Genomic DNA, 112,184 nt, shown 5'->3' with positions numbered 1-112,184 from the left:
TTGCGTCGGCTCGCTGGCGGAGATGCGCGAGGGCGACATTTACGAGACGACGCGGCGTTTCGCACGGTCGGGCGCTATCGCCTACGTCCATTTCCGCAATGTGCGCGGCAAGGTACCGAACTATGTCGAGACCTTCGTCGACGATGGCGATGTCGACATGGCCGAGATCGTGCGGGTGCTGCACGAGGAGGGTTTTGATGGCGTGCTGGTGCCGGACCATGTGCCGGACCTCGACTGCGCCGCGCCCTGGCACGCGGGCCATGCCTATACGGTCGGCTACATGAAGGCGCTGGTGGCGCACGCCGCCGCGCTGTCGGCGACGCCCCCGGCAGCACCTGTCCGCAATCCTGCAATCGCCGCCGTGGCGCGGTGACGACGATCCGGCCGGCGGGCCGGGCGCGACGCTTGTGTCGCATGGGAGGAAATGACGATGAGACTGAAGACGACAGCATTGCTGAGCGTGGCCATCGCAGCGCTTTCGGCCGGCATGGCATTCGCCGGCGAGGTGACGTGGTGGACGCCGAACTTCAACGAAGCGCGGGCCAAGACGCTGGTGGAGAAATTCCAGGCCGCCAATCCCGGCATCACGGTGAAGCTCGAAGTGACGACCACCGACGGCCTGCCGCAGCGCGTGCTGACGGCGCTGCAGTCGGGCGCGGCGCCCGACATCGTCGACGTGCAGCACGGCTGGGTGAACGGCTACGCGCAGAACAAGCTGGTGCTGCCGCTGGACGACGTGCTGAAGGACCGCGAAGACTATATCCCGGCCGCACTTCAATACGTGACGTGGGACAACAAGCTCTGGGGCGTCCCCTACCGCATCGAGACGCATGCGGTGATCTTCAACAAGGGCGACTTCACCGCTGCCGGTCTCGATCCGAACAAGCCGCCGCGGACCTGGGACGAACTGGTCGCGGCCGCCGAAAAGCTCTCCGCCAACGGCAAGTCGGGCTTCGCCATCACCGGCGGCGGCGAGGTCGGCAACACCATCTTCCGCTCGCTGCCCTTCATGTGGATGGTGGGCGGCGGCATCATCTCCGACGATGGCAAGACGGTGCTGGTCAACACGCCGGAGAGCGTCAAGGCGGTGACCTTCTACACCGACTTCTTCAAGAAGAAGCTGTCGCCCGCCTCGACGCTGGAGAATGACGGCACGGCCAACCGCCGCCTGTTCATCGCCGAAAAGGTGTCGATGTACCAGTCGGGCCAGTTCGATGTTCCGTCGATCCGCAAGGAGAACGACAAGATCGACGTCGGGGTGATGGCGATCCCGCATCCGGAAGGCGGCAAGACCGCCGCGATCCTCGGCGGCTGGAGCCTCGTCGTGCCGTCCTCGGCCAAGAACCCGGAAGAGGCAAAGACGCTGATCGCCTTCCTCGCCGAGTCGGACAGCCAGGCGGTTCTGACCGACACGTTCCCGGCGCGCATCTCGGCCATGAAGGCGGAGCGCTTCAACGACCCGATCCTGCAGGTCTTCAAGGAGATGCTGCCCTACGGCCGCCCGGTGCCGTCGCATCCGAACTGGGTGCAGATCAGCCAGGCCTATTTCGACGGCATCCAGCGCATCCTGCTGGGCGACGAGGACGTGCAGAAGGCCATGGACGGCGCCGCCGCTGAAATCGAGCCGCTGCTTTAAGTAGAGCGCTCCTCCCCGGTGCCCCGGCGGTGTCTATCCGCCGCCGGGGTGCTGCTCCCTCATCGGGTAACCGACAATGCTAAGACAATCGACAGGCTACCTGTTCGTGTTGCCGGCGCTGCTGCTGCTGGCGATGCTGATCGCCTATCCGGTCGCCTATACGGCGCTGCTCAGCGTCACCGACAACCAGGGCCAGTATGTCGGGCTGGAGAATTTCCGCCGCGTGCTTGCGGCGCGCGCCACGCCCATCGCCTTCTGGAACACACTGTGGTGGGTGTTCGGCTCGATCGTCTTCCAGGTCGTGCTGGGCGTGCTGACGGCGATCCTGCTCAACCAGAATTTCCGGGGCAGGGCGCTGGTGCGCTCGGTGACCCTGGTACCCTGGGTCGTGCCGGGCATCGTCGCGGCCACCACCTGGGCGTGGATGCTGCACACCGAGTTCGGCATCATCAACTACATGCTGACCGCGCCCGGCCTCATCGACGAGCCGGTCGGCTGGCTGACCAACGGCAGCACCGTGATGCCGGTGATGATCGCCATCAACGTGTGGAAGATGTTCCCCTTCGTCGCCATCATGGTGCTGGCGGCCCTGCAATCGATTCCCAACGACCTCTACGAGGCGGCGCGCATCGACGGCGCGAGCTTCTGGGAAGAGGTCTGGTACGTGATGCTGCCGCAGGTGCGCATGGTGATCGTCGCGGTCACCCTGCTGCTGGTGATCTGGGCGCTGAACCACATCACCATCATCTACGCCATCACCAGGGGCGGCCCCGCCAACCGCACGCTGATCACGCCCATCCAGATCTTCCGCACCGCCTTCGAAGGCGTGCAGTTCAACCAGGCGGCCGCACTTTCGGTGATGTTCTTCGGCGTCGCCATCGTGGTGGTGTTCGTCTACATCAAGACCCTCGCTTCCAGCGGTGACCAGCCATGAGTGCCAAGGCGGAAACCCTGAAGCGCCCCGGCCTTGGCCGTCCGTTGATCGTCATCGGTTCTCTGCTGGTGGTGTTCGTCTGCCTGTTCCCGTTCTGGTGGATGGCGCTGTCGTCGGTGAAGACGCTGCGCGAGCTTTATACGATCCCGCCGGTCTGGTGGCCGGAGGCGCCGACGCTCGACAACTACCGCAAGGTTTTGCTCGAATCGAACATCCCGCGCTATTTCCTGAACAGCCTGGTGATCTCGATCGGTGCCACCGCGCTGGCGCTGGTGCTGGCGGTGTTCGCCTCCTACGGCTTCGCCCGCTTCAACTTTAGGGGCAAGCCGCTGCTGCAGTCCTTCGTGCTGGTCGGGCAGTTGCTGCCGACGGCGGCGATCATCGTGCCGCTGTTCGTCACGCTGCGCGTGCTCGGCCTGGTCAACACCTATTGGGGTCTGATCCTCGTCTACATGATCATCACCCTGCCGCTCTCGGTGTGGATGCTGACCAGCTATTTCAAGGCGATCCCGGTCGAGCTTGAGGAAGCAGCGATCATCGACGGGGCGAGCCGGCTCGGCTGCCTGCTGCGCATCACCCTGCCGCTGTCGCTGCCGGGCATCGTCTCGGTGCTGGTCTACGCCTTCGTCACCACCTGGAACGAGTTCATCTTCGCGCTCTGCTTCGCCACGGATTCCTCGGTGAAGACGCTGCCGATCGGGCTCGCGGAGTTCTCGACCGAATTCAACACCGACTGGGGCGCGGTCATGGCGGCCTCGGTGGTGATGACGCTGCCCATCGCGCTGCTGTTCCTGTCCATGCAGCGGCTTTTCATTGGCGGGCTGACCGCCGGCGCCACCAAAGGTTGATCGAGGAAACATGACCTACGCATCCCCTATCCCGCAACTCGGCCTCGGCACGTTTGGCCGCACGGGCGACGCCGGCGTTGCGGCGATCCTCACCGCCATCGAGGTCGGCTACCGGCATATCGACACGGCGCAAAGCTATGACACCGAAAGCACCGTCGGGGCCGCGATCCGCCGCTCCGGCCTGCCGCGCGACGATTTCTTCGTCACCACCAAGGTGGCCGACACCAACCTCGACAAGGCCAGCTTCATGCCGAGCGTCGAGAAAAGCCTCGAAACACTTGGTATGGACCGGGTCGACCTGCTGCTGATCCACTGGCCGTCGCAGCACGATTTTGTGCCGTTCGAAGACTACATGCTGGCGCTGGCCGAGGCCAAGGCGAAGGGTTTTGCGCGTCTGATCGGTGTGTCGAATTTTCCCATCGCCGATCTTGAGCGCACCCGCGCGCTGCTCGGCGACGACGCCATCGCGACCGATCAGGTGGAGATCCATCCCTACATGCAGACGCCGACGCTGCGGGACTATGCGCGCTCGCGTGGGCTGACGCTGACCGCCTATCAGCCGCTGGTCAAGGGCAAGGTGCATGACGACCCGGTGCTGGCGTCAATCGGCAAGGCGCATGGCGTCAGCGCGGCGGCTGCGGCGCTGGCCTTCCTGATGGGCGAGGGCCACGTCGTCATTCCCGCCTCGTCCAGCAAAACCAATCTGGAAGCGAACTTCGCCGCTCTCAAAGTCCGTCTGACCGACGCCGAGATGGACCAGGTTCGCGCCCTGAACCGGGGCGACCGCCGCATCAACCCGGCAAAATCGCCGCGCTGGGACGATTGATTTCGTCGCGCCCCAATCAGGAGATTTTTCGTGGGATCAGTTTCGATCAGGGACGCCCGGAAAGCCTACGGCGCGGTGGAAGTGCTGCATCGGGTTTCGGTCGACATAACCGACGGCGAGTTCGTCGTGCTCGTCGGCCCGTCCGGATGCGGCAAGTCGACCCTGCTGCGCATGCTGGCTGGGCTGGAGGACATCACCTCGGGCGAGATCGCCATCGACGGGCGGGTGGTCAATACCGTCCAGCCGAAGGAACGCGACATCGCCATGGTGTTCCAGAGCTACGCGCTCTATCCGCACATGACGGTCGAGCAGAACATGGGTTTTTCGCTGAAACTCGCCCGCGCGCCCAAGGAGGAAATCCGTCAGCGCGTCGCGAAGGCGGCGCAGATGCTCAGCCTCGAAAACTACCTGAAGCGCTATCCGCGCCAGCTCTCGGGTGGTCAGCGGCAGCGCGTCGCCATGGGCCGCGCCATGGTGCGCAACCCGAAGGTTTTTCTGTTCGACGAGCCGCTGTCGAACCTCGATGCGAAGCTCAGGGTGCAGATGCGCTCGGAGATCAAGCAGAACCATCAGCGGCTGAAGACCACCACCGTCTATGTCACGCACGACCAGATCGAGGCCATGACCATGGCCGACCGCATCGTCGTCATGCATGACGGCATCGTCGAGCAGGTCGGCACGCCGCTGGAGCTATACGATTTTCCCGCGAACCTGTTCGTCGCCGGTTTCATCGGCTCGCCGGCGATGAACATGCTTTCCGGCAAGATCGCCGGCGGACATTTCGTGCCGGAGGACGGCGTGTCGATTCCGGTGCCTTCGCTTGGGAGCGGGCGCGAAGGGGAGAAGGTCAGCCTTGGCGTGCGGCCGGAGCATCTTTCGCTCGATGCGACCGGGCTGGCGGCAGAAATCCTGACGGTGGAGCCGATGGGTTCCGAGACGCAGGTGCTGATGCGGCTCGCCGGCCACGACATCGTCGGCGTGTTCCGCGAGCGCATTCGGCAGAAGCCGGGCGAGACGATCCGGGTGTCGATGGCGACAGACCATTTGCACGTGTTCGACGGCGCCGGCCAGCGCATTGCGGCGAACTGAGGCCGGCTCAGCTCAAACTATTTTCTCCAACATCGAGGTTCTTCCGTGCAATCCCCCGCAGACATCAAGGACATCGTCCGCCCGCCGCGTCATCTCTCCGACGCGCTTGCCGCGATCGGCACCGCCACCGCCAGCAGCGAACTCAGCCTGATGGGCATCCGCGACCCGCATATCCACGGGCCGACACCGCTGAAGTCCGGTCACTCGGTGGCCGGCCCGGCGCTGACGTTGCAGATGATGCCGAAGCGCGAGGACCTCTACGGCGCCAGCGAATACGACAATCCGGAGCTTCAATTGCACCGCCACGTGCTCTATCCCGCGCAGGCCGGCGACATGGTGGTGGTCGATGCGCGCGGCGACATGGCGAGCGGCATCTTTGGCGAGATGATGCTGACCTTCTTTGCGGGCCGCAAGGGCGCGGGCGTCGTCGTCGACGGCTGCATCCGTGATTCCGCCAAGGCCAGGGAGATCGACCTCGGCATCTGGGTGAAAGGCGTCACGCCCAATTATCACGCGCAGACCAGCCTCATCCCCTTCGCGGTCAACGTGCCGGTCGCCTGCGGCGGCGCTCTGGTCATGCCCGGCGACATCATCGTCGCCGATGACGACGGCGTGGTGGTGGTGCCCGTGGCGCTGGCGCCGCAGCTCATCGAGCGGGCGAGCGAACACGCCGAATGGGAGGAATTTTCGCGTTTCCGCCTGTCGCAAGGCGGCGACCTGCGGAAATATTACCCGCTCACCGAGGCGGCGCACGACGAATACGTTGCCTGGCGCAACGCCCAGGGCAAGGCGTGAGCCGAAGGGCCGGCCATAAGGTCGGCGCCTGGGTTTCGTGGTCGGTTTCGGTCAGGTCCCGTGCCGTCGCGGATTAAGCGGCGGCGAACACTGAATTGATCGCGTCGGCTGTCGCGCCGACGACGATGTCGGCTTCCTCGCGCGTCAGGCAGAGCGGCGGCGCGAAGCCGAGTATGTCGCCTTGCGGCATGGCGCGGCCGATGACGCCACGCTCCAGCAGCGCCGCCGCGACACGAGGCCCGATCTTTTCGGAGGCGTCGAAGAATTTCCGGTCGTCCTTGTCCTCGACGAATTCCACCGCCGCCAGCATGCCGTCGCCGCGCACGTCGCCGACATTGGCGTGGCCGCCCACGGCCTGCGCGAGCGCGTCGCGGAAGTAGGCGCCGGTCGAGCCGGCGTTCTCGACCAGGCCGAGTTCGTCGACCAGTTCGAGATTGGCGACGCCGGCCGCCGCGCAGATCGGATGCGCGGCATAGGTCCAGCCATGGCCGATCGGCCCGAGCTTGTCGGAACCCTGGACGAGCACTTGCCAGACCTTGTCCGAAACGATGACGCCGGACAGCGGCGCATAGGCCGAGGTAAGGCCCTTGGCGATGGTGATAAGGTCGGGCTCGATGCCGTAGTGGTCCGAGCCGAACATCGTGCCGAGGCGGCCGAAGCCGGTCACGACCTCGTCGGCGACCAGCAGGATGTCGTATTTCGCGAGCACCGCCTGGATCTTCCGCCAGTAGCCGGCGGGTGGCGGCACGATGCCGCCGGTGCCGAGAATCGGCTCGCCGATGAAGGCGGCGATCGTGTCCGGGCCTTCGGCCAAAATCATCTCTTCAAGCTTGTCGGCGCAGAACTGCGAGAACTGTTCCTCGTTCTGCGAGCGATCCTCGCGCCGGAAATAATAGGGCGCCTCGGTGTGCAGGACCGGCGCCAGCGGCAGGTCGAAGGCGTTGTGGAAGAGGGCGAGGCCGGTCAGCGACCCGGTCATGACGCCGGAGCCGTGGTAGCCGCGCCAGCGCGAGATGATCTTCTTCTTCTCGGGCCGGCCCAGCACGTTGTTGTAGTACCAGATCAGCTTGATGTTGGTTTCGTTGGCATCGGAGCCGGAGAGGCCGAAATAGACCTTCGACATGCCCTTCGGCGCACGGTCGACGATCATCTTCGCGAGCCGGATCGAGGCGTCTGTGCCGTGGCCGACATAGGCGTGGTAGTAGGCGAGTTCCTTCGCCTGCGCGGCGATCGCGTCGGCGATCTTCTGGCGGCCGTAGCCGACATTGACGCAGTAGAGGCCGGCGAAGGCATCGAGGCTTGTTCGACCGGTCACGTCGGTGACGTAGACGCCCTCGCCTCCGGCCATGACCCTGGTCGGGGTCTCGCCGCGCGCATGCATGCCCATATGGGTCGACGGGTGGAAGAAATGGTCGCGATCCCAGGCGGTGCGTTCGTTGGACGGATCGAGCATGGATGAAACTCCGGAATTGTGCGGACCGCGGCCCAGGGCCAGGCGGAACTGCGTCGGTCGAAAGCCCCTTATGGCTGCCGATGCCGCCCGCGTCGAGGTCGGGATGGCCTTGGTCCTAAGGCTTGCGCATCGTGGCGCGAGGCGAGGCGCCTGCCCGCCTGTCATCCAAGCTGCGTCCATCAGTTCCGTGAAACCTGGTCGTGCCGGTCAGCCCGGAACGCCCTTTCTGGCGGACCGGAGCGCGCCGAGATAGTCGGTCAGCACCGCGATATTGCCTTCGCGCGTGGCGGCGGCGACATAGCCGTCCGGCCGGGCCAGCCATATGCCGCCTTGCTCCAGCGTCGACCGCGCGACCGGCTCGAGCAGGTCCGGAAAGTCGCGGCAGAGGGCCGTCGCGGCGTCTCCCTCTGGTGCGAAGAGCACGAAGCGGGGACCGTCGCCGACGGTCCACCGCGCTCCGTCCGCCGCTGGCGGGATGCGTTCGCCAGGACCCGGTCCGCCAAGGCCGCCGGCGTCCGGTCCGTTGAGCGGGCTGCCGGCATAGCCGATCGAGACTTCGGTGAGCTTTTCCGCCATCGCCTCGCGCAACGGCCTCAGGCCGAGCAGCATATGGCCAACCGTGTTTCGCACCGTCTGCAGGAGGGGGTTGCGCAGCGTCGCGATCGCTGTAAGCCGGCCCGCGTCGGCAAGCACCTGGTCGCCGATCGCGCTGCGCTCGCTCGAATAGCTGTCCAGCAGGTCCGGCCGGCAGGCGCCGCGGCAGACCAGCGCCAGCTTCCAGGCGAGGTTGAAGGCGTCCTGCATGCCGGTGTTCATGCCCTGGCCGCCGGCGGGGCTGTGCACATGGGCGGCGTCGCCGGCCAGGAACACCCGGCCCTTGCGATAGTCGCGCACCTTGCGTTCGTTGATCCGGAACGCGGAGAGCCAGATCGGATCGGACACGGTGATGCCGCCCGGGCCACGCCGGTCGATGATCGCCTGGATCTGGTCCAGGGTCGGATCGGCCGGGCGCGTGCCCTTTGCCTCGCCAAGATCGGCGATGACCCGGTAGCGATTGGGGGTGATCGGGAAGAACACCAGCACGCCGTCACGATGCAGATGGATGTCCAGTTCGAGCGGACCGGTACGCATCCCCGAAACATGGATGTCGGCCAGCACGAAATCGTTCTGGATCGTATCGCCCTCGAACTCCATGCCGAGCCCGTGGCGTGTCGTGCTGTGTGCGCCGTCGCATCCGGCGAGCCAATCGCTCTCGACGGTTTCCTCGCGTCCGTCCGCGTGCCGCAGCACCGAGACGATTTTTTCGCCTTTTTCCTCGAACCGCACCAGTTCGACCTGGCGCTCGACGACGAGACCGAGGCTTCCGAGCCGCTCTTCCAGAACCCGCTCCGTCTCGGATTGCGGCACCATCAGCGCGTAGGGATAGGGTGTCTCGACGACATCGAGGTGGATGTGGGCGATGGATGCGTCGCCGGACCACATATTGGCCGTGACCACCTTCTGTCCCGCGGCGATGAAGTCGTCGACCGGCGCCAGTTGCTGGAGCAGTTCCAGCGTGCGCGGCCAAACCACGAGCGCCTTCGACTTGTCGGTGCGTTGAGCCGCCTTGTCGACCACGCGCACCGAAATACCGAAGCGCGTTAATTCCGATGCCATCGTCAGGCCGACCGGCCCGGCACCCGCCACGAGAACCTGCAACCCCATGACCCGCCCCTCGAATGACATACGATGTCGCCGTTGACCGAAGCGTTCTCCGATCGCCGCAGCCACAAGCTAGTTGCCGCAGAATCGCTCCCGGCAGGCTAACGGTCCACCGGTCTATTGCTTCATGTCTGAAGCTTCACACTTTGCGTAGGTATAGGTCACGTCCGGAAACGACGGATCGGAGCGCTCCAGCGTGCCGTCAGGCAATATCTTGAACGACACGGACGCGCTGCTGAGCATGACCGAGTCGGAGCACGCGAGCAGCGCGGTGAAGTGATCCTTCTCCGCCTTCACCCTCTCCACCGTGCAACTCTCCTCGGGCGCGGTGATCTTCTTGCCCGAAATGATGACGCCCGTGCTGACGGATGCGTCACGATCGAGGAATTCGAAATTATTCCCGACCAGCTTGAAGGTGTCGGCGCATTTCGTGCCGGTCATCACCCAGGCGCCTTGCGCGTCCTCCAGCGTGGTGGCGCCTGCGCCGGCGCACATGGCGAACAATGCAGCTGCCGCTGCCGATGTCCTGAAAAGCCGATTTTCCATCTGCAACCCCCGACCCGTTCCTGCGACTTGACCAACGCAATAACCGAGCAATGTTATGCCAATGTAAACGGCGATCTGCAAATGCCGATGGATGACCACGTGACGTCCGTCCGGCTTCGACCGGGCCAAAGCCTCCGCGCGCACCTTACAGCGGGATTTCCAGGGAGTGCCTGTCGGCCGGCCGCGCCTGCGATGTCCAGGGACCGGGATAGGCGGCGCGGAGGGCTGCCAGCATTTCGGGCAAGGTCTTCACCTCGGCGCCGCCGCGTTCCAGCCGATACGGCTTCTTCCAAATGATATCCGCATTGGTGAAATGCAGGATGATGGGACGCTGGCCGTGGATGCTCACGAGGCCTTCCAGGACCGGCGGGTCGGGATTTTCATGGTGGCCGTCGGCCGAGAAAACATAGTGCGTTGCCTCGAAGAAACGCATGAAGGTTTCCGGGCTGTTGGCGGAACTGCCGTGATGCGGCATCTTCAGCAGGTCGATCCTGCAGGGCGGCTGCGGAAGGCCGAGCTGTTTCCACGCGGTCACGATGTCGTCGCCGCGCGCATCGCCGGTCAGCAGCATGCTCGTGCTGCCGATCTCGACGAGGACGACGATCGAGGACAGGTTGGGCACCGAGATGTCGAGCCTTGTGGCGAAGAGGTCGGCGAGTGCTGCGGCGCGTGCCGTTTCGGTGGTCGCGGCAAGGGCCTCGCGCCATTCGTCGCGCAGCCGGTCGAGCCGGTTCTGAAGCGGCCCGACGATCGTCACCTTGGCCCCGTCGATGTCTAGCGCGGCCTGTCCCGGGCGTGCGGCGACAACGCCGTTGACCGGATGGTTGCCTTGCAGGGCGAGCGAACGAAGGTTCGCCGCCAGTTTGTTGCCCTGTGGGATACTCTGGGTGACGGCGTCGCCGTCATGGCCCAGGGCGCCTTCGGGCAGCAGGCCGGCGGTCGGGTTGGAGAGCTGCAAGGCGATGGCGCCGTTGGATTGGGCGGAGCCGGCGGGCGCCGGTCCGACTATCTCGTCGAAGGCATTGAACCAGAAACGCCTGAATTGCACGTTGCCCGGATGCGGCAGGCTGGCCACAAGGTCCGCCGTCAGCCGTTCGATGCCGTTGATGTGGTCGTCGTCGATATGGCTGACCATGCCCAGATCGACGATGCAGGGACGCGCCGGGTCGATCTCTGCGAGCCGGGGCAGCAGGACGTCGCGCCAGACCGAAAGCGGCCTTCCGCCGACCTGTGCGCTGCGGGGGCCGCCGTCGATGACCCACATGCGCTTCCCGCCCTGCGCGTCCTCGTAGCGCAGGATCAGACAGTCGCCGTAAAGCGCATTCAAGGCTTCGAACACGATCATATTGAGTTTCTCCCTGACTCTTCTTCGTCTTCAGACAGACTGGAGGGCGCGCAGCACGTCGACCAGTCCCGCACCCTGGAAATCCCGTTCCCGCCCCAGGTCGGTCGCCGTCCGCATGAGGATCTCCTTGATCTCCAGCGGCCGGCCGATGAGTTCCGGATTGCGCGCCATCAAAAGAACCGCCGCGCCGCTGACGTGAGGGGCGGCCATCGAGGTTCCGTCCATGCGTTCCGTCTTGCCGCCCGGCACCGTAGAGGTGATCTTCTCGCCCGGTGCGACGAGATCGGGCTTGCGCCGGCCGTCGCCGGTCGGGCCGCGGCTGGAGAAATAGCTGACGCCATAGGCATGGGGATCGCGCCGGTGCGTCGAGCCCACCGTGATAACGCCGTCCGCGTTGCCGGGGTCGGTAATGGTGATCGGGCGATAGCCGGAGCCCATGCTTTGCTGCCGTGCCTCGCTGTCGAAGCCGGTGTTGCCGGCGGCGGCGACAACCACGGTGCCCGAATCCGCCAGGCGGTTGCAGGCCTGGCAGATCGGCGTCCGCCCGCAGGCGTAGCTGTCGACGTAATGGCGCAGCGCCAGCGACAGGTTGACGCCGTGGATGACCGGGTGGTCGCGGTTGCGGTTCAGCCAGCCGACGAATTCGACGGCGCTGAGGATGGTGAATTCGTCGCTGGCGCCGTCGTCGTCGAACACCCGCAGATCGTAGAGCCTGAGATTGGCGCACATGCCCTGCAGCGGCGTCCTGATGTCCTCGGGCTCCCGCAGGTCCGCGGCCAGGATGCCTGCTACATGGGTGCCGTGGCCGCTCAGCGGCACCTTGTAGGTGTCGGCCTTGTCGTGCCGCAGTTGGATCAGCGGCTCGACGATGGTCCAGTCGAGATCGCGTGCGAACTCGCCCCTGGTCCGCAAATGGGCGATGTTGTCGGCGAAGGCCGGATCGGCGAGGATCGCCGCGATGTCGGGCGAAGTGGCTGCCGCGTCATCCTGGAAGGCGGCGTTCTGGATCTTCCTCAAGCGGGTGAAGTCGTAGGTCCTGACGATCCGCGACCGCGCCAGCCGCTCCTGCTTCTCGGTCGGGCCGTAGTCCGGAGCACCCTGGCTCGGCTGGCCCGCGTCCGCATCGGCGACGTTCAGTTTCTGGAGGGTCGCCGCCAGGTCCGGAACCGACCAATCGAGAAATCCGGGATGCAGCGCGTCGATGCCGCCGTCGATGACGGCTACGGCGAGGTCGCCGGTGTCGATGTCGAAGAGGCGCTGGGCGGCATCCGCCTTCACCGTGCGCCGCGAATCGACGAGCATGGGCGCGGCCGGCCGATTGAGGTTGACGGCATAGATGTGCGGTTCGCGCAGCGCCTTGCGCCGTCCTCTTTCGCCCACCTGCCTGTCCGCCGTCTGGTTGAGCGGTTCGAAATCGGAAGCATAGCTGAGATTGCCGTTCAATTCGCCGGCATAGGCGTATTCGAACGGGCGGATCAGCTTCACCAGGTCGGCGGCCGTCGGCTCGACCGGCTTGCCGCCGGGGTCGGCCGGATCCGGTGCGTCCAGCCCCTGCGCCGACTGGTCGGTCCTGCGGCGCGACAGCGCCGCGAACTTCTTCACGGTGGCGACGAGGTCGCGCGCGGTGGCGATGTCGGCGGTCCGCAGCGCCTCGATGAAGCCGCCGATCGCGGCGAACCGAAAATACTGGATCGCGCCGTTCTGCGACTTGCCCAGCACGTCCGAAAGCCTGTCGTCAGACTTCGACATTTCCCAGTAGGAACTGTAGTCCGTCGCCCCGGACCAGAATCGCTCGTCGAGCTTCTGCCACCATTCTGTCATCGGAATGATCAGCTGGACGATTGCGCCGATATCGGCGGCGGCAACGACGAAGCCGCCGTTGAGCGCAACCATCTCGGCCTGCGCATCGCGGCGTTCTTGGGAACCTGCGCGCAGATAGGCGGCAATTTCGCCGGGCGACGCGCCGTTCCAGGGCGTGAGCAGGATGTCGACCTTGCCGTCGGGGGCCGCCTTCTTCGCATGGCGTGCCCGCGCGGATTGTTCGGCGCGGGCGATCAGGGCAATCCAGACGTCGGGTGCGACCGGACTGTCCTGGGTGCGCCGCGCACGGCCGAAGGTCTGGGTGACGAATCGGTGGACCGTGTCCTCGTCAAGGACCGGCCATCGTTCGGAAGCAGCCATGGAAACCTCCCCTAGCGTGTGGTTTCAGAGCCATTCGATGCGAAGTTCCGGGCCGCGGCCGGCCGTCGCCATGTCCGCAGCACCGCAGCAATCCGTTCGTCGCCTGCCCATGCCGAACGCCTATCTGCCGTCGGTAGACCAGTGCGGCGGGTCGGTGGGGTGCTTGGTCACGCCGTAGCTCTTGCCCACCTTGCGAAGCGTGATATTGCCGCCGTCGCGCGGCGCCCCGGTGATCGTCCGCTCGGTCCCGTCGCTCGCCTTGATCTTGAGCGTGCCGGACCACCGGATGGTCATGTCGATGGCGAGCCCTTCGACGTGGCGGCTGTTCAGCGCAGGCTGGAAGGCGATATGGTATGCCGCGACCATGGCCGAAGCCGCCTGACGGGATTTCGTCAGGTCGACCGATCCGCCACCCGTCCGATGCTGCCATTCGATACCGACGCCCGCCATCGCCGGGACGTTCTGCGGGTTGAGCGTCTTCATGTGAATGCGCCAGGCATAATGCATCAGGTAGGCGCGCTCCTTGGGACGGCGGGTCGAATTGACCGTCACCGTTGCGCCGGCTTCGCGCATCGCGGCGATGAAGGCTTCGCATCCCGGACGGAAGGCGTCGGCCAGGGCGTCGGTCGTTCCCGCGTCGGGGAAGCGCGTCACCCATGCGGGGCCGCTGAGTTCCCTGGTCGTCGGCATGGCGATAATTCCTCCTGCTTGCCGCCTGCGATAGGCTCGTATGCAAAGACATGGTCACAATTCACGCCCGGTTCGAAGGATCTGCCGCTGCGGTAGGCCGACAGGCCCGTCCGACGCTCAGATCGCGGCTATGGCTGCGAGCCGGGCGGCGGAGACGCTGCTGCTGTCGGCGTAGAAGTGGAACTGGTCGATGTTCAAATGCTGGAGATGGGCGCCGTACTGGCCCAGTTCGACGGCCGTCGTCAGGTCTATCTCTCCAGCCATCGGCACGATCGGCTTGCCGCCTGCGATCGCTTGCCAACTGTTCAGGCCACGATTGACGGCGGCGACCGGATTGCCGCCATTGATGTTCGTCGAGTGGCCGCCGATATTCGCCCGCCAGTAGGATTGCGGAAACAGGGCGTCGCTCGCATTGACGAACTCGGCCCAGGGGATATTGGGCCGGTTGGTGGGATAGATGCATCCCGAGGTGACGCCGAAGGCAAAATTTGCACCGGCCGCGGTCTTGATGATCGCGCAATAGTTGCGCGCGAGCGGGCCGAGCGCCGGGTTGTTCCAGTAGTTCAAGGCGGCGGGATTGCTGTCCGCCTCGGGGTCCGCGATATAGCCGTCCAGGCCATTCGGAATCAGTGCCTGTGCGACGTGGTTCGCCTCGTCGATCGCGAAATAGTGGGCCGCGGCGGTCGTCGGCCGCACCGCTGGCCACCGCCAGCCATAGACTTTGATCCCGGCTGCATGAAACCGTCCGATGGCATTGCTCAATCGGGAATTGGTGGTGCGGATGCAGACGGCGTCGGCACGGCAGGCCTGCGCGTGATTCAGCAGGCGGCTCTCCTGTGCGGCGGTGGTCATGCCGACGACCCACAGCACTTTCCTAGCGAATTGGGGCATGGACTTCCTCCTTGGGCGGCCGGCTTGAGCGCCGGGTACGGTCGAAGACTCTGTTCCTGTTTGGACTTAGGGGATGGTCAGGTCGGAGATCACCGCCAGCGGACCGTCTGTCTCGTTTGGCGAATCGATCGCGAGCACGATGTCGGTCTTCCCGTCCGGTCTCTCCAGCACGGCGACTCCTTCCAGCTTGCGCGTCGCGGAATCTCCCCCCACCTTCCCGATGAGTTTCGCGGATGCCTCGCCCGGCACCCAGGACCAGAGCATCGGAGCGAGGCCGGCGAGTTCCCGGTTCGGATAGGGCGGATCGGCCTGCATCGCGTCCTGGCAGCCATTTTCAGGCTGGAGCGACACCGCCAGCGCATCGCTGGCTCCGTCCACCCCGGCATTGCCGGTCAGGATGACGACCTTGCCGCCGATCTCGTCGAGCCCGCGTATGCCGATCCCTTCGACCGGCTTGCCGTCGGCGCCGGCAAAAGCGATGGCGTGAAGCGATGCCCTGTTGTCCTGGTCCGGTCCGTCAAAGACGACCTTCTCGGAAGCATTGAGAACATAGGCAACGCCGCCCTCCCGATCGGCAGGACTGCGCAGGCCGAAGAGATAACCGCCGGAATGCTTCGTCAGGCCCTCGATGTTGAGGCCGCCGCATTGCAGGCTGCGATCGACCGCCCCGTCGAGGACGGGTTCGTGCGCCGATTCGACGATCGCCTTGAGGTCTCCCCGCTTGCGCCGGACGCAGTCCGAGCCGTCGTCCTTCTCCTTCTTGTAGACTGTCCAGTTTCGGGGCCTCAGTTCCGCTTTTTTGCGGCTCATCCCCCACGATCCCGTCGCGACGATGGCGCCCTTGTCCAGGGTGACGCCTTCGAAATCGCGCTCTTTATTCGAATCCGAGCCGAAGCAGTCGAAGTCGTGATCAGGGTTCGTGCTTGCGCTGCTGAATTGCCGTCCGGGCACGCATGCCAGGCCGCCATTGTCGCCGCGCTGCAGATCGAAGAGGGTTATCGAAACCTCTTCGTCGGCGACCGCAACGCAATGCCAGCCCTGGCCCGTCGCTTCGCAATCGATGCCGCTGATGTTGTTGGCCGGCGCGTTGTCGTCGTCCTTGTGGGCGGACCAGTCGAAGAGTCCATCTCCCGAACACGCCAGCGGTTTTGCGACCAGGTCTTTCGCGACAGCCGGTGCGGTCGCCGCGGACAGGCCGAGAGCCAGGATGAAGCCGTTGAGAATGCCGATTCGCTTGGAACGCCACATAGCCGATCCTGCCTTTGTCCGGGTTGCCGACTTGCCTCTTCGATTCTGCCCTGCGAGACGCCTGGGGAAGACCGGCGCGCCGCCCCGTCATGATGATATCTCGCACCAGACAATCGAAAATCGTCGACCGCAGCCCACCCGATGTGATTGAATGCATGTTGGATGAGACCGCGTGAAGCCAGCGTGAAAGCGGTGACGACACCGCAATAGATGTCGCAAGTCTTTGCGAGACTTTCGGGCGGTCGGCAGAAATCAAAAGCGGATTGGTCTTGAAAAGAGTGATTTATATGCCCTTTCTTCAAGGGTTCGGCGATGTCTTCGAGAATGTATGGCCGGAACTGATCGCTGATGGATATGCAACCGGACAGTAAAGATGACGATGGCATCTTCCGACAGGCGGCACGCCATCTTGCCGGGGAACGCGACCTCGACGACGCGGCGAAGGCCCGGGTCGAGAAATTCCTGAAGGTCTTCGACTATGCATCGGCGGATGCTTCGCGGCCTGACGATTCGGCTATGCTGGACAACCGTGTCGCCCTGCTGCGGGCGGCGGCGGAATTCGGCATCTTCCGGCTGCGGTCCCGCAGCGCGCCCGGGCTTACGTTCTTCGGTGCCACCGCGCGTCCGCGAGGCGACGCCCGCGGAGCGGCCGGCAGGCCTGCGAGCCTTGTCGGGGCGGGCGCGACGGCGCGCCAGGCGTTCGAGGCCTGCGTCGGCGAGGGTGTCGAATATCTCTCGCAGTTCCGCGACGATTCCGACCGGATGAGGACCGGTTCATACGCGGAGGTCGAGCCCTGGGGCGATGCCTCCGTCACGAATTCCTTGCTCGAGCTGACCGGCGACGACGCGGCGGACCGTATCGACTGGATCGCAGCCCGAAGCCTGTCGGACGACACGGCGGGATGGTTGCCCGCCAGCATCGTCGTGCGGGACCAAGCAGGCGGCGACGAGGACGCAAGACGCTTTGCCCTGAGCAGCGGGTGCGCGGCCGGCCCGACCTGGACCGCGGCGGTCGCCTCGGCCCTGTTCGAACTGCTGGAGCGCGACGCCGTGGCGATGTGGTGGAAAGGCGCCAGCCGGGGCAGCCCGATCGCCTTGGAGGTCCTAGCCGAACTGGGTGTGCCGGAACTGCTCGCCGATATCCGCCAAGGCTCGCGGGAGCGCGTCACGTCGCTGCTGGACATCTCGGGCGACCTTGGAATTCCGTGTGTCGCGGCCATCTCCTTCGACGCGGGCGGACGACGGTTCGCCGGCGGTTATGCCTGCAATCCCGACGCCGGGCGGGCCTGCCGGGCCGCCATCCTCGAAATGTGCCAGATGGAACTCGGCCAGGAACTGGTCTCGGCCAAGCGCGCAAGGCTGGGCGTCGGTGAACTCAGCGAGGCCGATCTGGCCGTCGAGCAACGGATGTCCGCCATCTCGATCGCGGGCCCCCGCCTCGCCGGCGGGCTGCTCGGCGCCCTATCCCTACGCGCGGCCGGCCCCCGCACGCCACAGGAAGCCGTGTCGGAAACGCTTCGGCGCCTCGCGGAGCACGGCTTCCATGCTTTCGCCGTCGATTTGACGCGCGCGGCGTTCGGCGTTCCGGTAGCAAGGGTTGTCGTGCCAGGCCTGCAGCCATATCCCGCCCGATTCGTCAGCCGGCGGCTGGCCGACGCGGTCGGGGAATCGTTGCAAAACGCCGTGCCTGCCGACAGTATCGAGTTGTTCTGAAAATCTGATCGGTTTACTTGGGGACGAAATGCAGCGCCAGATCGTGCAGGGAGATACTGGACCGCTCCGCCTGTCGCGCGGGGCGGCGATGTTTCGCCTGACGACATTCGGCAAGCCGGCTTTGACCTTCGGCGGCACCGAGGTGCCGATCGTCAATCGCAAGTCCATGGCGCTGTGCGCTTACCTTGCAAACACCACCCATGGATCGGAAAGCCGCGAAAGGCTGGCGGGTCTTCTGTGGAGCGAATCCACCGAGGAGCGGGCGCGTGCGTCGCTGCGCCAGACCATCAGCGATTTGAAGAACTGCATGGCCGTCCACGCCAACAGCCCTTTCGCGGCGGACCGGTTGAACGTCTCGCTGCGCATGTCCGATGTCGACGTCGACCTGCGCTCCGTCCGCGAGACTTTGAGATCGGGCTCCACCGATCCCGTCCTGCTCGACAGCAAGCGGCTTTCTGAAAATTTCCTGGCGGGTTTCGAGGATCTCGACCCGGCTTTCCGTGCCTGGCTGATGGTGCAGCGCCAGTGCATCCACAACGAGTTCGTCGGCGCTCTCGAAGGTATGACGGTCGGGGAGACCGACATGACCCGGCTGAAACGGGCCGGCCTGGCGCTGCTCAATCTCGATCCGACGCATGAAACCGGTTGCCGGGCGGCTATGGAGGCATCTGCCCGGCTCGGCGATTCGGCGGGCGCGCTGCGCCTCTACAAGTCGTTGTGGGATATCCTCGACGAGGAGTTCGACAGCGAGCCGTCGGAGAAGACGCAGGATCTCGTCTTCGAGATCAAGATGGGGCAGATCGGCCCGTCGCGCGATGCCGGCACCGCGGACACATGGAGCCAGGGAAGGGAGCGTGGGGCGGCCGCGCTGAATCTTATCGCCATTCCCGGTCCCCAGCCGCAACCGCAACCCCAGCAGAGCCAGGCTTTCTTCCTGTTCGTCGGCGAGTTCGAGGCGACGGGCGTCACCACGGCGGCGGCCTCGGCCTCGGTGCGGATCCTTCGCCGCGAGATCGTCGCCTCGCTTGTTCGCTTCCGCGACTGGGCCGTCCTCGACCTCGACGGCAAGCTGCCTCCCGACGTGCGAAGGCCGGCATTCCTGATCGAGGCGACGGCCTTCGAGGAGCGCGACTCCCTGCGCTTCATCCTGACGCTCAAGGATACGTCGAACGGCCGCTACATCTGGAGCGAGCAGGTCTCGATCGAGGCCGCCGACTGGTTTCAGACACAGCAGCGCATCATCCGGCGGATCGCGATCGCGCTGGATGTGAGCATGTCGTCTGAAAGCCTGACCCGGATCTCGGGCATCCCGGACCTCTCGCTCGACCAGTTCGACAAATGGCTCAAGGGACAGGAACTGATCTTCCGCTGGCGTCCGCAGGACGAGGCCCAGGCGGAAGCGCTGTTCCGTTCGATCATCACCGAGGCGCCGCATTTCGCGCCTGCCTACTCCGGCGTGGCCGGCATCCTGAACTCCAGGCATCTGATCTTCCCGGGCATCTTCCGCACGCCCGAGAACCATGTCGAGGCGCTCCGGCTCGCCAAGATGGCGGTTCAGATCGACCCCATCGACTCGCGCACCCAGCTCCACCTCGCCTGGTCCTACGCCATGAACGGCATACCGGATCGGGCGGGCCTCAACTTCCTGCTCGCCTGCGAACTCAATCCGAACGATCCGTGGACGTTGGTCTCGGCATCGTTGGGTCTTGCCTATTGCGACGATTTCGACAATGCGGAACGGCTGTCCAGGATGGCGCTCGACATCGGTCTCGGCGTTTCGAAACTGCACTGGAGCTATCAGGCCGGCGTCCGCTTCATCTTCGACGATTTCAGCGGATGCATCGAGGCGGCGGACCAGGCGGAGGACGTGGTCTTCTACATCAGGGCATGGAAGGCCGCCGCCTGCGCCCTGCTCGGCAATATCGAGGCGGCGCGTTTCGAGGCGCAGGCGTTTCTGGCGCTGGTCCGCGCCAACTGGTTCGCCGCCGGAAAGCCGGACGACGTGGAAATCACGCAATGGCTGCTGCACTGCTTCCCGATCGTCAATGCGGGTGTGGCTGCGAGCCTGCGCCGCGGACTGGCACTGGCAGGTCTGCCGGTGCCGCCCGACAGCCACAGGTCCCTCGGCAAGCGCCAGTCAGCGGCAGCCCCGGATCGTATAGTCAGCGATGCGTGAGAAGAAGAAATCCTCACGGTTGAAATTTTCGGGGTGCTCGAAAGCGTCGAAATAGAAATCGGGAATCCCGTACTCGCTCATGTCGTCGGTCTCGTTCGCGAGCTGCTCGTGGGACTTGGTCACCTGATTCTTGGGCGGCAGGCGCAGGAAGAAGACGTGGTCATAGCCCTGCATGATCTGTATTTCCTGGAACCGGTCCGGGACGTGGACGAGGCCGGCGAGCTGCTGCTTGAATTCGGCGAGGTCACGCGGGCGCGTGCTCGGGTCCTGCGCCCACTGCACCACCTTCATGCCCGCTTCCTTGAAGTTCAGGATCTTCATCGGCTCGGGAAGAACGTCGGGATTGTCGACTGGATCTGGCATGTCTGGCTCCTATGCGGTTGGAATCTGATCGGGCAGCGTGAGGAAACGCGGCATGACGTTTTCGAATTGAAGGGTCTTGGCCGTGAATTTGATCAGGCCTGGCATCGTTCGCGGGGCGCCGTCGGGGAAAAGCAGCCCCAGCAGCGTCGCCGTCATCGGGTTCGATTCGATTTCATCGTCGGACTCGGAAAGGCCGGCGGCGAACACGTCGCCGATAATGATCGAGCCAAGCGTGCCGAGACTGCACCCGTTGGCCTCTTCGGCGGCTTCGAAGAGCAACCACAGGATCAACGGCGGATTGGTCGACAGATGATCGAGCTCCTCGTCGGAAAAGACGACATCCGTATCGGCGAGCCATTTCCGCAGCACCTTGGCGCGTTCGTTGGGGTTCACCAGCAGCGGCGCCGTCTTGCGGATGCCGGGAGGCAGAACGCGAACGATCGCGTCCAGGGTCAACAGGCCACCGACCGCGCCGCGGATCAGATCGCGCAGCAACAGGCCGGAAAGGTTGGCTGCCGGAAGTTTCGCCCGGTCTTCAGCGGACAGCTTGGCAAGTTCAGCCGGCCCGAGCGGTCCGAGCCCGTTCGGGCCGACAAGACCGTTGGCGAAATCGCCGTTGCCGATCATCACATCGTTGAAGCAGGGGCCGATACGACGGCTGAACTGCGGGTCGGCGCTGCCGATCTTGAAGAATTTCGACCAGTCGGCGATCCAGTTCGTCGCGGGCGGCAGCTTGTTCGACCGGCGCGACGAGGTGGTTCGCAGCACGTCGCGGACGCCCTCTCCTCCAACGTGCTCGTCGTTGAACTCGTAGGAAAGCCGCACCATCGAATGCCCCAGCCGGAAGGCGGCGTGCGAGAACTCAACGGGTATGCCGAGGCCTTTCACGTCGGCGAGCGGCTTGAAGCCGTTGGCGCGATAGCGCTCCGCCACCGAGGGCAGCAGAAGTTTTTCGAGAAGGTCGTTTCTGACTGCGCTGCGATAGAGCGCCGTGGTGACGAGGCGGGCATTCTCGAACAGATACAGCCCCTTGGGGCCGGACTGGCCGGAAACCGGCATATTGGGCAAAGCCCGCAGGGCCGTGACGACCGCGTTGTGAATGTGGTGGAACAGGGCGGTAACCTGAGCGACCAGCGCATTGTCGTCATTGCGCTGATCGGGCAGCAGGATGTCCGGCCGGCCGGATTGGACGGCGTCGCTCAGATCGGCCTGCTGAAGCCTGGGGATGTCGCGATGCGGGTAGGGGCAAGTGCCTTTGGGAGGCGGTTTTGCGTTGGCAGGAGCTTTGCCGATCGGGCCGGTCCTCAACATGGTCCGATAGCCTTCACCCTTTTTCGGCACCTGATAGAGGAATTCGCTGAACCCCGGACCGCCGCCATAAAGCGTGTGCAGGAGCAGGCTGCGTTCCCGAAGGTTGCGGCGATCCTCTTCCGCGCCGGAAAGGCTCACCGTCAGCGACGAGTTCCGGATGGTGTCATGCGCCGCGAACTGCGCGAAATAGGTGTAGCCCGCCGGGATATTCGGATTGAAGTTCGTCGCATTGTCCGACAGGACCCCGTCCTTGAAGCGATGCCGCTTGGCGAGACGCCGCGCCAGCTTCGCGAACATCGTCTGGGTCTCCCAGGCGCTGTCCAACCCTGCATAGAGATCGCCCGGATTGGCTGCGCCAGGCTTGCCGAAATTGCGGAAGCCGGGCGGCATCACGGGCTCGGGGGCCTCGGGTCGCTCCCGCGCCATGGCCATCATGGCGACGCCCTTGGTCTCCAGTTTCGCCCGGCCAAGCCCTGCAAGGCTGACGCCCATCACACCGCCATGCTCACCCATGTTCCCCTCCGAACCGAATTATCGATAGTGAATGCAATTTCGCGTCGACGCAAAGCCGTAACAGTCTAGTGACCGGAACTTTCAACAATCAAGGCGGGTAGTCATCGACATTGCCGACAGCGACAGCTTGGCCAGGCTGCACGGCACCCTTGCGGCAGCGGCAATTCTTGCCGATGCCGAGTATGTCCAAGTCCTTCCCGACCCTGCACCCCTGCTTTCCAGCATTGTTCGATCCCTTGCGTGAAGCCATCGTGAAACCGGAACGCATGACTGCGGCAAGGTCCAACTCACGGTGAATTCACGCGCGGGATTTTAAAGTTTCCCCAAGCTGCTTCGAACGAAGGCGGCGCCGGTGTATCGGACCGGAATTGCCTTCATTCGAAGGCCGGACGGCCTGTTCGCAGGTCATCCGGTTTCACGGCTTAGCGCGACTTCGGTTCTCCCATTCCCGGTCGCGCGGCAACGGAGCCGTTCGGGCGTGCCCCAACGCCCGGGCGGCTTCGTCCGCACTTCATACGGCGCCGGTTACCGTGAAAGACAAGGAGGAACGCGATGCATCAGGACCTGCGCGGATCGTTCCATCCGCCTGCGCGCATATACTGGCGTCCGGACCCGACGGGTTCTCGCGGCGCTCGATGCCGGCACCGTGCGCCGCCGCGGGAAGCCCCGCCCGGATCACGATCCTGCTCGCCGGTGTGCCGGGTTTCGCCGGCCTGAGACGCCTGAACGGTGGTTAAAACTGGAAAAAGCGCTCCGGGCAGGGGCGTCCTGGAATTGAAGGTTTCGATAGACGCCCTCTGCGGAAGCAATGGCATGCTTGCATTGGGCAGTGCGGGTGAGGCCGGGATGCCCGGCGATCCCTTGGTCAACATCGTTTCATGAGGAGAGGGACAATGGCGCAGGCGTCCGAGACGGTGGACCGCAAGACTCCGGCGCTCGCCTTGTCCGGCGGCGGCTTCAGGGCGACATTGTTCCATTGCGGTGCGCTGATGCGCCTGAACGAGTTCGGCTACCTGACGAAGCTGAGCCGCATCTCCAGCGTGTCCGGTGGCTCGATCGCCAGCGGCATGCTCGCGGCGGCCTGGCCGCGCCTGCAGAGGGATGGCGATCGCTTCACCAATCTTCAGCCGGAAGTGATCGAGCCGCTGCGCGCCTTCTGCCGCCGTTCGGTGGATACGATGTCCGTCGGCTTGGGAAGCCTTCTGCCCGGCAAGTCCATCGGCGACATTCTGGCCGACACCTATGACGATCTGTTCCAGGGCAAGACGCTGCAGGATCTGCCGGACACTCCGCAATTCGTCTTCAATGCGACGAACCTGCAGACAGGCCGCCTCGTGCGCATGCAGAAGGTGCGGCTGGCGGACTATACGATCGGCGAGATTCGCAATCCCGACATCCGGCTGGCGGTCGCCGTGGCGGCGTCCAGCGCCTTCCCGCCCGTGCTGTCGCCGGTCGACATAGTGGTGGACCCGAACGCCTGGGTGAAACGCGAAGGGGCAATCCACCACGGCGACCGGAACTACACGGTCACGCTGTCGCTGACCGATGGCGGCGTGTACGACAATCTCGGCCTCGAAACCGTGGACGGTTTCAATCCGGTCATCGTCAGCGACGCCGGGGCGCCCTTCGGCACCGAAGAGTCGAGCAGCGCCCTGTGGCCCAGGCAGGCGCTGCGCGCCCTCGATATCGCGACCGACCAGGCGCGCGGACTGCGCAAGCGGCTGCTCTTCGCGACGTCCGGCGCGGAGAAACGGGGTATAGCCTTCGCGGCCATCGACGGCGATCCGACCGCCTATCCGGCGCCGCAGATCCTGAAAGCCAGCCCTGCGACGATCACACGGCTGGCGCACATGCGGACCCGCCTCAACCCCTTCTCGGAAGGGGAGCAGGCAGCGCTCATCAACTGGGGCTGGCTGATGATGGATGTCGCGATGCGCAGCTACGTGACGCCGACGGTTGCTGCGCCGGCGGCCCTGCCGATCGCGGGGATGCCTCTCGCCTGACGTCTCGCTTCACTTCGGTCACGGGCTTTCGGCGACGGCACTTCGGCGTTTGCGCAAGAACCGTCAGCGCCAGCCGAGCGCGGGAGCGACGTGCTTCAGGATCGCCTCGATGACATGGGCGTTGTAGTCGACGCCGAGCTGGTTGGGCACGGTGAGCAGCAGCGTATCCGCCTCGGCAATCGCCTCGTCGGCCTTCAACTGTTCGACGAGCAGGTCCGGCTCGGCGGCATAGGTGCGGCCGAAGACGGCGAGCCTGTCCGCTTCGATGTAGCCGAAGTGGTCGTCGCTCTCATTGCCCCCGAAATACGCCCGGTCGCGGTCGTCCACGAGGGCGAAGATGCTGCGGCTGACCGACACCCGTGGCTCGCGTTCGTGCCCGGCGGCCTTCCACGCCGCGCGAAAGACCCGGATCTGCTCGGCCTGCTGAACGTGGAAGGGTTTTCCGCTCTCGTCGAACTTGAGAGTCGAGCTTTGCAAATTCATGCCCAGCTTCGCCGCCCATTCCGCGGTGGCGTTGGTGGCAGCACCCCACCAGATCCGGTCGCGCAGGCCAGCGGAGTGCGGTTCGACGCGCAGGAGGCCGGGCGGGTTCGGAAACATCGGCCGCGGATTGGGCTGGGCAAAACCCTGGCCGCGCAGCACGTCGAGGAACACGCTGGTGTGGCGCCGCGCCATGTCTGCGTCGCTCTCGCCCTGTTGCGGAGCGTAGCCGAAATAACGCCAGCCATCGATGACCTGCTCGGGCGAACCACGGCTGATCCCGAGTTGCAGGCGTCCTCCGGCGATCAGGTCGGCCGCGCCGGCGTCCTCGACCATGTAGAGCGGGTTCTCGTAGCGCATGTCGATGACGGCCGTGCCGATCTCGATGCGGCTGGTCTTCGCGCCGGCCGCCGCCAGCAACGGAAAGGGCGAGGCGAGCTGGCGGGCGAAGTGATGGACGCGGAAATACGCCCCGTCCGCGCCCAGTTCCTCGGCCGCCACGGCAAGGTCGATGGATTGCAGCAGCGCATCGGCGGCCGATCGCGTCTGCGACTGGGACGAGGGCGTCCAATGCCCGAATGACAGGAAACCGATCTTTTTCATGAAGATGCCGCGTTCGAGTGAAAGGCGTTTCGCGCTATCTAGGGATTGAAGCGCCGGCGCGCCACGTCAAATCCGGGGCCGGCGACGCAAAGGCGTGCAGGAGGGGTTTTGGATGCCGTGCGCCTCCCGACGCCTCGGCGAGACCCATTGCCGCCCCGCCTATTCGGCGTGCTCGGCAATCACCGACAGGAACGCGGGGCCGTAACGGTCCAGCTTGGCCTCGCCGACACCCGGAACTCCAGCCATCTCCCTGCGGGAGGAGGGCCGGGCGGCGGCCAGCTCGATCAGTGTCCGGTCGTGGAAGATCACATAGGGCGGCACGTTCTGCATCCGGGCGATTTCCAGACGTTTTCCGCGCAAGGCCTGAAACAGCGCGCGGTCGGCGTCGGGCAGGACGGCCGATGCCTGGTTGCGCGAGGCCTTTTCCCGTCCGGCGCGGGGCCCCTGCGGCACGCGCAGCATGAGCTTCGGCTTCTCCCGCAGGAACTGGCGCCCCGCCTCCGAGATCGACAGCCCGCCATGGCCCGACAGGTCGACCTCGAGCAGCCGCAGGGCGATCAACTGGCGCAGGATGGCGCGCCAGGTACGGTTGTCGTGCTCCTTGCCGATGCCGTAGGTGGAGATGCGGTCGTGGCCGAAGTCGGCGATGCGCTTGTCCTCGGCGCCGAGAAGTACCTCGACGATATAGGCCTGGCCAAAGCGCTCGCCGGTCCGATGGATGCAGGAAAGCGCCTTTTGCGCGGCGATCGTCCCGTCGAACAGTTTTGGGGGCTCTGCACAGGTGTCGCAGTTGCCGCAAGGCTCGCAGCGGTCGCCGAAATAGGAGAGCAGCACCTGTCGGCGGCACCCTGCCGTCTCGCCCAGCCCAAGCAGCGCATCGAGCTTCTGCCGCTCGGTGCGCTTGCGCTGCTCCGGCGCGTTCGATTCCTCGATGAAGCGGCCGCGCAGCGCGATGTCTTCATAACCATAGAGCATCAGCGCGTCGGAAGGCAGGCCGTCGCGCCCGGCGCGCCCGGTTTCCTGGTAATAGGCCTCGATGCTGCCCGGCAGGTCGGCATGGGCGACGAAGCGTACGTCGGGCTTGTCGATGCCCATGCCGAAGGCGATGGTGGCGACCATGACCACGGCTTCGTCGTGCTGGAAGCGCGCCTGGTTGGCCTCGCGCGCCGCCTTGTCCATGCCGGCGTGATAGGCAAGCGCGTCGAAGCCTTGCTCGCACAGCCAGGCTGCCGTCTCCTCCGTCTTGCGTTTCGACAGGCAGTAGACGATGCCGCTCTCGCCCTCATGCTGCTTCAGGAAACGCTTCAGCTGCGCCCGCGGATTGTCCTTCTCCTGGATCGCATAGCGGATATTGGGGCGGTCGAAGCCGGCGATGAAGGCGTCGCTTTCCGCTATCTTGAGATGCGCCAGGATCTCGGCCCGCGTCGGTGCATCGGCGGTAGCCGTCAGCGCCATGCGCGGCGTTCCGGGAAACAATGTCACCAATGCATCGAGCTGGCGATAGGAGGGCCGGAAATCGTGCCCCCATTGCGACAGGCAATGCGCCTCGTCGATGGCGATCAGCGATAGGGGTATCTGGCGGAGGCGCTCGAGCACATCGGACCTGAGCAGGGTTTCCGGCGCCACGTAGAGGAGGTCCAGCGCGCCGCCGGATATGCTGCGCCATAAAGCGTGGCGCTCGTCGCCGGCGAGGTCGGAGTTGAGGGCGGCGGCCCGCACCCCCGCCTGGCGCAAGGCGGACACCTGGTCGGCCATGAGGGCGATCAGCGGCGAGACGACGAGGCCGAGGCCGGGTCGGGCCATCGCCGGGATCTGGTAGCACAGCGACTTGCCGCCGCCCGTCGGCATCAGCACGAAGGCGTTGTTTCCGGCCATCACATGGTCGACGATCTCCGCCTGAGGGCCGCGAAAGGCATCGTAGCCATAGACGGTTTTCAGGATATGGGCGGGATCGGCGGTCACTTCGGCCTACGGCGAGAATCAGGAAGACGTCGCCTCATAACAGGTTTGGCGAGTGCCCGCAGCGCGCTCGGCCGGTCAAGGCGGGATGCTTCCTTGGAAAGTCCGGCTGTTCCGGTGCTATGGAAGCGGATGCAGTTTCTCGTAGCGCTTGATCAGCCGATCCCGCTTCAGCCGCGACAGGCGCTGGATCCAGAACAGCCCGTCGAGCTGGTCGATCTCGTGCTGGTGGCATACCGCCAGCAGGCCGTCGCACTCCTCGATCCGTTCGTCGCCGGCCAGGTCCCGATAGCTCACGCGGACGCGCGCTGGGCGCTCGACCTCCTGCGTGACGCCCGGCATCGAGATGCTGCCTTCCGGGTGCCGGATCGTTTCGGTCGAAGCCCAGAGGATTTTTGGATTGACGTAGGTTCGTATCCCGGCGCCGGGCGACGGTTCGAGCACGACCAGCCGCTTCAGGACGCCGATATGCGGCGCGGTGATTCCAATGCCGGGCGCCGCACGCATCGTGTCGGCGAGATCGGCCGCAAGCCTGCGGAGGTCGTCGTCGAAGACCGATACGGGTTCGGCGACGGTGCGAAGACGCGGGTCGGGAAATTTCACGATCGGCTGGACGGCCATACCCTGCTCCACTGTCCGCCGCCATTGCTGGCGGCGGCGCATCTCTGACAAGCGGTGTCAGGGAAACGTCTGTGTTGGACGAGCCCTGCGAGACTCAGTTGGGCTTGGGGCCGGTCTTCCTGCGCTTTGCCGGCGCCGGAGGCGCCACGGGTGCGGGCTTCGCGGCCTTTCTTCCAAGGCCGCTGGCCAGCGCCAGCTGTGAACGGGCCGCCGCGTAGTTCGGCGCGACCATGGGATAGTCGGCCGGCAAGCCCCACCTCGCGCGGTATTCGTCCGGCGTCAGATTGAAGTCTGTGCCGATGTGCCGCTTCAGAGATTTGAACTTCTTCCCGTCTTCCAGGCAGATGATGAAGTCGGGCGTCACCGATTTCTTGATCGGTACTGCGGGAACGAGCTTCTCTTCAATCTGCGGCGCGGCGGCCACCTCCAGTTTGCTGACTGCGGCATAGGTATCGGCAATGACGCGGCCGATCTCGGACGAGGGAAGAGGGTTGTTGCTGACATAGGCGGCAACAATCTCCGCGGTCAGCTCCAAAAGGTCTGTTCCGGGATAAGCAATGTCTTCGGGCATTTGGCCTGCTTTCGATTTGTTTCGTGTTTGCCTCCCCATTCCCCCATTCGCAGTCCTGCCAGGGTAAATCAAGCGGCAAGCACGGTCCCATTGCACTGTGGTCTCCGCTGCGCTGCATTGCCGGGGTAATCCCGCGGCGAATGCTGGCTGGACGAGCGGCAAAAGAAAACGGCCATCTTTGCATCCGGAAACCCCGACAGTGAACATCACGTCACGCGGTTCCCGGCATGCTGCGCAGCGGATGCCACTTTGAATTCCATTCCGAAGACAGGATGCAGCACCTTATGCTTCGCACGGTAGAATATTTGGCATCGAGATTCATGCGTTCCGAAGGTACGGCAATGCACTTCCTTGCTTGATCATCGGGGAGGCGCGACTCTGTCGTATTCGAAAGATACTCTTCAAACAGCGGGCGCTGCCCATACCGGACTGGAATCGGGTCCGCGTCGTTCGTGCTACAACCTTCGGCGGTCGACGAAGGCCGCAAACACTGCCGAACCTTGCCAACATGGAGAATCTCGATGACTTCTGGCGTTGCCGTCATTGCGGGTGCGGGACCGGGGTTGAGCGCTTCGCTCGCCCGGCTACTCGCCCGCGAAGGTTTTCGCGTGGTCCTCGCGGCGCGGGACGTGGACAAGCTGGACGCACTCGTCTCCGAGACCGGCGCCACGGCCGTCGCGACCGACGTTTCCGACGCGATTTCGGTCGCACGTCTGTTCGAGGCTGCCGACAGGATCGGGCCGTTGTCGCTCGCGGTCTTCAACGCCGGAGCGCGTGTCCGCGGAGCGGTTGCCGATCTCGATCCCGATGACGTCAGAAAGGCGTTGCTGGTCGGGACTTTCGGCGGGTTCCTGGTCGGCCAGCAGGCTGCGAGCCGTCTGCTCGCCCGCGGCTCCGGATCGATCCTGTTCACCGGCGCCACGGCAAGCGTCAAGGGATTTCCAGGATCGGCCGGCTTCGCAATGCCGAAGTTCGGCCTGCGCGGACTGGCGCAGTCCATGGCCCGCGAGCTCGCGCCGAAGAACATCCATGTCGCGCATTTCGTCATCGACGGCGGGATAGCGTCGGGCGCCGCCGGCCGCTCGGCCCAGTCCGATCCGCCGGATCGCTGGCTGTCGCCGGACGCGGTCGCCGAGGCCTATCTCGCGATCCACAGGCAGCACCGCAGTGCATGGACCTGGGAACTCGAACTCAGGCCATGGGTCGAGAATTTTTGATTTTCCGCCCGGGTGCGGCTTCGCGCCGGGCGCAGTCCGCCGGCCGGATGCGTCTATGCCCCGGCCTCGATAGACCTACCGGTGAATCGGATCGATCCAGAGCACTTCCTCCGGCGCTTCCACCGGCTCGATGTCGAGGTTGACGACCACGGGGTCCTGGCCCGACCGCACGAGGACGCATTCCAGCGTCTCGTCGCGGCTGGCGTTGATCTCCTGGTGCGGCACGTAGGGCGGCACAAAGATGAAATCGCCGGGGCCGGCTTCCGCGACATATTCGAGGTTCTCGCCCCAGCGCATGCGGGCCTTGCCCTTCACCACGTAGATGATGCTTTCCAGATCGCCGTGGTGATGGGCGCCCGTCTTGGCATTGGCATGGATGGTCACCGTGCCTGCCCAGATCTTTTCCGCGCCCGCCCGCGCCTTGCTGATGGCGGTGGCTCGGTTCATGCCCGGCGTCTGCGCGGTGTTGGGGTCGAGCGAATTGCCAGGAATGACCTTCACGCCGTTCTCGCGCCAGTCGATCGGGGCATGGTGGTGCTCATGATCGTGGTCATGACCATGATCGTGATGGTGGCCGTCGTGGCTGTGATCTTTACTCAATGTGTCTCGTCCGTTTCTGTGCCGCGCTCCTGGCCGGTCAGGCTGCGGCGCGGGTTGTGATCGCCTGGACGGCCGCGATGATATCGGCCGGTTCCGTCCGCACAAGCCAGTCGGGACTGACATCGGCGAACCGCACCGTGCCCGACCGGTCGATGACGACCGCCGTGGGCATCGGCAATTCCCAAGTCCCGGTCCCCGTGACCTCGCCGATCGGGCTGCCGCTCTCCAGCGAGACCCGGCGCGAGGCTTCGTCGAAGGAATATAGGATACCGAAGCGGCGGGCGAGCGCATTGTCGGCGTCGGTGGCGATCAGGAAATCGAGATCGTGCCGCTCCTTGATCTCGCGCAGTTTTCCGGGAACCTGCGGGCTGACGCCGATCAGTGTCGCGCCCAGCCGGTTCAGGTCGGGGGCGAGATGCCGGTTGTAGTAGGGCAGGGCGACGTTGCATGCGGGGCAGCCGGCGAAGCGGAAGAAGATAAGGACCAGCGGTCCGTCGCGCAGCAGCGTCTCCAGCCCGAGCGCCTCGCCATCGACTTCCGTCAGCGTGAAAGGCTGAACCGTGTCGCCAACTTTGACGAAGGCCGCACGGTCGGCGGTCTCGACCAGCAGGCGGCGCTGGTCGACATTGATCTTCAGCCTGTCGGCCGGCATCGTCTCCGCGCGCTTGGCCTGGAATTCGGCAAGGGTGCGGTCGAGCGATTGCGCTTGTGTCATCGGTTACCTCCGTCCGTAGGAATTGGTTGTTGAAGCGGCAAGAAAAGGACCCGGCAGGGTCCGGGCCGCTCCGTCCCGTTCAGGATAGGTTCGTGGGTTCGCGCGGCGAGACAAAAATTTGCGCGCAGGATTTCGGTGTGCAACGAATTGTCTAATATCGGAGCTCCGGTGAGAGCGCCCCTTCGCCCGCATAGTCCTCGCGGCACGTCGACCGTTGAGGCCTTCGGGGCCGAACCCATAGTCTGAGCGAGATAAATCCGGCCGCTCGGCAACGTCTGGACTGCATCGACGTCGTCGCGTTGAAACAGCCGCGCGACGGGCTGAAACGGCCGAAAATAGCGTCTGGACCGGCAAAAAAGGGGTTCGCGTGAAACCTGTCGTGCGATTTTCGTCTCGCTGGCAGGACAAACTGTTGATTCACATCGATTTTGAGGACTTCACGCGGAACCGGACCGCGATTGCGGCAGGCTCCGGATACATGAAGAGCGAGCCGGAGGGCGGCCGCGCCGCAGTTCCGTCAGCGGCCCCACCCCGGGCATGATTTTCTAACCCGACGCGCACATTCGAAACGTGTGCGACTCCAATCCATAAAATCTATAATTATTATAGACATTGAAAGCCGAGATGCCGATGCAATCCGCCGCGACATGCAGGGTGCTCGAAAAAGCTTTGAAATTCAAAGGGGAAGATGCACGGATGTCCTTTGGAAAGCTGGTAGGCCTGGCCGGCAATCTCAGCCGCCCCTCGAAGTCGTATGCTCTTGTCGAAACCGTCGCCGGACTTGCCAGCGACCGCTACGGCCTTCATTCTAGGGTGTACGACCTGACCGATTTCGGGCCGTCGCTGGGCAATGCGCGCCGCCACGGCGATCTCGACCCGACGGCGCAAAAAATCATCCGCGACATCGTTTCGGCCGACGCATTGGTCATCGGCACTCCGACCTACAAGGGCAGCTATACCGGTCTGTTCAAGCATGTGATCGACCTGATCGATCCGCTCGCCTTACAGGGCAAGCCCGTGATCCTCACCGCGACAGGGGGTGGTGAAAGGCACGCATTGATCGTCGAGCACCAGCTTCGGCCGCTGTTCGGTTTCTTCATGGCGCACACATTGCCGAGCGCGATCTATGCGGCCGACCGGGATTTTCTCGACTATCGCCTTGTTTCCGAACCCGTTCGCGGTCGGGTGGGGCAGGCCGTTGCCGAACTGGGGGCCTTCTTCCCGCAACCGCTGCGCCACGTCGAAGCGGCGGAATGACGGCGATGTCGTTGGCCGCGCTTCGCTCGAAATCCGAAACGATCATCCGGACACCGGCGGAAATCGCCGCCGACCTGGCGCGCAGCTTCGCGCTGACGGCCGCCGGCTACGATGCGGACGCGGCGTTCCCGCATGACAACATCCGCCTGCTGCACGAAGCGGGCCTTGCGGCGCTGACGGCTCCCGCCGAACTCGGCGGCGGTGGCGCCGGTCTTGCCGAAGCCTCTGAAGTCATTCGCGAAATCGCCCGCGGCGAGCCGTCGACGGCGCTCATCCTGATCATGCAGTACATCAATCTCGCCACGCTGCCCAAGAGCCGCTGGCCGGAGCATCTCGTTCGGAAAGTCATCGGCGACGCGGTCAGGAACGGCGCCCTGGTCAACGCCTTTCGTGTCGAGCCGGAACTGGGAACGCCGATCCGCGGCGGCCTGCCGGCGACGACGGCGAGGCGTACCGCCGACGGCTGGTCGATCAGCGGCCGGAAGATCTACTCGACCGGCGCCGAGGGGCTTACGTGGGCGATCGTCTGGGCGCGCACCGACGAAGCCGAGCCGCGCGTCGGCGGTTTCCTGGTGCCGATGGATGCGCCGGGGCTGCGGATCGAGAAGACCTGGAACCCGCTCGGCATGCGCGCCACCGGCAGCCATGACGTCGCTCTGGACGACGTGCATGTGCCTTTGGACCATGCGGCCGACATCCGCCTTCCCTCGGAATGGGACACGCGCGGCGAAGGCCAGGCGGCATGGTTCGGCACGCTGCCCGGCGCCCTCTACACCGGTGTCGCGGAAGCGGCGCGCGACTGGCTGGTGCGTTTCCTGAAGGAGCGCGTGCCGACCAATCTCGGCGCATCGCTGGCCACGGTGCCGCGCATCCAGCAGGCGGTGGGCGAGATCGAGGAACTGATCGCCGTCAATCGCCGGCTGATCGCGTCGGCGGCGCGCGACGTGGACGAGGGCCGTCCCTTCAGCCTCACCGAAGGCGGACTGATCAAGGTGGTCACCACCGAGAATGCGATCGCCGCGGTCGAGAAGGCGCTGAAGCTCACCGGCAATCACGGCATCTCGCGCAACAACCCGCTGGAGCGCCATCACCGAGACGTGTTGTGCGGCCGCATCCACAGCCCGCAGGAAGACACGGTGCGCCTCGGCGCCGGCAAGCTTGCCCTCGGCATCTGATCAGCAAACGCACGGAGTGTCCCATGCCAGTCGAGTTCATCGGTTACATCGGCAATTTCAACGCTTCGGAGACGATTGCGCGGTCCGGCCCGGTCATCGACCGCAACCATATCGCGGCGGCCGCCGCCATTCATGAGAATGGCGGGTTCGACCGGGTGCTGCTCGCCTTCCATTCCACCTCGCCCGAGAGCATCCTGGTCGGCCAGTACGTGGCTGGCATCACGCGAAATCTGAAACTGATGCTCGCGCACCGGCCGGGCTTCACCGCGCCGACTCTCGCCGCGCGGCAACTGGCGACACTCGACCATCTCTCCGACGGTCGCGTCTCGGTGCATATCATCACCGGCGGCAACGACCAGGAACTGGCGCAGGATGGCGACCATCTGACCAAGGATGAGCGCTACGCCCGCACCAGCGAATATCTCGACATCGTGCGCAGGGAGTGGACGAGCGAAAAGCCGTTCGACTATGCCGGCAAATATTATCGTGTCGCCGGCGGGTTCTCGGAAGTCAGGCCGCAGGGGCCTGACAAGATCCCGGTCTATTTCGGCGGCTCGTCCGAGGCGGCGATCGCGGTCGCCGGCAAGCATGCCGACATCTACGCGCTGTGGGGCGAGACCTACGCCCAGGTCGGCGAGACGATCCGGCGCATCCGCGCCGCAGCCGCGCCGCATGGCCGCTCGCCGCGCTTCAGCCTGTCGCTGCGGCCGATCCTCGCGGACACCGAAGACGAGGCGTGGGCCAAGGCAGACCGCATCCTGCAGCGCGCCAGGGCCTTGCGGGCCAGCGCGTCGGGCGAACGCCTGATCAACGTCAATGCGAAGGGCGGTTCCGACCAGCCTCCGAACGAAGGCTCCCGCCGCCTGCTCGCCGCCGCCGCGCAAGGGGCGCGTCTCGACAAGCGGCTGTGGACCGAGATCGCCGCGCTGACCGGCGCTTCCGGCAATTCGACCTCGCTGGTCGGTACGCCGGACCAGGTCGCCGAGGCGATGCTCGACTATTACGATCTCGGCGTTTCCACCTTCCTGATCCGCGGCTTCGATCCGCTGGAGGACGCCTTCCACTACGGCCGCGATCTTCTGCCCCGCGTCCGCGCGCTCGTGGCGGCGAGGGAAGAGGTCGCGCTCCACCCGCAGGCGGCCGAATAGCGAATTCCCATCAATCCAACATGGCAAGCTCAGGAGAGACGACAATGACCTGGAAGACTTTTGCATCGGTACGCAGCGGCTCCCTTATCGGCGGCCTCGACCGCCGCTCGATCCTCAAGACGGCAGGCGCGCTCGGGCTTGCTGCGCCGCTCGGCGCACTGTCGATCGGCAGCCTCGCGGCCCAGACGGCCGCGCCGGCCGCCGAGTTGCGGAAGATCAAGTTCGCCACCAACGCATCGGCAATCTGCCTCGCCCCGGTTTTCGTGGCGCTCGACAATGGCATCTTCACGAAATACGGCCTTGACGTCGAGCTGGTGAATTTCGGCGCCTCGACCGAAGCGCTGCTCGAAGCCATTGCCACCGGCAAGGCGGATGGCGGCGTCGGCATGGCGCTGCGCTGGCTGAAGGCGCTGGAACAGGGTTTTGACGTCAAGATCACGGCCGGCACCCATGGCGGCTGCTCGCGCCTCGTCGCCCTGAAGGAAAAGGGCATCACCGATCTCAAGCAGCTCAAGGGCAAGTCGATCGGCATCAGCGATCTCGCCAGCCCGGGCAAGAATTTCTTCTCGATCCTGCTGCACAAGGAAGGCCTCGATCCGGTCGCCGACGTGGAATGGCGCCAGTATCCGGGCGAGCTGCTGGAGCTTGCCGCCCAGAAGGGCGAGATCGACGCCATCGCCGACGGTGACCCCAAGGCCTATTTCTGGCTCCAGGATCCGAAATACATCCAGATCGCCTCCAATCTCGACCATGGCTTCGAGAACCGTGTCTGCTGCATCGTCGGCCTGACCGGCAGCCTGGTGCGGGACGACAAGCCGACCGCCACCGCGCTCACCCGCGCTCTGCTCGAGGCGCAGGACCTGACGGTGGCGAAGCCGGAAATCGCCGCCAAGGCGTTCCTGCCCAACGCGCCGAAGGACAAGACGATCGAGCAACTGGTCGGCGTGCTGAAGGACCAGACGCACGATCACAATCCGACCGGCGCCGACCTTCGCCAGGAGATCGCACTCTACGCCCAGGAACTGCGCGACGTGCAGGTGTTCAAGAACTCGACCGATCCGAACGAGTTCGCGGACCGCGTCTACGCCGACGTGCTGACGGCATAAGGAGGACGGCGATGACTTCGATCGATCCGGCGTTTTCCGAGCGCGCCGAAACGCCCGCTGTGGAAAATGCCCCCGCGCGGGCCGGGGCGGGCATCTGGGTGGTCGGGCTGGTGGCGGCGGCAGGCTGGATCGGCGTCGCGGCGCTGATCGAACTGTGGCCGGAAATCATTCCGCAGCCCTACGGCTGGGAACTGGCGATCATCTCGCTGGTGATCGCGCTCGGATTGATCGTCGTCGCCGCGACGGGAAAGCTCCTCGGAACCGTCGCCTCAACCGTCCGCTATTACGGGCCCTGGGCGATCGCCGCGGCGGTCGGTTTGGGGGCCTGGGAGATCGTGACGGCCAAGACCGGGTTGCTGCCGGTGCCGTTCTTCTCCTCGCCGCAAAGCATCCTGGAAGTGTTCTTCGACGATTGGAGCAGACTCGGCGTCAGCGTCTATTATTCGGTGGCGCTGCTCGCCAAGGGCTATTTCTTCGGCGCGCTCGCCGGCTTCCTGACCGGCGTGACGATCGGCTGGTCGCGTGTCGCGAGCTACTGGGTGCATCCTGTGCTGCGCCTCATCGGCCCGCTGCCGGCCACGGCCTGGTTGCCGCTCGCCTTCTTCCTGTTTCCGACCAGCGGCTCGGCCAGCGTGTTCCTGATCGCGCTGGCGACGGCCTTCCCGGTGACCATCCTCACCTGGTCGGGCATCGCCAGTGTCAACCGCGACTATTACGACATCGCTCGCACGCTAGGCGCGAAGCCATCCTTCCTGATCCTCAAGGTGGCGATACCGGCCGCGCTTCCGCATGTGTTCGTCGGGCTGTTCATGGGCCTCGGCACCTCGTTCGCGGTGCTGGTGATCGCCGAGATGCTCGGCGTCAAGGCCGGTCTCGGCTGGTACCTCCAATGGGCCCAGGGCTGGGCGGCCTACGCCAACATGTATGCGGCACTCCTCGTCATGGCGCTGATGTGCTCGGCGCTGATCACCATCCTGTTCCGGGTGCGCGACTGGTCGCTGTCTTGGCAGAAAGGCCTCGTCAGATGGTAGCGCTCGCAACGAATATCGCAGCCGCGTCGCCGCCGATCGCCGCCGGCCAGAGGATAGACATCGACGGCGTGTCGCATCAGTTCGAGCTGGAGGGCGAGCCCCTCCCGGTCCTCGACAATGTCGACTTCTCCGTCGAGCCGGGGTCTTTCGTGGCGCTGCTCGGACCGTCCGGCTGCGGGAAGTCGACGCTGCTGCGCCTGCTTGCCGGCCTCGACCATCCGACCAAGGGCGATTTGAAAGTCGACGGTGAGACGGTCGGCGATCCGGACCCGTCACGCATCCTGGTCTTCCAGGATCCGACGTTGTTTCCCTGGCGCACGGTGTGGGACAACGTCGCGCTCGGCCTCGAAGCCCAGGGCATCCTCAAGTCGTCGCGCCATCGTGTCGACGACGCGATCCAGCTGGTTGGCCTGAACGGCTTCGACAAGGCCTATCCGCATCAGCTCTCGGGCGGCATGGCGCAGCGCGTCGCGCTTGCCCGCGCGCTGGTGAACCAGCCGCGCCTGCTGCTGCTCGACGAACCGCTCGGCAAGCTCGACTCGCTGACGAGGCTGACCATGCAGACCGAGCTCGTCGGTCTGTGGCAGCGGGCGGGGCTGACGGCCGTTCTCGTCACCCACGATGTCGAGGAGGCGCTGTTCCTGACGCAGCGCGTGCTGATCTTCGGTCCGAGGCCGGCGCGGATCGTCGCCGATATCGAGGTCGATCTTCCCTATCCGCGCCACCGCGGCGATCCGCGGCTTGCCGAACTGCGGCGCGAAGCGCTCGGCCATCTCGGGCTTGCCGCCACCTGGTGATCCTCAAACCCTGGAAACACATGACCATGCTGAATCTCCGCGCCCGCGCCCTTCTAGGCGCAGCCGTCCTGGCGGTTTCCTTCCCTGCCGCCGCCCACATCACGCTTGAGAACAAGGAGGCCAAGGCCGGCACGACGGTGAAATTCGTGCTGCGTGTCGGACACGGCTGCGCGGGCTCGCCGACGACCGCCGTCCGCATTGCCATTCCCGAAGGGATCGCCAACGCCAAGCCGCAACCGAAGCCCGGCTGGGACCTCGCCGTGGTGACCGACGAAGAGCACACGGGTTCGGTGGAGTCGCACGGCAACCACGGCGCGGCGGTGAAGGAAATCGCCTGGTCCGGCGGCAAGCTGGAGGACGCCCACTACGACGAGTTCGTATTCCGCGCCTCGATCAGCAAGGAAGCCGTGGCCGACATCTATTTCCCGATCATCCAGGAATGCGAGGTCGGCATCGATCGCTGGATCGAGATCCCGTCGAATGGCGGCTCGTCGGACGACCTCAAATTCCCGGCACCGTCGGTCAAGATCCTGCCCGGCTCGTGAACGGCCTTCAACGCAGGCTGTTGCGGTTTTCGGCGGCGCTCTGCGCCGCCGTTTTCGCATTGGCGCTTTCCATCGCCCCCGCTGCGGCCCATGCCCAGCTGATCGGCGCCGATCCAGGCGACGGGACTGTGCTCGCGGCAGCGCCTGAAAAAGTCACGCTCACATTCTCCGAACCCGCCAGGCCGCTCGTCGCCCGCCTGATCCATCCGGACGGGCGCGCCGAAGTCCTCAGGGAGATCGGCGAGAAGGGTTCGGTCATCGTGCTGACCCTGCCGTCCGCGCTGGAGACCGGAACGCATGTCCTGTCGTGGCGCGTCGCTTCGTCCGACGGCCATCCGATCGGCGGCGGCCTGGTGTTTTCGGTCGGCGCGCCCAGCGCGGGCGCACCGGTCGCCGTCGAGCAATCGGATCCCATCGTGCGCGTCGGCCTGTGGTCCGCGCGTTTCCTGCTGATGCTCGGCCTGGTCGTCGGCATCGGAAGCGTCGCCTTCAACGCGCTGATAGGACAGTCCGGCCCTGGCCGGGAAAGCCGGATCGTGACGGCGGCGTTGTTTCTCGGCCTTGCCGCGACGCCCGTGCTGATAGGCTTCCAGGGCCTCGACGCGCTTGGCGAGTCTCTTGGGGGGCTGGCAAGGCCCGATGTCTGGAGCGCCGGCCTGTGGGCCACCACCTATGGGCGTTCGGCCTTGCTGGCGGCGACGGCGCTGTTCCTGGCCTATGCCGGGGGCCTGGTCCGGTCGACCCGCTTCGGCCTGCCGCTCGCCGTTGCCGCCCTTTTTGTCGTCGGCATCGCGGTGGCGGGCGCCGGCCATGCGTCGACGGCGCCGCCGCGGCTCCTAACCGTTCCCGCGGTGTTTCTCCACGCGGTTTCCGTCGTGCTGTGGATCGGCGCGCTTTTGCCGCTCGCCGCGGCGCTGGCACGGGGCGGTCCCCCGGCCTCCGTTCTCATCAGGCGCTTCTCCTCCGTGATCCCGGCGATCGTCGGCGTGCTGGTGATGTCCGGCCTTCTGCTGGCCGCCGTGCAGGTGCAGACGATCCCGGCGCTGTGGTCGACCGGCTACGGCCGCGTGCTGCTGGCCAAGCTCGCGCTGGTCGCCGTCATGCTGGCGCTGGCCGTGCTCAACCGCTACCGCCTGACCCTGCCGGCAATCGCCGGCGATGCGCATGCCGCCCGTCGCCTCAAACGCAATATCGCCGCCGAAATCGTCCTCGCCACCGCCGTCATCGCCGTCCTCGGCCTGTGGCGCTTTACCCCGCCGCCTCGCGCCATGGCCGAAAATCCGGCGCTGTTCGAAGTGCAGGAAATCCGCGCCGCCAACGACGGCGTCGCGGCGACGCTGTCGATCCATCCGCCGATCGTCGGGCCGGTCAGGGTCGAGATTCGCGATCTGACGCTCGACGGCAAACCGCTTTCCCCGGTCGGCGTCAGCGTCGATCTGGACAAGCCGTCCTACGGCATCGGCCCATTCTCTCGCGAGGCGCGGGGGACGGGCGAGGGCGCCTACGTCGCCGATGGTTTCGTGCTGCCGCTGGACGGTTTCTGGATCGTGCGCGTCACGGTCCTCGTCTCCGAGTTTCGGTCCGTGCCGCTGGTGGAAGTCTTCGATGTCCGAAACGGAGCCCGATGAAACCGGCGCACCGACCTGGGCTCTCGCGCCTTGCCGGCTCTCCGGGGCGACGGCAGTGGCTCCAGTCCGCCACGCCGTCTTTCCGGAGCAATCCACTCCGCTGCGAGCGACGAAATCGCAAATATCGATCTAGTCTATAAAAAAGATAGACAATAGGCTTCCTGCACAGATCGGCCGCCGCCTCAGGGTTTCATTCATCGCCCGGCCGCGCCGACCCGCCAGGAGATTGGGATGTCAGGCAAGCGACAGTTGAAGCTCGGATTCATGCTCCACGGCGTGGGCATGGGATGGGGGGATTGGCGGCACAAGGATGCCGATCCGACCGCCAGCACGAATTTCGAATATTACAAGCGGCAGGCGCAGCTTGCCGAGGCGGCGAAATTCGATTTCCTGTTCGTTGCCGACAGCGTCTTCATCACGGAGAAGTCGAGCCCGCATTATCTCAACCGCTTCGAGCCGCTGACCATCCTGTCGGCGCTTGCGGGCGCCACCTCGCATATCGGGCTCGTCGCCACGCTGACCGCCAGCTACAGCGAGCCCTTCAACGTCGCCCGGCAGTTCGCCTCGCTCGACCATATCAGCGGCGGCCGCGCCGGCTGGAACGTGGTGACCTCCTGGCTGGAGGGAAGTGCCGCCAATTTCAGCAAGGACAAGCACCTGGCGCATGACACGCGCTACCGGCTGGCGGCCGAATATCTCGATGTGGTGCAGGGCCTGTGGGATTCCTGGGAGGACGACGCGCTGGTCCACGACAAGGCGAGCGGTGTTTTCTTCGATCCGGCAAAGCTCCATCCGCTCAACCACAAGGGCGAGTTCTTCCAGGTCAGGGGGCCGCTCAACATCGCGCGGTCACCGCAGGGCCAGCCCGTCATCTTCCAGGCGGGCGCCTCGGAGGACGGCAAGAATTTTGCGGCGAGCCGCGCCGATGCGATCTTCGTCCATCACGAGAATCTGGAAGAAGGCAAGGCCTACTACCGCGACACCAAGCAGCGTGTGGCCGGCTACGGCCGCGATCCGGACGAGCTGTTCATCCTGCCCGGAATCCGCCCGGTCATCGGTTCGACCGAGGAAGAGGCCGAGCGCAAATACCAGGACTTCGCCAATCTCACGTCGATCGAGAATGCGCTGTCGATGCTCGGCCGGCCGTTCAACGACTACGACTTCCTCCGGCACGATCTCGATGCGCCGTTCCCGGACGTCTCGGCGCATGGCGCAAACAGCAACCAGAGCACGTCCGGCAAGATCGTCGAAACGGCGCGCCGCGAGAATTTGACGCTTCGCCAGACGGCGCTTCGCTTCGCCACCCCGAAAACGGAATTCGTCGGCACGCCGGAACAGGTCGCCGACGCCTTCCAGCGCTGGCTCGAGGAGCGCGGCTCGGACGGTTTCGTCGTCAACGTGTCGCTGCCGCGCGAACTCGAGGTCTTCGTCGAGCATGTCGTGCCCATCCTGCAGGCGCGGGGCATCTACCGCACCGAGTACGAGGCGGAGACATTCCGCGGCAATCTCGGCATCCCGGTGCCGCCAAACCGCTACGCTCGGCGCGATCTGTCCGTCGCCGCCGAGTGATCGCCTTCCGACTTTTCGCCTCTCAAACAGAAGGTTCGAATTCCATGACAACGCTCTCGCGTCGCAGCTTCAATCTTATCCTGGGCGGGCTTGCCGCCATCGCATCCCTCGGCATGGCGCCGGCGGCCTTCGCGGCCGAAGATCTCAGCAAGGTGGTGCTGCGGGTCGGCGACCAGACCGGCGCGACACGCGCCAAGCTGGAAGCGGCAGGTCTGCTCAAGGACGTGCCCTACCAGATCGAGTGGTCGGTCTATGCTGCCGCCGTCAACCTGCACGAGGCGCTGAAGGCCGACGCGGTCGACCTCGGCCAGGCGGCGGATTCGCCGACCGTCAGCGCCATCGCCGGCGGCTCAAAAATCAAGGTCGTCGCCAACTTCTCGAATGGCGGCCTGGGCAGTTCGCTGATCATTCCGGAAGGCAGCCCGATCAAGACGATCGAGGATTTGAAGGGCAAGACGATCTCGCCGACGACCCGCGGCAGCGTCGCCCACTACCTGACGCTCGGAGTCCTGAAGAAGGCGGGCCTTACCCAGGACGACGTCAAGCTCGCCTTCCTGACGCCGGCCGACGCCAGCGCCGCCTTCCAGGCCGGCAGCATCGACGCCTGGGGGACGTGGGGCATCTATCTCGCGCGCTCGATCGGCACGCTCAAGGCGACAGTGCTGATCGAAGGGACCGGCATCAACACCGGCAACTTCGTCTTCAGCGCCACGGACAGCGCGCTCGCCGATCCCGGCAAGGTGGCGGCAATCGCCGATTTCACCGCGCGGGTCGAACGCGGATACGACTGGACGCGCACCAACAAGGACGCCTTCGTGGATTTCTACGCAGGCTTCGCCAAGCAGGACAAGGAAACGGTGGAGTACATCTACCCGATCGAGGCCGCCTATCAGCGCGAGCCGATCGACGATGATTTCGCGGCCTCGCTCCAGACCGTCTTCGACACGTGGAAGGAGGCCGGCGTGCTTACCGGCGACCTGAAGCTGGCCGACTACGTCTATCGCGACCTGCCGACCAACTGAGCGGGGTCGCGAGGAGTTTTCAGATGAGCGCGATCGCGACCGTCACCATCCGGCCCGGCGCTGCAAAAAGGCGCCCGGCCGATGAACCGGCAGGGCATCGCGGCCCGCTGGCGAGGCAGCGCATCGAGCCGGTTTCGGTGGCTGGACGGGGCGTGCCCCGCTGGCTGCGCCGAATGTCTGGCCCGGTCGTGCTGGTCCTTCTCTGGCAAGTGGCTTCGAAGACCGGCGTCCTGCCGAGCGAGGTGCTTGCCGGCCCGTCGACCGTGATCGGCAGCGCCGCCAAGCTGATCGAGACCGGCGAGTTGCAGGACGCGATGGTGATCTCGCTTGGCCGCGCCCTGGCGGGATTGGCGATCGGCGGCTCGATCGGGGTGGCGCTTGCCGTGGTTGCCGGGCTTTTCCGGCTCGGCGAGGACCTCGTCGACGCCACCATGCAGATGCTGCGCACCGTCCCCAATGTCGCGATGATCCCGCTGCTGATCATCTGGCTGGGCATCGGCGAGGCACCGAAAATAGCGCTGATCGCGCTCGGCACGGCCTTTCCGCTCTACCTCAACGTCTATGCGGGCATCCGCAACGTGGATTCGACGCTGATCGAGGCGGGGCGCACGCTTGGCCTGTCGCGCGCGGCGATGGTCCGGCATGTCGTCCTGCCAGGCGCCCTGCCGAATTCGCTGGTCGGCCTGCGCTATTCGCTCGGCATCGCCTGGCTGGCGCTGGTCTTCGGCGAGCAGATCAACGCCACCGCCGGCATCGGCTACCTGATGGCCAATGCGCGGGAGATGTTCCAGACCGACGTCATCGTGGTCTGTCTCGCCGTCTACGCCTTGCTCGGCCTCGGCGTCGATTTCACTGTCCGCACTCTCGAAAAGGTGTTTTTGGCATGGCGGCCGGCCTTCAGCGGAACTTGAACATGGTCGATCCGGTGGCGTTCCGCCGGGCGCCGGACCGGACCAGGGCGGTAGCGCCCGCGGTCAGGGTCCGTGGCCTGACGCGCCGCTTCGGCGAGCGCGAGGTTCTGAAAGATCTCGATGTCGACATCGCGCCGGGCGAATTCGTGGCGCTGCTGGGCGCCAGCGGATGCGGCAAGAGCACCCTGCTGCGCATCCTGGCCGATCTCGACCGTGAGATCGCCGGCGAGGTGGAAGTGCCAGTGCGCCGCGCCGTCGCCTTCCAGGCGCCGCGCCTGATGCCGTGGAAGAAGGTCTGGCGCAATGTGGTGCTCGGCCTGCCGGGCCGGCCCGACAAGGCGCGGGCGCTTGCCGCGCTCGACGAGGTCGGCATCGGCCACCGCGCCGATCAATGGCCAAAAGTTCTGTCCGGCGGCGAGGCGCAGCGCACCTCGCTGGCCCGCGCTCTGGTCCGGCAGCCCGACCTGCTGCTGCTCGACGAGCCCTTCGCCGCGCTCGACGCCCTGACCCGCATCAAGGCCCAGGATCTCGTCGGCGAACTCTGGCAGCGGCATGGCTGTGCCGTGCTGCTGGTCACCCATGACGTGGAGGAGGCGGTGCTTCTCGCCGACCGCGTGCTGGTGATGAAGGACGGGGTGATCGCCCACGAGGAGCGGATCGATCTGCGGCGCCCGCGCGACGTCGCCGATCCGTCCTTCGCCCGAATACGCGGCAGCCTTCTCGACTGGCTGGGCGTGCGCCATGGCAGCCATGGAAACGCCTGAGCCGCATCGCGCACCCGCGTGCCGCCAGCGAGGAGATTTTCGGCCATGAGCCAAGCGAAAGAAGAAACCCTCGACCTGACCGCCGACGTGCTGGTCATCGGCGGCGGGCTTGCCGGAACCTGGGCGGCGTCCGCCGCGCGGCGCGCCGGCGCCTCGGTGATCCTGGTAGACAAGGGGTATTGCGGCACCAGCGGGGTCACCGCGACGGCGGGCCCCGGCCACTGGTGGGTGCCGCCCGACCCGTCCGAATTGCGAGAGGCCACGATCCGCAACCGGTTCAAGACCGGCTTCGGCATCAACGACCCGGCGTGGATGGCGCGCACGCTGGCGCTGACCTGGGAAAGCCTGCCGACGCTTGAAGGTTTTTACGACTTTTCCCGCGATGAAAACGGCGAGACGCAGTATCGCGCGCTGCGCGGTCCCGAATACATGCGCGCGCTGCGAAAACTCGTCGACAGCCTCGGCGTCACCGTGCTCGACCATAGCCCGGCGCTGGAACTGCTGCAGCGCGGGGACGGATCCGTCGCCGGCGCGCGCGGCATCCGGCGCCAGAAGGGCGGCGACTGGCGGGTGAATGCCGGTGCGGTGGTGATCGCGACCGGCGGCACCTCGTTCCTGTCGCGGCTGCTGGGCTCGCACGCCAACACGGGAGACGGCTATCTGATGGCGGCCGAGGCGGGCGCCGAACTCTCCGGCATGGAGTTCACCACCTACTATACGGTCGCGCCCATCCGTTCGACGATGACGCGGTCGATGTCCTATGCTTTCGCCACCTATTACGACGAGGATGGCGCGGTGATCCCGATGCCGCCGGGGCCGGAAACGACGCGGCCGCTGGCACGGGCCATGTTGAAGGGGGGGGTGTTCTGCGATCTCTCCCGCACGCCGGAGGACATACGCGCCCGCGTGCCGACGATCTCGCCCAACTTCATGCTGCCGTTCCGGCGCTGGGGCATAGACCCCTATCGCGACCGCTTCGAGGTGACGCTGCACGGCGAAGGTACGATCCGGGGGATCGGCGGCCTGCGGATCGCCGGCGAGGACTGCCGGACGTCCGTTTCGGGGCTTTATGCGGCCGGGGACGCGGCGACGCGGGAACTTGTCGCCGGCGCCATCTCCGGCGGCGGCAACGTCAATTCGGCGTGGGCGGTCTCATCCGGCCAGTGGGCGGGTGCCGGGGCGGCCCGCCATGCCGTGGCCAACGGCGTAGCGCCGGGCGGCAGCCGCCCGATCGGGCAGGCGGGCCTGCGCCCGGCGGCGGCGGCGCGCGAGGTCGACCTCCGCTCCACGCTGACCACCATCCAGCGCGAGATGCTCGGGTATGACCGCAACATTTTTCGCAGCGGCGAGAAGCTCGGGAAATCGGTCGAACTGCTCGAGGATGCGTGGGCGGAGTTCGATGCGCGCGCTGAGGGCGTCGGCGACAGGCTCCTGAGGACGCGGGAAACCGCGGCGATGCTGGCGACGGCGCGCTGGTGCGCGGCCTCGGCGCTGGCGCGCGACGAAAGCCGCGGCATGCATCGGCGCGAGGACCGGCCCGAAACCGACCCGCGCTTCAACCATCGCATCCTCGTCGGTGGCCTGGACAAGGTCTGGACGGGCGTCGACCAGGACCGGATTCTGGAGCTTGCATCGTGATCGAACTGATCGTCGCCGAGCGTTGCGCGGGCTGCAACGCCTGCGTGGAGATATGCCCGACCAACGTGCTCGAGCCGTCGCTGGCCGGGCCGCCGGTCATCGCCAGGCAGGAGGACTGCCAGACCTGCTTCATGTGCGAACTCTATTGCCGCGGCGATGCGATCTATGTCGCGCCCGATTGCGAGAACCCGACGCCCGTCGACAAGGACGAGATCCTGGCGTCCGGCCTGCTCGGCGAATTCCGCCGCAACCACGGCTGGGACGAATGGGCCGGCCAATACCCCAACGAGCACTGGCGGATGGAGAGCGTGTTCCTCCGCGCCCGCGACATGGCGATCGCCGAGGCGGCGGCCAGGCGGGAGCAGCAGAAATGACATTTTGGGTGGGAATGACGATGCTGGAATGCCCGTTGGCTGATGTGCGGGCGTTGGGATGACGGGATGCACGCGGGAGCAGGTCTGACCGGATTCGCCAACAGGTGGGCAACGATATCTTTTGACAACGCGGATCGTCGCCAGGCCGCGAAAAAATCCGCGCTGGCCGTCGATGCTTCGATTGTGACATCCGTCGAGACGGCATCAGGACGTATCGGGTTTCTCCATCGCCCACTGCGCCAGCCCGTGGACGACTTCCAGAACGTCCTGCACCTCGTGGGTGGATTTTGGCCGCCAGCCGGGCGGGCGGCCGGGTTTCAGCGGCCAGACCCGCTGGAACCGCGCCGGCTGGCCGGTTCGCCTGAATGGCGCGATTCCCGCCTCCTGGCGCAGCTTTTCCTTCGCGGCCGCCGCCTCATTGCGCGCCCGCCAGCGGGCAAACCGTCTTGCCTGCCCCGGCAGGTCGTCGAGGGCGGCGGCCAGCGCTTGCAGGCGCAAGGCGATGCGCGTCGCGTCGACCGGATCGTCGGCGGGCAGGCGGCGGAACGGCATGCCGCCCGGCGCGCCATCGGCCGCCGCCGGCCACCGGCGGACGCTCCAGGGCCGCAGCGGATCGAACAGCGGCAGACTGCGTTTTTTCGGGCGGGCGGCGCGGATCTCGGCGGCCCGCCGGGCGGCAGCGATGCGCCTCAGTTCGTCCCGGGACACGGTGACGGCGATGCCGAAGCCGCGCAGCAGCGGTTCCATGGATTTGGGCTGCGGTTTTCGCGGACGCGCTGGCGGCAAGGTCACCACCAGGCCGCGCGCGGCCACGATGATCAGCCGCCGCACCGCCGCTTCGGCCGGTCGCAGCAGTTTTGCGATGGCGCGATGCAGGTTTCGGGGCAGGGTAAGTGCCGGGGACAGTTTACGTTTTTCGGCCCGCACGACTTCTGGACTGCTTCGGCCTTCCTGCCGAAAGAAAGTAAACTGTCCCCCAGCGCCTAGCCCGGCCATGGCGACGAGCATGGCGAGCACACGCTTCAGCGCTTCCCGGTTCTTGTCGATCGCCGCATTCCAGTCCATCGCTGCTTCCTTCCAGCACAGGCGATGGGGATTATCGCTGTGATCGGAGGGACGGGGAAATTGTTCGGGGAAATGATCCTGACGGATGCTGACAAGGACGGTGGCTGACTATCTGCTTAAAGAAAGCTTTCCCGTGCAATTCCAGCGTCTTGCCATGGGCGCTTTGCCTCGACCGTTGGCGCCGCCCCTCACTGTCCTTCCGGACATCTCTCCCCGTAAGAACGGGGCGAGAGGGCCAGGCTTCACCGCTTTCGCCAACCTTGACCGTTGGAGATTTGCTAAGAAGTTGCGGCAGGCCGTCCTCGCCCCGTCCTTCACGGGGAGAGATGTCCGGCAGGACAGTGAGGGGCGGCGCGAACGGTCGAAGCAAACAGCCGTCGGCACCACGCGGACATTCGTGTCCCGTCCAACGGGCAACATTGACCTGCATCGGCCGGGCCATTCCTCGGCGAAGCCGGGCCACCTGTTCACGCCTGCGGACGAAACGGATTTTCACGAAAGCCATATGAAATTGGCATGGGATTCGTATGAAGCGCCGAAAGGCCGTCGGATACTTGCAGCTTCGGCCGGTGTTGGATTTTCCGTCGTTTCGGCCGATGTTCCCTCCGGAGGTATTCGAACCTCATATGCCCAAGCCGCCTGGCTTGGTGGTTTCCGAGGTTTCGATGCGCAATGATGTCCCAGTTCGCTCCAGCCGAGGTCGATCTCATGAGCGCTCCTGCCGTGCCTCATTCATTCGGTGCGAGGTCATGCCATGACTGACCGCAAGCTCCGCCTCGGCGCGTTCATGCGGCCGGTCAGCCTGCACACCGGCGCCTGGCGTTATCCCGGCGCCTACCCTGATGCGAATTTCAATTTCGCCCATCTGAAGTATTTCGCGCAGGCGCTGGAGGCCGCGAAGTTCGACGCCTTCTTCATGGCCGATCATCTGGCCGTGCTGAACATGCCGGTCGAGGCGCTGCGGCGAAGCCACACCGTGACGTCGTTCGAGCCGTTCACGCTGCTCTCGGCGCTGGCGGCCGTCACCGACCGTATCGGGCTGGTCGCGACCGCCTCGACGACGTTCGACGCGCCCTATCACATCGCCCGCCGCTTCGCCTCGCTCGATCATCTGAGCGGCGGGCGTGCCGGCTGGAACATCGTGACGACGTCCAATCCGGATGCGGCGCTCAATTTCGGCCTCGACGACCATGTCGAACATGACGAGCGCTATCGTCGCGCCCGCGAGTTCTACGATGTTGTGACGGGGCTGTGGGACAGTTTTGCAGACGACGCCTTCATCCGCGACAGCGAAAGCGGGCTATACTTCGACCCCGCCCGGCTGCACGTCCTCGACCACAAGGGCGAGCATCTCTCCGTGCGCGGGCCGCTCAACATCGCGCGGCCGGTGCAGGGCTGGCCTGTGATCGTGCAGGCCGGCGCTTCCGAAGCCGGACGCCAGCTTGCCGCCGAGACGGCCGAGGTGATCTTCGCCGCCCATGCCGACCTTGCCGCGGGGCAGCGCTTCTTCGCCGATGTGAAGGCGCGCGCCGAAAAGCTCGGGCGCTCGCGCGACGCGATCAAGATCCTGCCCGGCGCCTTCGTCATCGTCGGGGATACGGTCGAGCAAGCGCGCGCCAAGCGGGCGAAACTCGACAGTCTCGTCTATTATGAAAGCGCCATCGCCTCGCTGTCGATCGCGCTCGGGCACGACGCCTCGTCCTTCGATCCGGACGGGCCGTTGCCTGACATCCCGGAAACCAACGCCAGCAAGAGCAGCCGCGAGCGCGTCATCGAACTGGCGCGCGCGGAAAACCTGACCGTTAGGCAGCTCGCGCAGCGGCTCGGCGGCTATTCCGGCCTGGCTTTCGTCGGCACGCCGCGCACCATCGCCGACGAGATGGCGCAATGGCTGCACACGGAAGGATCGGACGGCTTCAACGTGATGTTCCCTTATCTGCCTGACGGCCTGGACGATTTCGTGACCCTGGTCGTGCCGGAGCTTCAGCGCCGGGGGCTGTTCCGCACGGAATACGAAGGCGCGACCTTGCGCGAGAACCTGGGCCTCTCGAGGCCGCGGAACCGGTTCTTTCCGTAACCGATCCGATGCACCAGGCCCGGCCGACCCTGTTTGCAGGGCCGCGACAGCCTACCCGACCTGCACGGGGTGTTTGACGCGCCGTTCCAGATAGCGGACCAACTGACTGAGGCCATAGCAGATCACGAAATAGGTCAGGGCCAGGATCGCGAAGACCTGGAACGGCTTCGTCAAGGTCAGGCTGTTGATGTGCCCGGCGGTCAGGGTGAGTTCCGTGAGGCCGACCATGTAGCCCAGCGACGTTTCCTTAACGATGATGATGAGCACGTTGAGGATGCCGGGGCTGACATTGTAGAGCACCTGCGGCAGGACGATGCGGAAGGTTATGATCGCCCAGGGCAGCCCCAGCGACCGTGCGGCTTCGGTCTGGCCCACGGGAATGGTCAGGATGCCGGCGCGCAGCACTTCCGACAGGAAGGCGGTCTGGTAGAGCGTGATCGCGACCACCACGGTGACGAAGCCGCTGAGCGGGAAACCCAGAACGACCGGGGCGAACAGGTAGACCCAGAAGATGATGAGCAGCACCGGTATGCAGCGTACGAAATTGACGTAGGCCGTGGCCGGCAGGCTGAGCCAGCGCTTGCCGCTGGTGCGCGCCAGCGCGACGAGGATGGCGCAGGGGAACACCAGCGCCATGCACAGCAGCGACAACAGCAGCGTGAGGGCCAGGCCGCCGAGCGGGCCGTCCGGATACTGGCCGATCAGCAGGTAGAGACCGTTTTCCCGGATGATCTGGATCATTGGCGTTCGCGGCCCGGAATATGCATCTGGCGGGCGAGCAGCGAGCCGGCGGCGAGCACCACCATCGAGCCGGTGAAATAGACGAGCGTGGCAATCGAGAACGCCTCGAAGACGCGGAACGTCTCGGTCGAGATTTCGCGGGCGCGGTACATGATCTCGGCCACGCCGATCGCCGCGGTGACGCTGGTGTTCTTGTAGAGCGACAGGGCCTGGCTGACGACCGGCGGCAGTGCGTTGCGGACGGCCTGCGGAACGATCACCAGGCGCAGCGCCTGCAGGCCGGACAGGCCTAGCGAGCGCGCGGTCTCGTACTGGGCGCGCGGGATGGCGCGCAGGCCGCCACGCAGTTCCTCGGAGATGAAAGCACCGCCGTAAAGCGTGAGCGTGACCGCGCCGTAGAAGAATTCGCCGCCATGCTGATTGGCGAAGTCGCTGACCGGCTTGGGCAGCACGGCGGCAATTCCGAAATACCACACCAGCAGATGCACCAGCAGCGGGACGTTGCGCTGGTATTCGATGAACGCCGCGACGAGCCAGCGCAGCGGCTTGAACGGCGAGGAGCGGAGCGCCACCAGGATGATCGCCAGCACCAGGCCCAGCGACAGGACCAGGACGAACAGGACAATGGTCGTCTGGATGCCGCCGACGAGGCGCCCGAAATAGTATTCGGAAAAGATCAGGTCGTAATTGAGCTGGTAGTTCATCCGAAGCTCGTCGCGTCAATGGCCAGGCGAGGCAAAGCGGCTCCGCATATCGAGGGACGGAGAGAGCCGTCGGGAAAAGGGCAGGCCCGAAAGCCTGCCCGCAAGCGCTAGCCGCCGAGCGGCGTGCCGACCACGAACTTCCGTTCCAGCTTGTATTCGGAATCCTTGCCCAGCCACTTGTCCCAGAGCTTCTGGGCCTCGCCCGAGCTTTCCAGGCGGCCGAGGAAGTCGTTCAGGTAGGCGAGGAATTCCGGCTCGCCCTTGCGCACGCCGAAGCCGGAACCCTGGCGCACCAGCGGCGGCTCCAGCAGGCGTATCTCCGGGCTGCCCGCCGGCGAGCGCAACTGCAGGCCCACGGCGGCGGCGCCACGCTGCACGGTGGCGTCGCTCTTGCCCTGTTGCATGGCGAGGAAGGCCAGCGGGCCGTCGTCGAACGAGATCACGTTGGCGTTCGGGAAACGGCGCGACGCGGCGGTCTGGTAGAGCGATCCCTTGGCGACGGAAATCCGCTTGTCGGCCAGTTGCTCGACATCGGTGATCGGCGAGTCCTTCTGGACGATGAAATAGAAGCCGTCGGAAACATACTGATTGCTGAAGTCGATGACCTGGGCGCGCTCGGCGGTGTAGCTCATGAGCGCGTCGAGGACGTCAATGCGGCCCTGCAGCAATTCCGGGACGCGCACGTCGGCGGCGACGACGCTGGATTCCATCGTCACGCCGAGGTCGGCGGCTAGCATCTGGCACAGATCCACCTCGTAGCCGACAACCTTGCGCGTCGCCTGGTCGTTGAAGGCGAACGGCTGCACGATGGTCAGGCCGCAGACGATCTTGCCCGCCGCCTTGATGTCGGCGAGCTGGTCGGCGCTCGCGGCGGACGCGCCGAGGAACAGCGCAGCCATCATCGCGCCGGTTGCGGCGATAGTCGAAAATTTCATTCCTGCCTCCCATTTAGCCTCGCAAGGCTGGCATCTTGTCGACTCTTTGTCAACGAATGCCTATAATTTCGCGAATAATCCGGGAAATTCGCAAATTATGTCGACACAAGCAGGATTTTTAGCGAGCGCTAACATGCGCTTGCGTCGCGCTATCTCGGGAGGGGGGAAGTGAATTGGGTATAGCGGAACAAGTCTTTTGACGGGTTCAGGCGTCGATAGAGCCTTGGAGGGGTGCTTAAATCCTGATCCCATCCCGCCTTGGCCGAGGTCGAGCGGGTTGGGGATCTGCGTTCCCCGAACGCATCGCCCGCTATCGAAGGCCTGCCTCACCGGCTGGCGACATTCACGTTGGCGTAATGGCGACAGTGTAGCGCGATAAAGCCGATTCCATCGCTATAAATTGAAAAATGAGCTTATAGTGTCGACAATAGAGGAGGGTTGGACTATGGGTTTCGGTGGAGATGCGCGCCGACGAGAGGTCCGGTGCGCAGGGTAACCGTTTTTCAGGGAGGAAAATATGATCAGACGCCGTGGTTTCGTTTGGCTGCTGCTGGCGGCGGCCGCAGGCTTGTGCGCATCGCCGGCACTGGCGCAGGACTATCCATCCAAGCCCATCACCCTGGTTGTGCCGTTCGCGCCCGGCGGCGCGACCGACGTCGCCGCGCGCATCGTCGCGGAAGGATTGAGCAAGGAGGTCGGGCAGTCCGTAGTCGTCGAGAACCGCACCGGCGCGGCCGGCGACATCGGCATCGCCTATGTCGTGGACGCTCCCCCGGACGGCTACACGCTGGTGTTCGCCACCATGGGCACGCTGACGACGAACCCGCACATCTACCAGCAGGAGTTCAAGATCGCGACCGACCTCATGCCGATCTCCAAGACCTTCGAGGTCGACCATGTTCTCGTCGTGCGCCCGTCGCTGGGCATCAAGAATCTCAAGGACCTGATCGCCTATGCCAAGCAGCATCCGGGGGAAATGACCTATGGTTCGGCCGGCATCGGTTCCTCGGTCCAGATGTTCAGCGTGATGCTGGACATGATGGCCGGCACGCAGATGCGCCAGGTTCCCTACAAGGGATCGGCGGAAGCCCGCGTCGACGTGGTCGCCGGCAATATCGACATGGTGATGGATTCGGTGCCGTCGGCGATCGCCCAGATCCAGTCGGGGGACCTCGTGCCCATCGCGGTCACCAACGCCAAACGCAATGCCAGCCTGCCGGACGTCCCGACCATGATCGAGGCCGGCCTGCCCGGTTATTCGACTGCTGCCTGGGGCGCACTGCTGGCTCCCGCCGGCACCCCGCAGCCGGTCATCGACAGACTGAGCGCGGCTGTGCAGGCGACGATGGCCAGCGAAGCGGTGGTCAAGGCCTATGCCGACAACGGCATGCAGCCCGTCTCCTCCACGCCGGAAGGGTTGCGCGACCTGATTGCCTCGGACACCATCCTGTGGGGCGACCTAGTCAAGAAGGCCGGCATCAAGCTCGAGTAGCCGGAAACAGGGAATGGATTTGAGGAGCGGGGCAGGCCAGACTGACCTTTCCCCTCCGATCCCGAAGATCGTTTTCGGAAGTGCAAGCCTATGAAGAATTTGGGTGCATGAACAATAAAGAGCTTATCGGCGGGCTTGTGATCGTGGCATTCGCCGGGGCGTATGCGCTTTCGGCCAGCAATCTCAGCCTGACGAGTTCCCTGGGTATCGGGGCGGGGCTGTTTCCGATGATCCTCGCCGGCGTGCTCGCCTTGCTCGGCGCCGTCGTGGCAGTGCAGGCGCTCGGGGGCAAACGGGTTACCGTCCCGCAGGACGATCAGGGGCCGATCCCCTATCGCGGCATCATCCTCGTCACGTTGTCGCCAGTCACATTCGCACTGCTGATTGCGCCGCTGGGCGTCGTGCCGGCGTTGTGGGTGGCGGTCTTTCTGAGCGCCCTGGCAAGCCGCGACACCACGCTGCCGGGGGCTGCCGCGGTCTCAACGGTGATGACGGTTTTCTGCGTCGGGCTGTTCGGTTGGGGTCTGGGATTGCCGCTCGTCCTGTTCGGCCCCTTTTTCCCCTTTGCCTCCTAGGATGGTCCGATGGATCTGATCGCCAATCTCGGCCTCGGCTTTGCCGCGGCCCTGTCGCTGCAGAACCTGCTCTATTGCCTGATCGGCGCTGTGCTGGGGACGGCGATCGGCGTGCTGCCCGGCATCGGTGCGACGGCGACCATTGCGCTGCTGCTGCCCATCACCTTCACGCTCGAGCCGCTGCCGGCGCTGATCATGCTGGCCGGCATCTACTATGGCTCGCAATATGGCGGCTCGACCACCGCCATTCTCGTCAAGATCCCCGGCGAGGGCTCCTCCGTCGTCACCGCGATCGACGGCTACAAGATGGCCCAGCAGGGCCGCGCCGGCGTCGCGCTGGCCACCGCCGCCCTGGGCTCTCTGTTCGCAGGCACGGTCGCGACCTTCCTGATCGCGCTGTTTGCCGTGCCGCTGTCCTATCTGGCGCTGAAATTCGGCGCGCCGGAGTATTTTTCGCTGATCGTGCTGGGACTGGTGGCGTCGACCATGCTCGGCAGCGGCTCCGTCACCAAGGCGCTGTGCATGATCGTCATCGGCATCATGCTGAGCGTCGTCGGCACGGACATCTATACCGGCGCCCGCCGCCTGACGTTCGGTTTCAGGGAATTGGCCGAAGGCATCAGCTTCGTGGCGATTTCCGTCGGCATCTTCGGTTTGGGTGAGATCATCCGCAACCTCGATGCTCCGCAGGGCCGCGAACTGCACATGTCCAGGATCGAGGGCCTGTTTCCCAGCAAGGCGGACCTGAAGCTGATGGTTGCGCCGGTGCTGCGCGGATCGGCGATCGGTTCGTTCCTGGGCATCCTGCCGGGCGCCGGCGCGACGCTGTCGTCCTTCGCTTCCTATGCGATGGAAAAACGGCTCGCGCGTGGCCCGGTCAAGGTGGGAGACGGCGCCATCGAGGGCGTCGCCGGCCCCGAATCGGCCAACAACGCCGCGGCGCAGACGTCCTTCATCCCCATGCTGACGCTCGGCCTGCCGGGCAACCCGGTCATGGCCCTGATGATCGGCGCGCTGATCCTGCAGGGCATTCGCCCCGGTCCCGATGTGATCACCAGCAACCCCGAACTGTTCTGGGGGCTGATCGCCTCGATGTGGATAGGCAACATCATGCTGGTCATCCTCAACCTGCCGATGATCGGCATCTGGGTGCGGTTGCTGCTCATCCCCTACAAATATCTGTTCCCGGCCATCGTCGCCTTCTGCATCACCGGCGTTTACGCGGTCTCGCTCAGCACGGTGGAGGTCTGGCTGGTGGCCGGGTTCGGCCTGCTCGGCTATTTTCTGGTTCGCTTCGCCTTCGAGCCGGCGCCGCTGCTGATGGGGTTCGTGCTCGGTCCGCTGCTGGAAGAGCAGTTCCGCCGGGCGCTGGTCATCTCGCGCGGCGACGCCACCGTCTTCCTGTCCCGCCCGATCAGCGCCATGCTGCTGGCGGTGTCCGCGCTCGCGTTGGTGCTGATGGTGCTGCCGATGCTGCGCAGGAAGCGCGAGGACGTGTTCCAAGAGCCCGACAGTATCTGAAGTGTGTCGCACCAAATCATTCTGCCGGGCCGGTCTGGACCAAATCCATCGGCCTTCGTCTTGCCGACGGTGATAGGGACAGCCGCGCGGCCGATGCTCTACGAATAGAGACCTTCGAGCACGGTGAGACCGCTGATGTGGTTCGAGCGGATGAGGGCCGAGGCGAGCGTGGAGTCGCGATCCTCATAGGCGCGCACCAGCCGTTCGTGATCCTCGTAGGATTTCAGCAGCCGCCCCGGCTGGGCAAGACCGACCCGCCGCAGCGGCAGCGTCCGCAGCAACAGCGAGTCGATGATCTTCTTGACGATCCTGTTGCGGGCCAACTCGGTGTTCCGTTCGTGGAAGTCGACATTCGCCCAGAAAAAGGCGGTGATGTCGTTGGTCTTGCTGGCAGCCTCCATCCCGCCGAGCAGCACCCGCAGCGAGTGGATCTCCTCAGCCGAAGCCTCCTTCGCGATGTCGGCCGCGATCAGTTCGAGCAGATTGGCGCGGGCGCGATAGATGTCGCGGATTTCCTTGATGGTCAGGTTGACGACGCGCGGCCGGCGGCGGGGCGGCATCTCGACCATCCCCTCCTTCTCCAGCAGCATCAGCGCCTCGCGGATCGGCGTGCGGCTGGTCTTGTAGCGACGAGCCAGCTCGACCGAGTTCAAATCGTCGCCCGGACGCCTGATGTCCTCGATGATCTCCGCGGCGATCTCGCGGGCGATCTTGGAAACCAGGGAGGGCCGATCATGCTGGTCGGTGACCAGCCGCGCGGCAATTGCCTCGGCGCGCTGCCACGAATTCAGGACTGGCGCGGCGTCGGGAGATTCCATCGCTTCGGTCGAAGTGTATTCAACAGACAAGATGTCTCCTGCGGAAGCTGGTATCCGGGAAGAAAATTAGCATGCTCTGTCGACAATAGAAACAGCGCCGCTCGGCACTGCGAGGCGGGAACTCGAACGCCGAACGCTCCCGGACGCCGCCACGCGGTTCGATCTGGCGGTCAATTGGCCGGCTGCCATCGGGGTGTCTTGTCCTTGTCGATCAGCGCTGCGCGGATGCCTTCCTGGAAGTCGGGATGCCGTGTCGAGATCGCCACAAGCCGGCGCTCGTTTTCCAGGCAGTCCGCAAGCGTGTCGCCGGGATTTCTCAGGCTCTCGAATGTCCAGGCCAGCGAGGCCGGCGAACGGCTCGACAGCACCTCGGCGGTCTGGCGCGACCATGAACTCTGATCTTCTGCCAGCCGGGCGAAAATCTCCTTCAGGCTGCCGGCGCCGAAACATCTGTCGATCTGGGGCCTGATCTCTTCGAGCGCCGAGGGAGGCAACGGGAAATCGAGGTCCTTGAGCTTCGCCGGCCCGTGCTCTGCTATTTCGGCTGAGACCGCCGCGAAATGCGCGCGCGGAACGAAGTTGCTGGCGAGGCCGAGACGCACCGCGTCCGGCCCCGAGACACGCGCGCCGGTCAGCCCGAGATAGAGGCCGAGGGCGCCGGGAAGCCGCGACAGGAACCACGTCGCCCCGGCATCCGGGAAAAAGCCGATCAGCGTTTCCGGCATCGAAAAACTCGCTGCCTCCGTCGCCACGCAATATGTGCTGTGGACCGCGAGCCCCATGCCGCCGCCGAAGCAAATGCCGTCGACCAGGGCGATGACCGGCTTCGGGTATTGCGCCAGCAGCAGGTCGACATCGTACTCTCGCGAGAAATAACATTCGATCGATGAGTATTGGCCCGCCGAGGCGTGCCGCCACATGGCCCGGACATCGGCGCCGGCGCAAAAAGCCTTGCCGCCCGCGCCGTCCATCACGATCCAGCCGATCGAAGCGTCGTCGCGCCCGCCGAGGAGTTTTTGATGCAAAGCGTCGACCATCGCAGGCGCCAGCGCATTGAGCGACCCAGGCTCGTTGAGCGTTATGTGGATCGTCGCGCCGTGCCGGCGGGTCTGGATGGACGAAAAGTCGGTTTCGGTCACGTGGTCGATCCTGATCTTAAACGCGTCAGTTTCCGTAACTTCCTTCTAGAATGAAACTGTAAAAGTGTCGACTTTTATATCGTCATTTCGGTCGAAAATGCCGAAGTCAAAAATGCATGGAATTTCATCCGGGGAAATCACCAATCGTTGAAAATAATCAACTTTAGAGGAGTTCTGTCGATCTCGATTTTCGGGAATGGCGGGATCGAACGGTGTTGATAACCGGCTTTTCCTGTTTTAAAGTCGACACTTGTTCGCCGCCGCTCAAGGTTGCCCGCAATGAGAATCCTGCTGATTGGCGTCGGCCACTGGCATACGCCGCTCTATCTCGCGCCCTTGCTGGAGCAGCCGGGCATAGAGATTTCAGGCGTTTCCGATCCCGATATCGCGGTGGCCCGGCGCTATGGCGAGCAACTGGGCTGCGCCTATGCGACCAGCCCCGGCGAGTTGCGTTCGGGAAAGAGACCGGACCTCGCCTTCGTGCTCGGCCGGCATGGTGACATGGCGACGGAGGTCGCGGCGCTCATTGATGAAGGGATCCCGTTCGTCGTGGAGAAGCCGGCGGGGTTGACCGAAGCCGAAGTGCGCGACCTTGCCGCGAAGGCGAGTGCTGCGGAGATCTTCAACGCTGTGCCGCTTGTGTTCCGGTCGTCGGGCTTCATGTCGGCGATCCGCGGGCGTGCGCAGGGCGAGAAGCTGCTTTACGCCGACTTCAAGTTCATCGCCGGCCTGCCCTCGCGCTATCACGACGCGGGCTGCGGCTGGGTTTTTGATCGCAGGCAATCCGGCGGCGGCGTGCTGGTCAATCTCGGCGTGCATTTCATCGATCTTTTCCAGCGCCTGACCTCCGTCGACGGTGTCCGCTGCGCCGACGCGCGGCTGGCGAACCTGCAGGGCGAGGGCGATGTCGATGACTACGCCAGCCTGACGCTGGCGAACGGAGATCGGTTCTGCCGGGTCGAGACCGCCTATCTGTATCCGGCGCCGGGCGGCGTCTTCGACATGCACTTCTCGGCGCGGACCGAAGCGCATTATTTCAGGACGACCGGCCCCGGCGTCATCGAGATTTCCGACATGAAGGGCCGGCGCGAGACGATCGACGGCTCGACCACCAACATGCCGATCTATCCGCTGTTCGTCGCGGAGGTCATCGACCATCTGCGCAACGGCGGCAGGCCGGTCGCCGATCTCGGCGACATGGCCAATGTGATGAAGATCGTCGACGATGCCTACCGCATCGGCGGCGTCTGACAGGGAATTGATGGAAGGGAAATCGGATGGCTAAGAAGGGTAACGGGCTGCTGCTGGTGCTGATGCAGCCGCCGTCGGCGCTCGAGGAAGAGTTCACGGCCTGGTACGATACCGAGCACGTGCCCGAGCGCGCCGCGCTGCCGGGCTTCAAGACGGCGCTGCGGTATGTCACCCTGTCGGGCTATCCCCGCTACATGGCGATCTACGATCTCGATTCCGTCGAAACCCTGGACTCGCCGGAGTATCAGGCGGTGTCCGGCCCGAATTTCAGCCCGTGGACGAAGCGCGTCACCAGCCGCGTGCAGGTCTATCGGATCGTCGGCGAGCAGGTTTATCCCGGCGACGTGGTGACCCGGCGTTCGTCGCGCGTCGTGCTGCTGCGCTTGCGCGCCGTCGGCTCGGGCCGGGAAGACCAGGTCGTCGCCGCCTTGCGCGCCGCGTTCGAGGGCAAGCCGGAAACGCGGGGCCCGCGGGTGTTCCGGGCCGACGAAGCCGAGGGCGTCGACTATTTCTGCCTGGTCGAAATGACCCCGCCGCCGCATGAGCGGATCGACCTCGGCGATCTTGGCCAATTCGCAGAGAGCGTCGACATGGTCAACATCTACGCACCCTACGATATCGGCGGATGATGTTGTCGAGCATATCTGTCGACGCTTAAGAGGAAAAACTGACCGAGAAATCGAATATCGCTGAGAAGTATCAAAAAACTGTCGACATTTAGAAATTGCGTCGCTAGTAGTCGAAAAAGAAGCGCAGCCTTGCGTTCCAGGGCCAGTCCCTGCGGAGCGGGCCGGCGAAAGCAGCAACCTGGTGAGGACGATGTTGGACGTTGACGTGAATGCCGGAGCCGGTGGGGCGACGAGGTCGAGGGATGGGCAGGCTCTTTCCGACATAAGGATCGTCGATCTGACGCAGTTCGAAGCAGGCCCGTCCTGCACGCAGATGCTGGGGTGGCTGGGCGCCGACGTGATCAAGGTCGAGCCGCCGGGCAAGGGCGAACAGGGCCGGCGCGCCTCCACCGACGATCCGAATGTCGATTCCGTCTATTTCATGCTGCTGAACGCCAACAAGCGCAGCGTCACCTGCAATCTCAAGGACGAGCGCGGCAAGGCGATCCTGCGCGCGCTGATCGAGACGGCCGACGTCTTCATCGAGAATTTCGGGCCGGGCGTCATCGAACGGCTGGGCTTCAGCTACGAGGAAGTAAGCAAGATCAATCCGCGCATCGTCTACGCCCAGATCAAGGGTTTCGATGCCGAAGGCCCCTACGCCAACCTTCTCTCCTTCGACAACATCGCCCAGGCCGCCGGGGGCAGCCTCTCGGTGACCGGCGACGCCGATGGGCGGCCATTGACGCCGGGCGTGAATGTCGGCGACACTGGTGCCGGCCTGCATTGCTCGGTCGGCATTCTCGCCGCGCTGCATCAGCGCGAGCGCACTGGCACGGGCCAGCGCATCTCCATCAACATGCAGGAAGTGGTGATCAATTTCGGCCGCATCCTCTATGCGGCGCAGGCGATCTTCGGCCGCGCCGTGCCGCGCCGCGGCAATGCCCATATCATGGGCGCGGCGGCGCCCTGCGAGGTCTTCCCCTGCAAGGGCGGCGGCCCCAACGACTACTGCCTCATCTATTCCAGCCGTGCCGGCAACCATCAGTGGGAAAGCTTGCTCAAGGTCATGGGCAAGGAGCACCTCGCCGCGGACCCTCGTTATGCCTCGCCGCAGCTACGCTTCAACCATTCGGAAGAGATCAACGCCTTCATCACCGAATGGTCGCTGCAGCGCGACAAATACGAATGCATGCGAATCCTCGGCGAGGCCGGCGTTCCGGCCAGCGCCGTCTTCGACACGATGGAGCTCTACGACGACCCGATCCTGCGCAAGCAGGGGACTTTCGTGACGCTGCCGCATGCCGATCGCGGCGAGTTCACCATGCCGGGCTGCCCGGTGCGCATGTCCGGCTCGCCGCAGACGCCGGCGGCCGCCCCCTTGCTCGGCGCGGACAATGACGAGGTCTATGGCGGTCTGCTCGGCTACAGCCGGGAAGAGCTTGCGGCATTGAAGGCGGACAGGGCGATCTGACCCCGATAGGGGCTGGATCGATCCCGGCATCGCGCGGCCGGTATCTTCGCAGCGGGCGGCCACAGTCGCTGGCCGGCGCGGGTCATGGCGACCTACCGATGGAAAGAGGGAAATGACAATCAAGGGATATCAGCTTTTCGGCGAGGCGGTCGCGGCGGAAGGCGCCGACACCGGCTTCTTCATCATGGGCGGCCCGTCCAACGATGCCATCAATTCGTGTATTGCCCAGGGCATCAGGATGATCGACGTCCGCCACGAGCAGGCGGCGGCGATGATGGCCAACGCCTATGCGCGCGTTCGTTCGAAGCCGGGCTTCTGTATCGCCGCCTCCGGCCCCGGCACCATCAATTTCACCACCGGCCTTGCCCACGCGCTGGTCGACTGCGCGCCGGTCGTGGCTTTCGGCGGCGCGGCGCCCGTCGGCCAGTACGCCAAGGGCGCCTTCCAGGAGGTCGACCAGCTCGAGATCATGAAGCCGGTGACAAAATTCGCCGAGCGCGTCTATGACGCGCGGCGCATTCCCGAATATGTCGCCCGCGCCTTCCGCATGGCGCGCTCCGGCAAGCCGGGTCCTGTCTATCTCGATCTGCCCGGCGACGTGCTTTACGCCGATGTCGAGGAGGAAGGCATCTTCCGCCCGGTCCCGCAGCCGGAGACGCTGCGCCCCGGCGCCGATCCGGCCAGCATCGAAAAGCTCGCGGGCATGATTCGGGAAGCCAAGCGTCCCGTGCTGGTCACCGGCAGCGGCATACTCTGGTCCGAAGCGTCCGAGGCCTTGCATCGCTTCGTCGATGCGTCGGGCATTCCCTTCTACACCACGCCGCAGGGACGCGGCGTCATTCCGGAAGATCACCCGTTCTTCTTCGCCCAGGCCCGTTCGCAGGCCTTCAAGGAAGCCGACCTCGTCATCGTCGTCGGCACCCGGCTGAACTATGTGGTCTCCCATGCCGAGCCGCCGCGTTTCTCCGCCAGCGCAAAACTGGTGCGGATCGACATCGATGCGGCGGAAATCGAGGGTTCGCTGCGGCTCGCCCTCGGTATCGTCGCCGATGCGCGCACGGCGCTTGAACAGTTGGGCAACGCGATCGGCGGCAACATCGCGGACAACTATGCCGAATGGCGCGAAAAACTGGCCGCCACCGAAAAGGCCAAGCTGCCCAAGCACGAGGCTTCGCTGGCCACGGACCAGGTGCCGATCCATCCGCTGCGCCTCTGCAAGGAGATCCGCGACTTCATCGATCGCGATACGATCCTCTGCGTCGACGGTCAGGAGATCCTCAATTACGGCCGCCAGTCGATCCCAAGCTTCATGCCGGGCCATCGGCTGAATTCCGGCCCCTTCGGCACGATGGGCGTCGGTCTGCCCTTTGGCGTTGGGGCCAAGGCGGCGAGCCCGGACAGCAAGGTGCTGGTGCTGCATGGCGACGGATCGTTCGGCCTCAACGCGATGGAGATCGACACCGCGGTGCGCCACAAGCTGCCGCTGTTGATCGTCATCAGCCTGAATGGTGGCTGGACCGCCGACCCGGACCAGAAGAAGCCCGGCCGCAACCTCGGCTACACCCGCTTCGACCTGATGGGCGAGGCCTTCGGCTGCCATGGCGAATATGTCGAGGAGCCGGACGGCATCCGGCCGGCGCTCGAACGCGCCGCCCAGGCTGTCGAACGCGGCCAGACGGCGATCGTCAATGTGGTGACAGATTGGCGCGCCCGCTCGGGAACGGCCAATTTCACGAATTACAGCACCTGACGGCAGCCGGGGAGATCGTCGTGAGGCTCAATCATGTGCTGGAAGGCGCGAGCGGCGCCGCCAGGGTTCTGCTGCTGCATCCCGTCGGCATCGACCTGACCTCATGGGATGCGGTGGTGGAACGACTTTCCCCCGACTTTCGGGTGCTGAGAGTGGACCTGCGCGGACATGGTGCCTCGCCAGCCGTCAATCCGGGAATGGAATTGGCCGACTACGCCGCCGATGTGCATGATCTCGTCGCCAAGCTCGATTTCGCGCCGACCGCCGTGGTCGGCCTCTCCTTCGGCGGTATGGTGGCGCAGGCCTTCGCGCTCACCTATCCCCGAAGCATGACCAGCCTTGTTCTCGCCGGCTGCCCCTGCACCTTGCCGGATGCCGGCAGAATTGCGCTCTCGGCACGCGGCCGGGCGGCGGTGGAGCATGGCATGGCCTCCCAGGTCGCCGAGACATTGCAACGCTGGTTCACGCCGGGCTTCATCGCCGACGGCGGCGCGGACGCGATCCGCGACCGGCTGCTGACGACCGATCCGCAGGCATGGAACAGCGCTTGGCAAGCGATCAGCCACATCGATACCGCGCCGCGCCTGCATGAAATCCGTCTGCGGACGCTCAGCATCGCCGGCGCGCTCGATCCGGCTTCCCCGCCGGCCACACTCGCCGAGATCGCCCGGCGCATTCCCGACGCCCGGCTCCTCGTGCTGCCGGATACGCCGCACATGATGCAGGTCGAATGCCCGCATCTGTTTGCCGACGCGATAAAGAGGTTTCTCTCGGGCGAAACGATCGGAGAGGCCGCGGCCTAGTCTTCTCCACGCACCGCAAACTGTCGGTCCGTCACCGGTGCCTGGTTACTCCGGCGCGGTTTCTGTCGATTTTCGATCAGAGAAAAGTCGACAGATTATCCCATATTGGAAGTCGTTGATTGCGCTCGGATACTGTAAGACGATGTTTGGTAAGAGAAAAACGACTATTTTTCTCAATGCGAATCCAAACGTCGCTTGACACTCCTAAGCTAAATGTCGACACTAACTCGAATTTTGATCATATCAAGGAGCACGACCAATGGCGGCTGCATCAAGTGGTCTCATCAGCGGAACCCTGGAGCATTTGCGCCGTCCGCTTGTCCGCAACATCAAGGAAGGCCAGCGCGTCCTCGTGCTCTCCGATACCGAGCATGACCCCCGCGTCTGGCAGGCGATCATGACGATCCTGGCGGATATCGGCGCCGATGCGACGCTCTGCCTCTTCCCGCGGCGTCCGGCGGACTACTACGACCCGCCGGCCGCGGTGTGCGAAGCCATGATGAAGTCCGACGTCAACATTCTCGTCTCGTCGACCGGCATGCTGCATTGCGCGGCCAGCCTGCGTTCGATGGAAGCCGGCATTCCGTCCATCTGCCTCGACGGCGGGATGCAGCTCGAATGGCTCCAGTCAGGCGCCATCACCGACGACATGAAGCAGATCGCGGTGCGCAAGCACTATGTCGGCAAGCGCGTCTTCGGCGAGGACGCCAAGATGTGCCGGGTGACCTCCAAACACGGCACCGACTTCACCTACAGCGTAGAGAACAAGATCTGGATCCCGCCGCTGCCGTCCGACAGCTTCGATCCCTACAAGATCATCAATTTCCAGAAGGACGAGAACCGGCCGGCCGGCAAGCTCTATTATTATCTCTACCCGACCGGCGAGTTCAATGTCGCCCCGACCGAAGGCACCGGCAACGGCAAGCTGGTCATCGACCTGACGATGCACCATCTCGGCCGCCTCAGCAGCCCGATCGAGCTGACCGTGAAGGACGGCCGCGTCACCGACATCGAAGGCGGCTCGGATGCCCGCATCCTCCGCGACTTCCTCGCCACCTACGGTGACGACAACGCCTATATGTGCCCGGCCGAAGCCTCGGTCGGCGTCAACGCCAAGGCCGTCATCCGCGGCATCCAGCGCGAGGACAAGAACATCATGGGCACGCTGCATTTCGGCCTAGGCACCAATGTCGATGTCGGCGGCTCCATCATGTCGAAGATCCACATGGACGGTGTCATCCTCGAGCCGACGCTCTATGTCGACGGCGTAAAGCGCATCGACAACGGCCGTATCCTGGTTCCGATCGAAAGCGAGACCCACTAAGGAGGGCAGGGCCGGCAGGCCTTCCATTCCAGCAGCGAAGAGACGGCCTCGTCGATGACCGAAATTTTGAATCACCAGGTCAAGGGTGGGGACCGTGATCTTGCGCTGCTCCTGATCCATCCGCTTGGCGCCGATCTCAGCTTCTGGGACGATTTCGTGGAAAAGATCGGCGGCCGTTTCACCACGGTCGCCTGCGACCTGAGGTGCAGCGGCAAGTCGTTCGCAACGGCGGAACCGCCGTCCCTTGCCGATTATGCCGGCGATCTCGAAGCCCTGCGCTTGCATCTCGGTATCCGGCGTGTCGTCCCGGTCGGCTGCGCGGTCGGCACCATGGCTGCCGCCGCCTATGCCGGCGGCTATCCTGCGTCGACCGCCGCCCTTGTCCTCGCCAACCCGACCCCGCGCAGTTCGCCGCAGGCTAGGCTTATGCTGACCGAGCGGGCCGCTGTCGTCGCACGGGACGGCATATCAGCCATATTGCCCGCCGCCGTGGAGCGCGCCTTCCTCAGCCAGCCGATGGATGCGCGCTACGACCGCTACTACCGCAAGTTCGAGGCTCAGGACGCACGCGCCTATGCGCTGTCGACGCTCAGCGCGGCGAACGCCGATGCGACCGATTGCCTGAAAGCCGTCCGTTGCCCCACCCTGCTCGTCGCCGGGCGCTACGATGTCCTGCTGCCGCTGGAAAATGCCCGCGCCGTTCAAGCGCTCCTGCCGCAAAGCGAGTTGCTGATCGCCGAGGACGCCGCACACTTCGTACCGTATCAAAGTGCGGACTATTTCGCGGAGACAGTCTGCGAGTGGCTCCGTCGCAAAGATTGAGGGCGACGGCAAAAGCGCCGAAGCGACCAGCCTGCCGGGTGTTGCCATCGGCCCCGTTGGCGTCCACTCCGTGCGGATGCCGCAGGCTCGCTCAGACTTGACAGAAAAAAGCGAAGATCGTCAAAAAAGCGAGCCATGCACCATCATGGCCATTTGACACAAACGCGTCGTCCGATGGAGATTATCTTGACGGAAGCGCGAAGCGTTTTCCACGCCAAATGCCAATCGGGACGATTATGGGCAAATATCGAGACCACCGCGAGCCACGCCGGCGCCGCCACGACGACGATTCCGCTTCCTTTTCGGAGAGGCCCTCCGAGCCGAGCTACTTTCAGCGGCCGCGCGCTGCGAGCGTCGAGACTGTCGACGCCGAGGTGATGTGGTTCAACGCCACCAAAGGCTTCGGGTTCGTCAAGGTGTCGGACGGCACGGAAGCCTATCTGCACATCCGCGTGCTGGAGGCGGCCGGAAGCAGCGGTGTTTCCGAGGGAACGCGTCTCAAGGTCGCGGTCGAAGACGGTCCAAGGGGCCGTCAGGTCTCACAGGTGATGGAGGTCGCCGAGGAGATCGCGAAAGCGCCAGCGCGCCATGCGGGAGGGGCCGTGGCTGGACCGGAAGCGCAGGGGGAGAGCGAGGGCACGGTGAAGTGGTACAATTCCGAGAAGGGATTCGGTTTCATCTCGCCGGAAAATGGGGGGAAGGATATTTTCGTTCACGCCACTGCACTGACCCGCTCGGGGCTTACGGCGCTGGCAGAGGGGCAGAAGGTGCTGGTCGAATGCGGGCAGGGCAAGAAAGGCCCGGAAGTTCGCAGCATTCGCCTCGCCTAGAGGCCCCTGCGTTGACCATGGGCGGGAACCGCTGCCGCTAGCCAAGAAAAAGCCCGCTGCCGGGAGGAGGTGGCAGCGGGCTCGATTTGATTGCGGCGAGGGAGGAGGTTCGCCGCTTTCAGCGTCGGCATCGCATCTGGGAGGAGTAGATGGCCGACAAGAGGGATAATACCGACAGTCCTGCATATTGCAATGCACAAAATATGTATCGCATGTGCGAAGACGTTACCTCGGCCGCGTTTCGATACGGCCATGTCGATGACGGCTTGTAAGCGCCGTCTCGGCCATCGCGTGGAGGCGTAAGCCCTACCGCGACCGACCGCACAGTGGCCGGGCGCGAGCTCTAGACCGGAGGCCAGGGGCCATGATCTGCTGGTGGGCGTCTGGCTCCGCGCCGCACGGCACGCCGAAAAGCGGGAATTTCTGCTGCGGGCCGCGTGCCACGATGCCCGAGGCGCCGAAGCCGAAGAACTCGATCCGGTTGGCATTTTCGAGGATGGCGACGGCGCGTCCGATCGCTGCCGGGTCGAGGTGATTGCGGACCCAGTCGAGACTGGTGATCGTGTAGTCGAAGAACTTTTCCGCGACCTCCGCCGGCCTCAGGCGATCGTGTAGCCGCCGTCGATCACGAGATTGGCTCCGTTGACCATGGCCGCGGCGCCGCTGGCGAGATAGAGCACCGAGGCGGCGATCTCCCACGGCTTGGCGAAGCGGCGGGTGGGGATCGCGGCGCGGGCGCGCTCGCCCTTCTCTCCGGCCCAGCCGGTCAGGCCGAGTTCGGTCTCCACCACTGTCGGCGAAACGGCGTTGACGGTGACGCCTCGCGGTCCCCATTCCAGCGCCATGCAATTGGTCATTCCGACGATGCCGGCCTTGCTGGCGCAATAGGCGACGTGCCCTTCGATGCCGATCAGCGCAGCCTGGGAAGCCAGGTTGATGATGCGTCCCGACTTGCGTTCGAGCATGTCCGGCGCGACCGCGCGCGCCACCAGGAAGGGGCCCTTGAGATTGATGTCGAGCGTCCGGTCCCACTCGGACGTCGGATAGCTCTCCGCCGGGGCGAGGGGGCCGATGCCGGCATTGTTCACCAGTATGTCGATCTGGCCGAAGGCCGCCTTCACCGCCGCGACCATCGTCTCGATGCCGGGCTCGTCCCTGACGTCGACGACATGTCCGAGATGCCGGCTGCCCAGATCGGCGGCGACGGCAATCACGTTCGGATCGCGGTCGGTCAGCGCAACGCGCGCGCCCTTGCCGGCAAAGGCTTCGGCGATGGCCCGGCCGATGCCGGTGGCGGCGCCGGTGATCAGAACGGTCTTGCCGGAGAAGTCGAGCATATCTGAAATCGGTTCGGTCATGGTCAGAACTCCTGTCGCGTGTGGGTGATCGTCATTTCTTGCAGCATGACATTCTGCGGCAGTTGGTAGGCGAACAACATAGTGTGCGCGACGTCGTTGGCATCGATGCCGCCGTCCATCGCCTCGCGACCCTTGTTCCAGAATTCATAGGCGTTGGCGTAGGTGATCGTCTTGTCGATTTCCGACTTGGTGACGCCGGGCGAGATGACCATGACGCGGACATGGTAGGCCGACATGGTCTGGCGTATGCCTTCCGACACGGCGTGCACAAAATGCTTGATGCCGTCATAGACGTCGTGGTGTGGATAGACCTTGCGGCCGGCGATGGACGACAGATTGATGATCGTCCCGCGCCGGCGCGCCTTCATCCCCGGCGCCACCGCATGCATGCCGTTGAGCACGCCCAGGCAGTTGATGTCGATCAGGTCGCGCCATTGCTCGGGGTCCTGTTCGTCGAGCCGGGCCAGGCGCGAGATGCCGGCATTGTTGATAAGAGAATCGACCGGGCCGAACACCAATGCGGCCGTGCTCGTCGTCGCCCACAAGGCGGTCGAATTCATCACTGGACGCGCCCGCCGCAAACGCGCAGTTCTAGCCAACCAGATCGAGCCCTCGCGGCTCAAGTCAGCATAGGACACCGACGATGCCCCCGATGAAGGCCGATCCCAATCCGCGCATGCCCTACCAGCTTCCGATGCCCCGGGAGACGCTGGCGGACATCGTCATTCCCGACGCCATCCCCTCGGACGACCGCGTCTGGGTGCCGCAGGGCGAGAACGTCTGGTTCCGGCCGCTCTGCCTGAACCGCTCGCAGGGCTACTGGATGAACCTGCTCAAGGTGCGCAAGTCCGGCGTGCTCAGCCGTCACCGGCATCCGCAGGCGGTGCACGGTTTCGTGCTGAAGGGACGCTGGCATTATCTGGAGCATGACTGGGTCGCCACTGAAGGCGGCTACGTCTTCGAGCCGCCGGGCGAGACCCACACGCTGGTCGTTCCGGATGACGTCGAGGAGATGATCACCTTCTTCCAGGTCAACGGCATCATGTACTACGTCGACGCCTTCGGCGAGCCCCTCGGCTTCGAGGACGTGTTCACCAAGATAGACATGTGCCGCGCGCATTACGCGAAGGTCGGATTGGGCGAGGACTACGTTGACCAGTTCATCCGCTAACATGTTCTCCAACGCGGCGGACCATCTGCGCCCCGGTCTCTTCCAAGGCCGCCAGGTGCTGATCACCGGCGGGACGTCGGGCATCGGCGCGGCGATCGGCGAGGCATTCCTGAAGCTCGGAGCCGCCGTCCTCGCGACCGGCGTGACCGAAGCGGAGGTCGAGGCGGCCAGGGCGCAGCCCGGTCTGGCCGGCGCCGGCTTCACCACGCTCGACGTTCGCAACGGCAAAGCTGTCGTCGAGACGGTCGCCGCCTTGCCGCGCCTCGACCATGTCGTGAATTGCGCGGGCGTCATTCGCCGCAATGCCGAACTGGACCCGGACGTCTTCGCCGACGTGGTGGACATCAACCTCAACGGCTCCATGCGCGTCTGCGCCGCGGCGCGGCCCCGGCTGGCCGAAAGCGGCGGCACCATCGTCAACACGGCATCCATGCTGGCGTTCTTCGGCGGCGGGCTGGTTCCCGGTTACTCCGCATCCAAGGGCGGCATCGCGCAACTCACGAAATCGCTGGCGATCGCTTATGCGGCCGACGGAATCCGGGTCAACGCCATCGCTCCCGGCTGGATCGCCACGCCGCTCACCAAGGCGCTGCGCGAGGATCCGGCGCGCGACGCCGCGATCACCGGCCGCACCGCCATGAAGCGCTGGGGCGAGCCGTCCGAGATCGCCGGCGGCGTGCTCTTCTTGTCGTCTCCGCTCGCCAGTTTTGTCACCGGCGCCGTGCTGGTGATCGACGGCGGCTATCTCATCACGTGAGGGTTTCATGAAGGCTGTTGTCGTTGCCGATGCCGAGGCCCGGCTTTCCCTGGTAGCTGGAGACGGTCCTGCGTAGCTTCGGCGCGATCACGGACTTGAGAGACGCTTCCAGACAGGTCCGCCATCGTCTAGAGAGCGTCGGCAGTCGTGTTTCGCGATGATGAGGAGAGAGGGCAGCGATGGCGGGGGATGCAGCGCGTTGGGTCGGGATCGAAGGCCCGAGATTCGTAGAGCGTGCGGCGCATCGGCATTGGCTGCTCGGACAAGCCACCGCGCTGCTCGATTTCTTCAGCCGCAACCTGTTCAACCCATCCGGCGGGTTCTTTCCGCTTGATGATTTTGGCCGCCCCCTGCCGCCAAAACCCGGCCATGCGGGGGCGGAGCGGCAGATCCACGACACGACGCGGATGGTGCATTGTTACGCCATCGCCCACATGCTCGGTCTGCCCGGCGCCGACCGCATCATCGATCACGGCATGGCGTTTCTTTGGCAGCGCCACCGCGATCAGCAGGCGGGCGGCTATTTCTGGGGCGTCGACGACGAACGGCCGACCAACGCCACCAAGCAGGCCTACGGACACGGCTTCGTGCTGCTGGCCGCCTCGTCGGCCAAGGTCGTCGGACATCCCGATGCGGACCGGCTCCTCGCCGACATCACCGAAGTGCTGCACACCCGCTTCTGGGACAAGACCGTCGGCGCGACGACCGAGGAATATGCCGCCGACTGGCAGCCGCTCGGCGACTATCGTGGCCAGAACTCCAACATGCATCTGACCGAGGCGACGATGGCCGCCTTCGAGGCGACCGGCGACCGCACCTATCTCGACATGGCCGAAAGCATCGCTTCGCTGATCATCGGCCGGCATGCGCGCGAGCAGGGCTGGCGCGTCGCCGAACATTTCGACAGCAACTGGCAGGTCGACCGCAACTACGTCGGGGATCCGATGTTCCGGCCGTCGGGCACGACGCCCGGGCACGCGCTGGAATGGAGCCGCCTGCTCGTTCAGCTCTGGGAACTCGGCGGCCGCAAGCATGGCTGGATGAAAGAGGCGGCGAAGCAACTCTTCCTCACCACCACGGCGATCGGCTGGGACCGCGAGACCGGCGGGTTTTATTATACGCTCGATTGGGACGACCGCCCGGACCAATCCGACCGCTTCTGGTGGCCCTGCGCGGAAGGCATCGGCGCGGCGGCCGTGCTGGGGTCTGTGGACGAGGATCCGCGCTTCGAGGAGTGGTATCGCCGCGTCTGGGGTTTCGTGACCGATCATTTCATCGATCATGAACGCGGCGGCTGGTATCCGGAGCTGAACAGCGAATTGAAGCCTATAAGCCGGGTCTTCGTCGGCAAGCCCGATCTCTACCATGCCTTCCAGGCGTGCCTGATCCCGCTCGTGCCGCCGATCGGCAGCGTCACCCGCGGCTTGCGCGGGAACGGATCAGTGACTTTGCTTGGCGGACGCTGAGGTCAGCGCTTCGCCGAGCCACTCCCGCAGCGATTCGGCGTCGACCTTTTTCTTCGTCGTATCCACGGTCTGCACCGGTCCGAACCGCATCGGATCAGCACGGGCAGCGAGTGCGATCAACTCCGGGACGTAATCGGCGCCGGGATGGCCGGGCAGGCGCTTGCCGACGCGGGCGCCATAACGCGCGCCGATCAACTCTGGAGGCGCTGCGCACCAGATTTCGGCAATTGCATCGACTTCGGATTTGGCGATCAGCTCCGCCAGCAATTCGCGCGGCTGGAAGCCGAACCAGGCATCCATGATGAAAGTCGTACCCGCCGGGGCAGCGGCGAGGACCGAAAACATCGCCTTCAGGCTCGCCCGGCCGAGCTTGCGGTTGAACGGCCGGTCGACGCCTTCGATCTCTTCGAGGAACGGGTTCTTCACCGTGTCGAGCGACAGCAACGGCCAGCCGGTCGCTTCAGCCAGTTTTTTCGCGACCCGGCTCTTGCCGCTTGCCGGCACGCCGTTGACCATCACCAGCCGCTTGCTGGCGGGCGTCGCCGCCCGCAGCCCCGCGATGCCGGCGCCGATCACGCCGGCGTCGTCGCCGAGCATGGCAGGCGCCAGGTGCGTTTTGAACCACGACTTCGTCTCCGGCACTGCGGCAAGTGCTGCGCAGGCGGCTTCGCCAAGGCCGCCGCCGAGCACGACGATTTCAGGATCGAGGGTCGTCACCAGATTGTCGATGGCGAGGCGCAGCGGCGCCGCCCAGGCATGCAGGATTTTCGTGGCGGCCGCGTCGCCCTGGTCCCGGCGCGAAAGCAGTTCCGCCGCCGTCGTGCCGGGGGGAAGGCCTGCCTCGGCGATGTGCCGGCCGAGCGCGGTGCCCGAACTCGTAGTCTCGACGCAGCCCCGCTTGCCGCAGGCGCAAGTCAGCCCATGCGGATCGATGCCGATGTGGCCGAGCTGGCCTGCCGTCGCCCGGCCGCGCACCACCCGCCCGGCCTCGATCGCCGCGCCGCCGATGCCCGTGCCGATGGTCAGCATGACGACGTTTTGAAGCCCCTTCGCCGCGCCGAACGCGGCTTCCGCCACCAGTGCCATCGTGCAGTCGTTGTCGACCGTCACCGCACGTCCGAAACGCTCCTCGATCCGCTCGGCCAGGGCCACCCCGGAGAGATTGACGAACCCGCCCGAGAACACGCGGCGGCTGGCGAAATCGACCCGGCCGGGGACGCCGATGCCGATTGCAGACGCCGTGGGGGTGTCCAGTCCGGCAATCAACTCCCCGATCCGTTCGAGCACGACTTGCGGATCGGGCGAACTCGCCGCCCTGGCGCGTTTCAGGATCACGCCGTCGTCCGTAACCAGCGCCGCACGAAGATGTGTGCCGCCGATGTCGACGCCAATCGCGCTCCTGCTCATGGCGGCTGGATCAGGCGACTTTCACGGCCGGCGCGCGATGCCGGGCGATCACTGCCTGAATCTCGCGCAGCCGCGGCACGGCGACCGTCTCCAGCCGCTGCCGGGTGACGGCGCGGTCGAGCGAGATGCAGTCCTTCCAGAGCGAGCGGCCGGCGATCACGCCCGAAGCGCCGTTCGCCATGGCGATGTCGACCTGGCCGAGGAAAGTCTCATGGTTGACGCCGGCCGACAGCACCGCCCACGGCACGTCACCGGACATTTCCGTCACCGCCGCGCAGGACTCGGCGGAACCGGGATAGGGGATTTTCAGCACCTTCGCACCATGCTCGAGGCAGATCTTCGAGCCGCCCTGGATCAACTCCGGTATCTTGGCCGCATAGGCTTCGGGGCTCTCGCCTTCCAGCGCATAGGTCAGGAACTCGACCACCAGCAGCAGGTCTTCCCTGACGAAATCGGCGACGACCTGGTCGAGGATGGCGATGTTATGGGTGTTGGCGGCCGGCGTGTCGGAGCGCAGATAGACCATGATCTTGCCGCCGGTGCCGCCAAGCTCGCGCACGCGCCGCGCCGTGATGCCATCGACGAGCTTCGACAACCTGTAGCCTTCCGGCGTGGTGTCCCAGCCGGAGGCGTCGATGCCGATCAGCAGCGCCGTGCCACGGTCGATCAGGCCCTTGTCGACGAGGTTCGGCACCGCGCAGACCGGATCGACGAGCACGCAGGACGCCTTGCTTGCTAGATACCGGGTGATATCGGCCTTGATGTCGCCCAGCATGTCGTTGCTGATCTTGGCCTGCTCGTCCTTGTCGCTGGTGAGCAAGGATCGCATGCTGCCGCGCTGGTCGCAGGCGATCACCATCATGGCGCCGTCGCTGCCGCAAATCTGGTGGTAGCCGCGCAGTTCGGCCGTGGTCATGCGTGCCATGGGCGTTTTCTTCCGTCTTTGATGTTCACGCACCGTCAATCCTTGGCATAATCGCCCGGGGATTGGTCATTGCGTCGCGATCTCGTTGGTATTAGTATGTAACATATTGCTGAAAGGAATTGCAAGCTGCGTCCTCAACCCACATCGGATTTAAATTCGCGCGCCACGCTGCATGCCGTCGCCAAGCTGCACTACGAGGGCGAAATGAGCCAGGTCGATATCGCCAAGCGTCTCGGCGTATCGACCGCGACGATTTCGCGGCTTCTGCAGCGGGCGCGTGCCGAAGGCATCGTGCGCATCGAGATTCGTGACCTCGCCGCCCCCGAGGCGCTGACGGGCGATCTGATCGACAAACTCGGGCTGAAGCGCGCCGCCGTGGTCGAGGCGCCGAGCGCCGGCATTCTCGGGGCACTGTCGGAGCCACTGGGAGCCATGCTGCTTCAGGCCGGGCTGCCTGCCGGTTCGGTCCTGGCAATAGGTTGGGGGAGGGCGGTGCGCGCCGTGGTCGAGGCCGGCCTGCCGGCAATCCCGGGCGTGCTCGTCGTTCCGGCCACTGGCGGCATGCAGCAGCATGCGCCACATTTCCAGGTCAACGAGTTCGTCCGGCTGGCTGCCGAGCAGACGGGCGGGGTGCCGCATTTCGTCCACGCGCCCTATCTCCCCTCGTCCGGCTCGCGTGACGCCTTCCTTGCCGATCCGGTCATCGCCGACAGCGTCGCCCTTTGGGATCGTATCGACGTGGCGGTCGTCGGCGTCGGACTGCCGCATGCGGCGAACACCCCTGACGCAAGTGCGGCGACCGCGAGCGAGCAGGCGCTGGTCGGCGCGGCGGGCGATGTCATCCGCCACTACTTCGATGCTGCCGGTCGGCTTATCGACTGGGAGGGCGAGAACCGCATGATCGCCGCGTCGCCCGCACAGCTTCGGCGCGCGCCGCTGGTGGTCGGCGTCGCTGTCGGCGAGAACAAGGCCGGGGCAATCATTGGCGCGGCGCGTGCCGGCCTGATCTCGGCGCTCGTCACCGACACACGCACGGCTGAAGCGGTGATCGATCGGGCGTAAGCGATGTGCCTCGAATTTTTCTTCGCGGAAAAATTCAGATTTCCGCGCACAAAACTATTGACAGCCGGGCGACCTCGGCATGTTATTTGAACGAGGCAGAGGAGCGAGACAGGGAGGGGTTTTGCGCGCACGCCGGGCGTCGCGCAGCGTTGACAGCAGCACGAGCGAGGGTGTTGGCGGCTTTGTATCAACCGCATCATTTTGGCGCCGATCTTCTCGTGAAATTGTTTTCAGCAAAAAATTACTTGACGAAAGACCAAGTCGACCCAATCATATGTCCATTGAGCGAACGGGTTCGAGGCTCAGTGAAGGATTTATCAGAACAGCTCATCAGGGAGGAAACCATGGAGCGTCGTTCAATTCTGAAGGCCACCGCGTTGATAGGCGTTGCCGCTGCAATCGGGCTGGGAACAGCCTCGGCCAACGCGCAGGACAAGAAATACACCATCGCCCTCATTCCGGGCCTGACCACCGATGCCTTCTACATCACCATGCGCAAGGGCGCGCAGGCCGCCGCCGACGCGCTCGGCGTCGAACTGGTGTTCCAGGGTGCGCCAGACTTCAACCCCGTCACCCAGGTTCCCGTGCTCGACGCCGTGATCGCCAAGAAGCCTTCGGCAATCCTCATCGCGCCGACCGACAAGACCCAGTTAGTGGAGCCGCTGCGCAAGGCGAACGAGGCCGGCATTCCGGTGATCACCGTCGACACCTTCATCGGCACCGGCATGTACCAGACCGGCGCTGGCGACGCCGACTTCCCGCTCTCCTACATCGCTTCGGACAACGTGCTCGGCGGCAAGATGGCCGCCCGCGCGCTGGCCGCCGCGATCGGCGGCGAGGGCAAGGTCTATGTGTCCAACGTCAAGCCGGGCATCTCGACCACCGACCAGCGCGAGGAAGGCTTCAAGGCCGCGATGGCCGCGGAATTCCCGAAGGTCACCGTGCTCGAGACGCAGTTCAACGACAACGACGCCAACAAGGCGGCAAGCCAGTTGCAGGCGGTGTTCGCCCGCAATTCCGACCTGAAGGGCGTGTTCGGCGCGAACCTATTCTCGGCGCTCGGCGCCGGCAACGGCGTGCAGCAGGCGGGCCAGACCGGCAACATCCGGGTCGTTGCCTTCGACGCGCCGACCTCGATCGTCGACAACATCAACACCGGCCTCGTCGACGTGGCGATCGCCCAGCATCCGGCCGAGATCGGTTACTACGGCGTGGTGTCTGCCTTCGCGCATCTGAGCGGCCAATCCATTCCGGTCGCCATCGGCACGGGCTTCACCGTAATCGACAAGACCAACGTCGCCGATCCGAACGTCGCCAAATACGTCTATTCCGATTGAGCGCGAGCCGGCTCCCCGGGCATTTCCGGGGAGCCGATCTTCTTCGCATGACCCATTCTTGCGAGCCAGCCTCTGGGCTGCCGCCGAGCAGGTGCAGCCATGACGACAAGCAAGGCCGGCGTGTCGGCCGTTGATACGCATCCAAAGCCGCAGGCCGACCATGCCGATCGCGCTAAGACGGTGGTGCAGCGCATCGCCGACCTGCGCGCCTGGCTGTTCCTTCTGGCGCTCATCCTTGTCTTCGAGGCCTGGGCCAGGTTCGATTTCGGCGGCACGTTCATCTTCAATCCGTTCAATGTGCAGTCGATCGCCATCTTTGCCGTCGCGCCGCTGCTGCTGGCGATGGGGCAGACCTTCGTCATCATTTCCGGCGGCATCGATCTTTCGCTCGGTTTCATCATGGGCCTCGCGGCCGTGGTCGCCGCCCATGTCATCAACGCCGTGACGCCGTCGCTCGGCATGCCGGTCGCCGTGCTGCTCGGCTTCCTGATCGCCGTTCTGGTCGCGGGTATCCCCGGCGTCATCAACGGCCTGCTCGTCTCGCGGCTGCGCGTCCCACCCTTCATCGGCACGCTCGGCATGTTCGGCGTGGCGCGCGGGGTGGCGTTCCTGCTGGCCGGCGGCACGACTGTGCCGGTCAACAACTCGTTTTTCGCGCTGATCGGCAACGGCCGCGTCCTCGGCGTGCCCTACATCATCATCATCACGGCGGTGTTCGTGCTGATCATGCATTATGTGCTCAGCCAGACACGCTTCGGCCAGCATAATTACGCCATTGGCGCCAATGTGCAGGCGGCGCGGCGCGCCGGCATCGACATCAAGTCGCATCTGCTCCGGCTTTATATCCTGTCGGCCGGCTGCGCGGGGCTGGCCGGCGTGCTCTATTCGGCGCGCTTCAATGCGGGTGCGGCGCAAGCAGGCGAGCCGCTGCTGCTCGATTGCGTCGCCGCGGTGGTGATCGGCGGCGCCAGCCTGTTCGGCGGCTCCGGCACCATTTTGGGCACGGTCGCCGGCGCCTTCGTCATCGCGGTCATCCAGTACGGCCTGGTCTTCGTCAATGTCGAGCCGTTCTGGCAGTTCATCAGCGTCGGCGTCGTCATCATCATCTCGGTGCTGATCGACCAGGCGCAGCGTCGCTTCAGCGGAGGTCGGGTGGATGAATAACGCGGCCCTGCCCCTTCTCGAGATCAACGATCTCTCGAAACATTTCGGCGCGGTGCAGGCGCTGCGTGACTTCTCCATGGTCGTGCGCCCCGGCGAGGTCGTGGCGCTTGCCGGCGACAATGGCGCCGGCAAGACGACGCTGATCAAGGCGATCTCAGGCGTTTACCGTCCGTCTTCCGGCGAAATCCGGCTCAAGGGCGAGCCAGTGAGCTTCTCGACGCCTCAGGAAGCGCGCGACCGGGGCATCGAGACGATCTACCAGGATCTTGCGCTCGCCGACAATCTGTCGATCGGGGCGAACATTTTCCTCGGGCGCGAGCCGATGAAGAAGGCGTTCGGCTTCCTGCCGGTACTGGACCGCAAGAGGATGGCCGATGCGGCGCGCGACACCATGGCGCTGCTCGATTTCCACGTCTCGCGCATGGAAGCGCCGGTCAGCAACTTTTCCGGCGGCCAGCGCCAGGCGGTGGCCATCGGCCGCGCCGTCTACTGGAACGCGCAGATTCTGATCATGGACGAGCCGACCGCCGCGCTCGGCGTACCCGAGCAGCGCAAGGTCATCTCGCTGATCCACCAGCTCAAGGCGCAGGGGCGCGGGGTGATCTTCATCTCCCACAATCTGCAGGACATTTTCGCTGTGTCGGACCGCATCATCGTGCTGCGCCGCGGCGTCACCGCCGGCGAGCGCAAAATCTCCGAGACGACGCATGACGAGGTGGTCAAGCTCATGGTCGGCGGCTGAGGCCGCTTGGAGACAGTTACTCAGGCGGAAGAGCGCAGGACGAGATCGGCGTTGACCAGAACATGTGCGCCGTGCGCGCGCGGCTCGTCGAAGACCCGCGATGTGTCGATGCGCGAGAGCAGAAGGTTGATCGCCAGCCTGCCCATCTCGGCCGTGTTCTGCTGCACGGTCGTCAGAGGCGGCCAGATGTATTCGGACAGGGGCTGATTGTCGTGGCCTGCTACTCTCAGATCGCAATCGGGCGTGATGCCGACTTTCCTGCCGGCCTGGTTTACGGCGGCAAGCACGCCGAAGGCGACGCGGTCGTTGCCGCACAGCACGATGCCGGTCGGAAAGCCGCCCTCGCGCAGGATGCGGTTCGTCTCGTCGAAGGCGTAGCGCTCGAAATCCCAGGTCGTCGAATGCTGAACCGGAATCACCTCCGGCTCCAGCCCCCGCCGCCGCATCGTCGCGACATAGCTTTCCCGCCGCCCGCGCGCATTGGAATTGACCCAGGGCATGTCGAAATAGCACGGCCGGTCGCCGAGCCGGGTCAGATAGTCGGTGATAAGCGCCATCGACTGCTCGTTGTTGGTGCCGACGAAGGCCTCCTCCTCGTCGAAGGGCGCGTCGATGAAGACCACCGGGATGTTGCGCGCCAGCGTCTTGACCTTGCTGCGATGCGCGGCGTCTCCCCCCACCGGCACCATGATGACGCCCGCGGCGTTCAGCGAGGTCAGCGTCTCCAGCGCCTCGGCTTCCAGCTCGGCCTTGCCGTCGGAAGAAAAGACAAAAGGCAGGTAGCCGCTCTCCGTGGCTTCCGTTTCGATGCGGCGGCGCAAGCCCATGTAGAAGGGGTCGAGCGAGGTCGGAAAGATCACGCCGAGAATCTTCGAGCGCCGGCGGTTGAGGTTGACGGCAAAAAGATTGGGGCGAAAGCCGGTCGCCTTCAGCCCCGCCTCGATCTTCTCGCGCACTTTCGGACGAACCGACGCGGCGTCCTGAAAATACTTCGACACCGTCGGGCGCGACAGGCCGACGCTCTCGGCGAAAGCTTCCATCGTCCGGACGGGTTTTTGCTTCATCGGCTTGCCTCGCGCTCAGTCTTCGTAACGTGCAATCTTGCCGGCCGGCAAAAACCAATTCTAATATGAGTTAGCGCGCGAAAACCAGTATGTTTACATGCATCAACAACATTTGGAAGCGCCGGCAATGAACGGGAAAGAATCGGGCTCTGGAGGGATCGGCTCGCTTGGCGAACTGCTTGTCGAGTTCGTCTGCACCGAGAAGGACAGCCACAACCGCCGCGCGGCCCCCTATGTGGGGCCGTTTGCCTCCGGCGCGCCCGGCATCTTCATCGATCAGGCGGCACGCGTCGGCGCCAGGGCGATCTTCGCTGGCGCGGTCGGCGACGACGCCTTCGGCGACGTGCTGCGCGCGCGCTTCGACGAAGCGGGCGTGTCGAATGCGCTCATCAGGACGTTTCCGGGCGTTCCGACCGGCTCAGCCTTCGTCAGCTACAATACCGACGGCAGCCGCGATTTCGTCTTCAACATCGCGCATTCCGCAGCAGCGCATTTTCCGAGGGACGCGGACGCGATCGAAACGCTGCGCGGCTTCGGGCTCGCAGCCTTTCATATCTCGGGTTCGACGCTCGGTGATCCGTCAATGGCGAAGGCCGCTCTCGGCATCTGCCGGGCGCTGCATGAAGCCGGCGTCGCCATCTCCTTCGACCCCAACATCCGCAAGGAACTGCTGACCGACCCGTCCTACATGGAGACCGTGCGGTCGCTGCTTTCGATCTCGACCTTCGTGCTGCCGAGCGTGGAAGATGCCGAGGTGCTTTTCCCCGGCGAGAGTTTTGAAACCTTCTCCCGGCGGTTTCATGCAAACGGCGCCCGCTACGTCGTGCTCAAGCGTGGCGACAAAGGCTGCATTGGCTCGGGTTCCGATGGGCCGGTCGAAGCGTTCGATGCGCACCAGGTCGATGTCGTCGACCCCACAGGTGCCGGCGACTGTTTTTGCGCTACCTTCGTTGCCCTGATTGTCTACGGGCAATTCTCATTCCGCGAGGCGCTTGAACGGGCCAATGCGGCGGGGGCACTCGCCGTCGGCAGGATCGGTCCCATGGAAGGCAACAGCACGCTCGCCGAGATCGAGACTTTCCTGGAGGGCCGCTCGTGAATGTGCTTGCTGACATCGTCAGCGCCAACCGCGCCGGCCTGCTGCGGGGCATCCCTTCCTATTGCACCGCCCATCCCGAGACCTTGAGCGCTATCTTCGCCGCCTATCGCAACGACGCAGCGCCGATCCTGATCGAGGCCACCTGCAACCAGGTCAACCAGTTCGGCGGCTACACCGGCATGAACGCGGCCGGGTTCCGCGCCTTTGTCGAGAATCTGGCAAGCCGTGAAGGTGTCGACCCGGCGCGGCTGATCCTTGGCGGCGATCATCTCGGCCCGAACCCGTGGAGGGGAGAGCCGGGCGAAGTCGCCATGACGAAGGCACGCGACATGGTCGCGGCTTATGTCGCCGCCGGCTTCACCAAGATACACCTTGATGCCTCGATCGCTTGCGCCGACGATGCAGCGCTCGACGAGGCGACGATGGCCGCGCGCGCGGCCGAGCTTTGCGCGGTGGCGGAAGCGTCCGGTGGGGCAGATCTCTGCTACGTCATCGGCACCGAGGTGCCGATTCCCGGCGGCGAGACCGAGATTCTCGACACGCTCGGCGTGACCGCGCCGGAAGCTGCCGCCCGGACATACGAACTTCACCGCGAGGCGTTCAGCGCGCGGGGCTTGCAAGCGGCGTTCGAGCGCGTCATCGGCATCGTCGTCCAGCCCGGCGTCGATTTCGGCAATGCACAGGTCTTCGCCTTCGCGCCCGAAAAAGCCGAAACCCTGTCGCGGTCGGTCGCAGCGCTGCCGGGCCTCGTCTTCGAGGCGCATTCCACCGACTACCAGCCCCAAAGAGCGCTGTCCGAACTGGTCGCCGCACATTTCGCCATTCTCAAGGTCGGGCCGGAACTCACCTTCGCCTTCCGCCAGGCGGTGACGGCGCTGGCCCATATCGAGGCCACGCTGAACCTCGCCGAGCCTTCCCGCATCCTCGACGTCATCGCTGCCGAGATGCGCGCTAACCCGCGTGACTGGCGCGCCTATGTCGCCACCGGCGACCGCGAGGCGACGATGATGCTCTACGGCCTGTCCGATCGCGTCCGCTATTATTGGCCGCGTCCTGTCGTCCAGGGCGCGCTGCAAAAACTTTACGCGAACATCGCATCCGCGCGGCCGGAGCCCGGACTGGTCGCGCAGTTCACTGGCGGTCTGGTCGAGGCACGGGGCGAGACGGCCGGCCTGCCGCGCCGCGTCATCGACGCCATGGTCGGCGATGTCGTGCGCAAATACCGCGCGGCGGCCGGGGATTGATCGAATGGCATTTTTCAGGAGGTTTTCGTGCCAGTGAAACAGGACCGGCGCCTGCGTGTCGGCGTGCTGGGCTGCGGCCCGATCGCCCAGGCGGCACATTTCGAAAGCTGCACCAAGGCACGCAACGCCGACCTCTACGCCATCTGCGACGTCGCCGACGATCTGCGCAATCGCATGGCGGCGACGCACGCGCCGCAGAAAAGCTTTGCCGACTATGACGCCATGCTCGCCGATCCCGATCTCGAGGCGGTGATCATCGCCACCTCCGACGCCTTCCACGTTCCGGCGGCGATCCGGGCGCTCGACGCCGGCAAGCACGTGCTCTGCGAAAAGCCGGTTGCGACCAGCGTCGAGGCGGTCGAGGAACTGAAGGCTGTGGTCGAGAAGAGCGGGCTCGTGCTTCAGGTCGGCCACATGAAGCGCTTCGATCCCGGCTTGCAGGCGGCCCGCGACTTCATCGACGACGGCATGGGTGCGATAGTGGCGCTGAAAGCCTGGTACTGCGACTCGACCCACCGCTATCCGATGACCGACGCCGTCCAGCCGCTGATGATCGCCAGCAAGGCGGCGAAAAAGCCCTCGGTCGACCCCAAGAGCAACCTCGATCGCTACTACATGCTCGCCCATGGCAGCCATCTCGTCGATACGGCCCGTTATTTTGCCGGCGGGATCGTTGCCGTTGACGCGCGCCAAAGCCAGCGCGGCGGCATGCGCTGCTGGTTCGTCGACGTGGAATTTTCAAACGGCGTGCTAGGCCATCTCGACCTGACGGTCGCCGTCCGCATGGATTGGCACGAGGGTTTCCAGATCTACGGCGAGAACGGGTCGATCCTCGGAAAGACTTTTAATCCCTGGTATTACAAGTCGAGCGAAGTTGATATTTTCCATGAATCCGAAGGCGGGTCGCGCCGCGTGCTCGGCGCCGACGGCCATTTCTACCGCCGCCAGCTCGAAGGTTTCGCCGATGTCATCCTCGACGGCGCGCCGATGCGTGGCGCCGACATCGATGACGGCATCGCCTCGGTGCGCGCCATGGTGGCGATCGCCCAGTCGGTGCGCAGCGGCAAGCCGATCCGCCTCGACGAAGTGTCGGGAGAGGTCTGATGCACCTCGGCATTTTTTCCAAGACGTTTCCGGGAACCGACCCGGCGACGGTTCTAGCGCAGGTCAGGGCCGCCGGTTTCGCCACGGCGCAATACAACATGGCCTGTTCCGGCCTGCCGCCCATGCCGGATGAAATTCCGCCTCAGCTTGCCGCCGCAGTTGCCGACGCCGCGAAACAAAACGACGTTTCGCTCTGCGCCGTCTCCGGCACCTACAATATGGCGCACCCCGATCCGGCGGTGCGCGCCGACGGACTGCGCCGGCTAGAAGTCATTGCCGCCGCCTGTGCCGCGATGGGGACCAGCCTCATTACGCTCTGCACCGGCACGCGCGATCCCGACGACCAGTGGCGCGGCCACCCCGACAACAGCTCGCCCGAAGCCTGGCGCGACATGCGGACCGAGATGGAAAAGGCAGTCGCGATTGCCGAGCGATACGAACTGCGGCTCGGCATCGAGCCGGAACTCGCCAACATCGTCGATAGCGCAGCAAAGGCCCGCCGGCTGCTCGACGAGATCCGCAGCCCGGCCCTCGCCATCGTCCTCGACCCGGCCAACCTGTTCGAGCGCACGGAGCTTTCGGAACAACGCCGCATCGTCGCCGAGGCCATCGACCTGCTGGCCGACCGCATCGTCATGGGCCACGCAAAGGACCGTACTGCTTCGGGCGCGTTCGCGACGGCGGGTCGGGGCGTGCTCGACTATCCCCACTATCTCGGTTGCCTTCGCGCAGCCGGCTTCGACGGCGACCTGGTGACCCACGGCCTTGCCGCGCATGAGGCTCCTGCCGTCGCGGCATTTCTCGGCGGCTTGCTGCGATGAAGTTCGACCGTCTGCGGCGCTTCGATTTCATCCGCGACGGGCTGACGCTCGCCGCCTACGATTCCGGTGGCGACGGGCTGCCCGTCGTTTTCCAGCACGGTCTCTGCGGCGATGCGCGGCAAACGGCGGAAGCCTTTCCCGACGATGCCGCCCTTCGGCTGATCACGCTGGAATGCCGTGGCCACGGCGCCTCGCAATCGGGGGAAGTGTTCTCTATCGCCACCTTTGCCGACGACGTCGCCGCCTTGATCGAACATCTCGGCCTGCCGCCCGTCGTCATCGGCGGCATCTCGATGGGTGCGGCAATCGCCAGCCGCATCGCCGTCCGGCGCCCCGAACTCGTGCGCGGACTGGTCCTTGCCCGGCCCGCCTGGGTGATTAAACCGGCGCCCAACAACATGCGGCCGAATCTGGAGATTGGCGAACTGCTCGCAAGATTGTCGGCGGACGAAGCGCGGGCGGCGTTCGAGGCAAGCTCCACGCACGCCCTGCTCGCCCGCGAGGCGCCCGACAATCTGGCCTCGCTGCTGGGCTTCTTCGACCGCCAGCCGGTTGCCGTCAGCTCGGCGCTGCTGACGGCGATTTCCGCCGACGGGCCGGGGATCGCGGAAGCCGATCTGACTGATCTCGCCATACCGACACTCGTGCTGGCGACCGGACAGGATTTCATTCACCCGCTTGGCCACGCCGAACTGCTGGCGCGGCTCATCCCGGGCGCGGTCCTGAAAGCCCTGACGCCCAAAGGCGTCGACAAGCCGGCCTATCTCGCCGATTTCCATACGGCGCTCGGCGCTTTCCTCAAGGATATCTGACCATGCCAAGCCAAAAAACCTGGCTCGACGATCTGCCGCGCGATCGCCTGCTTGCCGAATTCTCCATGTGGTCGGCCGATCTGATCCATCTTGCCGACGATCTCAAGCGCATCGAGGGTCACGCCGACGTGCTCCACATCGACGTTGCGGACGGGCATTTCGCGCCGGCGCTCCTGTTCTTCCCGGACCTTGTCTCCCGCATGCGAAAAGCTTCCGCCCTGCCGATCCATGTCCATCTGATGGTCGCCGACGCCGTTCTTCTCGATCAGGTCGACCAGTTCGCCAAGGCGGGCGCTGACCTGATCAGCGTTCATGCCGAGAACAAGAATGCCGGCGAGGCGCTGGCGCGCATCAAGGGGCATGAGCTTGCCTGCGGAATGGTGCTGCGCGTCGAGACGCCGGTTGCTGCTGCCCGGCCTTTTCTCGACCGCGTCGATTTCCTGACGCTGCTCGGTACGGCGATCGGCGTGAAAGGGCAGGGGCTCGATCCAACAGCCACCGATCGCCTGCGGGAGGCCGGCCGGTATGTGGCGGAGACCGGCAGGCGCATCGTTCTCGCCGCCGATGGCGGCACCCGCGAAAACACCGTGCCGCTGCTGCGCGGCGCGGGCGCGGAAACCGTCGTCATGGGCTCGCTGGCTTTCGGGGCGGAGGATTTGGCGGCCCGCATGCGGTGGTTGCACGCGCTCTGAACCGCGCCGAAAACCGCGAAGACCGAGCGAAATATTCTTTACGCGGGTAAAAACCTTTATTGACGAAGTGAAGGGTAGGCCATAGCGTTTGGACATTGAAGGATGCGCAAGCATCGGCAGGGGAGGAGACAGAATTATGGGACAGGATTTATCCGGCAAGGTGGTGTTGGTGACCGGCGCGAGCTCCGGCATCGGGCGGGCGATGGCGAAGACGCTGGCCGCCGAAGGTGTGAAACTCGCCCTTGTCGGGCGCTCGGCGGAGCGCCTCGATGCGGTGGCCGCCCAAGTCGGGGGGGATGCCCTGGTTTTGGCCGCCGACCTGACGAAGGCCGGCGAGGTCGACCGGGTAGTCGAGAAGACGCTTCACCGGTTCGGGCGGATCGACATCCTCCTGCCCAACGCGGGGCTCTATATTCCGGGCGACGTCGTCGACGGCAAGCCGGATGCGTGGGACGAATTGCTTTCCATCAACGTCAACAGCGTCTTCCGGCTGGTCCATGCGGTGCTTCCGGGCATGATCGAGCGCAAGGCCGGCCACATCCTCGTCACCTCATCGATTTCCGGTCACCAGGCGCTACACTGGGAGCCGGTCTATTCGGCCTCAAAACACGCCATCCAGTCCTTCGTGCATGGCCTGCGCCGCCAGGTCGCCCGGCACAACATCCGCGTTGGCGCCATTGCGCCGGGCGTCGTGCTCAACGAATTGTGGGGCTACACCGATCCGGCGGCGATCGAGGCCAAGGTGGAAAGCCGCGAGGGCCTGCGTTCGGAAGACGTCGCCGACGCCGTCCTCTACATGCTGACGCGCCCGGCCAACGTCACCATCCGCGACCTGGTCATCCTGCCGCAGAACCAGGACATCTGAGAGCCCTATGAAAATGCGTGATGGCGGGCTGCAAATGGTGGCTTTCTGCGCTTCCGGTGCTCACGTACGAAAATGTACGCTGCGCTCCGGTTCTCGAAATCCACCATTTTCGCCGCGCCCTGACACATTTTCAGAAGGGCTCTAAACCCTTGGAGCCGTTCGACTACGTCATCGTCGGCGCCGGGCCGGCCGGTTGCGTGCTCGCCAACCGGCTGACGGAAGACCCGGCCGTCCGCGTCGCGCTGGTCGAGGCGGGACCGGACCGCAACGCGCGCAAAGCCATCGTGCGCATTCCGCTCGCCATGGTCACCTTCATGGCGCCGGCTCTGGCCTTTCTCGGCGGGCCGAAATTCATGTCGTGGTTCGAGACTGAGCCGGAGCCGGGCCTGCAAGGCCGGTCGATAGCCCTGCCTCGCGGCAAGGGTACGGGAGGAAGCAGCAACGTCAACGGCCAGATCTTCATGCGCGGCCAGCGTGAGGATTTCGACGGCTGGCGGGATGGCGGCTGTCCCGGCTGGGGTTTTGACGATCTCCTGCCCTATTTCCGCAAGCTGGAGCGTTTTGAACTGCTGGCAGAGCCGCGCTCCGGCAATCACATCCGCTTCGGCAAGCGTCCGCTTTCCGAGCAGATCGACGCAGCCTTCCATGGCACTGACGGACCGCTCAACATCGCGCCGCTGCGGAGCGTGAACCCAATGGCGCACGCCTATCTCGAAGCGGCGCAGCTTGCCGGTCACGAGCTCAATCCGGATTTCAACGGTGCAAGTCAGAATGGCGTCGGCCTCTACACCTTCACGCAGAAGAACGGGCAGCGGGTGACTGCCGAAGGCGCCTATCTCGATCCCGTCCGCCATCGGTCGAACCTGACGATCATTCCGGACACGCAGGTTACCAAAGTGCGGTTCGAGGGCCAGACGGCGACCGGCGTCGCCTGGAAGCGCGGCGGCGAAACGGGCACGATTGCCGCCCGGGAAACAATCCTGGCGACCGGCGCCTTCGTTTCCCCGCAACTGCTGATGCTGTCGGGCGTCGGCAAGGCGCGAGAGTTGGCAAGACATGGCATTCCGCTGGTGCGGGATCTGCCCGGCGTCGGCGAGAATCTTCAGGACCATCTGGATGTGACGCTGGAATACCGGGCAAAGTCGACCGCGCCCTACGGCATCTCCTGGAGGGCGCTGCCGCGCAACGTCCTGCATGTGCTCGACTGGATTATTCGCAAACGTGGGTTGTTTTCCTCCACGACGGGCGAAGGCGGTGGCTTCATCTCCACCGATCCGAAAAGCGATCGGCCCGACATCCAGCTTTTCTTCTGCACCGGACGAGCCAACACGCAGGCCGCCTCGGGTTTCACCGGCCACGGTTTTCTCATGCATATCTGCCAGCTCAGGCCGGGCAGCATCGGCCGCGTTGCGTTGAAAAGCGCGGATCCCGACGAGCGGCCGTCGATCCTCTACAATTTCTTCCGCGGCGAAAGCACGATGGATACGCTGCGCGCCGGCATCCGGCTGGCGCGCAAGATCATGGCGCAAAAACCCTTCGCGCCGCATCTCGACGCAGAGGTCGATCCTGGTCCCGAGGTGGAAAGCGACGGCGCGCTCGACGCCTTCATCCGCCAGAGCGTCGGCACGCTGTTCCACCCAGTCGGCACCTGCGCCATGGGGCAAGGACCGGAGGCGGTGGTGGACCCGCAAACGCTACGCGTGCACGGCGTCAACGGCTTGCGCGTGGTCGATGCCTCGATCATGCCGACGATCGTCTCGGCCAACACCGTCGCCGCCACCTATTGCCTCGCGGAAAAGGGCGCCGACCTGATCAAACAGGAGCGGACCGCCAGGCAGCGGGCCGCTTAGCGATCTGTCCTGTCGGGGAGCTTATCCAGGCGATTCGAGACTGCCAGCCCGTCGGAACCAACCGGGTGGAATGGCAAGAGGCAACCGATGTCAGGTCGAGGAATAGGGTGAGAGCAGGCTCTTTGTCTCGTCGACCAGCAACGGCTTGGTCACCGAAGCAAATGCGCGTTGGGAACAACTTGGCCTGGGATTGGCCACCGGCTACGAGATTCAGGTCAATCTCGTGAAAGGCATCTGCCTGCACGAGCACAATATCGACCACATCGCGCATCTCGGGCCGTCGGCCGCCGCGGGCATCGGCGCGGCTCTCGGCCTGCCGGTCGAGACGACCTACCAGGCCGTGCAGCAGGCGCCGCATGTCACGACGACGACGCGGCAGTCCCGCAAGGGCGAGATTTCAAGCTGGAAGGCCTACGCGCCGGCCTTCGCCGGCAAGATGGCGGTCGAGGCCGTCGACCGCGTCATGCGTGGCGAAGGTGCGCCGTCGCCCGCATGGGAGGGCGAGGACGGTTTCATCGCCTGGCTGCTTTCCGGTTCCGCCGCAAAGTACGCCGTACCGCTGCCTGAAAAGGGCGAGGCCAAGCGTGCCATCATGGACACCTATACCAAGGAGCATTCGGCCGAGTACCAGAGCCAGGCGCTCATCGACCTGGCACGCCGCATGGGTCCCAGGATCGCCGATCTCTCCCAGGTGAAGGACATCGTCATCCAGACGAGCCACCACACCCACTACGTGATCGGCACCGGCGCCAACGATCCACAGAAGATGGACCCGAAGGCGAGCCGGGAGACGCTCGATCATTCTATCATGTACATCTTCGCCGTCGCCCTGGAGGACGGCGGCTGGCACCACGAGCGCTCCTATGCGCCGGAGCGTGCCAGGCGCCCCGAAACCGTCGCGCTCTGGCACAAGATCAGGACCGTCGAGGATCCGGCCTGGACCGAGCGCTACCACAGCCATGATCCGAAACAGAAGGCGTTCGGTGGCCGCGTCGTCGTCACGCTGCACGACGGAACCGTGATCGAGGACGAACTGGCGGTGGCCGACGCGCATCCTCTCGGCGCGCGGTCCTTCACCCCACCCGACTACGTGAAGAAGTTCCGCACGCTGGCCGAAGGCATCGTCGCACAGCCCGAGCAGGATCGCTTCCTCGCGACCGTGGAACGGCTGCTTGAGCTGAAACCGGCCGAGCTGGCCGGCCTGACCTTCACGGTGGGGCTGGAGAAGCTTGGCCCGGCCGCGGCTTCCGGCGTCTTCGACTGGAAGCGCGATTGAGGGAGGATGACATGATCGCACCAAAGCCGAAGAAGTCCGTCGCGCTGTCCGGCGTGATCGCCGGCAACACGGCGCTGTGCACGGTGGGGCGCACCGGCAACGATCTGCACTATCGCGGCTACGACATTCTCGACGTGGCCGAGACCTGCGAGTTCGAGGAAATTGCCCATCTCCTTGTCCATGGCACGTTGCCGACCGCTGCCGAACTGGCCGCGTACAAGGCGAAGCTCAAGGCACTGCGCGGGCTGCCGCAGGCCGTCAAGCACACGCTGGAATTGCTGCCGGCCGCAACGCATCCGATGGACGTGCTGCGTTCGGGCGTCTCGGCACTCGGATGCGTGTTGCCGGAGGCGCCGGACCACAACCATGCCGGCGCGCGCGACATTGCCGACCGGCTCCTCGCCTCGCTCGGTTCGATGCTGCTCTACTGGCACCACTTCGCCCACAATGGCCGCCGCGTCGAGGTCGAGACCGACGACGGTTCCATCGGCGGGCATTTCCTGCATCTCCTGCACGGCACTGCGCCAAAGCCGTCGCTTGTGAAGGCGATGCATGTTTCGCTGATCCTCTATGCCGAGCACGAGTTCAACGCCTCGACCTTCACCGCCCGTTCGATCGCCGGCACCGGGTCGGATGTCTATTCGGCCGTCACGGGCGGGATCGGCGCGTTGCGCGGGCCCAAGCATGGCGGCGCCAACGAGGTATCCTACGAGATCCAGAAGCGCTACGCCGATCCGGACGAGGCGGAAGCCGATATTCGCCGCCGCGTCGAGGCGAAGGAAGTGGTCATCGGCTTCGGCCATCCCGTCTATACGGTCGCCGATCCGCGCAACAGCGTCATCAGGAGTGTTGCGCGGCAACTGTCGGTCGAGGCCGGATCGACGAAGATGTTCGACATCGCCGAGCGTATCGAGGCGACGATGGCGGACGCGAAGAAGATGTTTGCGAACCTCGACTGGTTCAGCGCCGTCTCCTATCACGTGATGGGCGTTCCCACAGCGATGTTCACACCGCTCTTCGTCATCTCGCGCACCTCCGGCTGGGCCGCTCACATCATCGAGCAGCGCCAGGACAACAAGATCATCCGCCCCTCCGCCAACTACATCGGCCCCGAGAACCTGGAGTTCGTGCCGCTCGACCAGCGCGGACGACAGGCCGTCGGCCAGAAGGCGGCTTGAGGACCAGACATGCCCTATCTCGTTTCAGACGATCTTCCGGGCCGCCATGCCGGCGAACGCTTTCGCGATCTGCTGAACCGCAAGGAGATTCTCCAGCTTCCCGGCGCTCACAACGGGATGGCCGCGCTCCAGGCGAAAGCCGCCGGTTTCGAGGGACTGTATCTTTCGGGCGCGGCCATGACGGCTTCCATGGGGCTGCCGGACCTGGGCATCATCACGGTTGACGAGGTCGCCTTCTTCATCCGCCAGGTCGCGCGCGCGAGCGGGCTTCCGCTTCTGGTCGACGGCGATACCGGCTACGGCGAGGCGCTCAACGTCATGCACATGGTTCGCACGTTCGAGGAGGCCGGCGCTGGCGCGGTCCACATCGAGGACCAGCTTCTGCCCAAGAAATGCGGTCACCTCAACGACAAGAAGCTTGCCGACGCGCGTGACATGGCGGCCAAGGTGGCGGCGGCCGCGAAGGCGAGAAGGCACCTCCACCTGATCGCGCGCACCGACGCGGCCGCAAGCGAAGGGCTTGACGGCGCGGTCGCCCGCGCCAGGCTCTATGTCGAGGCAGGTGCGGATGCGATCTTCCCCGAGGCGCTGACCACGGCCGAGATGTTCCGCGAGTTCGCAGCGCGCATGCAGGGCGTGCCGTTGCTGGCCAATATGACCGAGTTCGGCAGAACGCGGTTCTTCACCGCGAAGGAATTCGAGGAGATGGGCTACCAGATCGTGATCTGGCCGGTCTCGTCGCTTCGTGTCGCCAACAACGCGCAGGAAAAGCTCTACGCAACGCTCAGCCAAGACGGCTCGACCAAGGCTATGCTTGCCGAGATGCAGACGCAGGCGGAACTCTACGAAACCATCGAGCTTGCGGCTTACGAGGCCCTCGACGCCTCGATCGTCGCGACGATCGTACCGGAGCCAGCGTAACACCTTCCGCAAGTCTGCCCCGGGCGCTTGGATGGTCGGGTGCTCGGTCGCTGGTCGCTAGAAGCCTTGCGGCGCGCCAATGCTGCCGGTGCTTCCACTGTCGCGACCACCCACCGGCCGACCGGCCCATCGTCAGGGTTGCGGCGAGTCGCTTTCCCCATGGGCGCGCAGATCGTCGATGAGCCTGCGCGTGACGTGCATCGTGACTTCGAGATCCTCGCGGCTGATGCTTCCCGTGGCGCGTTGGAAAACCATGCCGCGCCGCTGAAGACCGTATGGCGCGTGCGACCGGCGATCACCGACTGGGACGGCTCGGGGCAGGTGAGTTATGTCACGCTGGACGAGGACGGCGTGCTGGCGTCATACGATCGCGTGTCGACTACGGAACTGACGAACAAGGCAATTCTGCTCTGGGAGAACGGCGAGCCGATCCGCTTCACCGAAGACATCGGCCGCGGCATGGGCCGCATGAAGCTGGCCGCGTGCCAATGGACCGGCAGCGGCAGGGTCGATCTGCTGGTCGGCACGCACGGCCGTGCATCGATCCCTCCGGGACCGGCGGGCATGCCGCGCCACACGACAGGGCAGGCCGGCATCGTCCTTCTCCGCAATCTCGGCGACAGGCGGTTCGCGCCGCCCGTAGCGGTCAGATACAAGGGCGAGCCGATCCAGGCAGGCATGCACGAAATCGGCGTCGAGGCCGTGGACTGGCAAGGCGACGGCACGCTCGACATCCTCGTCGGCATCGAGGACGGCAGCGTCGTCTGGCTGCCCCGCGCCGACCTCACCTGGTAGTCAGTCGGTCGTGAAATCGGCCATCAGGGCGCGCTGGCGCGAACTGGCCAGATGATCATGCAGGGCGGCGACGCTGGCTTCCACGTCGCGCTGCCGCATCGCCTTGATGATCTTCAGATGCTCGTCGAGGGCAATCGGCAGGCGGTTGGCCGAGAGGCCGATGCGCGCGCCGAGCACCATGCGGATCCGGATCGAGTTGACGCGGTGGATTTCCCACATGATGCGGTTGTCCATCGCCTTCACCAGAGCGTCGTGAAACTTCCAGTCGGCCTTCTGCGCTTCAGCCAGCAACTGCGCGGACATGCCGTGGCGCGCCCGCGTCTTGAAGTCCTCGATCTCGGTCTCGAAGGCGGCTATCGCACGGTCCGACGCGGTCGCGATGTAGTGGCGAAGCGCCGCCGTTTCCACGATCTCGCGCACCGTAAAGGAGTCGTGGATCATCTTCAGGTCGATGTCGGCGACCTGAAGCCCGCGCTGCGCGATGGTTGTCACCAGTCCTTCCGCCTCGAGCCGCGGGATCATCTCGCGGATCGCGCCGAGCGACATCGAGGTCATCTCCGCCAGTTCGCGCTGGGACAGCAACTGTCCCGGCATCAGCTTGCGCTCCAGCAGATGCTGCGTGAACGCGTCATAGGCTTGCTCGCGCAGCTTCATCGGCGGCGTTCCACTTCCTGGCCGAGCGCCAACGCCTTCGAGTTGCGCAGATGCCGCTCCAGCGCCTCCATGGTCCGTCCCGTGTCGCGCTTGGCCATGCCGTCGATGATCGCCATGTGCTCGTTCATCACCCGCAGCAGGTTGCCGGCGGTGATGCGCAACTGCGGCTGGATCGCCATGCGGATCTTCACGGTGTTGATCCGGTAGACTTCCGAGATCACGTCGTTGTGGAGGAAGTCGATTGCCCGGTCGTGAAGCTCCCAATCCGTATGCTGGGCGCGTTCAAGCAGTTCGTCGGAGACATCGTCGGTCAGGTCGTCGAGGATTTCCTGGTGCTGCCGGCGCATCTCCTCGATCGATTCGTCGGACATGTGTTCCAGCAGGGCCCCGAACGCCTCCTTCTCCAGCGCGATGCGCAGCTGGTAGGCGTTGCGGATAAAGCTCGGGCTGATGCTGGCGATCTGCAGGCCACGCTGCCGGGTGGACGTGAATATGCCGTCCGCCTCCAGCCGCGGAATGGCCTCGCGCACCGAACCGAGCGGCATTTCGCTGATCTCGACGAGCTCGCGCTGCGTGACGAAGGCGCCCGGAACCAGCCGCCGCCGAACGATCGCGTCGGTGATCCGGTCATAGACCCTGGCGCTGGGTTTCAGCGAATTCAGCATCGGCCTTCCTGCATCTGCGAAGCAGCCCGTCTCGTGTATCCAACAAGCGTATCCTGCTTCCATACGAACATGAAAATCAATGCCAATTCCAGAATGTGATGATTGACATGTTACGCTGCAATTATAAGGAAGGTCAGAGATTTAAAATCGCTCGAGGTTAAGCCATGACCAAGGTCGTGAACGGCATCATCCCCGTCATGCTCACGCCGTTTCTGGACAGCGGAGAGGTCGACTATGGCGGGTTGCGGAAGCTGACCGACTGGTACATCGCCAATGGAGCCGACGCGCTCTTCGCCGTCTGCCAGTCGAGCGAGATGCAGTTCCTCAGCCTTGAAGAGCGCGTCGCAGTCGGCAAGGCTGTCGTCGAGCACACCGCCGGCCGCGTGCCGGTACTGGTGTCGGGTCACATCTCCGACGACATGGAGGCCCAGATTGAGGAATTGAACGCCATGGCGCGTGTCGGCGCCGACGTTCTCGTCCTCGTCACCAACCATCTCGACCCGTCGAACGCCGGCGGCGATACGGCGCGCGCCTCGATCGAACGCATCCTTGCGGCGCTGCCAGCCGATACGGCGCTGGGGCTCTATGAATGCCCGGCGCCCTATCGTCGCCTGATGACGGACGATGAGCTGAGATTCTGCGCCAACAGCGGCCGCTTCGTCGTCATCAAGGACGTATCATGCGACCTCGATGTGCTGAAGCGCCGCAAGGCGCTGGTCGCAGGTTCTCCGCTGACGATCGTCAATGCCAACGCCGCTGTCGCTTTCGCCGCCATGAAGGCGGGGCTCGACGGTTTCTGCGGCGTCATGACCAATCTTCATCCCGACCTCTACAAATGGCTGCTTGGCAAGGCGGCCGCACCGGACGCTCTTTCAGAAGAGGTGGCGTCCGTCCTGTCGCTCGCTGCGATGTCGGAAGCGTATGGTTATCCGGCGCTGGCGAAGCTCTACCACCAGCGCATCGGCACCTTCGCTTCCATCCGCTGCCGCGTGAGCACGACCGACCTGCGGGAGCGCGTCTGGGCCGTCGACCCGCTGCTGGACCATATCAACTCCGCAGCAGAGGCTGTCCGTGCCAGGATCGCGGCGAGCGCCAGGTGATCTACGTCTTTGCCCCTTGGGCGGCACCTTCGCAGGCGTTCTAGCCGCCGGTCTCTCGATCGGGCTGGACGACCAGGCTGCTGTCGAGCGCGCCGTGCTCACCGCTCGTTGGCCTGCGAAAGCCTCGGCGCGCAGGCCGCCATGCGCCATCCCGTGACATGCTGGCCAGCCCCTCTAAGGGCGCCGTTGTCGCGCCCTGCGACCAATTCGGGGCCTGGTCTCCGGGACGGATGAAGCCACGTTCGATCCGCGTTTCCCCGTCACCGGGGCGGCCAGAACGATAGAAAAACCATGTTGCGGGAACGCGACTGGAAGGCTAGCACCTACGGATCCCAATAAGATAAGAAATTCAGCGAGTTAAATGGCGCGCCCGAAGAGATTCGAACTCCTGACCCCCAGATTCGTAGTCTGGTGCTCTATCCAGCTGAGCTACGGGCGCGCAATGGCCACACACAGGTGACCTGCAAGGGTTGGCCGGCAGGCCGACCGCAAGCGAGGCCGTTCCCTAAAGCCTGGCTTTCGGAAAAGCAAGCGCCCTTTGAAACTTTTGCCGGCATCTGGCAGGAGGGCGGCGGGATTTGCGAGGGCTCGTTCGCGGAAGGGGCCTCGTTGGTCGAGGGCCTTGCGTGTCGCGGCCTGGAGCTGCCGGCGCGTCAGCCGTGCCGGCGCAGGCCGCCGCGGGCTTCGTCCAGCCTTACCGGCTGGTCGGGGATGGTCACGGAAAACACGGTGCGGCCGCCGTGGCTCTCGACGAGTTCCAGCGAGCCGCCATGGGCGCGCACCAGTTCGTGGGCGATGGCGAGGCCGAGCCCGGTGCCGCCGCTGCGCGCCGCGCCGCGGAACGCCGCGAACAGGTTTTCGCGTGCCTTCTTCGGCAGGCCGGGGCCGGTGTCGGTCACCAGGATGCGGCTGACGCTGCCTTGCCGGTCGGCGGTGATGCTCAGCCGGTTGACGGCGGCCGCCTCGGTCTCGGCCGTCATCGCCTGCACCGCGTTGCGGCAGAGATTCGTCAGGATGCGGAAAAGCTGCTCGGCGTCGGCGTCCACCTCGAAGGCGGCATCGACGCCGTTGACGAATTCGACGCCGCTCTCCGGCTCGATGCCGAGCAGATTGTGGACCTCCTCGACGACCTGCCGAAGGCGCAGCCTCCGGCGGGCAGGGGGCGGCTCCTGGGTGCGGCCATAGGCGAGCACGCCTTCCGAATAGGAGACGGCGCGGTCGAGCGCGCGCAGCAGGCGCGGCGCCAGCGCTTGCACGGTCGGGTCCTTCACCGTGCCCAGCCGGTCCGACATCAGTTGCGCGGAGGCGAGGATGTTGCGCATGTCGTGGTTGATCTTGGAGACGGCCAGGCCGAGATCGGCCAGATGTTTCTGCTCGCCCAGCGTCTTCTGCAGCCGCTGCTGCATGCCCGCCAGCTCGCGCTCGGCGACGCCGATCTCGTCGCCGCGGTCCTCCGGCCGGATGATCTGGCCGGGATCGTCCGGCCGGCGCGAAAAATCCAGCATCGAGCGCGTCATCGCCCGGATCGGCCGGATCATGATGCGGTCGATCGTGTAGAAGACCAGCGTGGCGGTGATCAGCGAGATCAGCAGCGACAGCAGCGCGACATTGCGCGAATAGGTGAGCATCGCCATGCGCAGCCGGCTATCGGGGATGATCAGCTCGAATTCCTTGGTGCTGTCGCCGACCTTGCCGAAGACGCGCAGCATGCGGTTGCCGCCAAAGGCCAGCGTGTCGACCGCGCCCGTCATCGCCTCGACGAGGCCGGTGTTGCCGAGGTCGATGTGCTCGTCGACTTCCGGCGGCACCTCGGTGACCACCAGCAGCCGCGACATGCCGTCGTCGCGCACGGCGATCGCCTTCGCGCCGATGGCCATCAGCACGTTGTCCTGCACCTGGCGCGACAGGCTGTTGGCGTCTTCCTCGACCAGCACCACGGAGAGCGCCGCCGCTGTGCCCAGCCTTTCCTCCAGCCAGCTCAGGCGGAAATTGGCGACCGACGGCACGAAGATCAGCACTTCGGCGATCAGCACGAAACAGGCGGTCAGCACCAGCAGTTTCGCCGAAAGCCCGCGCGCCAGCGAAACGGTCCGCGTGGCGCCGGCGGCGTTTTCCTTGTCTTGCGCGATCTCCCGGTCGCTCATGCGGCCGTATCGTCCCTGTGCAGCGGCCGCGCAATGCTCTTCGGGCTGAAGGGCGGCATGTGCAAAGCAATGAATGCGACATGCCGGCGACATTCGGGCAGCATCGTCAAGATAGGTGATTGTGCCGCGTTTGCCAAACTGGCCGATGGAAGGAGCCGACAAGCCTGAACCATGGCGGTCGGCAATACATCGGGGGAGGGAGCTTGCGCGAAAACTTTCGCCGCCGATCCCGCCGATTGACTTGAAATGGCGGTGCCCCTATAAGCCCGCCACGCTCGGGCTCCGTCGTCCGGCGCGCAGTTTTGCGCGTCTCGCAATCGCCTGGCAAAGCTCCTGTTACCTGGTGACAGAACCAAGAAGGGCCGCACCCCGCGGTATTAAAACAAATGAAGCGTACCTATCAGCCGTCCAAACTCGTCCGCAAGCGCCGGCACGGTTTCCGCGCGCGCATGGCCACCAAGGGTGGACGCGGCGTCGTCGCCGCCCGCCGCAACCGTGGCCGCAAGCGTCTGTCCGCCTGAACAGGCGGCCGGCGCGTTGCCGGTTTCCGGCATCTCTCTGCCGATATCTCCCGCGCGCTTGCGCAAGCGGGAGGAGTTCCTTGCCGTCCGGCGTGGCGAAAAGCGCCGCGGGCGGCTTTTCCTGCTGGAAGTCCTCGACCGTGGTGACGGCGCGCCGCCGCGCGCCGGCTTCACGGTGACCAAGAAGGTGGGCAACGCCGTTGTCCGCAACAGGGTGCGTCGGCGCCTGAAAGAGGCGGTGCGCGTGCATGCGGCCCGTGACATGGCGGCCGGCCATGACTATGTCATCGTCGGGCGCGAGGATGTGTTGACGGCGCCCTTCGCTCAGCTTGCGGATGAACTGGCGCGGCGCATCCGCCCAAAGCGTTGAGATCTAGGACCCGATGGAAAACAACCGGAATTTCTTCATCACCATCGCTTTGTCGGTGCTGATCCTTGGGGTCTGGCAATATTTCTACGTGCTGCCGCGGGCCGAATTGCAGCGCAAGGCGGAACAGGTGGAACTGGAAAGGAAGGCGGCGGAGCAGAAGGCGGCGCAGCCGGCCCAGCCGGGAGCCGCCGGAGCCGATGCCGGCGTGCCTGCGCAGGGCGCCGTGCCGGGCATTCCCGGGACCGCTGGCGCGTCGGAGGCCAGCCGCGACCAGGCGCTCGCCAAGACGCAGCGCCTGCCGATCGATACGCCAAGCTTGACGGGATCGATCAACCTGACCGGCGGTCGGCTCGACGACCTTCGCCTGAAGGATTATCGGCTGACGGTCGATCCCAATTCGCCGATCATCGAACTGCTGAACCCGCAGGCGTTGCCCAACGGCTATTTCGCCGAGATTGGCTTCGTCGGCAATGCGGAGACGGGCGCGGTTCCCGGCCCCGATACCGTCTGGACGCCCGAAGGCAACCAGACGCTGACCCCCTCGACGCCGGTCACGCTTTCCTGGACCAACGACAAGGGCCTGACCTTCAAGCGCACCATCGGCGTCGATGCCGACTACATGTTCACGGTCACCGACACGGTGAGCAATGCCGGCACGGTGCCCGTCAGCCTGTCGAGCTACGGTCGCGTCACCCGCTTCGACAAGCCGCTGCACGCGGCCGCCTATGTGCTGCATGAGGGCCTGATCGGCGTGACCGGCGAGGAAGGCCTGCAGGAGATCGGCTATTCCAAGATCGAGGAAGAGAAGCAGGTGTCGCCCGGCAAGTCGACCGACGGCTGGCTTGGCATCACCGACAAATACTGGGCCGTGACGCTGGTGCCTTCGACCAAGCAGCCGTTCCAGCCGCGCTTCGCCTTTTTCCCCGACGGGCGTCCGCGCTATCAGTCCGACTTCCTGACCGATGCCATCTCGGTGGCGCCCGGCCAGTCGGCCACCGTCGAGTCCATGGTGTTCGCCGGCGCCAAGGAAGTCGGCAAGATCAACGCCTACGAGCAGGACCGGCAGATTCGCCAGTTCAACCTCCTGATCGACTGGGGCTGGTTCTATTTCATCACCAAGCCGATGTTCTGGCTGATCGACAACCTCTACAAGCTGCTCGGCAATTTCGGCCTGGCCATCCTCGCCACCACCGTGCTGGTCAAGGCCGTCTTCTTCCCGCTCGCCAACAAGTCGTATGCGTCGATGGCGAACATGAAGAAGGTGCAGCCGAAGATGCTGGAAATCCGCGAAAAATACGCGGACGACAAGATGAAGCAGCAGCAGGCGATGATGGAGCTGTACAAGACCGAGAAGATCAATCCGATCGCCGGCTGCTGGCCGGTGCTGATCCAGATCCCGGTGTTCTTCGCGCTCTACAAGGTTCTCTACATCACCATCGAGATGCGGCACGCGCCGTTCTTCGGCTGGATCCAGGACCTTGCCGCACCCGATCCGACCTCGCTGTTCAACCTGTTCGGCCTGCTGCCCTTCGACCCCAGCACCGTGCCGGTGTTCGGCCATTTCCTGATGCTCGGCGTTTGGCCGATCATCATGGGCATCACCATGTTCCTGCAGATGCGCATGAACCCGACGCCGCCCGATCCGACGCAGGCGATGATCTTCAACTGGATGCCGCTGATCTTCACCTTCATGCTGGCTTCGTTCCCGGCCGGCCTGGTGATCTACTGGGCCTGGAACAACACTCTGTCGGTCATCCAGCAGGGCGTCATCATGAAGCGCCAGGGCGCCAAGATCGAGCTCTGGGACAACCTTACCGCCTTGTTCAAGCGAAAACCGACGCCGGCGGAATAGTCCTCGATCGCAAGAAAAGGCTCGTTTCGGCGAGCCTTTTTCTTTTGCCGCGACAGTCTCGCGCAGGTCGCGCCTCTTTATCGACCAGAAGCGTCATCATCTTCCCGGCCGGAGACTTCGTTTCGGAGATTTCGGCTTGTGGATGTGTGCGAATGACTAGGGCCATTCTGCTTCTCTTCGGGATTCTGATCCTGGCAGGCTTCGCCATGCAGGAAACGAAACGCTTTCCGGTCCATGGCGGCGGCACGAAGGACTTCAACAAGGGTAGCTTCTGGCATCATCCCTGGGGCGTGTCGGGGGTCCACAAGGGCATCGACATATTCGGCAGGACGGGAACCCCGATCCTGTCCGCCACCCCAGGCATCGTCGTCTATTCCGGCGAGCTGGGACGCGGCGGCAATGTCGTGATCGTCCTCGGATCGAAATGGCGGCTCCATTATTATGCCCATCTGGAGACCGTGTCCGCGTCCGGCGGCGGGATGGTGTCGGCCGGCACGAGGATCGGAACGCTCGGCGACAGCGGCAACGCCAAAGGCAAGCCGCCGCATCTCCACTATACGATCCTCGCCCTTTTGCCGCATGTATGGCGCTACGACGGCGCGGCGGTGCAGGGCTGGAAGAAGATGTTCTTTCTCGATCCGGGCGTCTTTCTTCAGCCGGCGACGCAGATTTCCGGTTGAGTTTCACCGGGCGGCGGCGATCCCGTCCTGCGCCCGTAGCAGCTCCGCCAGTGCCATGCGCTTGTACGCCTCGACCAGCGCATCTCCTTCGGCGCGTGGTACGGAGATCGCCAGCCGCATCGCCTCCTCGCCGAGATGCATGGCGATGAAGGCCGATGTCTGCAGCGTTTCCGGGTCGGCGTCCGGCCGGATTCGCTTCAGCGCTTCGGCGACGATGGCGCCGTTGCGGCGGCTGTCGGAAAGCTGTGCGTCGCGCAGGGCCTTGTCGGCCTGCGCCCCGAACCAGATGTCGCGCATCACCGGTTCCTCCAGGAAGATGCGGTAGTAGATGTCGATCAGCGCCGCGAAGGCTTGCCGCATGTCCTCCTCGCTGGCCACTTTCTCGAGGCCGTCGGCGATGCAGCGGCGACCGTGCTCGTTGTAGCGCTCGACCAGCGTGCCGACGATCGCCGTCTTGTCGGGGAAGAACTGGTAGAGCGAGCCGATCGACACGCCGGCCCGCTCGGCCACCTCGCTCATGCGCAGCGCGTCACTGCCCTGTTCGGCGATCAGCTCCCGCGCCGCCGCAAGCATCCGCTCCACGCGCTCGCGGCTGCGCTGCTGGGTCGGCGTCTTTCGCGGCGCCGGCGTCTCGTCGCTTTCTGGCGCCGCCGTACCTGTCGGTTTCTCCATGTCCCGTTCGTCCTTCGCAGGAATGTCGCTTGACATCCATAATATGAGGATCTATCACATTTGCAAATATGAGGATTACTCATATTTAATTGGAGGCTTCGATGACCGCAAATTCTCTCGAACTGCCCGTCCTGCTGGTCGGCGGTTATGGCAAGACCGGGCGGCGCGTCGCCGAACGGCTGGAAATCAGCGGCGTGCCGGTTCGCGCGGGCTCGCGTTCGGCACAGCCGGCATTCGACTGGAACGACGACACGACCTGGGCCCGGGCGCTGGAAGGCGTCAGCGCGGCCTACGTCACCTACTATCCCGACCTGGCCATGCCCGGCGCCGCCGGGGCAGTTGCCGCATTCGCCGACTCAGCGCTGAAGGCCGGCGTCCGGCAGCTCGTTCTTCTGTCGGGGCGCGGCGAGGAGGAGGCACGGAAGGCGGAGGAGGCACTGAAGGCTTCAGGCGCCGATTGGACGATCGTGCGCTGCGCCTGGTTCAACCAGAACTTTTCCGAAAGCTTCCTGCTCGACCCGATCCTGGCCGGCGTGGTCGCGCTGCCGGTCGGCAATGTACGCGAGCCTTTCGTCGATGCCGGCGACATCGCCGATGTTGTAGCAGCCGCCTTGACCGAGGACGGTCATGTCGGAAAGCTCTATGAACTCACCGGGCCCCGCTTGCTGACCTTCGGCGAGGCCCTGGCCCAGATCGCGGCGGCGACGGACCGAAAAATCCGGCTGGAGCAGATATCGGCGAGCGAGTTTTCAAACCTGCTGGTGGCGGAGGGCGTTCCGGACAGTCTCATCGGCCTGCTGCTGATGCTTTTCGCCGAAGTGCTCGACGGCCGCAACGAATCGCTGGCGAATGGCGTATTCGAGGCGCTGGGCAGGCCGCCGCGCGATTTCTCCGCCTACGCGCGCGAAACCGCCGAAACCGGAATCTGGACGCCGCGTCGTGCGCGCCGGGCGGTGGGAGAGTGAGATGAGCGAGCGTGTGTTCCAGACCCTCATCATCCTGGCCGCCGTCGGCTCCGGCGTCATGGGCGGCCTGTTCTTCGCCTTCTCGACCTCGGTGATGCCGGCGCTCGGCCGCATCGCGCCGGGCGGCGGCATCGCCGCCATGCAGGCGGTCAACGTGGTGATCCAGAACCCGGTGTTCTTCATCGCCTTCTTCGGCCCGGCGCTGCTCAGCCTGGTGCTCGCGGCGGCCGCGCTGCTCGGCTGGCACGGCGGCGGCTCGCTGGCGATCTACGCCGGCGCTGCATTCTACCTGATCGGCATCATCGCCGTGACCGTCGTCTTCAACGTGCCGATGAACAACGCGCTCATGGCCGTCGATCCGGTGAGCGGGGAGGGGGCATCGTTCTGGACGAACTATCTGTCGAACTGGACGGCGTGGAACCATGTCCGCACCGTCGCGGGGATCGCCGCCTGCGTTTCCTATATCTTGGCGTTGCGGTAGCTTACAGGCCGCCAGCCGAGGGATGGTCGTCCGGCGCGGCCATTTCCGCTTGAACGGTTTTCAGCCCCGTGCAATGAGCCGAGGCGATTGAGAAGCACGCGCCCCGGTAAGCGGGCGGGCGACCGGCGCAGGAAGATGCTTCCGACCAACGGAGCGAGCGCGCCATGCACGGACCCCATCCGAATATCAAACACCCGATCCCGATGCATCCGCGCGTCGGCTATCTGAAGCCGCTGGTCGACGTGCCGAACATCGAGATCGGCGACTTCACCTATTACGACGATCCCGACGGCCCCGACCGGTTCGCGGAAAAATGCGTGCTCCACCATTATCCGTTCATCGGCGACAGGCTGGTGATCGGAAAGTTCTGCGCCATCGCCGAGGGCGCGCGTTTCATCATGAACGGCGCCAACCACGCGCTGTCCGGGTTCTCCACCTATCCCTTCAACATTTTTGGCCATGGCTGGGAACAGGGGTTCGACGTGACGACCTGGGAACGGGAAGTGCGCGGCGACACGGTGATCGCGAACGATGTTTGGATCGGCATGGACGCGGTGATCATGCCGGGCGTCAGCATCGGCAGCGGCGCGATAATCGGTGCGAAGGCGGTCGTCACCCATGACGTGCCGCCCTACGCCATCGTGGCCGGCAACCCTGCCAAGGTGATCAAGAAGCGTTTCGACGCCAGGACGGTGGCGCGCTTGCTGAAGATCGCGTGGTGGGACTGGCCGGTCGACAAGATAGCCCGCAACCTGAACGCCATTCGCGGCGCGGACCTTTCGGCACTGGAGGCCGCAGCATGAACGACACGCCCGTCAACGTCCCCGAGGCCGGGACGCCGTTCTTCACGCGGCCATGGGTCTTCATCCGCAGCGTGCCCTCGATGGACCTGCTGCCGCCGCAAGGGCCGGCCGAGATCGCCTTCGCCGGCCGCTCCAATGTCGGCAAATCGTCGCTGATCAACGCGCTGGTCGGCCAGAAGGGCCTGGCGCGAACCTCCAACACGCCGGGCCGCACCCAGGAACTGAACTATTTCGTGCCGGACGGCTATTCCGGCGCCGGCGCGGATCTTCCGCCCATCGCGCTGGTCGACATGCCGGGCTACGGCTACGCAAAGGCGCCAAAGACCGAGGTCGACCGCTGGACCAAGCTGGTCCTCGACTATCTCAGGGGCCGCGTCACGCTGAAGCGCGTCTACCTGCTGATCGACGCGCGCCACGGCATCAAGACGAACGACGCGGAGGTGATGACCCTGCTCGACAAGGCCGCCGTCTCCTACCAGATCGTGCTGACCAAGATCGACAAGATCAAAGCCGCGGGCGTCCCGCGCCTGCTGGCGGAAACCGCCGAGAAGACGAAAAAACGCCCGGCCGCCTTTCCGGAAATCATCGCCACGTCGTCGGAAGAAAGCGAAGGCCTCGAGGAGTTGCGCGCCGCGATAGCGCTGGCCGCGACGCAGTAGAATGTCCCCCGGATAGTTACTGGCAATTATCCCCTTCGAACAAGTAAGCCTATTGGCCGATCAGTTTGCGTGCCGCATCGGCTGCCCTGTCGAGCAGGATTCGACGCCGGCCTTGCCCTATATCGCGTCGGTATTCCTCAAGGAACCACACTTTGACGGCCGCCGGGCTAGGGTCTGGGACTTCCCTTGAAAGCTCGAAATCAACCACGAGCTTTGCGTCAACGAGGATCGTGTACTCGTCCTCGTATTCCTCCGGGATAGCTCTCAAAACATGGAAAACTGTGCCATGTATCCCAAGCGAGGACATGGCCTCTATCAATAGCCTGTCCCTTTCAGGGATCAGCCTCATTTCTTCAACGTCGTAGCGATCCCTGAGATATTTTGGAGCCATTTTTTGCTCGATCTGGCGGATGTCGTAAGAGGAATTAAAGGCGACAGGTTATTTAATTCCGCAGAAAGGCGCAGCGCTTCAAGGTTGACGCGGGCGGAATCAAGCAAATCTTCTCCGGCTCTGCCGCCAGCCCCCGGCAAACTGACTTCTACCTGTCTCTCCCCACTCCATACGCCTTGATGAAAAGATCCACCCCGGCCGTCACCACCTGGCCGATCTCGTCCTCGCTCGGCGTGGTGCTGCGGTAGCCGAACAGGCACTGGCGGAAGATGCGGGACATGCAGAGGTCGCCGAGCTGGTAGGCGGCAAGGTCGATGTCGGGGATGGAAAGCAGCCCCTTCTCGACGGCGCGCGTCAGATAGGCCGCCAGCTTGTCGTGGCCGCGCTTCGGTCCGCGCTCGTAGAAGCGCACGCCGATCTCGGGCATGCGCTCGCAGATGCTGATCACGGTGCGCTGCGCCTTCAGCACCGTCGGCGAGGTGATCTTGCGGGCCAGCGCGATGCCGTAGCGGATGAGCGTCTCGCGCACGTCGCCATCGCCCTCCAGCGCATCGTAGAGATTGGCGAAGATGGTGTTGCGCTCGTCCTCGATCAGCGCCTCGAACAGCTCTTCCTTGTTGGCGAAGTAGACGTAGATCGTGCCCTTGGAGACGCCCGCCTCGCGGGTGATGTCGTTCATCGACGCCGCGTCGAAGCCCATATTGATGAAGATGCGGCGCGCGCCGTCGATGATCTGCTTGCGTTTGACCGGGTCGTGACCGGCGGCCGGGCGGCCGCGACGCAGGCTGTCCGGAGTCTCGGTGCACGCGGGAAGAGCCAGACCTGTGTCAGCAGACATCGTTTCCTCGGAAATTATTCGAACCGCCCGGTTCGATTTCATCTTGATATGCCTCTTTCGCTGCGCTATGTCAAGTTCGAACCGAACGGTTCAGTTCAATCTCAAGGCCTGTAGTCATGTCCGTCCGTACCGCAAAGCCCGTGTCCGAAACGCCCGCCGATGCGTCCGTGCATCCGTTCCCGGCCATGAAGGCCGTCCCGGATGCCGAGCGCCCGATTCCCGAAAAGGTCGAGCCCGCGGCGCCGCCGCCTGCCGATGCGCCGGCCCCTAGGAAGCGGTCGGCGAAATCGTTCCTGCTTCCCATAATCGGTCTCGCCCTGCTCGGCGGCGCCGGCTGGTACGGTCATCAATACTGGACCGAAGGCCGCTTCATGATCTCGACGGACGACGCCTATGTGCAGGCCGACATGGCCTTCGTCGCGCCGAAGATCACCGGCTATGTCGCGCAGCTCAATGCGGACGAGAACCAGCACGTCAAGGCCGGCGACCCGCTGGTGACGATCGATGACGGGGACTACCGCATCGCGCTGGAACAGGCGGAGGCGCAGATCGCCGTGCAGACCAGGACGCTCGACCGCATCAAGGCGCAGACGGAAGCCGCGCGCGCCGCCCTCGGCCAGGCCGAGGCACAGAAGACATCGGCAATCGCTTCGGCCGAGAATGCCAGGCGCTCGTCCGACCGCGCCAACAAGCTCTTGAAGACGCAGGTCGCCACGCAGGCGCAGGTCGACGACGCCCAGACGGCGCTCGACCAGGCCAATGCCGGCCTCGTCGGCGCGGATGCGCAGATCGCCAGCGCAAAAGCCAATATCGGCGTGCTCGACGCGCAGTACCAGGAGGCGCAGGCCTCGATGCGCAATCTGGAACTCGCCCGCGACAAGGCGGCGCGCGACCTGTCCTTCACCGTGCTGCGCGCGCCTTATGACGGCGTGGTCGGCAACCGCGCGGTCGAGGTCGGCGACCTTGTCTCGCCCGGCCAGAAGCTTGCCGTCGTCGTGCCGCTGAACAAGCTCTACATCGTCGCCAACTTCAAGGAGACGCAGCTTGCGCAACTGGTGCCCGGCGAGAAGGTGAAATTCTCGGTCGACGCCGTCGACGACGGCGCGTTCGAGGGCACGGTGTCGTCGCTCGCCCCGGCCTCCGGCGCGGTGTTCTCGCTGCTGCCGCCGGAAAACGCCACGGGCAACTTCACCAAGGTCGTGCAGCGCGTGCCGGTGCGCATCGACGTGTCGGAGGCAGCACTTGAGTCCGGCAAGCTGCGCGCCGGTCTCTCGGTGATCGTCGACGTCGACAACCGCACCGCGCCGCCGCTGACGACGGGCAGCATCAACTAGATCGACGCGACAGGCCTTCCGGAGGCACGAAAACAATGGCCGCCGCCACCGCAACCATGACCGCCGCCATGCCGTCGCGAGACGCCATGCCCAGCACGCGCCGCATCGTCGCCTTCCTGGCGATGGTGTTCGGCATGTTCATGGCGATCCTCGACATCCAGATCGTCTCGGCCTCGCTGGCCGAGATCCAGGCCGGCCTCTCCGCCAGCTCGGATGAGATCTCCTGGGTGCAGACCGCCTACCTGATCGCGGAGGTCATCATGATCCCGCTGTCGGGTTTTCTGGCGCGCCTCGTCTCCACCCGCGTGCTGTTCGCCGTCTCGGCCGCCGGTTTCACGGCGGCGAGCGCGCTTGCCGCGACCGCCACCAACATCGACCAGATGATCGTCTACCGTGCCATCCAGGGTTTCATCGGCGGCGGCATGATCCCCAGCGTCTTCGCGGCCGCCTTCACCATCTTCCCGCCGTCGCGCCGCGCCATCGTGTCGCCGATGATCGGCCTTGTCGCCACGCTGGCGCCGACCATCGGCCCGACTGTCGGCGGCTATCTCACCAACGCCATGTCGTGGCACTGGCTGTTCCTGATCAACGTCGTGCCGGGCATCATGGTCGCCACCGCGACATGGATGCTGATCGATTTCGACAAGCCGGAACCCGGGCTGCTGAAGAAGTTCGACTGGTGGGGCCTCGCCGGCATGGCCGCCTTCCTCGGCTCGCTGGAATTCGTGCTGGAGGAGGGGCCAACCAACGACTGGCTGCAGGACGAGGCCGTCTTCATCTTCTCGATCGTGCTGGTTGTCGGCGCCATCGTCTTCTTCTACCGGGTCTTCACCCAAGAGGAGCCCATCGTCGATCTAAAAGCCTTCACCAACGTGAATTTCGCCTTCGGCTCACTGTTCTCCTTCGTGCTGGGCATCGGCCTCTACGGCCTGACCTATCTCTACCCGGTCTATCTCGGGCGCATCCGCGGCTATGATTCGCTGATGATCGGCGAGGCGCTGTTCGTCAGCGGGCTCGCCATGTTCCTCACCGCGCCGGTCGCAGGTTTCCTCTCCAGCAAGATGGATCCGCGCAAGATGATGATGATCGGCTTCCTCGGCTTCGCCGCCGGCACATGGCGGATGACATATCTAACCGCCGACTGGGATTTTTATGAGCTGCTCGTCCCGCAGATCCTGCGCGGCGTATCGCTGATGCTGTGCATGGTGCCGATCAACAACGTGGCGCTGGGCACGCTGCCGCTCAACCGCATGAAGAATGCGTCGGGCCTGTTCAATCTGATGCGCAATCTCGGCGGCGCGGTCGGGCTGGCTATCATCAACCAGGTGCTGATCGACCGCAACGCCTTCCACTACGAGCGGCTGGCCGAGCACGTCACCTGGAGCAATCCGCAGGCGATGCAGAAGCTGAACCAGATGACGCAGAATTTTCAGTCGCACGGTTTTGACGGCCCCACCGCCGCGCTGTCCAAGCTGAGCGGCATGGTCAGCCAGCAGGCGTCCGTCCTGTCGTTCATGGATGTTTTTTATCTGCTGACCATCCTGTTCGCCTCGCTAGCGTTTTTCGCCCTGATGATGCGCAAGCCGGCCCCGGCGGGCGGCGGCGGAGGCGGTGGCCACTAGAGCGCGTGGCAGCCGGTCGGCTTCATCCTGCCGGCGGTGGTTTTGGCCAAGGCCGAAGGCTTCACCGGGGCCGCCTTGACGACGGCCGTGAAGCGACGGTCCGCATATCCGCCTCGACCATCCGCGTGGCCCCTCACCCGCCTGCCGGCACCCTCTCCCCGTGAACGGGGAGAGAGACGCTGGCGGCACCCTCCTCGCGAATCCGAAACGGTCCCGGCTGGCGAAAGCGGTCGCCCCAGCCCCCTTCTCCCCGTTTACGGGGAGAAGATGCCGGCAGGCAGATGAGGGGCAGCGCAGACGATCCAGGCAAGGCGTCCTTTCTATAACGCTGTAATTACAAGGAAAAATCGCGCCAAGCTGCTCTAAGACTGCCATCACTGTCAGCCCCTGTCAGGATCATTTTCCCGTAAAATTCCCCCACCACCTCCGACCTAGGCGATAATCTTCCCGCCTGTGTCGGAAGGAAGCGGCAATGGACTGGACTGCGGCGATCGACAAGAACCGGGAAGCGCTGAAGCGCGTGCTGATGATGCTCGTCGCCATGGCCGAGCGTGGCGCTGGGGGACCGTTTCCTTTCTTTCCGCGGAAGGACGCGGCGGTTCAGAACGAGACGCAAGCGGAAAAAAGGAAACTGTCCCCGGCGCTTACCCTTCCCCGAAACCTCCACCGCGCCATCGCAAAGCTGCTGCGCCCGGCCGAAGCCGCCGTGCGGCGATTGATCATCGTGGCCGCGCGCGGCCTGGTGATCACCTTGCCGCCGCTGCGTCCGCGAAAACCGAAGCCGCTGCGCAAGCTCCGGCGCAAAACCGGCCGCACCGGCGTCGCGACGCCTGCGGAAGCCGATCCCCCGCGCCCTCCTTCGCTCCCGCTGCTCGATCCGCTGCGCATGCCCCGGCGCTGGAGCGGCTGGATCGGTCCTGCCGGGCGCATCGCCAGAACCGTGCCGCGCATCTCCTCGCTCGATGATTACGCGACGCTCAGCCCCTTGCCGCCTCCGCCATCACCACACGATCTGGTTAGCGCGGAGCGTATCGCCTTGCGCCTGCAGGCGCTGGCCTCGGCGCTCGACGACCTGCCGGGCCAGGCAAGACGGTTCGCCCGCTGGCGGGCTCGGTCCGACGCTGCGCTGGCGCGAGAGCGAAAAATCGGCGGCGCGGTGGCTCAGGACCAGCGGCCTCGCGACGCGGCTGCCAAAACGAGGCAGGCCGGCAAGCCGGCGCGGTTCCAGCGGATATGGCCGCTGAAACCCGGCCGGCCGCCGGGCTGGCGGCCAAAATCCAGCCATGAGGTGCAGGACGTGCTGGAGGTCGTCCACGGGCTGGCGCAATGGGCGCTGGAGCCTGCCAACACGACCTGACGCCGTACCTGCCGAAGCCACAGCGAAGTATCAACAACCAGCGCGGATTTTCGCGGCGGGCGGCGATCCGTGCTGCCCGCGAATACCGTTCTCACCTGGCCAAGCCGTGCCCTGCGGATCGCCGCAACCGCCTCCCGGGCGAACCTCCGCCGATACGCCGATCATCCGATCAGATCTCGTCGAAACGGCTGCCTTCGCGGGAAGGATCGTGCTCGATCACCCTCTCCTCAAGATCGTCGGGCAGTGCCTCGTCGCTCTCCTGGTAGGCGTTGTCGTCGTCTTCCTCCGGCAGGTCGCCGGACATCTCGCCTTCATCTTCTTCAAGATCCTCGCTTTCCAGCGGCGTTGCGAATGGGTCGGCGGCTTCGATGTCGTCCCAATCCGTCTCTTCGAGTTCCGGCGCTTCCTTGGCGGCGTCGAGCGCGGATTTTTTGGTCGTGTCGTTCGGCATGGTCCGATCCTCCGTTGCTTGCATTTCAAACGCCCGGCGTTGAGAAACGCTCCGGCGGACAGGAAATTCCGCCGGGAGACGGCGGGCGAGGGAGCATGCTGGCAGAATTCTTTTCCCGCAGCGCGGTCGAGGTCGGCAAGGCACTGATCGGCGCGAGGCTGCTGGTGGCCGGCGTCGGCGGCATCATCGTCGAGACGGAGGCCTACCGGCCGGACGATCCGGCCTCGCACGCCTTCCGCGGACCGACGCCGCGCAACCAGGCCATGTTCGGACCGCCCGCCCGGGCCTATGTCTATCGCTCCTACGGCATCCACTGGTGCCTGAATTTCGTCTGCCTGCCCGGCAGCGCCGTGCTGATCCGGGCGCTGGAGCCGAGCGACGGGCTGGCGTCGATGTGCGAACGGCGCGGGCTGGAGGACGTCAGGCTGCTATGCTCCGGGCCAGGCCGGCTGTGCCAGGCGCTCGGCATCGACCTTTCGCTCAACGCGCTGCCGCTCGACTGGGCGCCGTTCGAGCTTGTGCTGCCGACTTCCACGGCGGAGACGGTCGCCGGCCCGCGCGTCGGGATCACGCGGGCGATGGAACTGCCATGGCGATTCGGGCTCGCCGGCTCCCGCTTCGTCAGCCGTAAATTCTGAAGGCTTGTGCCGGAACAGCCGTGCCGGCGCTTCGGGCGTGCCGGCTACCCTTCGCCGCCAATCGGCTCCGGCAGGAAAGGCGCCGACGATGTGTCCGGACCGGTGTAGCGGACGACCAGCAAGGTGATGTCGTCCGACTGGTGCACGCCGTTCTCGAAAGTCTTCACGGTCGACAGGATGCCTTGCGCCATGGCGTCCGGGCTGTCCGCGTCGCGCATGCCTTCGAGGCTGGTAAGCAGGCGGGCCTCGCCGAACTGCTCGCCTTCGGCGTTGAATGCCTCCGACACGCCGTCGGTGTAGAGCACAATCATCTCGCCCGGCGCGAGGTCGATGGAGCGGCTGCTGAACTCCGCCGTGTCGATGACCGCGACCGCCATGTCGCTGTCGCCGGGAACCGTCTCGACGCTGCCGTCGGCCCTGATGCGGATCGGCGCGCTGTGGCCGGCATTGACGAAGTCGACATGGCCCGTCCTCGGATCGAACACGCCGAACACCAGGGTGACGAACATCATCTGGTCGTTGTCGACGACCAGCAGGTCGTTCAGCTGGCGCACGCAGACGGCGGGATCGTTCTCGAACAGCGCGATGGCCTTGAGCAGCGTGCGCGAGATCGCCATGAAGAAGGCGGCCGGCACGCCCTTGCCCGACACGTCGGCGATGACGAACACCAGCTTGCCGTCGCCGCGCTCGAAGAAATCGTAGAAATCGCCGCCGACCTCGTTGGCCGACTGCATCAGGCCCTTGACGCCGAAGGTCGGCCGCTCGGGGAAATCGGCGGGCAGCACGGAGCGCTGCAGGTCGCGGGCGATCGACAGTTCCTGCTGCAGCGTAGCGAGCTGCGTCTCGCGCACCAGCGCCTCGCGCAACCTTGCCACCAGTTCGGACAGCCGCCGGTGCTGGTCGACGACGCGGCCAGACATCTGCTGGAGAACGGCGGCGATCGGCCCAAGCTGGTCGTCCTCGCGGATCAGCCGGGCGATCGGGTCGACGTCCTCGGCGGTCGCTGCGCCGCCCTTGGTCGCCGCGACGATGCGGCCGAGATCGCCCAGCACCTCCTCGCGGGCGCCGGGCTCCAGCGTCTCGGCAAGCGATTCCATCTGCCGGCGCACGAAGCGTTCCTGGCGGCGGCGCTGCAGTTCGCGCTGCCTTCTGGCCTCGTTGAGGGCGACGAGGTTGTGGCGCAGCTCGGTGATCGCCGAGGCGATCTGGCCGATCTCGTCGTCGCTCCTGCGCACCAGCGTAGCCGACGTGTCGCCGCGCGCCAGCGCCGCCAGAATGGTGACGGCGCGCCGCAGCGGGTTGAAGCTGTAGCGCAGGTAGAGATAGAGGCCGCCGACGGTGAGGATCGCCACGACAGCCATGATGACCATGGTGAGCATCGTCAGCCGGTCCAGCGCCAGCAGGCTTTCGGTGGCGTCCTGCGCGGCGACCAGCAGGCCGGCCGAGCCGGCGGAGATGTCGGCCAGCGGGATGGCGGTGACGGCGTAGAGGCGATCGTCGACCTCGGCCTGCTGGACCGAGCCGATACGCTGCGGGAAGGTCAGTTCGATATCCTGCCACAACTGCGCTTCCGTGCCTTCGACCAGCCGTCCGCGCGTGCTGACGAGGTAGCTTTCCGCATCCATGGCCTCGGCGAAGCTTTTCAGCGGCCCGCCGGCCTTGGAGCCGATGGCGAGCACCGTCGGCGAGCCGTCCCAGGTCTCGAAGCGCTTGGCGGCGACGATGCGGAACGCATCCGACGAGACCTGGCGGATGCCGGCCGGTTCCTGGCCGTCGAGGATCGCGCCGATCGTGCTGATGTCGAGCAGCCGGGGAGGCTCTGCCTGCGCCGAACTGGCGACGAGGATGCGGCCCTGGTGGTCCAGGATCTGGAGATCGGAAAGCTCGCCGGACGTCAGCCATGGCTGCGTCCAGGTCAGCGCCATGCGCCGCAGCGTCGGCAGGTCGCCGCGGCGGAACGCATCGGTGACGCCGGCATCGGTGGCGATGCGTTCGCGCAGCATCGACAGCCGCCGCGTCTCGGTATGCAGGATCTCGCGCCACAGCGCCTCCTGGCCGGCGATGGCGATGCGTGTGTAGGGTTGGGCCGCCAGCGTCTCGCGCTGCGCCCCGATGACCGCCAGCGTGCCGAAGGCGAGGATGAAGGCCAGCGAGACGAAAACCGCGATGCGTGTGCTGAGGAGCATGATTGTTCCTCAGGCCGGGACGGGCGTGGCCGGCCGGCGGCCGGCGAGATGGCCGGCCATGACGGCCAGTGCGAGGGCGGCGATGACAGCGGCGAACGGGACACCGGTCTGCCCGGTCGCGCCCGCCAGGCCGAGGCCGGCTGCGGCCGTGCATCCGAGCGCCAGCCACGGCCGGGCGGCTGCCCCGCAGAACGATCGGATCGCGCCGCCGGCGGCGAAGCCGAGCGCCGCGCAGGCGACCGTCGTCGACAGGGTCATGCTGGACAGCGGATCGTACAGTGCGGCGGCTCCGACCAGCAGCGCTGCGCCGCAGGCCAGCGGCGGCAGCGCCGGCGCGGCCAGGGCGGCGATGGCAAGGATCGCCGCGGCGCCCGTGCCGACGAGATAATTGTCGAAGCCGATACCGGCCGGCAGCCCGACCAGAACCATCGCGGCGGCCGGAAGCACGGCGAGGCCGAGCAGCAGGTCGGGCAAGCCGATCGTCGCGTCCTTCGGCGTCACGGTCTTTCCGGCCGATATCGTTTCGCCGTAGGCGAGGAAGGGCGTGGCCAGCAGCGCCGCGATGCCGAGCACCAGGAAGCCGGAGCGCCGGCCGATCGCCTCGGCATAGAGGCCGCTGGCGAGCGGGGCGGCGAACAGCGCCGAGAAGATCAGCAGCGTCGCAAGGCTGCGCGGCTCCAGGTCGATGCGGCGGTGGGCGAGCAGCGCGGCGGCCATGAAACCGCCGGAGAGGCCGGCCAAGGCACGCAGCATCACGAAGACATCATAG

The 112,184-nt window shown here is 65.2% G+C and carries 105 protein-coding genes, 1 tRNA gene and 2 pseudogenes (2 of these 108 running past the window's edge); 70 read left to right on the top strand and 38 right to left on the bottom strand.

Going from position 1 to position 112,184, the window contains the following annotated elements; translation table 11 throughout:
- From ACSBOB_RS30885 to ACSBOB_RS30855, 7 genes are all read left to right on the top strand, one after another.
- Positions 1-373, top strand: partial view of a mannonate dehydratase gene (locus ACSBOB_RS30885; RefSeq protein WP_442579837.1) — the 3' portion only. It extends 761 nt beyond the left edge of the window; only the last 373 of its 1,134 coding nucleotides appear in the window; its start codon lies off the left edge, out of view; its stop codon occupies positions 371-373.
- A 57-nt stretch (positions 374-430) separates the two neighbouring features.
- Positions 431-1,636, top strand: coding sequence for an ABC transporter substrate-binding protein (locus ACSBOB_RS30880; RefSeq protein ID WP_442579836.1), 1,206 nt, complete (start codon positions 431-433; stop codon positions 1,634-1,636).
- A 76-nt stretch (positions 1,637-1,712) separates the two neighbouring features.
- Entirely contained in the window at positions 1,713-2,570 is an 858-nt protein-coding gene (locus ACSBOB_RS30875) for a carbohydrate ABC transporter permease (RefSeq protein WP_442579835.1), read from the top strand.
- Complete coding sequence (locus ACSBOB_RS30870; protein ID WP_442579834.1) at positions 2,567-3,418, top strand: carbohydrate ABC transporter permease; 852 nt, start codon at positions 2,567-2,569, stop codon at positions 3,416-3,418. Before ACSBOB_RS30875 ends, ACSBOB_RS30870 begins: the two co-directional genes overlap by 4 nt.
- 10 nt (positions 3,419-3,428) lie before the next feature.
- The gene (locus ACSBOB_RS30865; protein WP_442579833.1) at positions 3,429-4,244 is read left to right on the top strand and encodes an aldo/keto reductase; all 816 of its coding nucleotides are present in this window, start codon (positions 3,429-3,431) and stop codon (positions 4,242-4,244) included.
- A 30-nt stretch (positions 4,245-4,274) separates the two neighbouring features.
- Positions 4,275-5,333: an ABC transporter ATP-binding protein gene (locus ACSBOB_RS30860; RefSeq protein ID WP_442579832.1), complete on the top strand. Its 1,059-nt coding sequence runs from the start codon at positions 4,275-4,277 to the stop codon at positions 5,331-5,333.
- Between the two features lie 45 nt (positions 5,334-5,378).
- Positions 5,379-6,128, top strand: a complete 750-nt coding sequence (locus tag ACSBOB_RS30855; protein ID WP_442579831.1) for a ribonuclease activity regulator RraA — start codon at positions 5,379-5,381, stop codon at positions 6,126-6,128.
- 73 nt (positions 6,129-6,201) lie between these two features.
- Here ACSBOB_RS30855 and ACSBOB_RS30850 read toward each other — a convergent pair whose 3' ends face one another.
- The 8 genes from ACSBOB_RS30850 to ACSBOB_RS30815 form a co-directional block, all read right to left on the bottom strand.
- Positions 6,202-7,581 (bottom strand): aspartate aminotransferase family protein, encoded by a 1,380-nt coding sequence (locus ACSBOB_RS30850; protein ID WP_442579830.1) that lies wholly within the window; start codon positions 7,579-7,581, stop codon positions 6,202-6,204.
- A gap of 207 nt (positions 7,582-7,788) precedes the next feature.
- Complete coding sequence (locus ACSBOB_RS30845) at positions 7,789-9,306, bottom strand: FAD-dependent monooxygenase (protein ID WP_442579829.1); 1,518 nt, start codon at positions 9,304-9,306, stop codon at positions 7,789-7,791.
- Between the two features lie 93 nt (positions 9,307-9,399).
- Positions 9,400-9,828, bottom strand: a complete 429-nt coding sequence (locus ACSBOB_RS30840; RefSeq protein WP_442579828.1) for a hypothetical protein — start codon at positions 9,826-9,828, stop codon at positions 9,400-9,402.
- 145 nt (positions 9,829-9,973) lie between these two features.
- A complete protein-coding gene (locus ACSBOB_RS30835) occupies positions 9,974-11,173 on the bottom strand; it encodes a hypothetical protein (protein WP_442579827.1) in 1,200 nt (399 codons plus the stop codon).
- 30 nt (positions 11,174-11,203) lie between these two features.
- Complete coding sequence (locus ACSBOB_RS30830) at positions 11,204-13,354, bottom strand: S8 family peptidase (RefSeq protein WP_442579826.1); 2,151 nt, start codon at positions 13,352-13,354, stop codon at positions 11,204-11,206.
- A 120-nt stretch (positions 13,355-13,474) separates the two neighbouring features.
- Positions 13,475-14,044 (bottom strand): hypothetical protein, encoded by a 570-nt coding sequence (locus ACSBOB_RS30825; RefSeq protein ID WP_442579825.1) that lies wholly within the window; start codon positions 14,042-14,044, stop codon positions 13,475-13,477.
- Positions 14,045-14,161: 117 nt separating this feature from the next.
- Positions 14,162-14,896, bottom strand: a complete 735-nt coding sequence (locus ACSBOB_RS30820; RefSeq protein WP_442579824.1) for a hypothetical protein — start codon at positions 14,894-14,896, stop codon at positions 14,162-14,164.
- A 105-nt stretch (positions 14,897-15,001) separates the two neighbouring features.
- Positions 15,002-16,183 carry a hypothetical protein gene (locus ACSBOB_RS30815; protein WP_442579823.1) on the bottom strand — a complete coding sequence of 394 codons (1,182 nt, stop codon included), beginning with the start codon at positions 16,181-16,183 and terminating at the stop codon, positions 15,002-15,004.
- A gap of 348 nt (positions 16,184-16,531) precedes the next feature.
- On the opposite strand from ACSBOB_RS30815, the gene ACSBOB_RS30810 reads away from it, so the two are divergent.
- Positions 16,532-17,896 carry a YcaO-like family protein gene (locus tag ACSBOB_RS30810; RefSeq protein ID WP_442579822.1) on the top strand — a complete coding sequence of 455 codons (1,365 nt, stop codon included), beginning with the start codon at positions 16,532-16,534 and terminating at the stop codon, positions 17,894-17,896.
- Between the two features lie 28 nt (positions 17,897-17,924).
- Positions 17,925-20,072: a BTAD domain-containing putative transcriptional regulator gene (locus ACSBOB_RS30805; protein ID WP_442579821.1), complete on the top strand. Its 2,148-nt coding sequence runs from the start codon at positions 17,925-17,927 to the stop codon at positions 20,070-20,072.
- On the opposite strand, the gene ACSBOB_RS30800 is transcribed toward ACSBOB_RS30805, so the two are convergent.
- Both ACSBOB_RS30800 and ACSBOB_RS30795 read right to left on the bottom strand, forming a co-directional pair.
- Positions 20,034-20,435: a hypothetical protein gene (locus tag ACSBOB_RS30800; RefSeq protein WP_442579820.1), complete on the bottom strand. Its 402-nt coding sequence runs from the start codon at positions 20,433-20,435 to the stop codon at positions 20,034-20,036. The two genes, ACSBOB_RS30805 and ACSBOB_RS30800, sit on opposite strands and share 39 nt — an antisense overlap.
- A 9-nt stretch (positions 20,436-20,444) precedes the next feature.
- Positions 20,445-22,259, bottom strand: coding sequence for a peroxidase family protein (locus tag ACSBOB_RS30795; RefSeq protein WP_442579819.1), 1,815 nt, complete (start codon positions 22,257-22,259; stop codon positions 20,445-20,447).
- An 893-nt stretch (positions 22,260-23,152) separates the two neighbouring features.
- On the opposite strand from ACSBOB_RS30795, the gene ACSBOB_RS30790 reads away from it, so the two are divergent.
- Positions 23,153-24,262 (top strand): patatin-like phospholipase family protein, encoded by a 1,110-nt coding sequence (locus ACSBOB_RS30790; RefSeq protein ID WP_442579818.1) that lies wholly within the window; start codon positions 23,153-23,155, stop codon positions 24,260-24,262.
- Between the two features lie 63 nt (positions 24,263-24,325).
- On the opposite strand, the gene ACSBOB_RS30785 is transcribed toward ACSBOB_RS30790, so the two are convergent.
- From ACSBOB_RS30785 to ACSBOB_RS30770, 4 genes are all read right to left on the bottom strand, one after another.
- Positions 24,326-25,345 carry an LLM class flavin-dependent oxidoreductase gene (locus tag ACSBOB_RS30785; RefSeq protein WP_442579817.1) on the bottom strand — a complete coding sequence of 340 codons (1,020 nt, stop codon included), beginning with the start codon at positions 25,343-25,345 and terminating at the stop codon, positions 24,326-24,328.
- Positions 25,346-25,504: 159 nt separating this feature from the next.
- Positions 25,505-27,307, bottom strand: a complete 1,803-nt coding sequence (gene recQ / locus ACSBOB_RS30780) for a DNA helicase RecQ (protein ID WP_442579816.1) — start codon at positions 27,305-27,307, stop codon at positions 25,505-25,507.
- A gap of 117 nt (positions 27,308-27,424) precedes the next feature.
- Positions 27,425-27,925: a peptide deformylase gene (locus tag ACSBOB_RS30775; protein WP_442579815.1), complete on the bottom strand. Its 501-nt coding sequence runs from the start codon at positions 27,923-27,925 to the stop codon at positions 27,425-27,427.
- Between the two features lie 94 nt (positions 27,926-28,019).
- Complete coding sequence (locus ACSBOB_RS30770) at positions 28,020-28,496, bottom strand: MucR family transcriptional regulator (protein ID WP_442579814.1); 477 nt, start codon at positions 28,494-28,496, stop codon at positions 28,020-28,022.
- Positions 28,497-29,017: 521 nt separating this feature from the next.
- Here ACSBOB_RS30770 and ACSBOB_RS30765 point away from each other — a divergent pair.
- Positions 29,018-29,713 carry an SDR family NAD(P)-dependent oxidoreductase gene (locus ACSBOB_RS30765; protein WP_442579813.1) on the top strand — a complete coding sequence of 232 codons (696 nt, stop codon included), beginning with the start codon at positions 29,018-29,020 and terminating at the stop codon, positions 29,711-29,713.
- Positions 29,714-29,788: 75 nt separating this feature from the next.
- Here ACSBOB_RS30765 and ACSBOB_RS30760 read toward each other — a convergent pair whose 3' ends face one another.
- On the bottom strand, positions 29,789-30,313 hold the full coding sequence (locus ACSBOB_RS30760; protein WP_442579812.1) for a cupin domain-containing protein: 525 nt from the start codon (positions 30,311-30,313) through the stop codon (positions 29,789-29,791).
- 37 nt (positions 30,314-30,350) lie between these two features.
- Positions 30,351-31,028, bottom strand: a complete 678-nt coding sequence (locus ACSBOB_RS30755; protein WP_442579811.1) for a peroxiredoxin-like family protein — start codon at positions 31,026-31,028, stop codon at positions 30,351-30,353.
- A gap of 696 nt (positions 31,029-31,724) precedes the next feature.
- Here ACSBOB_RS30755 and msuE point away from each other — a divergent pair.
- From msuE to ACSBOB_RS30685, 14 genes are all read left to right on the top strand, one after another.
- Positions 31,725-32,285, top strand: coding sequence for an FMN reductase (gene msuE, locus ACSBOB_RS30750; protein ID WP_442583883.1), 561 nt, complete (start codon positions 31,725-31,727; stop codon positions 32,283-32,285).
- Entirely contained in the window at positions 32,282-33,460 is a 1,179-nt protein-coding gene (locus ACSBOB_RS30745) for an acyl-CoA dehydrogenase family protein (protein ID WP_442579810.1), read from the top strand. The genes msuE and ACSBOB_RS30745 overlap by 4 nt, the downstream gene beginning before the upstream one ends.
- Positions 33,461-33,483: 23 nt before the next feature.
- The gene (locus ACSBOB_RS30740; RefSeq protein ID WP_442579809.1) at positions 33,484-34,608 is read left to right on the top strand and encodes an LLM class flavin-dependent oxidoreductase; all 1,125 of its coding nucleotides are present in this window, start codon (positions 33,484-33,486) and stop codon (positions 34,606-34,608) included.
- A 44-nt stretch (positions 34,609-34,652) separates the two neighbouring features.
- Complete coding sequence (locus ACSBOB_RS30735; protein ID WP_442579808.1) at positions 34,653-35,714, top strand: ABC transporter substrate-binding protein; 1,062 nt, start codon at positions 34,653-34,655, stop codon at positions 35,712-35,714.
- Between the two features lie 11 nt (positions 35,715-35,725).
- Positions 35,726-36,745, top strand: coding sequence for an ABC transporter permease (locus ACSBOB_RS30730; RefSeq protein ID WP_442579807.1), 1,020 nt, complete (start codon positions 35,726-35,728; stop codon positions 36,743-36,745).
- Positions 36,739-37,542, top strand: coding sequence for an ABC transporter ATP-binding protein (locus tag ACSBOB_RS30725; protein ID WP_442579806.1), 804 nt, complete (start codon positions 36,739-36,741; stop codon positions 37,540-37,542). Before ACSBOB_RS30730 ends, ACSBOB_RS30725 begins: the two co-directional genes overlap by 7 nt.
- A gap of 26 nt (positions 37,543-37,568) precedes the next feature.
- Positions 37,569-38,087, top strand: coding sequence for a YcnI family copper-binding membrane protein (locus ACSBOB_RS30720; protein ID WP_442579805.1), 519 nt, complete (start codon positions 37,569-37,571; stop codon positions 38,085-38,087).
- On the top strand, positions 38,084-39,715 hold the full coding sequence (locus ACSBOB_RS30715; protein WP_442579804.1) for a copper resistance CopC/CopD family protein: 1,632 nt from the start codon (positions 38,084-38,086) through the stop codon (positions 39,713-39,715). The genes ACSBOB_RS30720 and ACSBOB_RS30715 overlap by 4 nt, the downstream gene beginning before the upstream one ends.
- A gap of 231 nt (positions 39,716-39,946) precedes the next feature.
- Complete coding sequence (locus ACSBOB_RS30710; protein WP_442579803.1) at positions 39,947-41,284, top strand: LLM class flavin-dependent oxidoreductase; 1,338 nt, start codon at positions 39,947-39,949, stop codon at positions 41,282-41,284.
- A gap of 44 nt (positions 41,285-41,328) precedes the next feature.
- Positions 41,329-42,306, top strand: coding sequence for an ABC transporter substrate-binding protein (locus tag ACSBOB_RS30705; protein ID WP_442579802.1), 978 nt, complete (start codon positions 41,329-41,331; stop codon positions 42,304-42,306).
- 23 nt (positions 42,307-42,329) lie between these two features.
- Entirely contained in the window at positions 42,330-43,217 is an 888-nt protein-coding gene (locus tag ACSBOB_RS30700) for an ABC transporter permease subunit (RefSeq protein WP_442579801.1), read from the top strand.
- Positions 43,218-43,219: 2 nt separating this feature from the next.
- Positions 43,220-43,981, top strand: a complete 762-nt coding sequence (locus ACSBOB_RS30695) for an ABC transporter ATP-binding protein (protein WP_442579800.1) — start codon at positions 43,220-43,222, stop codon at positions 43,979-43,981.
- 45 nt (positions 43,982-44,026) lie between these two features.
- A complete protein-coding gene (locus ACSBOB_RS30690) occupies positions 44,027-45,619 on the top strand; it encodes an FAD-dependent oxidoreductase (RefSeq protein WP_442579799.1) in 1,593 nt (530 codons plus the stop codon).
- On the top strand, positions 45,616-45,993 hold the full coding sequence (locus tag ACSBOB_RS30685) for a 4Fe-4S dicluster domain-containing protein (protein WP_442579798.1): 378 nt from the start codon (positions 45,616-45,618) through the stop codon (positions 45,991-45,993). The genes ACSBOB_RS30690 and ACSBOB_RS30685 overlap by 4 nt, the downstream gene beginning before the upstream one ends.
- A gap of 204 nt (positions 45,994-46,197) precedes the next feature.
- Here ACSBOB_RS30685 and ACSBOB_RS30680 read toward each other — a convergent pair whose 3' ends face one another.
- Positions 46,198-47,058 (bottom strand): hypothetical protein, encoded by an 861-nt coding sequence (locus ACSBOB_RS30680; protein WP_442579797.1) that lies wholly within the window; start codon positions 47,056-47,058, stop codon positions 46,198-46,200.
- A 100-nt stretch (positions 47,059-47,158) separates the two neighbouring features.
- Here ACSBOB_RS30680 and ACSBOB_RS30675 point away from each other — a divergent pair, with 100 nt between their 5' ends.
- Positions 47,159-47,734 (top strand): hypothetical protein, encoded by a 576-nt coding sequence (locus tag ACSBOB_RS30675; RefSeq protein ID WP_442579796.1) that lies wholly within the window; start codon positions 47,159-47,161, stop codon positions 47,732-47,734.
- Between the two features lie 78 nt (positions 47,735-47,812).
- Complete coding sequence (locus tag ACSBOB_RS30670; RefSeq protein WP_442579795.1) at positions 47,813-49,135, top strand: LLM class flavin-dependent oxidoreductase; 1,323 nt, start codon at positions 47,813-47,815, stop codon at positions 49,133-49,135.
- A gap of 51 nt (positions 49,136-49,186) precedes the next feature.
- On the opposite strand, the gene ACSBOB_RS30665 is transcribed toward ACSBOB_RS30670, so the two are convergent.
- From ACSBOB_RS30665 to ACSBOB_RS30655, 3 genes are all read right to left on the bottom strand, one after another.
- Positions 49,187-49,876 carry an amino acid ABC transporter permease gene (locus tag ACSBOB_RS30665; protein WP_442579794.1) on the bottom strand — a complete coding sequence of 230 codons (690 nt, stop codon included), beginning with the start codon at positions 49,874-49,876 and terminating at the stop codon, positions 49,187-49,189.
- Positions 49,873-50,580 (bottom strand): amino acid ABC transporter permease, encoded by a 708-nt coding sequence (locus tag ACSBOB_RS30660; RefSeq protein WP_442579793.1) that lies wholly within the window; start codon positions 50,578-50,580, stop codon positions 49,873-49,875. The genes ACSBOB_RS30665 and ACSBOB_RS30660 overlap by 4 nt, the downstream gene beginning before the upstream one ends.
- 107 nt (positions 50,581-50,687) lie before the next feature.
- On the bottom strand, positions 50,688-51,515 hold the full coding sequence (locus ACSBOB_RS30655; RefSeq protein ID WP_442579792.1) for a transporter substrate-binding domain-containing protein: 828 nt from the start codon (positions 51,513-51,515) through the stop codon (positions 50,688-50,690).
- A gap of 517 nt (positions 51,516-52,032) precedes the next feature.
- Between ACSBOB_RS30655 and ACSBOB_RS30650 the strand changes: the two genes are divergently transcribed.
- From ACSBOB_RS30650 to ACSBOB_RS30640, 3 genes are all read left to right on the top strand, one after another.
- A complete protein-coding gene (locus tag ACSBOB_RS30650) occupies positions 52,033-53,007 on the top strand; it encodes a Bug family tripartite tricarboxylate transporter substrate binding protein (RefSeq protein WP_442579791.1) in 975 nt (324 codons plus the stop codon).
- Between the two features lie 107 nt (positions 53,008-53,114).
- Positions 53,115-53,582 carry a tripartite tricarboxylate transporter TctB family protein gene (locus ACSBOB_RS30645; protein ID WP_442579790.1) on the top strand — a complete coding sequence of 156 codons (468 nt, stop codon included), beginning with the start codon at positions 53,115-53,117 and terminating at the stop codon, positions 53,580-53,582.
- Positions 53,583-53,591: 9 nt separating this feature from the next.
- A complete protein-coding gene (locus ACSBOB_RS30640; RefSeq protein WP_442579789.1) occupies positions 53,592-55,103 on the top strand; it encodes a tripartite tricarboxylate transporter permease in 1,512 nt (503 codons plus the stop codon).
- Between the two features lie 98 nt (positions 55,104-55,201).
- Here ACSBOB_RS30640 and ACSBOB_RS30635 read toward each other — a convergent pair whose 3' ends face one another.
- Positions 55,202-55,951 (bottom strand): GntR family transcriptional regulator, encoded by a 750-nt coding sequence (locus ACSBOB_RS30635; protein WP_442579788.1) that lies wholly within the window; start codon positions 55,949-55,951, stop codon positions 55,202-55,204.
- Between the two features lie 140 nt (positions 55,952-56,091).
- The gene (locus ACSBOB_RS30630; protein ID WP_442579787.1) at positions 56,092-57,060 is read right to left on the bottom strand and encodes an enoyl-CoA hydratase/isomerase family protein; all 969 of its coding nucleotides are present in this window, start codon (positions 57,058-57,060) and stop codon (positions 56,092-56,094) included.
- 279 nt (positions 57,061-57,339) lie between these two features.
- Between ACSBOB_RS30630 and ACSBOB_RS30625 the strand changes: the two genes are divergently transcribed.
- The 8 genes from ACSBOB_RS30625 (at position 57,340) to ACSBOB_RS30590 (ending at position 65,922) form a co-directional block, all read left to right on the top strand.
- Complete coding sequence (locus ACSBOB_RS30625; RefSeq protein ID WP_442579786.1) at positions 57,340-58,311, top strand: Gfo/Idh/MocA family protein; 972 nt, start codon at positions 57,340-57,342, stop codon at positions 58,309-58,311.
- A 26-nt stretch (positions 58,312-58,337) separates the two neighbouring features.
- The gene (locus ACSBOB_RS30620; RefSeq protein ID WP_442579785.1) at positions 58,338-58,940 is read left to right on the top strand and encodes a hypothetical protein; all 603 of its coding nucleotides are present in this window, start codon (positions 58,338-58,340) and stop codon (positions 58,938-58,940) included.
- Positions 58,941-59,130: 190 nt separating this feature from the next.
- Positions 59,131-60,393, top strand: coding sequence for a CoA transferase (locus ACSBOB_RS30615; RefSeq protein ID WP_442579784.1), 1,263 nt, complete (start codon positions 59,131-59,133; stop codon positions 60,391-60,393).
- 112 nt (positions 60,394-60,505) lie between these two features.
- A complete protein-coding gene (locus tag ACSBOB_RS30610) occupies positions 60,506-62,143 on the top strand; it encodes a thiamine pyrophosphate-binding protein (protein ID WP_442579783.1) in 1,638 nt (545 codons plus the stop codon).
- A complete protein-coding gene (locus tag ACSBOB_RS30605) occupies positions 62,095-62,946 on the top strand; it encodes an alpha/beta fold hydrolase (RefSeq protein ID WP_442579782.1) in 852 nt (283 codons plus the stop codon). The genes ACSBOB_RS30610 and ACSBOB_RS30605 overlap by 49 nt, the downstream gene beginning before the upstream one ends.
- Positions 62,947-63,205: 259 nt before the next feature.
- The gene (locus ACSBOB_RS30600) at positions 63,206-64,270 is read left to right on the top strand and encodes an aminopeptidase (RefSeq protein ID WP_442579781.1); all 1,065 of its coding nucleotides are present in this window, start codon (positions 63,206-63,208) and stop codon (positions 64,268-64,270) included.
- Between the two features lie 54 nt (positions 64,271-64,324).
- Positions 64,325-65,092 carry an alpha/beta fold hydrolase gene (locus ACSBOB_RS30595; protein WP_442579780.1) on the top strand — a complete coding sequence of 256 codons (768 nt, stop codon included), beginning with the start codon at positions 64,325-64,327 and terminating at the stop codon, positions 65,090-65,092.
- 236 nt (positions 65,093-65,328) lie between these two features.
- The gene (locus ACSBOB_RS30590) at positions 65,329-65,922 is read left to right on the top strand and encodes a cold-shock protein (protein WP_442579779.1); all 594 of its coding nucleotides are present in this window, start codon (positions 65,329-65,331) and stop codon (positions 65,920-65,922) included.
- Between the two features lie 363 nt (positions 65,923-66,285).
- On the opposite strand, the pseudogene ACSBOB_RS30585 reads toward ACSBOB_RS30590, so the two are convergent.
- From ACSBOB_RS30585 to ACSBOB_RS30575, 3 genes and pseudogenes are all read right to left on the bottom strand, one after another.
- Positions 66,286-66,519 (bottom strand): annotated as a pseudogene (locus ACSBOB_RS30585) (MurR/RpiR family transcriptional regulator); the annotation flags it as partial.
- Positions 66,520-66,521: 2 nt separating this feature from the next.
- Entirely contained in the window at positions 66,522-67,280 is a 759-nt protein-coding gene (locus ACSBOB_RS30580; RefSeq protein WP_442579778.1) for an SDR family oxidoreductase, read from the bottom strand.
- A gap of 2 nt (positions 67,281-67,282) precedes the next feature.
- Entirely contained in the window at positions 67,283-67,840 is a 558-nt protein-coding gene (locus ACSBOB_RS30575; RefSeq protein ID WP_442583882.1) for an SDR family oxidoreductase, read from the bottom strand.
- Between the two features lie 83 nt (positions 67,841-67,923).
- On the opposite strand from ACSBOB_RS30575, the gene ACSBOB_RS30570 reads away from it, so the two are divergent.
- The 3 genes from ACSBOB_RS30570 (at position 67,924) to ACSBOB_RS30560 (ending at position 70,674) form a co-directional block, all read left to right on the top strand.
- Positions 67,924-68,451, top strand: a complete 528-nt coding sequence (locus ACSBOB_RS30570) for a 2,4'-dihydroxyacetophenone dioxygenase family protein (RefSeq protein ID WP_442579777.1) — start codon at positions 67,924-67,926, stop codon at positions 68,449-68,451.
- A gap of 1 nt (position 68,452) precedes the next feature.
- Positions 68,453-69,208, top strand: a complete 756-nt coding sequence (locus tag ACSBOB_RS30565; RefSeq protein ID WP_442583881.1) for an SDR family NAD(P)-dependent oxidoreductase — start codon at positions 68,453-68,455, stop codon at positions 69,206-69,208.
- 179 nt (positions 69,209-69,387) lie between these two features.
- Positions 69,388-70,674, top strand: a complete 1,287-nt coding sequence (locus ACSBOB_RS30560; protein WP_442579776.1) for an AGE family epimerase/isomerase — start codon at positions 69,388-69,390, stop codon at positions 70,672-70,674.
- On the opposite strand, the gene ACSBOB_RS30555 is transcribed toward ACSBOB_RS30560, so the two are convergent.
- Entirely contained in the window at positions 70,648-72,081 is a 1,434-nt protein-coding gene (locus ACSBOB_RS30555; RefSeq protein ID WP_442579775.1) for an ROK family protein, read from the bottom strand. The genes ACSBOB_RS30560 and ACSBOB_RS30555 overlap by 27 nt on opposite strands.
- 10 nt (positions 72,082-72,091) lie before the next feature.
- A complete protein-coding gene (locus tag ACSBOB_RS30550) occupies positions 72,092-73,006 on the bottom strand; it encodes a tagatose-bisphosphate aldolase (RefSeq protein ID WP_442579774.1) in 915 nt (304 codons plus the stop codon).
- 204 nt (positions 73,007-73,210) lie between these two features.
- Between ACSBOB_RS30550 and ACSBOB_RS30545 the strand changes: the two genes are divergently transcribed.
- The 4 genes from ACSBOB_RS30545 to ACSBOB_RS30530 all read left to right on the top strand — a co-directional run bounded on the left by ACSBOB_RS30545 (position 73,211) and on the right by ACSBOB_RS30530 (position 77,311).
- Positions 73,211-74,068, top strand: a complete 858-nt coding sequence (locus ACSBOB_RS30545; protein ID WP_442579773.1) for a sugar-binding transcriptional regulator — start codon at positions 73,211-73,213, stop codon at positions 74,066-74,068.
- Between the two features lie 344 nt (positions 74,069-74,412).
- Positions 74,413-75,405 carry an ABC transporter substrate-binding protein gene (locus ACSBOB_RS30540; RefSeq protein WP_442579772.1) on the top strand — a complete coding sequence of 331 codons (993 nt, stop codon included), beginning with the start codon at positions 74,413-74,415 and terminating at the stop codon, positions 75,403-75,405.
- A 99-nt stretch (positions 75,406-75,504) separates the two neighbouring features.
- Positions 75,505-76,569 (top strand): ABC transporter permease subunit, encoded by a 1,065-nt coding sequence (locus tag ACSBOB_RS30535; RefSeq protein ID WP_442579771.1) that lies wholly within the window; start codon positions 75,505-75,507, stop codon positions 76,567-76,569.
- Positions 76,562-77,311 carry an ATP-binding cassette domain-containing protein gene (locus ACSBOB_RS30530; RefSeq protein WP_442579770.1) on the top strand — a complete coding sequence of 250 codons (750 nt, stop codon included), beginning with the start codon at positions 76,562-76,564 and terminating at the stop codon, positions 77,309-77,311. Before ACSBOB_RS30535 ends, ACSBOB_RS30530 begins: the two co-directional genes overlap by 8 nt.
- A 20-nt stretch (positions 77,312-77,331) precedes the next feature.
- Here ACSBOB_RS30530 and ACSBOB_RS30525 read toward each other — a convergent pair whose 3' ends face one another.
- Positions 77,332-78,351: a LacI family DNA-binding transcriptional regulator gene (locus tag ACSBOB_RS30525; RefSeq protein WP_442583880.1), complete on the bottom strand. Its 1,020-nt coding sequence runs from the start codon at positions 78,349-78,351 to the stop codon at positions 77,332-77,334.
- Between the two features lie 151 nt (positions 78,352-78,502).
- Between ACSBOB_RS30525 and ACSBOB_RS30520 the strand changes: the two genes are divergently transcribed.
- The 12 genes and pseudogenes from ACSBOB_RS30520 to ACSBOB_RS30465 all read left to right on the top strand — a co-directional run bounded on the left by ACSBOB_RS30520 (position 78,503) and on the right by ACSBOB_RS30465 (position 91,032).
- A complete protein-coding gene (locus ACSBOB_RS30520; protein ID WP_442579769.1) occupies positions 78,503-79,474 on the top strand; it encodes a sugar kinase in 972 nt (323 codons plus the stop codon).
- Positions 79,471-80,718 carry a class II D-tagatose-bisphosphate aldolase non-catalytic subunit gene (locus ACSBOB_RS30515; protein ID WP_442579768.1) on the top strand — a complete coding sequence of 416 codons (1,248 nt, stop codon included), beginning with the start codon at positions 79,471-79,473 and terminating at the stop codon, positions 80,716-80,718. The genes ACSBOB_RS30520 and ACSBOB_RS30515 overlap by 4 nt, the downstream gene beginning before the upstream one ends.
- Positions 80,719-80,745: 27 nt before the next feature.
- A complete protein-coding gene (locus ACSBOB_RS30510; RefSeq protein WP_442579767.1) occupies positions 80,746-81,822 on the top strand; it encodes a Gfo/Idh/MocA family protein in 1,077 nt (358 codons plus the stop codon).
- Entirely contained in the window at positions 81,822-82,643 is an 822-nt protein-coding gene (locus tag ACSBOB_RS30505) for a sugar phosphate isomerase/epimerase family protein (protein ID WP_442579766.1), read from the top strand. The genes ACSBOB_RS30510 and ACSBOB_RS30505 overlap by 1 nt, the downstream gene beginning before the upstream one ends.
- Entirely contained in the window at positions 82,640-83,455 is an 816-nt protein-coding gene (locus ACSBOB_RS30500; protein ID WP_442579765.1) for an alpha/beta fold hydrolase, read from the top strand. The genes ACSBOB_RS30505 and ACSBOB_RS30500 overlap by 4 nt, the downstream gene beginning before the upstream one ends.
- Positions 83,452-84,147, top strand: coding sequence for a ribulose-phosphate 3-epimerase (locus tag ACSBOB_RS30495; protein ID WP_442583879.1), 696 nt, complete (start codon positions 83,452-83,454; stop codon positions 84,145-84,147). The genes ACSBOB_RS30500 and ACSBOB_RS30495 overlap by 4 nt, the downstream gene beginning before the upstream one ends.
- Before the next feature lie 136 nt (positions 84,148-84,283).
- Positions 84,284-85,012 carry an SDR family oxidoreductase gene (locus ACSBOB_RS30490; RefSeq protein ID WP_442579764.1) on the top strand — a complete coding sequence of 243 codons (729 nt, stop codon included), beginning with the start codon at positions 84,284-84,286 and terminating at the stop codon, positions 85,010-85,012.
- A gap of 149 nt (positions 85,013-85,161) precedes the next feature.
- Entirely contained in the window at positions 85,162-86,862 is a 1,701-nt protein-coding gene (locus ACSBOB_RS30485; protein WP_442579763.1) for a GMC family oxidoreductase, read from the top strand.
- Positions 86,863-87,049: 187 nt separating this feature from the next.
- Positions 87,050-88,138 (top strand): annotated as a pseudogene (locus ACSBOB_RS30480) (MmgE/PrpD family protein); the annotation flags it as partial.
- Between the two features lie 11 nt (positions 88,139-88,149).
- A complete protein-coding gene (gene prpC, locus ACSBOB_RS30475) occupies positions 88,150-89,316 on the top strand; it encodes a bifunctional 2-methylcitrate synthase/citrate synthase (RefSeq protein ID WP_442579762.1) in 1,167 nt (388 codons plus the stop codon).
- Between the two features lie 9 nt (positions 89,317-89,325).
- Complete coding sequence (prpB, locus tag ACSBOB_RS30470) at positions 89,326-90,237, top strand: methylisocitrate lyase (protein ID WP_442579761.1); 912 nt, start codon at positions 89,326-89,328, stop codon at positions 90,235-90,237.
- A 159-nt stretch (positions 90,238-90,396) separates the two neighbouring features.
- Positions 90,397-91,032, top strand: a complete 636-nt coding sequence (locus tag ACSBOB_RS30465) for a hypothetical protein (protein ID WP_442579760.1) — start codon at positions 90,397-90,399, stop codon at positions 91,030-91,032.
- Here ACSBOB_RS30465 and ACSBOB_RS30460 read toward each other — a convergent pair whose 3' ends face one another.
- Positions 91,033-91,686 carry a GntR family transcriptional regulator gene (locus tag ACSBOB_RS30460; RefSeq protein WP_442579759.1) on the bottom strand — a complete coding sequence of 218 codons (654 nt, stop codon included), beginning with the start codon at positions 91,684-91,686 and terminating at the stop codon, positions 91,033-91,035.
- Positions 91,683-92,351, bottom strand: a complete 669-nt coding sequence (locus ACSBOB_RS30455) for a GntR family transcriptional regulator (protein WP_442579758.1) — start codon at positions 92,349-92,351, stop codon at positions 91,683-91,685. Before ACSBOB_RS30455 ends, ACSBOB_RS30460 begins: the two co-directional genes overlap by 4 nt.
- A 164-nt stretch (positions 92,352-92,515) precedes the next feature.
- On the opposite strand from ACSBOB_RS30455, the gene ACSBOB_RS30450 reads away from it, so the two are divergent.
- The gene (locus ACSBOB_RS30450) at positions 92,516-93,451 is read left to right on the top strand and encodes a dihydrodipicolinate synthase family protein (RefSeq protein WP_442579757.1); all 936 of its coding nucleotides are present in this window, start codon (positions 92,516-92,518) and stop codon (positions 93,449-93,451) included.
- Between the two features lie 362 nt (positions 93,452-93,813).
- Here ACSBOB_RS30450 and ACSBOB_RS30445 read toward each other — a convergent pair.
- Positions 93,814-93,890 (bottom strand) — tRNA-Arg (locus ACSBOB_RS30445).
- A gap of 214 nt (positions 93,891-94,104) precedes the next feature.
- Positions 94,105-95,595, bottom strand: coding sequence for a sensor histidine kinase (locus tag ACSBOB_RS30440; protein ID WP_442579756.1), 1,491 nt, complete (start codon positions 95,593-95,595; stop codon positions 94,105-94,107).
- Between the two features lie 386 nt (positions 95,596-95,981).
- Between ACSBOB_RS30440 and rpmH the strand changes: the two genes are divergently transcribed.
- The 4 genes from rpmH to ACSBOB_RS30420 all read left to right on the top strand — a co-directional run bounded on the left by rpmH (position 95,982) and on the right by ACSBOB_RS30420 (position 99,018).
- Positions 95,982-96,116: a 50S ribosomal protein L34 gene (rpmH, locus tag ACSBOB_RS30435; protein WP_008833937.1), complete on the top strand. Its 135-nt coding sequence runs from the start codon at positions 95,982-95,984 to the stop codon at positions 96,114-96,116.
- Positions 96,117-96,132: 16 nt separating this feature from the next.
- Entirely contained in the window at positions 96,133-96,486 is a 354-nt protein-coding gene (gene rnpA, locus ACSBOB_RS30430; protein ID WP_442579755.1) for a ribonuclease P protein component, read from the top strand.
- 13 nt (positions 96,487-96,499) lie between these two features.
- Entirely contained in the window at positions 96,500-98,338 is a 1,839-nt protein-coding gene (yidC, locus tag ACSBOB_RS30425; protein ID WP_442579754.1) for a membrane protein insertase YidC, read from the top strand.
- A 152-nt stretch (positions 98,339-98,490) separates the two neighbouring features.
- Positions 98,491-99,018, top strand: a complete 528-nt coding sequence (locus tag ACSBOB_RS30420; protein WP_442579753.1) for a M23 family metallopeptidase — start codon at positions 98,491-98,493, stop codon at positions 99,016-99,018.
- Positions 99,019-99,021: 3 nt separating this feature from the next.
- Here the strand turns inward: ACSBOB_RS30420 and ACSBOB_RS30415 are convergent, their stop codons facing one another.
- The gene (locus tag ACSBOB_RS30415) at positions 99,022-99,690 is read right to left on the bottom strand and encodes a TetR family transcriptional regulator (protein WP_442579752.1); all 669 of its coding nucleotides are present in this window, start codon (positions 99,688-99,690) and stop codon (positions 99,022-99,024) included.
- Between the two features lie 101 nt (positions 99,691-99,791).
- Between ACSBOB_RS30415 and ACSBOB_RS30410 the strand changes: the two genes are divergently transcribed.
- The 4 genes from ACSBOB_RS30410 to yihA all read left to right on the top strand — a co-directional run bounded on the left by ACSBOB_RS30410 (position 99,792) and on the right by yihA (position 102,598).
- Positions 99,792-100,655 (top strand): NAD(P)H-binding protein, encoded by an 864-nt coding sequence (locus tag ACSBOB_RS30410; protein WP_442579751.1) that lies wholly within the window; start codon positions 99,792-99,794, stop codon positions 100,653-100,655.
- A 1-nt stretch (position 100,656) separates the two neighbouring features.
- Positions 100,657-101,136: an anthrone oxygenase family protein gene (locus ACSBOB_RS30405; protein WP_442579750.1), complete on the top strand. Its 480-nt coding sequence runs from the start codon at positions 100,657-100,659 to the stop codon at positions 101,134-101,136.
- A 164-nt stretch (positions 101,137-101,300) separates the two neighbouring features.
- On the top strand, positions 101,301-101,939 hold the full coding sequence (locus tag ACSBOB_RS30400) for a CatB-related O-acetyltransferase (protein WP_442579749.1): 639 nt from the start codon (positions 101,301-101,303) through the stop codon (positions 101,937-101,939).
- A complete protein-coding gene (yihA, locus tag ACSBOB_RS30395; protein ID WP_442579748.1) occupies positions 101,936-102,598 on the top strand; it encodes a ribosome biogenesis GTP-binding protein YihA/YsxC in 663 nt (220 codons plus the stop codon). Before ACSBOB_RS30400 ends, yihA begins: the two co-directional genes overlap by 4 nt.
- Before the next feature lie 49 nt (positions 102,599-102,647).
- Here the strand turns inward: yihA and ACSBOB_RS30390 are convergent, their stop codons facing one another.
- Together ACSBOB_RS30390 and ACSBOB_RS30385 are read right to left on the bottom strand one after the other, a co-directional pair.
- Entirely contained in the window at positions 102,648-102,989 is a 342-nt protein-coding gene (locus ACSBOB_RS30390) for a hypothetical protein (RefSeq protein ID WP_442579747.1), read from the bottom strand.
- Positions 102,990-103,137: 148 nt separating this feature from the next.
- Positions 103,138-103,827, bottom strand: a complete 690-nt coding sequence (locus tag ACSBOB_RS30385) for a TetR/AcrR family transcriptional regulator (protein ID WP_442579746.1) — start codon at positions 103,825-103,827, stop codon at positions 103,138-103,140.
- 116 nt (positions 103,828-103,943) lie between these two features.
- On the opposite strand from ACSBOB_RS30385, the gene ACSBOB_RS30380 reads away from it, so the two are divergent.
- The 3 genes from ACSBOB_RS30380 to ACSBOB_RS30370 all read left to right on the top strand — a co-directional run bounded on the left by ACSBOB_RS30380 (position 103,944) and on the right by ACSBOB_RS30370 (position 108,140).
- Positions 103,944-105,161, top strand: coding sequence for an HlyD family secretion protein (locus ACSBOB_RS30380; protein WP_442579745.1), 1,218 nt, complete (start codon positions 103,944-103,946; stop codon positions 105,159-105,161).
- Positions 105,162-105,217: 56 nt separating this feature from the next.
- On the top strand, positions 105,218-106,783 hold the full coding sequence (locus tag ACSBOB_RS30375) for a DHA2 family efflux MFS transporter permease subunit (RefSeq protein ID WP_442583878.1): 1,566 nt from the start codon (positions 105,218-105,220) through the stop codon (positions 106,781-106,783).
- A gap of 472 nt (positions 106,784-107,255) precedes the next feature.
- Complete coding sequence (locus ACSBOB_RS30370; RefSeq protein ID WP_442579744.1) at positions 107,256-108,140, top strand: hypothetical protein; 885 nt, start codon at positions 107,256-107,258, stop codon at positions 108,138-108,140.
- Between the two features lie 169 nt (positions 108,141-108,309).
- Here ACSBOB_RS30370 and ACSBOB_RS30365 read toward each other — a convergent pair whose 3' ends face one another.
- Positions 108,310-108,591, bottom strand: a complete 282-nt coding sequence (locus ACSBOB_RS30365) for a hypothetical protein (RefSeq protein WP_442579743.1) — start codon at positions 108,589-108,591, stop codon at positions 108,310-108,312.
- 95 nt (positions 108,592-108,686) lie between these two features.
- Between ACSBOB_RS30365 and ACSBOB_RS30360 the strand changes: the two genes are divergently transcribed.
- Entirely contained in the window at positions 108,687-109,229 is a 543-nt protein-coding gene (locus tag ACSBOB_RS30360) for a DNA-3-methyladenine glycosylase (protein WP_442579742.1), read from the top strand.
- A gap of 44 nt (positions 109,230-109,273) precedes the next feature.
- Here ACSBOB_RS30360 and ACSBOB_RS30355 read toward each other — a convergent pair whose 3' ends face one another.
- Together ACSBOB_RS30355 and ACSBOB_RS30350 are read right to left on the bottom strand one after the other, a co-directional pair.
- A complete protein-coding gene (locus ACSBOB_RS30355) occupies positions 109,274-111,415 on the bottom strand; it encodes a SpoIIE family protein phosphatase (RefSeq protein WP_442579741.1) in 2,142 nt (713 codons plus the stop codon).
- A gap of 9 nt (positions 111,416-111,424) precedes the next feature.
- Positions 111,425-112,184, bottom strand: partial view of a hypothetical protein gene (locus ACSBOB_RS30350; RefSeq protein WP_442579740.1) — the final stretch only. The gene runs 1,070 nt beyond the window's last position; only the last 760 of its 1,830 coding nucleotides appear in the window; its start codon lies beyond the right edge, outside the window; its stop codon occupies positions 111,425-111,427.

Origin of the sequence: Mesorhizobium sp. KACC 23794, assembly GCF_052180275.1 — a bacterium.
Classification (GTDB): Bacteria; Pseudomonadota; Alphaproteobacteria; order Rhizobiales; family Rhizobiaceae; genus Kumtagia.
The sequence above is the reverse complement of the archived record's forward strand: the minus strand, read 5'-3'. Positions and strand labels throughout refer to the sequence as shown.

Coding starts and splice junctions, on each gene's coding strand:
- ACSBOB_RS30380 (WP_442579745.1), top strand. CDS start 103,944: ATGTCCGTCCGTACCGCAAAGCCCGTGTCCGAAACGCCCGCCGATGCG.
- ACSBOB_RS30440 (WP_442579756.1), bottom strand. CDS start 95,595: ATGAGCGACCGGGAGATCGCGCAAGACAAGGAAAACGCCGCCGGCGCC.
- ACSBOB_RS30390 (WP_442579747.1), bottom strand. CDS start 102,989: ATGGCTCCAAAATATCTCAGGGATCGCTACGACGTTGAAGAAATGAGG.
- ACSBOB_RS30730 (WP_442579807.1), top strand. CDS start 35,726: ATGACTTCGATCGATCCGGCGTTTTCCGAGCGCGCCGAAACGCCCGCT.
- ACSBOB_RS30790 (WP_442579818.1), top strand. CDS start 23,153: ATGGCGCAGGCGTCCGAGACGGTGGACCGCAAGACTCCGGCGCTCGCC.
- ACSBOB_RS30725 (WP_442579806.1), top strand. CDS start 36,739: ATGGTAGCGCTCGCAACGAATATCGCAGCCGCGTCGCCGCCGATCGCC.
- ACSBOB_RS30720 (WP_442579805.1), top strand. CDS start 37,569: ATGCTGAATCTCCGCGCCCGCGCCCTTCTAGGCGCAGCCGTCCTGGCG.
- ACSBOB_RS30795 (WP_442579819.1), bottom strand. CDS start 22,259: ATGGGTGAGCATGGCGGTGTGATGGGCGTCAGCCTTGCAGGGCTTGGC.
- prpC (WP_442579762.1), top strand. CDS start 88,150: ATGATCGCACCAAAGCCGAAGAAGTCCGTCGCGCTGTCCGGCGTGATC.
- ACSBOB_RS30650 (WP_442579791.1), top strand. CDS start 52,033: ATGATCAGACGCCGTGGTTTCGTTTGGCTGCTGCTGGCGGCGGCCGCA.
- ACSBOB_RS30690 (WP_442579799.1), top strand. CDS start 44,027: ATGAGCCAAGCGAAAGAAGAAACCCTCGACCTGACCGCCGACGTGCTG.
- ACSBOB_RS30580 (WP_442579778.1), bottom strand. CDS start 67,280: ATGACCGAACCGATTTCAGATATGCTCGACTTCTCCGGCAAGACCGTT.
- ACSBOB_RS30550 (WP_442579774.1), bottom strand. CDS start 73,006: ATGGCACGCATGACCACGGCCGAACTGCGCGGCTACCACCAGATTTGC.
- ACSBOB_RS30640 (WP_442579789.1), top strand. CDS start 53,592: ATGGATCTGATCGCCAATCTCGGCCTCGGCTTTGCCGCGGCCCTGTCG.
- ACSBOB_RS30665 (WP_442579794.1), bottom strand. CDS start 49,876: ATGATCCAGATCATCCGGGAAAACGGTCTCTACCTGCTGATCGGCCAG.
- ACSBOB_RS30410 (WP_442579751.1), top strand. CDS start 99,792: ATGACCGCAAATTCTCTCGAACTGCCCGTCCTGCTGGTCGGCGGTTAT.
- prpB (WP_442579761.1), top strand. CDS start 89,326: ATGCCCTATCTCGTTTCAGACGATCTTCCGGGCCGCCATGCCGGCGAA.
- ACSBOB_RS30660 (WP_442579793.1), bottom strand. CDS start 50,580: ATGAACTACCAGCTCAATTACGACCTGATCTTTTCCGAATACTATTTC.
- rpmH (WP_008833937.1), top strand. CDS start 95,982: ATGAAGCGTACCTATCAGCCGTCCAAACTCGTCCGCAAGCGCCGGCAC.
- ACSBOB_RS30600 (WP_442579781.1), top strand. CDS start 63,206: ATGGCGGCTGCATCAAGTGGTCTCATCAGCGGAACCCTGGAGCATTTG.
- ACSBOB_RS30805 (WP_442579821.1), top strand. CDS start 17,925: ATGCAGCGCCAGATCGTGCAGGGAGATACTGGACCGCTCCGCCTGTCG.
- ACSBOB_RS30765 (WP_442579813.1), top strand. CDS start 29,018: ATGACTTCTGGCGTTGCCGTCATTGCGGGTGCGGGACCGGGGTTGAGC.
- ACSBOB_RS30530 (WP_442579770.1), top strand. CDS start 76,562: ATGAATAACGCGGCCCTGCCCCTTCTCGAGATCAACGATCTCTCGAAA.
- ACSBOB_RS30695 (WP_442579800.1), top strand. CDS start 43,220: ATGGTCGATCCGGTGGCGTTCCGCCGGGCGCCGGACCGGACCAGGGCG.
- ACSBOB_RS30525 (WP_442583880.1), bottom strand. CDS start 78,351: ATGGAAGCTTTCGCCGAGAGCGTCGGCCTGTCGCGCCCGACGGTGTCG.
- ACSBOB_RS30710 (WP_442579803.1), top strand. CDS start 39,947: ATGTCAGGCAAGCGACAGTTGAAGCTCGGATTCATGCTCCACGGCGTG.
- ACSBOB_RS30365 (WP_442579743.1), bottom strand. CDS start 108,591: ATGCCGAACGACACGACCAAAAAATCCGCGCTCGACGCCGCCAAGGAA.
- ACSBOB_RS30755 (WP_442579811.1), bottom strand. CDS start 31,028: ATGACACAAGCGCAATCGCTCGACCGCACCCTTGCCGAATTCCAGGCC.
- ACSBOB_RS30700 (WP_442579801.1), top strand. CDS start 42,330: ATGAGCGCGATCGCGACCGTCACCATCCGGCCCGGCGCTGCAAAAAGG.
- ACSBOB_RS30880 (WP_442579836.1), top strand. CDS start 431: ATGAGACTGAAGACGACAGCATTGCTGAGCGTGGCCATCGCAGCGCTT.
- ACSBOB_RS30590 (WP_442579779.1), top strand. CDS start 65,329: ATGGGCAAATATCGAGACCACCGCGAGCCACGCCGGCGCCGCCACGAC.
- ACSBOB_RS30875 (WP_442579835.1), top strand. CDS start 1,713: ATGCTAAGACAATCGACAGGCTACCTGTTCGTGTTGCCGGCGCTGCTG.
- ACSBOB_RS30825 (WP_442579825.1), bottom strand. CDS start 14,044: ATGCCGACGACCAGGGAACTCAGCGGCCCCGCATGGGTGACGCGCTTC.
- ACSBOB_RS30820 (WP_442579824.1), bottom strand. CDS start 14,896: ATGACCACCGCCGCACAGGAGAGCCGCCTGCTGAATCACGCGCAGGCC.
- ACSBOB_RS30835 (WP_442579827.1), bottom strand. CDS start 11,173: ATGATCGTGTTCGAAGCCTTGAATGCGCTTTACGGCGACTGTCTGATC.
- ACSBOB_RS30420 (WP_442579753.1), top strand. CDS start 98,491: ATGACTAGGGCCATTCTGCTTCTCTTCGGGATTCTGATCCTGGCAGGC.
- ACSBOB_RS30505 (WP_442579766.1), top strand. CDS start 81,822: ATGCACCTCGGCATTTTTTCCAAGACGTTTCCGGGAACCGACCCGGCG.
- ACSBOB_RS30865 (WP_442579833.1), top strand. CDS start 3,429: ATGACCTACGCATCCCCTATCCCGCAACTCGGCCTCGGCACGTTTGGC.
- ACSBOB_RS30555 (WP_442579775.1), bottom strand. CDS start 72,081: ATGAGCAGGAGCGCGATTGGCGTCGACATCGGCGGCACACATCTTCGT.
- ACSBOB_RS30490 (WP_442579764.1), top strand. CDS start 84,284: ATGGGACAGGATTTATCCGGCAAGGTGGTGTTGGTGACCGGCGCGAGC.
- ACSBOB_RS30810 (WP_442579822.1), top strand. CDS start 16,532: ATGGATATGCAACCGGACAGTAAAGATGACGATGGCATCTTCCGACAG.
- ACSBOB_RS30455 (WP_442579758.1), bottom strand. CDS start 92,351: ATGCTGAATTCGCTGAAACCCAGCGCCAGGGTCTATGACCGGATCACC.
- yidC (WP_442579754.1), top strand. CDS start 96,500: ATGGAAAACAACCGGAATTTCTTCATCACCATCGCTTTGTCGGTGCTG.
- ACSBOB_RS30545 (WP_442579773.1), top strand. CDS start 73,211: ATGAGCCAGGTCGATATCGCCAAGCGTCTCGGCGTATCGACCGCGACG.
- ACSBOB_RS30625 (WP_442579786.1), top strand. CDS start 57,340: ATGAGAATCCTGCTGATTGGCGTCGGCCACTGGCATACGCCGCTCTAT.
- ACSBOB_RS30770 (WP_442579814.1), bottom strand. CDS start 28,496: ATGCCCGAAGACATTGCTTATCCCGGAACAGACCTTTTGGAGCTGACC.
- ACSBOB_RS30815 (WP_442579823.1), bottom strand. CDS start 16,183: ATGTGGCGTTCCAAGCGAATCGGCATTCTCAACGGCTTCATCCTGGCT.
- ACSBOB_RS30595 (WP_442579780.1), top strand. CDS start 64,325: ATGACCGAAATTTTGAATCACCAGGTCAAGGGTGGGGACCGTGATCTT.
- ACSBOB_RS30705 (WP_442579802.1), top strand. CDS start 41,329: ATGACAACGCTCTCGCGTCGCAGCTTCAATCTTATCCTGGGCGGGCTT.
- ACSBOB_RS30535 (WP_442579771.1), top strand. CDS start 75,505: ATGACGACAAGCAAGGCCGGCGTGTCGGCCGTTGATACGCATCCAAAG.
- ACSBOB_RS30735 (WP_442579808.1), top strand. CDS start 34,653: ATGACCTGGAAGACTTTTGCATCGGTACGCAGCGGCTCCCTTATCGGC.
- ACSBOB_RS30405 (WP_442579750.1), top strand. CDS start 100,657: ATGAGCGAGCGTGTGTTCCAGACCCTCATCATCCTGGCCGCCGTCGGC.
- ACSBOB_RS30360 (WP_442579742.1), top strand. CDS start 108,687: ATGCTGGCAGAATTCTTTTCCCGCAGCGCGGTCGAGGTCGGCAAGGCA.
- ACSBOB_RS30460 (WP_442579759.1), bottom strand. CDS start 91,686: ATGAAGCTGCGCGAGCAAGCCTATGACGCGTTCACGCAGCATCTGCTG.
- ACSBOB_RS30620 (WP_442579785.1), top strand. CDS start 58,338: ATGGCTAAGAAGGGTAACGGGCTGCTGCTGGTGCTGATGCAGCCGCCG.
- ACSBOB_RS30375 (WP_442583878.1), top strand. CDS start 105,218: ATGACCGCCGCCATGCCGTCGCGAGACGCCATGCCCAGCACGCGCCGC.
- ACSBOB_RS30670 (WP_442579795.1), top strand. CDS start 47,813: ATGACTGACCGCAAGCTCCGCCTCGGCGCGTTCATGCGGCCGGTCAGC.
- ACSBOB_RS30610 (WP_442579783.1), top strand. CDS start 60,506: ATGACAATCAAGGGATATCAGCTTTTCGGCGAGGCGGTCGCGGCGGAA.
- ACSBOB_RS30415 (WP_442579752.1), bottom strand. CDS start 99,690: ATGGAGAAACCGACAGGTACGGCGGCGCCAGAAAGCGACGAGACGCCG.
- ACSBOB_RS30645 (WP_442579790.1), top strand. CDS start 53,115: ATGAACAATAAAGAGCTTATCGGCGGGCTTGTGATCGTGGCATTCGCC.
- ACSBOB_RS30745 (WP_442579810.1), top strand. CDS start 32,282: ATGACGGCGATGTCGTTGGCCGCGCTTCGCTCGAAATCCGAAACGATC.
- ACSBOB_RS30655 (WP_442579792.1), bottom strand. CDS start 51,515: ATGAAATTTTCGACTATCGCCGCAACCGGCGCGATGATGGCTGCGCTG.
- ACSBOB_RS30785 (WP_442579817.1), bottom strand. CDS start 25,345: ATGAAAAAGATCGGTTTCCTGTCATTCGGGCATTGGACGCCCTCGTCC.
- ACSBOB_RS30465 (WP_442579760.1), top strand. CDS start 90,397: ATGGGCGCGCAGATCGTCGATGAGCCTGCGCGTGACGTGCATCGTGAC.
- ACSBOB_RS30775 (WP_442579815.1), bottom strand. CDS start 27,925: ATGGCCGTCCAGCCGATCGTGAAATTTCCCGACCCGCGTCTTCGCACC.
- ACSBOB_RS30800 (WP_442579820.1), bottom strand. CDS start 20,435: ATGCCAGATCCAGTCGACAATCCCGACGTTCTTCCCGAGCCGATGAAG.
- ACSBOB_RS30540 (WP_442579772.1), top strand. CDS start 74,413: ATGGAGCGTCGTTCAATTCTGAAGGCCACCGCGTTGATAGGCGTTGCC.
- ACSBOB_RS30680 (WP_442579797.1), bottom strand. CDS start 47,058: ATGGACTGGAATGCGGCGATCGACAAGAACCGGGAAGCGCTGAAGCGT.
- ACSBOB_RS30385 (WP_442579746.1), bottom strand. CDS start 103,827: ATGTCTGCTGACACAGGTCTGGCTCTTCCCGCGTGCACCGAGACTCCG.
- ACSBOB_RS30450 (WP_442579757.1), top strand. CDS start 92,516: ATGACCAAGGTCGTGAACGGCATCATCCCCGTCATGCTCACGCCGTTT.
- ACSBOB_RS30370 (WP_442579744.1), top strand. CDS start 107,256: ATGGACTGGACTGCGGCGATCGACAAGAACCGGGAAGCGCTGAAGCGC.
- ACSBOB_RS30575 (WP_442583882.1), bottom strand. CDS start 67,840: ATGAATTCGACCGCCTTGTGGGCGACGACGAGCACGGCCGCATTGGTG.
- ACSBOB_RS30400 (WP_442579749.1), top strand. CDS start 101,301: ATGCACGGACCCCATCCGAATATCAAACACCCGATCCCGATGCATCCG.
- ACSBOB_RS30560 (WP_442579776.1), top strand. CDS start 69,388: ATGGCGGGGGATGCAGCGCGTTGGGTCGGGATCGAAGGCCCGAGATTC.
- ACSBOB_RS30570 (WP_442579777.1), top strand. CDS start 67,924: ATGCCCCCGATGAAGGCCGATCCCAATCCGCGCATGCCCTACCAGCTT.
- ACSBOB_RS30870 (WP_442579834.1), top strand. CDS start 2,567: ATGAGTGCCAAGGCGGAAACCCTGAAGCGCCCCGGCCTTGGCCGTCCG.
- ACSBOB_RS30840 (WP_442579828.1), bottom strand. CDS start 9,828: ATGGAAAATCGGCTTTTCAGGACATCGGCAGCGGCAGCTGCATTGTTC.
- ACSBOB_RS30520 (WP_442579769.1), top strand. CDS start 78,503: ATGAACGGGAAAGAATCGGGCTCTGGAGGGATCGGCTCGCTTGGCGAA.
- ACSBOB_RS30845 (WP_442579829.1), bottom strand. CDS start 9,306: ATGTCATTCGAGGGGCGGGTCATGGGGTTGCAGGTTCTCGTGGCGGGT.
- ACSBOB_RS30830 (WP_442579826.1), bottom strand. CDS start 13,354: ATGGCTGCTTCCGAACGATGGCCGGTCCTTGACGAGGACACGGTCCAC.
- ACSBOB_RS30850 (WP_442579830.1), bottom strand. CDS start 7,581: ATGCTCGATCCGTCCAACGAACGCACCGCCTGGGATCGCGACCATTTC.
- yihA (WP_442579748.1), top strand. CDS start 101,936: ATGAACGACACGCCCGTCAACGTCCCCGAGGCCGGGACGCCGTTCTTC.
- ACSBOB_RS30565 (WP_442583881.1), top strand. CDS start 68,453: ATGTTCTCCAACGCGGCGGACCATCTGCGCCCCGGTCTCTTCCAAGGC.
- msuE (WP_442583883.1), top strand. CDS start 31,725: ATGTCCTTTGGAAAGCTGGTAGGCCTGGCCGGCAATCTCAGCCGCCCC.
- ACSBOB_RS30355 (WP_442579741.1), bottom strand. CDS start 111,415: ATGCTCCTCAGCACACGCATCGCGGTTTTCGTCTCGCTGGCCTTCATC.
- ACSBOB_RS30500 (WP_442579765.1), top strand. CDS start 82,640: ATGAAGTTCGACCGTCTGCGGCGCTTCGATTTCATCCGCGACGGGCTG.
- ACSBOB_RS30740 (WP_442579809.1), top strand. CDS start 33,484: ATGCCAGTCGAGTTCATCGGTTACATCGGCAATTTCAACGCTTCGGAG.
- ACSBOB_RS30615 (WP_442579784.1), top strand. CDS start 59,131: ATGTTGGACGTTGACGTGAATGCCGGAGCCGGTGGGGCGACGAGGTCG.